This is a genomic window from Streptomyces klenkii, from assembly GCF_003626645.1.
GTDB classification, from domain to species: domain Bacteria; phylum Actinomycetota; class Actinomycetes; order Streptomycetales; family Streptomycetaceae; genus Streptomyces; species Streptomyces klenkii.
Window position 1 is genome coordinate 227,041 of sequence record NZ_RBAM01000009.1, and the last position, 112,157, is coordinate 339,197.

106 protein-coding genes, 1 pseudogene and 1 riboswitch (2 of these 108 only partly in view) are annotated in these 112,157 nt (G+C 73.9%); of the genes and pseudogenes, 54 read left to right on the forward strand and 53 right to left on the reverse strand.

All coding sequences use genetic code 11. The annotated features are described in order from the left end of the window. Together D7231_RS22775 and D7231_RS22780 are read right to left on the reverse strand one after the other, a co-directional pair. Window positions 1-903: the 5' portion of an acyltransferase family protein gene (locus D7231_RS22775; protein WP_120757360.1), read on the reverse strand. The gene continues 300 nt to the left of window position 1, outside the view; only the first 903 of its 1,203 coding nucleotides appear in the window; the start codon lies at window positions 901-903; its stop codon lies beyond the left edge, outside the window. Between the two features lie 172 nt (window positions 904-1,075). Beyond that, entirely contained in the window at window positions 1,076-2,086 is a 1,011-nt protein-coding gene (locus D7231_RS22780) for a TetR/AcrR family transcriptional regulator C-terminal domain-containing protein (RefSeq protein ID WP_120757361.1), read from the reverse strand. 221 nt (window positions 2,087-2,307) lie between these two features. Here D7231_RS22780 and D7231_RS22785 point away from each other — a divergent pair, with 221 nt between their 5' ends. The 6 genes from D7231_RS22785 to D7231_RS22810 all read left to right on the forward strand — a co-directional run bounded on the left by D7231_RS22785 (window position 2,308) and on the right by D7231_RS22810 (window position 8,399). Further along, on the forward strand, window positions 2,308-3,435 hold the full coding sequence (locus D7231_RS22785) for an FAD-dependent monooxygenase (protein WP_120757362.1): 1,128 nt from the start codon (window positions 2,308-2,310) through the stop codon (window positions 3,433-3,435). A gap of 63 nt (window positions 3,436-3,498) precedes the next feature. Further along, window positions 3,499-3,891 carry a thiol-disulfide oxidoreductase DCC family protein gene (locus tag D7231_RS22790; RefSeq protein ID WP_120757363.1) on the forward strand — a complete coding sequence of 131 codons (393 nt, stop codon included), beginning with the start codon at window positions 3,499-3,501 and terminating at the stop codon, window positions 3,889-3,891. A gap of 184 nt (window positions 3,892-4,075) precedes the next feature. Next, entirely contained in the window at window positions 4,076-6,490 is a 2,415-nt protein-coding gene (locus D7231_RS22795; RefSeq protein WP_120757502.1) for a SpoIIE family protein phosphatase, read from the forward strand. 155 nt (window positions 6,491-6,645) lie between these two features. Beyond that, entirely contained in the window at window positions 6,646-7,266 is a 621-nt protein-coding gene (locus D7231_RS22800; RefSeq protein WP_120757364.1) for a carbonic anhydrase, read from the forward strand. 55 nt (window positions 7,267-7,321) lie between these two features. Beyond that, window positions 7,322-7,795, forward strand: coding sequence for a cyanase (gene cynS / locus D7231_RS22805; protein ID WP_120757365.1), 474 nt, complete (start codon window positions 7,322-7,324; stop codon window positions 7,793-7,795). A gap of 106 nt (window positions 7,796-7,901) precedes the next feature. Beyond that, on the forward strand, window positions 7,902-8,399 hold the full coding sequence (locus D7231_RS22810; protein ID WP_120757366.1) for a nucleoside deaminase: 498 nt from the start codon (window positions 7,902-7,904) through the stop codon (window positions 8,397-8,399). A gap of 2 nt (window positions 8,400-8,401) precedes the next feature. On the opposite strand, the gene D7231_RS22815 is transcribed toward D7231_RS22810, so the two are convergent. Beyond that, window positions 8,402-9,691, reverse strand: a complete 1,290-nt coding sequence (locus D7231_RS22815) for a benzoate/H(+) symporter BenE family transporter (RefSeq protein ID WP_120757367.1) — start codon at window positions 9,689-9,691, stop codon at window positions 8,402-8,404. Between the two features lie 320 nt (window positions 9,692-10,011). Here D7231_RS22815 and D7231_RS36240 point away from each other — a divergent pair, with 320 nt between their 5' ends. Then, window positions 10,012-10,245 carry a hypothetical protein gene (locus tag D7231_RS36240; RefSeq protein WP_147449779.1) on the forward strand — a complete coding sequence of 78 codons (234 nt, stop codon included), beginning with the start codon at window positions 10,012-10,014 and terminating at the stop codon, window positions 10,243-10,245. Window positions 10,246-10,277: 32 nt separating this feature from the next. Here D7231_RS36240 and D7231_RS22820 read toward each other — a convergent pair whose 3' ends face one another. The 6 genes from D7231_RS22820 to D7231_RS22845 all read right to left on the reverse strand — a co-directional run bounded on the left by D7231_RS22820 (window position 10,278) and on the right by D7231_RS22845 (window position 17,473). Further along, window positions 10,278-10,940 carry a lysophospholipid acyltransferase family protein gene (locus tag D7231_RS22820; protein WP_120757368.1) on the reverse strand — a complete coding sequence of 221 codons (663 nt, stop codon included), beginning with the start codon at window positions 10,938-10,940 and terminating at the stop codon, window positions 10,278-10,280. Window positions 10,941-10,945: 5 nt separating this feature from the next. After that, complete coding sequence (locus D7231_RS22825) at window positions 10,946-11,623, reverse strand: AIM24 family protein (protein ID WP_120757503.1); 678 nt, start codon at window positions 11,621-11,623, stop codon at window positions 10,946-10,948. Window positions 11,624-11,634: 11 nt separating this feature from the next. Continuing rightward, complete coding sequence (locus D7231_RS22830; RefSeq protein ID WP_120757369.1) at window positions 11,635-11,859, reverse strand: hypothetical protein; 225 nt, start codon at window positions 11,857-11,859, stop codon at window positions 11,635-11,637. 74 nt (window positions 11,860-11,933) lie between these two features. Further along, window positions 11,934-12,692, reverse strand: a complete 759-nt coding sequence (locus D7231_RS22835; RefSeq protein ID WP_120757370.1) for a CHAP domain-containing protein — start codon at window positions 12,690-12,692, stop codon at window positions 11,934-11,936. 207 nt (window positions 12,693-12,899) lie between these two features. Beyond that, window positions 12,900-16,802 (reverse strand): nSTAND1 domain-containing NTPase, encoded by a 3,903-nt coding sequence (locus tag D7231_RS22840; RefSeq protein ID WP_158673801.1) that lies wholly within the window; start codon window positions 16,800-16,802, stop codon window positions 12,900-12,902. A gap of 230 nt (window positions 16,803-17,032) precedes the next feature. Next, entirely contained in the window at window positions 17,033-17,473 is a 441-nt protein-coding gene (locus tag D7231_RS22845; RefSeq protein ID WP_120757372.1) for a MarR family winged helix-turn-helix transcriptional regulator, read from the reverse strand. Between the two features lie 89 nt (window positions 17,474-17,562). Here D7231_RS22845 and D7231_RS22850 point away from each other — a divergent pair, with 89 nt between their 5' ends. Beyond that, window positions 17,563-18,600 carry a hypothetical protein gene (locus tag D7231_RS22850; RefSeq protein WP_120757373.1) on the forward strand — a complete coding sequence of 346 codons (1,038 nt, stop codon included), beginning with the start codon at window positions 17,563-17,565 and terminating at the stop codon, window positions 18,598-18,600. Window positions 18,601-18,728: 128 nt separating this feature from the next. On the opposite strand, the gene D7231_RS22855 is transcribed toward D7231_RS22850, so the two are convergent. Continuing rightward, window positions 18,729-19,019 carry a dsRBD fold-containing protein gene (locus tag D7231_RS22855; RefSeq protein WP_120757374.1) on the reverse strand — a complete coding sequence of 97 codons (291 nt, stop codon included), beginning with the start codon at window positions 19,017-19,019 and terminating at the stop codon, window positions 18,729-18,731. A gap of 131 nt (window positions 19,020-19,150) precedes the next feature. On the opposite strand from D7231_RS22855, the gene D7231_RS22860 reads away from it, so the two are divergent. The 4 genes from D7231_RS22860 (at window position 19,151) to D7231_RS37710 (ending at window position 21,985) form a co-directional block, all read left to right on the forward strand. Then, window positions 19,151-20,080 carry an ABC transporter ATP-binding protein gene (locus D7231_RS22860; RefSeq protein WP_120757375.1) on the forward strand — a complete coding sequence of 310 codons (930 nt, stop codon included), beginning with the start codon at window positions 19,151-19,153 and terminating at the stop codon, window positions 20,078-20,080. Continuing rightward, entirely contained in the window at window positions 20,077-20,919 is an 843-nt protein-coding gene (locus D7231_RS22865; protein ID WP_120757376.1) for an ABC transporter permease subunit, read from the forward strand. Before D7231_RS22860 ends, D7231_RS22865 begins: the two co-directional genes overlap by 4 nt. 25 nt (window positions 20,920-20,944) lie before the next feature. Continuing rightward, the gene (locus D7231_RS22870; protein WP_120757377.1) at window positions 20,945-21,742 is read left to right on the forward strand and encodes an alpha/beta fold hydrolase; all 798 of its coding nucleotides are present in this window, start codon (window positions 20,945-20,947) and stop codon (window positions 21,740-21,742) included. A 117-nt stretch (window positions 21,743-21,859) separates the two neighbouring features. Beyond that, window positions 21,860-21,985 carry a DUF6126 family protein gene (locus D7231_RS37710; RefSeq protein WP_228774154.1) on the forward strand — a complete coding sequence of 42 codons (126 nt, stop codon included), beginning with the start codon at window positions 21,860-21,862 and terminating at the stop codon, window positions 21,983-21,985. An 18-nt stretch (window positions 21,986-22,003) separates the two neighbouring features. Here D7231_RS37710 and D7231_RS22875 read toward each other — a convergent pair whose 3' ends face one another. The 4 genes from D7231_RS22875 to D7231_RS22890 form a co-directional block, all read right to left on the reverse strand. After that, on the reverse strand, window positions 22,004-24,091 hold the full coding sequence (locus D7231_RS22875) for a xanthine dehydrogenase family protein molybdopterin-binding subunit (protein WP_241999865.1): 2,088 nt from the start codon (window positions 24,089-24,091) through the stop codon (window positions 22,004-22,006). Next, complete coding sequence (locus D7231_RS22880; protein ID WP_120757378.1) at window positions 24,088-25,089, reverse strand: FAD binding domain-containing protein; 1,002 nt, start codon at window positions 25,087-25,089, stop codon at window positions 24,088-24,090. Before D7231_RS22880 ends, D7231_RS22875 begins: the two co-directional genes overlap by 4 nt. Beyond that, window positions 25,086-25,619 carry a 2Fe-2S iron-sulfur cluster-binding protein gene (locus D7231_RS22885; RefSeq protein ID WP_120757379.1) on the reverse strand — a complete coding sequence of 178 codons (534 nt, stop codon included), beginning with the start codon at window positions 25,617-25,619 and terminating at the stop codon, window positions 25,086-25,088. Before D7231_RS22885 ends, D7231_RS22880 begins: the two co-directional genes overlap by 4 nt. Window positions 25,620-25,745: 126 nt before the next feature. Continuing rightward, window positions 25,746-26,300, reverse strand: coding sequence for an RICIN domain-containing protein (locus tag D7231_RS22890; protein WP_147449780.1), 555 nt, complete (start codon window positions 26,298-26,300; stop codon window positions 25,746-25,748). A 200-nt stretch (window positions 26,301-26,500) separates the two neighbouring features. Between D7231_RS22890 and D7231_RS22895 the strand changes: the two genes are divergently transcribed. Continuing rightward, a complete protein-coding gene (locus D7231_RS22895) occupies window positions 26,501-27,259 on the forward strand; it encodes an SDR family oxidoreductase (RefSeq protein WP_120757381.1) in 759 nt (252 codons plus the stop codon). A gap of 59 nt (window positions 27,260-27,318) precedes the next feature. Here the strand turns inward: D7231_RS22895 and D7231_RS22900 are convergent, their stop codons facing one another. The 4 genes from D7231_RS22900 to D7231_RS22915 all read right to left on the reverse strand — a co-directional run bounded on the left by D7231_RS22900 (window position 27,319) and on the right by D7231_RS22915 (window position 30,603). Then, the gene (locus D7231_RS22900) at window positions 27,319-27,708 is read right to left on the reverse strand and encodes a VOC family protein (RefSeq protein WP_120757505.1); all 390 of its coding nucleotides are present in this window, start codon (window positions 27,706-27,708) and stop codon (window positions 27,319-27,321) included. 186 nt (window positions 27,709-27,894) lie between these two features. Continuing rightward, on the reverse strand, window positions 27,895-28,524 hold the full coding sequence (locus D7231_RS22905; protein WP_120757382.1) for an MBL fold metallo-hydrolase: 630 nt from the start codon (window positions 28,522-28,524) through the stop codon (window positions 27,895-27,897). Beyond that, on the reverse strand, window positions 28,521-29,606 hold the full coding sequence (locus D7231_RS22910) for an S-(hydroxymethyl)mycothiol dehydrogenase (protein ID WP_120757383.1): 1,086 nt from the start codon (window positions 29,604-29,606) through the stop codon (window positions 28,521-28,523). The genes D7231_RS22905 and D7231_RS22910 overlap by 4 nt, the downstream gene beginning before the upstream one ends. Window positions 29,607-29,721: 115 nt before the next feature. Then, the gene (locus D7231_RS22915) at window positions 29,722-30,603 is read right to left on the reverse strand and encodes a LysR family transcriptional regulator (RefSeq protein ID WP_120757384.1); all 882 of its coding nucleotides are present in this window, start codon (window positions 30,601-30,603) and stop codon (window positions 29,722-29,724) included. 312 nt (window positions 30,604-30,915) lie between these two features. Here D7231_RS22915 and D7231_RS22920 point away from each other — a divergent pair, with 312 nt between their 5' ends. Continuing rightward, window positions 30,916-31,467, forward strand: coding sequence for a hypothetical protein (locus D7231_RS22920; protein WP_120757385.1), 552 nt, complete (start codon window positions 30,916-30,918; stop codon window positions 31,465-31,467). An 88-nt stretch (window positions 31,468-31,555) separates the two neighbouring features. Here D7231_RS22920 and D7231_RS22925 read toward each other — a convergent pair whose 3' ends face one another. Genes D7231_RS22925 through D7231_RS22930 form a run of 3 tightly spaced genes read right to left on the reverse strand, consistent with a single transcriptional unit; the run spans window position 31,556 to window position 33,735 of the window. After that, window positions 31,556-32,299 (reverse strand): dienelactone hydrolase family protein, encoded by a 744-nt coding sequence (locus D7231_RS22925; RefSeq protein ID WP_120757386.1) that lies wholly within the window; start codon window positions 32,297-32,299, stop codon window positions 31,556-31,558. A gap of 39 nt (window positions 32,300-32,338) precedes the next feature. Next, window positions 32,339-32,578, reverse strand: a complete 240-nt coding sequence (locus D7231_RS36245; RefSeq protein WP_147449781.1) for a DUF6372 family protein — start codon at window positions 32,576-32,578, stop codon at window positions 32,339-32,341. A 38-nt stretch (window positions 32,579-32,616) separates the two neighbouring features. Continuing rightward, the gene (locus D7231_RS22930; RefSeq protein ID WP_120757387.1) at window positions 32,617-33,735 is read right to left on the reverse strand and encodes a GNAT family N-acetyltransferase; all 1,119 of its coding nucleotides are present in this window, start codon (window positions 33,733-33,735) and stop codon (window positions 32,617-32,619) included. Window positions 33,736-33,985: 250 nt separating this feature from the next. On the opposite strand from D7231_RS22930, the gene D7231_RS22935 reads away from it, so the two are divergent. After that, window positions 33,986-34,192 (forward strand): cold-shock protein, encoded by a 207-nt coding sequence (locus tag D7231_RS22935; protein ID WP_120757388.1) that lies wholly within the window; start codon window positions 33,986-33,988, stop codon window positions 34,190-34,192. A gap of 37 nt (window positions 34,193-34,229) precedes the next feature. On the opposite strand, the gene D7231_RS22940 is transcribed toward D7231_RS22935, so the two are convergent. The 3 genes from D7231_RS22940 to D7231_RS22950 all read right to left on the reverse strand — a co-directional run bounded on the left by D7231_RS22940 (window position 34,230) and on the right by D7231_RS22950 (window position 38,638). Beyond that, window positions 34,230-35,405: a MalY/PatB family protein gene (locus D7231_RS22940; RefSeq protein WP_120757389.1), complete on the reverse strand. Its 1,176-nt coding sequence runs from the start codon at window positions 35,403-35,405 to the stop codon at window positions 34,230-34,232. A 99-nt stretch (window positions 35,406-35,504) separates the two neighbouring features. Next, entirely contained in the window at window positions 35,505-37,889 is a 2,385-nt protein-coding gene (locus D7231_RS22945) for a glycoside hydrolase family 65 protein (protein WP_120757390.1), read from the reverse strand. Next, window positions 37,886-38,638 carry an HAD family hydrolase gene (locus D7231_RS22950; protein WP_120757391.1) on the reverse strand — a complete coding sequence of 251 codons (753 nt, stop codon included), beginning with the start codon at window positions 38,636-38,638 and terminating at the stop codon, window positions 37,886-37,888. The genes D7231_RS22945 and D7231_RS22950 overlap by 4 nt, the downstream gene beginning before the upstream one ends. Before the next feature lie 149 nt (window positions 38,639-38,787). On the opposite strand from D7231_RS22950, the gene D7231_RS22955 reads away from it, so the two are divergent. Both D7231_RS22955 and D7231_RS22960 read left to right on the forward strand, forming a co-directional pair. Continuing rightward, a complete protein-coding gene (locus D7231_RS22955; RefSeq protein WP_120757392.1) occupies window positions 38,788-39,306 on the forward strand; it encodes a hypothetical protein in 519 nt (172 codons plus the stop codon). 136 nt (window positions 39,307-39,442) lie between these two features. Further along, a complete protein-coding gene (locus D7231_RS22960) occupies window positions 39,443-40,315 on the forward strand; it encodes an MOSC domain-containing protein (RefSeq protein ID WP_120757393.1) in 873 nt (290 codons plus the stop codon). 50 nt (window positions 40,316-40,365) lie between these two features. Here the strand turns inward: D7231_RS22960 and D7231_RS22965 are convergent, their stop codons facing one another. The 8 genes and pseudogenes from D7231_RS22965 to D7231_RS22995 form a co-directional block, all read right to left on the reverse strand. Further along, a complete protein-coding gene (locus D7231_RS22965) occupies window positions 40,366-42,609 on the reverse strand; it encodes a HelD family protein (protein WP_120757394.1) in 2,244 nt (747 codons plus the stop codon). A gap of 176 nt (window positions 42,610-42,785) precedes the next feature. After that, window positions 42,786-42,899: an MFS transporter small subunit gene (locus D7231_RS38550; RefSeq protein ID WP_422396747.1), complete on the reverse strand. Its 114-nt coding sequence runs from the start codon at window positions 42,897-42,899 to the stop codon at window positions 42,786-42,788. After that, window positions 42,896-44,272, reverse strand: coding sequence for an OFA family MFS transporter (locus tag D7231_RS22970; protein WP_120757395.1), 1,377 nt, complete (start codon window positions 44,270-44,272; stop codon window positions 42,896-42,898). Before D7231_RS22970 ends, D7231_RS38550 begins: the two co-directional genes overlap by 4 nt. A 79-nt stretch (window positions 44,273-44,351) precedes the next feature. Continuing rightward, entirely contained in the window at window positions 44,352-45,542 is a 1,191-nt protein-coding gene (locus D7231_RS38155; protein WP_147449782.1) for a thioredoxin family protein, read from the reverse strand. A 61-nt stretch (window positions 45,543-45,603) separates the two neighbouring features. Further along, window positions 45,604-46,488 (reverse strand): hypothetical protein, encoded by an 885-nt coding sequence (locus D7231_RS22980; RefSeq protein ID WP_120757397.1) that lies wholly within the window; start codon window positions 46,486-46,488, stop codon window positions 45,604-45,606. After that, window positions 46,485-47,093, reverse strand: a complete 609-nt coding sequence (locus tag D7231_RS22985; protein ID WP_241999866.1) for an RNA polymerase sigma factor — start codon at window positions 47,091-47,093, stop codon at window positions 46,485-46,487. The genes D7231_RS22980 and D7231_RS22985 overlap by 4 nt, the downstream gene beginning before the upstream one ends. A 221-nt stretch (window positions 47,094-47,314) precedes the next feature. Continuing rightward, window positions 47,315-48,334 (reverse strand): annotated as a pseudogene (locus D7231_RS22990) (chitinase); the annotation flags it as partial. Window positions 48,335-48,533: 199 nt separating this feature from the next. Further along, window positions 48,534-48,959, reverse strand: a complete 426-nt coding sequence (locus D7231_RS22995) for a hypothetical protein (protein ID WP_120757400.1) — start codon at window positions 48,957-48,959, stop codon at window positions 48,534-48,536. Between the two features lie 334 nt (window positions 48,960-49,293). Here D7231_RS22995 and D7231_RS23000 point away from each other — a divergent pair, with 334 nt between their 5' ends. Together D7231_RS23000 and D7231_RS23005 are read left to right on the forward strand one after the other, a co-directional pair. Then, window positions 49,294-49,719, forward strand: a complete 426-nt coding sequence (locus D7231_RS23000) for a DUF6542 domain-containing protein (protein ID WP_147449783.1) — start codon at window positions 49,294-49,296, stop codon at window positions 49,717-49,719. Further along, complete coding sequence (locus D7231_RS23005) at window positions 49,712-51,106, forward strand: LCP family protein (RefSeq protein WP_120757402.1); 1,395 nt, start codon at window positions 49,712-49,714, stop codon at window positions 51,104-51,106. The genes D7231_RS23000 and D7231_RS23005 overlap by 8 nt, the downstream gene beginning before the upstream one ends. Before the next feature lie 42 nt (window positions 51,107-51,148). Here the strand turns inward: D7231_RS23005 and D7231_RS23010 are convergent, their stop codons facing one another. Together D7231_RS23010 and D7231_RS23015 are read right to left on the reverse strand one after the other, a co-directional pair. Beyond that, a complete protein-coding gene (locus D7231_RS23010) occupies window positions 51,149-51,463 on the reverse strand; it encodes a putative quinol monooxygenase (RefSeq protein WP_120757403.1) in 315 nt (104 codons plus the stop codon). A 32-nt stretch (window positions 51,464-51,495) separates the two neighbouring features. After that, a complete protein-coding gene (locus D7231_RS23015) occupies window positions 51,496-52,515 on the reverse strand; it encodes a hypothetical protein (protein WP_241999867.1) in 1,020 nt (339 codons plus the stop codon). A 446-nt stretch (window positions 52,516-52,961) separates the two neighbouring features. Between D7231_RS23015 and D7231_RS23020 the strand changes: the two genes are divergently transcribed. The 12 genes from D7231_RS23020 to D7231_RS23070 all read left to right on the forward strand — a co-directional run bounded on the left by D7231_RS23020 (window position 52,962) and on the right by D7231_RS23070 (window position 66,694). After that, window positions 52,962-53,933 carry a glycosyltransferase family 2 protein gene (locus D7231_RS23020; RefSeq protein WP_120757404.1) on the forward strand — a complete coding sequence of 324 codons (972 nt, stop codon included), beginning with the start codon at window positions 52,962-52,964 and terminating at the stop codon, window positions 53,931-53,933. Then, complete coding sequence (locus tag D7231_RS23025; RefSeq protein ID WP_120757405.1) at window positions 53,933-55,318, forward strand: NAD(P)/FAD-dependent oxidoreductase; 1,386 nt, start codon at window positions 53,933-53,935, stop codon at window positions 55,316-55,318. The genes D7231_RS23020 and D7231_RS23025 overlap by 1 nt, the downstream gene beginning before the upstream one ends. Before the next feature lie 89 nt (window positions 55,319-55,407). Beyond that, window positions 55,408-56,823 (forward strand): aspartate aminotransferase family protein, encoded by a 1,416-nt coding sequence (locus D7231_RS23030; RefSeq protein WP_120757406.1) that lies wholly within the window; start codon window positions 55,408-55,410, stop codon window positions 56,821-56,823. Further along, complete coding sequence (locus D7231_RS36250) at window positions 56,823-57,212, forward strand: hypothetical protein (protein WP_147449784.1); 390 nt, start codon at window positions 56,823-56,825, stop codon at window positions 57,210-57,212. The genes D7231_RS23030 and D7231_RS36250 overlap by 1 nt, the downstream gene beginning before the upstream one ends. Beyond that, window positions 57,209-58,738: an FAD-dependent oxidoreductase gene (locus D7231_RS23035; protein ID WP_147449785.1), complete on the forward strand. Its 1,530-nt coding sequence runs from the start codon at window positions 57,209-57,211 to the stop codon at window positions 58,736-58,738. The genes D7231_RS36250 and D7231_RS23035 overlap by 4 nt, the downstream gene beginning before the upstream one ends. Further along, on the forward strand, window positions 58,735-59,982 hold the full coding sequence (locus D7231_RS23040; RefSeq protein WP_120757408.1) for an MFS transporter: 1,248 nt from the start codon (window positions 58,735-58,737) through the stop codon (window positions 59,980-59,982). The genes D7231_RS23035 and D7231_RS23040 overlap by 4 nt, the downstream gene beginning before the upstream one ends. Window positions 59,983-60,104: 122 nt before the next feature. Continuing rightward, window positions 60,105-60,521: a hypothetical protein gene (locus D7231_RS38160; protein WP_120757409.1), complete on the forward strand. Its 417-nt coding sequence runs from the start codon at window positions 60,105-60,107 to the stop codon at window positions 60,519-60,521. Window positions 60,522-60,707: 186 nt separating this feature from the next. After that, window positions 60,708-62,315, forward strand: a complete 1,608-nt coding sequence (locus D7231_RS23050; protein WP_120757410.1) for a M48 family metalloprotease — start codon at window positions 60,708-60,710, stop codon at window positions 62,313-62,315. 51 nt (window positions 62,316-62,366) lie between these two features. Next, window positions 62,367-63,446: a hypothetical protein gene (locus D7231_RS23055; protein WP_199739429.1), complete on the forward strand. Its 1,080-nt coding sequence runs from the start codon at window positions 62,367-62,369 to the stop codon at window positions 63,444-63,446. A gap of 223 nt (window positions 63,447-63,669) precedes the next feature. Continuing rightward, window positions 63,670-64,188 (forward strand): cupin domain-containing protein, encoded by a 519-nt coding sequence (locus tag D7231_RS23060; RefSeq protein WP_228774150.1) that lies wholly within the window; start codon window positions 63,670-63,672, stop codon window positions 64,186-64,188. A gap of 39 nt (window positions 64,189-64,227) precedes the next feature. Then, window positions 64,228-65,910, forward strand: coding sequence for an FAD-binding oxidoreductase (locus D7231_RS23065; protein ID WP_120757411.1), 1,683 nt, complete (start codon window positions 64,228-64,230; stop codon window positions 65,908-65,910). Window positions 65,911-65,932: 22 nt separating this feature from the next. Next, window positions 65,933-66,694: an SDR family NAD(P)-dependent oxidoreductase gene (locus tag D7231_RS23070; protein ID WP_120757507.1), complete on the forward strand. Its 762-nt coding sequence runs from the start codon at window positions 65,933-65,935 to the stop codon at window positions 66,692-66,694. A 50-nt stretch (window positions 66,695-66,744) separates the two neighbouring features. On the opposite strand, the gene D7231_RS23075 is transcribed toward D7231_RS23070, so the two are convergent. The 5 genes from D7231_RS23075 to D7231_RS23095 form a co-directional block, all read right to left on the reverse strand. After that, window positions 66,745-67,893 carry a ferritin-like domain-containing protein gene (locus D7231_RS23075; RefSeq protein WP_120757412.1) on the reverse strand — a complete coding sequence of 383 codons (1,149 nt, stop codon included), beginning with the start codon at window positions 67,891-67,893 and terminating at the stop codon, window positions 66,745-66,747. Next, on the reverse strand, window positions 67,890-69,788 hold the full coding sequence (locus D7231_RS23080) for a GMC family oxidoreductase (protein ID WP_120757413.1): 1,899 nt from the start codon (window positions 69,786-69,788) through the stop codon (window positions 67,890-67,892). Before D7231_RS23080 ends, D7231_RS23075 begins: the two co-directional genes overlap by 4 nt. After that, entirely contained in the window at window positions 69,785-70,294 is a 510-nt protein-coding gene (locus tag D7231_RS23085) for a hypothetical protein (protein ID WP_120757414.1), read from the reverse strand. The genes D7231_RS23080 and D7231_RS23085 overlap by 4 nt, the downstream gene beginning before the upstream one ends. 190 nt (window positions 70,295-70,484) lie before the next feature. Beyond that, entirely contained in the window at window positions 70,485-71,198 is a 714-nt protein-coding gene (locus tag D7231_RS23090; RefSeq protein WP_120757415.1) for a L,D-transpeptidase family protein, read from the reverse strand. A 164-nt stretch (window positions 71,199-71,362) separates the two neighbouring features. Next, window positions 71,363-71,869 carry a hypothetical protein gene (locus D7231_RS23095; protein WP_120757416.1) on the reverse strand — a complete coding sequence of 169 codons (507 nt, stop codon included), beginning with the start codon at window positions 71,867-71,869 and terminating at the stop codon, window positions 71,363-71,365. Window positions 71,870-72,147: 278 nt separating this feature from the next. Here D7231_RS23095 and D7231_RS23100 point away from each other — a divergent pair, with 278 nt between their 5' ends. Further along, window positions 72,148-73,032 (forward strand): DMT family transporter, encoded by an 885-nt coding sequence (locus D7231_RS23100; RefSeq protein ID WP_120757417.1) that lies wholly within the window; start codon window positions 72,148-72,150, stop codon window positions 73,030-73,032. 101 nt (window positions 73,033-73,133) lie between these two features. Here the strand turns inward: D7231_RS23100 and D7231_RS23105 are convergent, their stop codons facing one another. Next, window positions 73,134-73,463, reverse strand: coding sequence for a putative quinol monooxygenase (locus tag D7231_RS23105; protein ID WP_120757418.1), 330 nt, complete (start codon window positions 73,461-73,463; stop codon window positions 73,134-73,136). 251 nt (window positions 73,464-73,714) lie between these two features. Beyond that, window positions 73,715-74,602: an ATP nucleotide 3'-pyrophosphokinase gene (locus D7231_RS23110; RefSeq protein WP_120757419.1), complete on the reverse strand. Its 888-nt coding sequence runs from the start codon at window positions 74,600-74,602 to the stop codon at window positions 73,715-73,717. A 273-nt stretch (window positions 74,603-74,875) separates the two neighbouring features. Between D7231_RS23110 and D7231_RS23115 the strand changes: the two genes are divergently transcribed. Beyond that, entirely contained in the window at window positions 74,876-76,762 is a 1,887-nt protein-coding gene (locus D7231_RS23115) for a glycosyltransferase family 2 protein (protein ID WP_391472260.1), read from the forward strand. A gap of 1 nt (window position 76,763) precedes the next feature. Further along, complete coding sequence (locus D7231_RS23120; protein WP_228774149.1) at window positions 76,764-77,426, forward strand: NADPH-dependent FMN reductase; 663 nt, start codon at window positions 76,764-76,766, stop codon at window positions 77,424-77,426. Here the strand turns inward: D7231_RS23120 and D7231_RS23125 are convergent. Further along, a complete protein-coding gene (locus D7231_RS23125) occupies window positions 77,404-78,399 on the reverse strand; it encodes an NAD(P)/FAD-dependent oxidoreductase (protein WP_120757509.1) in 996 nt (331 codons plus the stop codon). The two genes, D7231_RS23120 and D7231_RS23125, sit on opposite strands and share 23 nt — an antisense overlap. 144 nt (window positions 78,400-78,543) lie before the next feature. Here D7231_RS23125 and D7231_RS23130 point away from each other — a divergent pair, with 144 nt between their 5' ends. The 4 genes from D7231_RS23130 to D7231_RS23145 all read left to right on the forward strand — a co-directional run bounded on the left by D7231_RS23130 (window position 78,544) and on the right by D7231_RS23145 (window position 82,260). After that, complete coding sequence (locus D7231_RS23130; protein ID WP_120757421.1) at window positions 78,544-79,209, forward strand: DUF4360 domain-containing protein; 666 nt, start codon at window positions 78,544-78,546, stop codon at window positions 79,207-79,209. A gap of 96 nt (window positions 79,210-79,305) precedes the next feature. After that, window positions 79,306-80,562, forward strand: a complete 1,257-nt coding sequence (locus D7231_RS23135; RefSeq protein ID WP_120757422.1) for a cytochrome P450 — start codon at window positions 79,306-79,308, stop codon at window positions 80,560-80,562. 107 nt (window positions 80,563-80,669) lie between these two features. Continuing rightward, window positions 80,670-81,914, forward strand: a complete 1,245-nt coding sequence (locus D7231_RS23140; RefSeq protein ID WP_120757423.1) for a hypothetical protein — start codon at window positions 80,670-80,672, stop codon at window positions 81,912-81,914. Window positions 81,915-82,050: 136 nt separating this feature from the next. Beyond that, on the forward strand, window positions 82,051-82,260 hold the full coding sequence (locus tag D7231_RS23145; protein ID WP_120757424.1) for a hypothetical protein: 210 nt from the start codon (window positions 82,051-82,053) through the stop codon (window positions 82,258-82,260). 25 nt (window positions 82,261-82,285) lie between these two features. Here the strand turns inward: D7231_RS23145 and D7231_RS23150 are convergent, their stop codons facing one another. The 3 genes from D7231_RS23150 to D7231_RS23160 form a co-directional block, all read right to left on the reverse strand. Beyond that, a complete protein-coding gene (locus D7231_RS23150; RefSeq protein ID WP_120757425.1) occupies window positions 82,286-83,449 on the reverse strand; it encodes an amidohydrolase family protein in 1,164 nt (387 codons plus the stop codon). Window position 83,450: 1 nt separating this feature from the next. Continuing rightward, entirely contained in the window at window positions 83,451-84,860 is a 1,410-nt protein-coding gene (locus tag D7231_RS23155) for a glutamine synthetase family protein (protein ID WP_422396748.1), read from the reverse strand. Window positions 84,861-84,996: 136 nt separating this feature from the next. Next, window positions 84,997-85,152, reverse strand: coding sequence for a DUF5670 family protein (locus D7231_RS23160; RefSeq protein WP_030364088.1), 156 nt, complete (start codon window positions 85,150-85,152; stop codon window positions 84,997-84,999). A gap of 239 nt (window positions 85,153-85,391) precedes the next feature. On the opposite strand from D7231_RS23160, the gene ctaD reads away from it, so the two are divergent. After that, entirely contained in the window at window positions 85,392-86,996 is a 1,605-nt protein-coding gene (gene ctaD, locus D7231_RS23165; protein ID WP_228774169.1) for an aa3-type cytochrome oxidase subunit I, read from the forward strand. A gap of 26 nt (window positions 86,997-87,022) precedes the next feature. After that, a complete protein-coding gene (ctaF, locus tag D7231_RS23170) occupies window positions 87,023-87,415 on the forward strand; it encodes an aa3-type cytochrome oxidase subunit IV (protein ID WP_120757428.1) in 393 nt (130 codons plus the stop codon). Window positions 87,416-87,454: 39 nt separating this feature from the next. Here the strand turns inward: ctaF and qcrB are convergent, their stop codons facing one another. After that, a complete protein-coding gene (gene qcrB / locus D7231_RS23175) occupies window positions 87,455-89,107 on the reverse strand; it encodes a cytochrome bc1 complex cytochrome b subunit (RefSeq protein WP_120757429.1) in 1,653 nt (550 codons plus the stop codon). A 134-nt stretch (window positions 89,108-89,241) separates the two neighbouring features. After that, window positions 89,242-89,394 carry a hypothetical protein gene (locus tag D7231_RS36585; protein WP_158673802.1) on the reverse strand — a complete coding sequence of 51 codons (153 nt, stop codon included), beginning with the start codon at window positions 89,392-89,394 and terminating at the stop codon, window positions 89,242-89,244. Between D7231_RS36585 and D7231_RS23180 the strand changes: the two genes are divergently transcribed. Then, the gene (locus D7231_RS23180) at window positions 89,393-89,758 is read left to right on the forward strand and encodes a TetR family transcriptional regulator C-terminal domain-containing protein (RefSeq protein ID WP_120757430.1); all 366 of its coding nucleotides are present in this window, start codon (window positions 89,393-89,395) and stop codon (window positions 89,756-89,758) included. The genes D7231_RS36585 and D7231_RS23180 overlap by 2 nt on opposite strands. 86 nt (window positions 89,759-89,844) lie before the next feature. Here the strand turns inward: D7231_RS23180 and metE are convergent, their stop codons facing one another. Next, entirely contained in the window at window positions 89,845-92,169 is a 2,325-nt protein-coding gene (metE, locus tag D7231_RS23185) for a 5-methyltetrahydropteroyltriglutamate--homocysteine S-methyltransferase (RefSeq protein ID WP_120757431.1), read from the reverse strand. A gap of 182 nt (window positions 92,170-92,351) precedes the next feature. Further along, window positions 92,352-92,561: riboswitch (cobalamin riboswitch) on the reverse strand. A gap of 40 nt (window positions 92,562-92,601) precedes the next feature. Then, complete coding sequence (locus tag D7231_RS23190; RefSeq protein WP_120757432.1) at window positions 92,602-92,994, reverse strand: hypothetical protein; 393 nt, start codon at window positions 92,992-92,994, stop codon at window positions 92,602-92,604. Between the two features lie 217 nt (window positions 92,995-93,211). Between D7231_RS23190 and D7231_RS23195 the strand changes: the two genes are divergently transcribed. The 5 genes from D7231_RS23195 to D7231_RS23215 all read left to right on the forward strand — a co-directional run bounded on the left by D7231_RS23195 (window position 93,212) and on the right by D7231_RS23215 (window position 96,565). Continuing rightward, window positions 93,212-93,568: a hypothetical protein gene (locus D7231_RS23195; RefSeq protein ID WP_147449786.1), complete on the forward strand. Its 357-nt coding sequence runs from the start codon at window positions 93,212-93,214 to the stop codon at window positions 93,566-93,568. A 94-nt stretch (window positions 93,569-93,662) separates the two neighbouring features. Further along, a complete protein-coding gene (locus D7231_RS23200) occupies window positions 93,663-93,974 on the forward strand; it encodes a hypothetical protein (protein ID WP_120757434.1) in 312 nt (103 codons plus the stop codon). Window positions 93,975-94,149: 175 nt separating this feature from the next. Further along, window positions 94,150-94,365 (forward strand): hypothetical protein, encoded by a 216-nt coding sequence (locus D7231_RS23205; RefSeq protein WP_120757510.1) that lies wholly within the window; start codon window positions 94,150-94,152, stop codon window positions 94,363-94,365. A 180-nt stretch (window positions 94,366-94,545) separates the two neighbouring features. Then, complete coding sequence (locus D7231_RS23210; RefSeq protein ID WP_120757435.1) at window positions 94,546-95,790, forward strand: sulfite oxidase; 1,245 nt, start codon at window positions 94,546-94,548, stop codon at window positions 95,788-95,790. A 58-nt stretch (window positions 95,791-95,848) separates the two neighbouring features. Beyond that, entirely contained in the window at window positions 95,849-96,565 is a 717-nt protein-coding gene (locus D7231_RS23215) for a class I SAM-dependent DNA methyltransferase (protein ID WP_422396749.1), read from the forward strand. 45 nt (window positions 96,566-96,610) lie between these two features. Here D7231_RS23215 and D7231_RS23220 read toward each other — a convergent pair whose 3' ends face one another. The 3 genes from D7231_RS23220 to D7231_RS23230 form a co-directional block, all read right to left on the reverse strand. Next, complete coding sequence (locus tag D7231_RS23220; RefSeq protein WP_120757436.1) at window positions 96,611-97,231, reverse strand: 2OG-Fe(II) oxygenase; 621 nt, start codon at window positions 97,229-97,231, stop codon at window positions 96,611-96,613. 164 nt (window positions 97,232-97,395) lie between these two features. Continuing rightward, window positions 97,396-98,058 (reverse strand): TetR/AcrR family transcriptional regulator, encoded by a 663-nt coding sequence (locus D7231_RS23225; RefSeq protein ID WP_228774147.1) that lies wholly within the window; start codon window positions 98,056-98,058, stop codon window positions 97,396-97,398. A 331-nt stretch (window positions 98,059-98,389) separates the two neighbouring features. After that, window positions 98,390-102,475 (reverse strand): type I polyketide synthase, encoded by a 4,086-nt coding sequence (locus D7231_RS23230; RefSeq protein ID WP_120757437.1) that lies wholly within the window; start codon window positions 102,473-102,475, stop codon window positions 98,390-98,392. Between the two features lie 355 nt (window positions 102,476-102,830). On the opposite strand from D7231_RS23230, the gene D7231_RS23235 reads away from it, so the two are divergent. Next, window positions 102,831-103,370, forward strand: coding sequence for a LuxR C-terminal-related transcriptional regulator (locus tag D7231_RS23235; RefSeq protein WP_228774146.1), 540 nt, complete (start codon window positions 102,831-102,833; stop codon window positions 103,368-103,370). Window positions 103,371-103,467: 97 nt separating this feature from the next. Here the strand turns inward: D7231_RS23235 and D7231_RS23240 are convergent, their stop codons facing one another. Next, on the reverse strand, window positions 103,468-105,138 hold the full coding sequence (locus tag D7231_RS23240) for a glutamate--tRNA ligase (RefSeq protein WP_120757438.1): 1,671 nt from the start codon (window positions 105,136-105,138) through the stop codon (window positions 103,468-103,470). Between the two features lie 261 nt (window positions 105,139-105,399). Between D7231_RS23240 and D7231_RS23245 the strand changes: the two genes are divergently transcribed. From D7231_RS23245 to D7231_RS23275, 7 genes are all read left to right on the forward strand, one after another. Further along, window positions 105,400-106,626 carry an MFS transporter gene (locus D7231_RS23245; protein WP_241999868.1) on the forward strand — a complete coding sequence of 409 codons (1,227 nt, stop codon included), beginning with the start codon at window positions 105,400-105,402 and terminating at the stop codon, window positions 106,624-106,626. Between the two features lie 73 nt (window positions 106,627-106,699). Beyond that, window positions 106,700-107,617 (forward strand): TIGR03619 family F420-dependent LLM class oxidoreductase, encoded by a 918-nt coding sequence (locus D7231_RS23250; RefSeq protein ID WP_120757440.1) that lies wholly within the window; start codon window positions 106,700-106,702, stop codon window positions 107,615-107,617. A 13-nt stretch (window positions 107,618-107,630) separates the two neighbouring features. After that, a complete protein-coding gene (locus D7231_RS23255) occupies window positions 107,631-108,593 on the forward strand; it encodes a LysR family transcriptional regulator (protein WP_120757441.1) in 963 nt (320 codons plus the stop codon). Between the two features lie 253 nt (window positions 108,594-108,846). After that, complete coding sequence (locus D7231_RS23260; RefSeq protein WP_120757442.1) at window positions 108,847-109,803, forward strand: DMT family transporter; 957 nt, start codon at window positions 108,847-108,849, stop codon at window positions 109,801-109,803. A gap of 220 nt (window positions 109,804-110,023) precedes the next feature. Beyond that, complete coding sequence (locus tag D7231_RS23265) at window positions 110,024-110,566, forward strand: helix-turn-helix transcriptional regulator (RefSeq protein ID WP_194959784.1); 543 nt, start codon at window positions 110,024-110,026, stop codon at window positions 110,564-110,566. A gap of 144 nt (window positions 110,567-110,710) precedes the next feature. Then, window positions 110,711-111,463: a maleate cis-trans isomerase family protein gene (locus D7231_RS23270; protein WP_120757443.1), complete on the forward strand. Its 753-nt coding sequence runs from the start codon at window positions 110,711-110,713 to the stop codon at window positions 111,461-111,463. Next, window positions 111,460-112,157, forward strand: partial view of an FAD-dependent oxidoreductase gene (locus D7231_RS23275; RefSeq protein WP_120757444.1) — the 5' portion only. It continues 508 nt past the right edge of the window; only the first 698 of its 1,206 coding nucleotides appear in the window; the start codon lies at window positions 111,460-111,462; its stop codon lies off the right edge, out of view. Before D7231_RS23270 ends, D7231_RS23275 begins: the two co-directional genes overlap by 4 nt.

Sequence of the window (112,157 nt, forward strand, 5' to 3'; positions counted from 1 at the left end):
CGCCCAGGCCGCCGGGCGCCGCAGCACCCGCCGCAGCGGGCCGAGCAGCAGGAGCGCCGCGCCGCACTGGGCGAGGCCGAACGCGACGGCCGCGAGCGTCGGCGGGCTGAGGTTGGAGACCGCCGCGCCGGGCACGCCGACCATCGAGGCCGGATAGCCGGCGAACACGACGAGCAGCGCGGCGGAGAGCGCACCGCCGGCCAGCAGTGCCCAGCCGGTCCTGCGGCTCTGCAGCCGGCCCTGTGCCCAGGCCGCGCCCAGGCAGTACGGGACCAGCCAGCCCGCCGCCACGTTCGCCCAGCCCAGCCAGGCGGGACCGCCCGGGCCGAACCGGACCAGGTCGACCAGCGCGACCGCGGCGAGCGGCCACCAGGGCCGTACCTTCGCGGCCAGGGGAGTCATGGCTGTCAGCGCGCCGAACACCAGCAGGAACCACAGCGGCGAGTACGCCAGGCTGACCAGCGTCCGCACGGTCCGCGGCGCCACTCCCGACGCGAGCAGCACGCCCGTCACGGCGGCCCAGACGGCCAGCAACGCGGCGACCGGCCGGAACAGCCGCTTCAGCCGGGCGCCGAGCCACTGCCCGTAGGTGGTGCCCCGGGCCCGCGCCGAGGCGTAGCCCTTGGCGCCCACCAGCCCGCCCACCAGGAAGAAGACGGCCAGGGTCTGGAACACCCAGGACACCGGGGCGAGCCCGGGCACGTAGGCGAGCGGGCTCGTGCTGTGCACCACGCCCCCGTCCGCGACCAGGGCCGTCACCAGCCAGTGGCCGAGCACCACGCCGAGCACGGCGAAGGCCCGGAGGGCGTCGACGGCCCGGTCCCGGCCGGGCGGGGTGGCGAGCAGGATGCGCTGCGCGAGGCCGTTGCCGCGGCGCGCGGGGTCGAGCGTGCTGGACGCCATGGGGTCGGGCCTTCCGTGCCGGAGATGAGTGGTGCTTCGCTTCCAGCACGGAAGCTATGGAGGAGACGCCGTGGTCGGCGTCGTACGGGGGAGCCCTCTGCGGGGTAGCTCTGAAGTACTACGGGTAGGGGGTGCGCGGGCGCCGGGCGGTCCGCGGAGCCGCGCCGGGCCGTCACCGGCCCGGGTCCGCGCCCCCGATCCGCAGGGCCAGGCCGTCCAGCATCGACGTCAGGCCGAGCTCGAAGACCTCGTCGAGGCGCAGGTCGTAGCCGTTGCCGGCGTCGAACGACCCGGTCACCTCGGCGAAGACGGGGTAGCGGCCGGAGGTGGTGAGGGCGTCGAACGCCGCGGCCTGGGCGTCCATCCACTGCTCGCCGGAGAGCCCGGTGTCCCCCGCGGCCTGCTTCTCCCGCTCCAGGTGCACCGCGGTGCCCTGGACGTAGCTGTAGAGCAGCACGTTCACGTCGAGCATCATCGCCGGGGCCAGGCCGAGGCCGCGGAGGGCGGTGAGCATCCACTCGGAGTAGGCGATCAGGTGCGGCAGGGCCATGGGGCGGGTGAGGGGGCCGAGGTGTGCGAGCCAGGGGTGTGCGCGGTGCACCGCCCACAGCGCGCGGGCCCCTGCTTCGAGGCGCCGCCGCCAGTCCGCAGGGGCGTCCGCGGGGTAGGACAGCTCCGCGAACGCGGCGTCCGCCATGAGGCACACCAGGTCGTCCTTGCTGTTCACGTACCGGTACGGGGACATGGCCGCGACGCCGAGCCGGCCGGCGATCCCGCGCATGGACAGGGCGGACAGCCCCTCGGAGTCGGCGACGGCGATGGCCGCGCGGACGATGCGGTCACGGGTCAGCTCGTGGTCGGCGGCCCCGGCTGCGCTCCCGCCCGCTTCGGCGAAAGCGGCTGAGGCTGTGGCTGAGGCCGGCTTCGGTTCCGACTCCGGCGCCGCCCGGTCGTCCCCCTCCGCTCCCGCGACCACGGTCCCCACGCGCGGCCGGGCCCGTACGAGCCCCTCCTGGCGCAGGGTCGTCAGCACCTTGGTGGCCGTGGCGAGCGCGACGTTCCACTCCTGGGCGATCTGCCGGGTGGACGGGACGCGGTCGCCGGGCGCGAGCTCGCCGCCGGCGATGCGCTCGCGCAGTTCGGCGGCGATGCGCAGATACGGCGGGACCGATTTTCCGGTCAAGGGACGGCCTCCTCTTTCTTGTACTAGTACACAGGCTAGCAGGGGAGATGCGGGTGCCAGGGCCCTCTGTACTAGTTCACGACTACTAAAAGCCTGGGAAATGGGCGCTTGGCAAGCGTGCGCGTACGCCGTACATTCAGTTCTGCGTACACCGTACAGACCGGCGTACAGGCCACACGTTCAGGCCGCACGCACAGACCCGCTCAGCGAAGGTGATCCCCATGCAGAACGTCCTCGTCTCCGGTGCCGGCGTCGCCGGGCTCACGCTCGCCTACTGGCTCCGCCGCAACGGCTTCGCCGCGACCGTCGTCGAGCGGGCCCCCGCCGTCCGCCCCGGCGGCCAGGCGATCGACGTCCGCGGCGCCGCCCTCGGCGTCCTCGACCGGTCCGGGATCCTCGACGAGGCCCGCGCCGCCCGCACCCGCCTGCGCGGCATGGCCATGCTCGACGGCGAAGGCAACGAGACGTGGCGCTCCACCGAGATGACCATGAGCGGCGGCCGCCTGGACAGCCCGGACATCGAGCTGCTGCGCGAGGATCTCACCGCACTGATGCACCGTCAGGCTATGGGCGCCGGCGTGGAGTTCGTCTACGACGACTCCGTCACCACGCTCGACGACGGGCCGGACGGCGTACGGGTGGGCTTCGAGCGGAGCCCGGAGCGGACGTTCGACCTCGTCGTGGGGGCCGACGGCCTGCACTCGAAGGTGCGGCGGCTGGCCTTCGGCCCCGAAGAGGACTACGTCCGCCACCTCGGCGCCTACCTGACCGTCTTCAGCGCGCCCAACTTCCTCGGCCTCGACGACTGGGAGATCTGGCTCAACCACGAGTCCGCCGCCGGCGCCGCGACCTACTGCGTCTACCCCGTGCGCGACAACAGCGAGATCAGGATCACCCTCGGCTTCAAGGCCGGCCCGCTCGCCTACGACCACCGCGACACCGGGGAGCAGAAGGCCCTCATGGCCGAGCGGCTGGCACACGTGGGCTGGGAGACGCCGCGGCTGCTCCGGGCCATGCGCGAGGCCCCCGACTTCTACTTCGACCAGATGGCCCAGATCCGCATGGACCGCTGGACCGGCGGCAGGACGGCCCTGGTCGGCGACGCCGGCTACTGCCCCTCGCCGCTCTCCGGGCAGGGCACGAGCCTGGCGCTCGTCGGCGCCTACGTACTGGCCGGCGAGCTCGGCAAGCGGGACGGCGGCGGGCACGCCGCCGCGTTCGCCCGCTACGAGACCCGCATGCGCCCGTACGTCGCCCTCAACCAGGCCATCGCGCACGAGAACGCCTCCGGCAACCCCTCGGAGGAGTCGATGGAGAAGGCGAAGAACGGCATCGCGCTCGACGGCTGACCCGCCGGCCTCCGGTGCGACCCCGGCGTCACCCCCCCGCACCGGCCCCGGCATGATGGGCCCATGGGAACCCGACCTGTGCTCGTCTACGACGGCGACTGCGCCTTCTGCACCACCTCGGTGCGGTTCGCCGAGAAGTACGTCCGGCCCAACTGTTCCGTCGTGGCCTGGCAGTTCGCCGACCTGGACGAGCTGGGCGTCACCCGGGAGCGGGCCGAGCACGAACTGCTGTGGATCGCCCCCGGCGGCACCGTCCACGGCGGCGCCCAGGCCGTCGCCAAGCTCCTGCTCAGCGCGCCCGGCGCATGGGCCGTCCCGGGCGCGGTGCTCACCCTCCCGCCGGCCCGCTGGGCCGGCCACGGCCTGTACCGCCTGATCGCGGACAACCGGCACCGGCTCCCCGGCGGAACGGCCGCCTGTGCGCTCCCCGCGGACCGCCGTCCCGGCCCCCGGTAGGCACCGCTCGCCACCGGCCGGCCCGGCCCTCCTTGCTCCGTCCGGGCGAGCGCCCGCCACCCGTGCGCGCCACTCCCGGACCGGCGGCCGGCAAGCGCCGACGCCCCGCACGCATCACTGTGGAGGGAGAAGACGGCAGCCGCGGCGCGTCCGGCGGAAGGAGGCCCCGTTGACGGACGAACCCATGACGCGCTTCCACGAGAGCCCCGAGGACCCCTTCTCGGTCGGCAACTCGGCCTCGGCCGTGCTGGACCACCGGGGAACCGTCGTCGGGTGGGGCGACCGCGCCGAGGCGCTCCTCGGCCACCGCGGCGCGGACGTGCTCGGCCGGCCCGCGCTCGACGTGCTGGTCGACCCCGCCGACCGGGAGCGGATCGCGGCCGCGACGGCCGCGTGCCTCAAGGCCTCCGGCTGGTTCGGCGTCGTGCCCGTCCGCCACCGCGACGGCCGGCGCGTCACCGTGGGCGTCCGGGCCCGCCGCGTCACCCGCGGCAGCCCCGACTGCGAATGGTTCCTGGTCGGCGCACCCGCCCAGGACGTGATCCAGTGGGAGACGGACCGGTCGGTCCTCGACGGGCTGTTCCGGCGCGCGCCCATCGGCCTGTCCGTCCACGCCCCCGACCTCAGCATCCTGCGGGTCAACCGGGCCGTCGCCCGGATCGGCGGCATCACCACCGAGCAGGCGCGCGGCCGCAGGACCGGCGACTTCATCGTGGCGGCCGACACCGAGACCGTGGAGCGCGGCCTGCGGCACGTCCTGGACACCGGACACCCGATGATCTTCACCGAGCAGCCGTGCCGCCTGCTCAGCGACCCCTCCCGCATCCGCTACGTCGCCGTCTCCGCGTTCCGTATGGAGGATTCCGCCGGAGAGATCCTCGGCGTCACCCAATTGGTCGAAGACGTCACCGAACGGGAGCGCGCCAGGCTCCGGCTGGCCCTGCTCAACGAGGCGGGCGCCCGCATCGGCACCACCCTGGACGTCACCACCACCGCCCACGAGCTGGCCGACGTCCTCGTCCCCGAACTCGCCGACTGCGCCACCGTCGACCTCCTCGACCCCGTCAGCCGCGGCGAGGAGCCCTCGCAGGACGGCTTCGGGCCCGTCCGCCGCACGGCCATCAGGACCGACACGCCCGGCGCCGAGGAGGCCCTCCACCCGCTCGGCGGCCTCATCCGCTTCGCCCCGGAGACCCCCCAGGGCCGGTGCCTCGCCGAGCAGACACCCATCCTCGTACCGGAGCTGCGCACCCCCGAGGACCTGGACGTCGTCGCGCAGGAACGCGCCGAGCGCGCCAGGTCCCTGGGCCCCCACTCCGTCATGATGCTGCCGCTGGCCGCCCGCGGCCTCGTCCTCGGGCTCGTCACCCTCTGGCGCTCCCGCTCCCCCGAGCCGTTCGAGGAGGACGACCTCACCCTCGCGGGGGAGTTCGCCGCCCGCGCCGCCGTCTGCATCGACAACGCCCGCCGCTACACCCGCCAGCACCACGCGGCGCTCAGCCTCCAGGTGCGCCTGCTGCCCGGCGAACTGCCCGAGCTGCCCGCCGCCGAGATCGCCCACCAGTACATCCCCGCGGGCGCGGTGGAAGGCGTCGGCGGGGACTGGTTCGACGTCATCCCGCTGTCCGGGGCGCGCGTCGCCCTCGTCGTCGGCGACGTGATCGGGCACGGCCTCGACGCCGCGGCCACCATGGGCCGCCTGCGCACCGCCGTCCACACCCTGGCCGAACTCGACCTCGACCCCGACGAGGTCCTCTCCCACCTCGACGACCTCGTGCACGGCCTCGCCGCCGAACAGGAGCACAACAGCCGCGACTTCCCCCTCGACCAGGTCACCGGCGCGAGCTGCCTCTACGCGGTCTACGACCCGGTCTCCCGCTGCTGCTCCCTCGCGCGCGCCGGCCACCCGCCCCCCGCCGTCGTCACCCCCGACGGGAAGGTGAGCTTCCCCGACCTGCCCGCCGGGCCCCCGCTCGGCCTCGGCGGGCTGCCCTTCGAGGCGGCCGAGCTCGACCTCCCCGAAGGCAGCCTCCTGGCCCTCTTCACCAACGGCCTCATCCAGATCCCCGCCCTCGACGTCGACGCCGCCCTCGACCGCCTCTCGCAGGAACTCGCCCGCCCCGGCTGCCGGCTGGACGAGCTGGCCAAAGCCGTCGTGGACGCCCTCCTGCCCGCCGAGCCGGGCGACGACGTCGCCCTCCTCCTCGCCCGCACCCGCGTGCTGCCGGAACACTGCGTCGCCACCTGGACGCTGCCGGCCGACCCGCGCGCCGCCGGGCAGGCCCGCACGCTGATGGCCGACCAGCTCAGCGCCTGGGAGCTCGACGAACTGGTCTTCACCACCGAGCTCATCGTCAGCGAACTCGTCACCAACGCCTACCGCTACGCCGGCGGGCCGGTCACCCTGCGGCTCATCCGCGGCCCCCGCCTCATCTGCGAGGTCTCCGACACCAGCAGCACCGCCCCCCACCTGCGCCGGGCGCGGAGCACCGACGAGGGCGGCCGCGGCCTCTTCCTCGTCGCCCAGATCACCGAGCGCTGGGGCACGCGCTACGGGCGCGAAGGCAAGACGGTCTGGACGGAACAGCAGCTGCCGTGACCGCATCCCCGCCGGCGTGACGACGCCCCCGGCGACCAGCTATAGATGAAATCAATAGCAGTCATGGATTACATATCTTGGACACTATAGGTGCAGGTCATGCATGGTGGATCTCGTCAGCCCAACGAGGCCGACACCCACCGAAGGGAGCGACCATGCATGACCTCACCCAGGGCGTCGCGCAATTCCAGCGGGACGTCTTCCCGGCCAGGGCGGAGCTCTTCGCCCGCCTGGCGGGGCACCACAAGCCGAAGACGCTGTTCATCGGCTGCTCCGACGCCCGCGTCGTCCCCGAACTGATCACCCAGCAAGAGCCGGGCGAGCTGTTCGTCATCCGCACCGCGGGCAACCTCGTCCCCGCCCACGCGCCCGGCGCCGACGGCGTGGCGGCGAGCATCGAGTACGCCGTCGGCGTCCTCGGCGTGAGCGACATCATCGTCTGCGGGCACTCCGCCTGCGGCGCCATGACCGCCCTCGCCGAAGAGCACGACCTCACCGCCCTGCCCGCCGTGGCCGGCTGGCTGCGGCACGCGGACGCGGCCCGGGCCCGTACCGCCCCCGCGCAGGGCTCGCACGACACGGCCGGCAAGGTCGCCGCGCTCGTCCGGGACAACGTCCGGGCCCAGCTGGCGAACCTGGCCACGCACCCGTCCGTCGCCCGCGCCCTCGCCCGGAACGCCGTCCGCCTCCACGGCTGGGTCTTCGACATCGGCAGCGGCACCGTCGAGGAACTCGACGCCGCGGCCGGCCGCTTCGCGGCACCCCTGGCCGCCTGACCGCGCCCGGCGCACACCCATCACCCATCACCCGTACACCAGTGAAGGACACCCCATGACCATCCACGCCCAGTTCGACCCGCAGGCCCGTCAGCAGCTCGCGATCGCCGCCGTCGAGGCCAAGACGCGCAAGGACCTCACCTGGCAGGAGGTGGCCGACGCCGCCGGCCTGTCCGTCGCCTTCGTCACCGCGGCCGTCCTCGGCCAGCACGCCCTCCCGGAGGACTCCGCCCGGGCCGTCGCCGCGCTGCTCGGCCTGGACGAGGACGCCGTGACGCTGCTCCAGGCCATACCGACCCGCGGCTCCATCCCCGGTGGCATCCCGACCGACCCGACCATCTACCGCTTCTACGAGATGCTCCAGGTCTACGGCACGACCCTCAAGGCCCTGGTCCACGAGCAGTTCGGCGACGGCATCATCAGCGCGATCAACTTCAAGCTGGACGTGAAGAAGGTCGCGGACCCCGAGGGCGGCGAGCGCGCCGTGATCACCCTCGACGGCAAGTACCTGCCGACGAAGCCCTTCTGACCCGGCCGCTCCGGCCGAGCCTTCCGCGACCGATCTCCCCTGCGGCCCCCGCGCCCGGCACCCCGCCGGGCGCGGGGGGACCGCGCCACCCAGGAGCAGGCACCCCATGGACTTCATCCAGCGCACCATCGACATCGCCCGCAAGAACGTCGAGGAGGGCGGCCGCCCCTTCGCGACCGTCATCGTCAAGGACGGCGAGATCCTCGCCGAGAGCCCCAACCTCGTCGCCCAGACCTCCGACCCGACCGCGCACGCCGAGATCCTCGCCATCCGCGAGGCCTGCACCCGGCTCGGCACCGAGCACCTCACCGGCACCACCATCTACGTGCTCGCCCACCCCTGCCCGATGTGCCTGGGCTCGCTCTACTACTGCAGCCCCGACGAGGTCGTCTTCCTCACCGGGCGCGACGACTACGAGCCCCACTACGTCGACGACCGCAAGTACTTCGAGCTGAACACCTTCTACGCGGAGTTCGCCAAGGACTGGAGCGAGCGCCGCCTGCCCATGCGCCACGAGCCGCGCGACGCCGCCACCGACGTCTACCGCGCCTGGCAGAAGCGCAACGGCGGCGAGCGCCGCGTGTCCGGGGCGCCCACCGCCTGACGTCAGCGGGGCGCGGCTTCCGGCTCCTTCACCGGCTCTTCCGCCCCTTCCCCGCCCTGCGGCGCCGCGGTCCTCCCGCGGCGCCGCCGTCCGCCCAGGACGAACATGGCCAGCACCCCGGCCAGCAGCCCCCAGAACGTCGAGCCGATGCCGGCCAGGGTCATGCCCGACGCCGTGGCCAGGAACGTCACGACTGCGGGCTCCCGCATGCGCTCGTCCGCCACGGCGGCCCGGAGCGAGGAGCCGATCGTGCCCAGCAGCCCCAGCCCGGCGATGCCCATCACCAAAGCGGCCGGCATGGCCGTCAGCAGCCAGCCCACGACACCGCCGAACAGGCCCACCGTCACGTAGAACAGACCGGCCCAGACCGAGGCCAGGTAACGCCTGCGCGGATCGCGGTGGGCCTCCGGGCCCGTGCAGATCGCGGCGGTGATGGCGGCCAGGTTCAGGCCGAAGCAGCCGAACGGGGCCAGCACCGCGTTGACGATCCCGGTCCAGGTCAGCAGCGGCGAGACCGGCGTGCGGTAGCCGGCGCCGCGCAGCACGGCCACCCCCGGCAGGTTCTGCGACGCCATCGTCACCACGAACAGCGGCAGCCCCACGCCGACCAGCACCTGCCAGGAGAACTCGGGCCGTACGAAGACGGGTTCGGCGAGCGCCACGTGCAGCCCGTGCAACCGCCACTCGCCCCGGACCGCGCTCACCGCGGCGCCCGCGGCCAGCGCGCCGATCACCGCGTACCGCGGAAGCCACCGCTTGCAGGCCAGGTACACCGCGAACATCGGGAACACCACGGCGACGTCCTGCTGCATCTTCGTGAACAGACCGGTGCCGAACTGCACGAGGACACCGGCCAGGAGCGCCGACGCCAGCGGCACCGGAATCCGGTCCATGACGCGCTCGAACCAGCCGGTCGCGCCGCTGACGATCACCAGGACCGCCGAGAGCAGGAACGCGCCCACGGCCTCCGCCATCGACACGCCGTGCAGGCCGGTCGCCAGCAGCGCCGCGCCCGGCGTGGACCACGCCGTGACCACCGGCGCCCGGTAGCGCAGCGAGAGCCCGGCGCAGGTGACCCCCATGCCGATGCCCAGGGCGAACATCCAGGAGGTGATCTGGGCACCGGTGGCCCCCGCCGCCTGCGCGGCGGTGATGACGATGGCCACGGAGCTCGTGATGCCGATGAGCACGGCGAGGAAGCCGGCCGTGACGGCGTCCGCGGGAGCGACGGAGCGTATGTGCCGGGTGAGCTTGGTGAGCCTTGTGGGGCTGCTGAGTTGAGGGGGGTGCACGGTGGCGAATCCACTACAGGGTCCGGTCTTTGTCAACCGGCTTATGGAGGCACCGGGGGCACCGCACGGGACGGCCGCCACCGCTCGGCATCGCGCTTATCACACTTCGGGTGCGGTGTCTGGTGCCTTCGCCCCGGTTGGCCGATGGTGAAGGCAACCAAGGCTCAACTCAGGCCGGGCGACCGGCTTTTGACTGCTGCTCGGCTGGCGCCGCAGGCAGGAAGAGGGGGTCATGAACTGTCCCGAATGTGGCGCGTCGACCATCAACGGTCCCGACGGGAAGTCCTCGTGCTCACAGTGTTCATGGCAGTCTGGGTGACATGGAAGAGCAGGCATGGCGCTCACACGCCGCACCCGGCGAGCCGTACTACACCACCAACACCTGTAGCGGCTGCGGGTCCGTCGTCCTCGGGGTACACGGCAGGTGGACGTGTGCCTCGTGCGGGACCTGCAGCCCGTACCAGGAGCCTCCCGAGGGCTGGGCCTCGGAGATCGCTCCGGACGGCAAGGGCGGCTCCGGCCAGGGGTGCGACGACCCCCAGGCCAGACGCTAGGGCCGTGCGGCCGGGCGCGGCCCGTGCGGCTCTCACGCCGCCAGGCCGACCGGCTCTCCTATGCGTTCCGCGGCGGTGCGCCAGGCGCTGGTCACCGCCGCGTGGGCGCGCACGGTGGCCGACGCCCGGTCGCCGGTCAGCCGGACGGGTGCGCCGATGTGCACGTGCAGGGCCGGCCGGCGCACGGGCGCGGTGAACAGCCCGGCGAGCTGCTTGGGGCGGCTGCCGGAGGTGACGCGCCGGGCCCCCGCCTGGCCGAGCGGCACGACGGGGGCGCCGGTGGCGAGGGCGAGGTGGGCGAGCCCGCCGCGGAAGGGGCGGGGCGCCGCCTCGCCCGCGTCCTTGCGGCGGGGAACGGAGCCCTCCCCGTAGATGAGCACGAGCCGGCCGTCCGCGAGCGCGGCCGCCGCGCCGTCGAGCGCCTGCACCGCCCGCGGGTCGTTGCGGTGAACGGGCACGTAGCCCTCGTGGGTGAGCATCCGCCCGAGCAGCGGGATCCGCCACAGGCCGGCGGCGGCCAGGGCGACGGGGGCCGCCCCCAGCCGGTGGAGCGCGGCGAGCACCACCGCGGGGTCGGCCAGCGAGGTGTGGTTGGCGGCGATGATGCTTCCGGGCGCCAGAGCGGCGCCGGTGTCGGACGTGACGGTGAGCCGCCCGAGGGCGGGCACCACGGCGGAGGCCAGCCGGCCGAGCATCCGCCTCAGCCGTTCTGCGGCTTCTGCGGCTTCGCCTCGCTGGGCCGTACGATCACGAAGCCCTCGCCCTCCAGCTTGAGCTGGACGGCCTCGCCCGAGCCGCCGCGCAGCATCGAGCCCAGGCTCTGGGAGCGGTGCAGCGAGGTGTGCAGGGCGGTGGACCAGCCGACGACGGCGTCGGTGTCCACGTACACCGGGGACTGCGCGGAGACCGGGATGACGATGGGATTGCCCTCGCACATCACCCCGAGCTTCCCGTGGCCGGTGAAGACGGAGTTGAAGAGCCCGCCGCCCGTCATGCCCGCGCCCTTCACGGTCCGTATCTCGTAGGACAGCGTCGGATCGAAGCACAGCACGTTGCGGCCGTTGAGGGTGAGGCTCTCGCCGGCGGCTATCTCGACGATGAAGCAGTTGGCCGCCTCGTGCGCGAACCAGACCTCCCCGCGGCCCCGCACGGTCATCAGGGCGAGGCCCTCGCCGGTCACGGCGCGCTTGAGGAAATTGCCGACGCCCTGGCCTTGCTTCTCGAACTGAAGGTCCCCGCGGTAGGCGACCATCGAGCCCTGGCGCGCGTAGCACTCGCCGTCGACCGCGTAGACGATGGACTTGGCGTTGTGGACGGACATGCCGGGGGCGGTGGCCGGCTTGGCCATGTTCTGGTGGGCGAAGAGGTCGCTGTGCATGGACCGCATGATCACCCATGGACAGGCCGGGAGGCAACGGCGCGAACCGGGACGGCCGACGCGAGCGGACACGCCCCGGCGGCGCCGTCCGTGCCACCGGTGGCCGTCGCCGTGGCCGTGACGGTCACGCTCGTGGTGCACGTGGCGGCGACGGCGCTGCCGGCGAGCGTGAGGGCGGTGAGGAGCGCCGCGCCGGTACGGCGGAGACCGGTGAGAGCTGCGGGGCGGGTGTCCATGACGGTGTCCTTTGCGGAGGCGGGTTCGGTTCCTGTGTGCGGATTGCGGGCTTTTTTGGGGGGGTGAAGGGGGCTCAGAAGCGGGAGGCGAAGCCCTGGATGGTCTTGGACCGGTCTTTCAGCACCGGCCCGGCGCCCGTCCACTCGTACCGCTGCCGGGCGATGCTGTCGCTGTGGTAGCCGGTGTTGCCCTCGACGGTCGTGACCCGCGTGCCGGAGACGGCGGCCACGACGCCGACGTGCCCGGCGGTGCCCCGGCCGGCCCACATCAGTACGTCGCCGGGCTTCGGCAGGCGGCCCGCCGCGTACGGGTGCCAGCGGCGGCCGACGCCGGTGCGCCAGGCCCGGCTGCTGCCCGCGTCCGCCGGGACGCCGCGCCGGCCCCACATCGCCGCCGCGAAGAACCCGCACCACTGACGGGCGTTCGGGTTCCGCGCGAAGCCGTTGTACTCGTTCATGTTGGCGTTGCTGTTGCCCTTGCCCAGGTAGTTGGTGTCCCGGTCCGGGCGGCCCGGGACGCTGCGGAGCACGGGGCCGCCGGGCTTGAGGCGGAAGCGCTTGGGGGTGGTGAGGGCGTCGGTGGTGCGGTCGACGATGCGCTGCCGCTCGGCGGCTTCGTTCACGGCCCCGTCGACGGCCTCGTCCACGCCCTCGTCCACGGCGTCGGGGTCGGTGTCGGGCTCGGGGCCGGTGCCGGCGCGGGTGCCGGAGTGGGCGGCGAAGGGCGCGGCGGCGAGGGCCGGGGCGGCCGTGGCGCCGGTGAGGGCGAGGAGCGCGCTGGTGAGGAACAGGAGCACGGCGGTGACCGGGGCGATGGCGCGGCGGTTGTCCATGGCGGTTCCCTGTCTCGGACTCGGAGGAATGCACTGCATGGGGTGGGTTCGTCCCGTTTCCCATGGTTCGAGTCTCGGAGCGCGGCAGCCGTGCGGAACAGGGGTTGCCCGTTGCCCTCGGTGGACGAGGCGGCGGGCAACCGCCCCCCACCGGCCGTGATGCGCAAGTGGGGGAGGGGCCGCCTGAGGGAGCGTCAGGGCGGAGTGTCAGGGGCATCCGGGGGCGTACGGCACGTCCGGCAGGAGGCGCTCCCAGAGCGGCCGGCCCGTGGCGCTGCCCAGCGCCCGGCAGGTGCGCGCGAGGACGCCGGGCACGTCCAGGTCCCACCAGCGCACCGTGCCGTCCTCCGCCACGGACACCACCGGCCCGCCGTCGCCGAGGAAGGCCGCGGACCGGACGCGGCCGGTGTGGCCGGTGAGCGTCAGCAGCGGCCGGCCGGTGGCCGGGTCCCAGATCCGTACGGTGTTGTCGCGGCCGGTGCTCACCAGCCGGGTGCCGGCCGGGTTGAAGGCCACCGAGGTGACGGGGCCGGTGTGCCCGGCGAGGGTGCGCAGGCTCCTGCTGCTCGCGGGGTCCCAGAGTTTGACGGTGTGGTCGCGGCCGGCCGTGGCCAGCATGCCGTGCCGGTCCGCGGCCAGGCCGAGGACGGTGTCCTCGTGCTCGGCCAGCCGGCGCAGCTCGCGGCCGTCGGAGAGCCGCCAGATCCGGGCGGTGTTGTCCAGGCTGCCGGTGGCGAGGGTCGCCCGGTCGAGGAACAGCACGCGGTAGACGGCGTCGTCGTGGCCCAGCAGCGACTGCTCCGCCAGCGCGCCGTCCCCGGCGAGCCGCCACACCTTCGCGCTGTGGTCCTCGCTGGCCGTCGCGAGGGCCCCGGCGTCCCCGGGGCGGAAGGCCACCGAGGTGACCGCCCGGTCGTGGGCCCGCCAGCGGTGGACCGGCCGCCGGGGGTCGGCGGTGCGCCACACGGTGGTGGTGCCCTGCTCGTCGCCCGCCGCGAAGAGTGCCCCGTCGGGGCTGAACGCCACCGCGCGCACCGGCTCCTGTCCCGCCGTCACCGTGCGCAGGCCGCGGTCGGCGGTGCGCAGCAGCCGCACGGTGCCGTCCCGGCCCGCGACGGCGAGGAGGGAGCGGTCCGGGCTGAGGGCCCCGTCCTGCCAGGCCGAGCCCGGCAGCGGGGTGGTGACGGCGGCCTGCGGGGTCCACAGGCGCACCGAGCCGTCCTCGCCGGACGTCGCCAGCGTGCGGCCGTCGGGGGAGTAGGCGATGGCGTGGACGGGGCCGATGTGGCTGGCGAGCTGCGCGATGCGGCGGCGCTCGGCGATGTCCCAGATGCCGGCGGTGTCGTCCTGGCTGGCCGCGGCCAGCTGCCTGCCGTCCGGCGAGAACGCCACGCCGAACACCGAGTCCGAAGGGCCTTCGAGGGACGCTTCCCGCCGGCCGGTCCGGGTGTCCCACAGGCCGATGCGGTCCTGCCACTCGCCGGTGGCCAGCCGGCGCCCGTCCGGCGAGAAGGCCAGGGCCCGAACGCGGCCGAACTCCCGGGTGCCGACGACCCTCGCGCGATTGCCGGGCACGTCGAGCAGCCACACCCGCCCGTCCCGGCCGGAGGCCGCGACCTGCCGGCCGTCGCCGCTGACGGCCACGGCGTACAGCAACCCCAGGCCGGCGTCCCGCACTTCCGTACGGGGCCGGCCGCCGTCCAGGTGCGTCAGCCGCACCGTGCCGTCCTCGCCCGCCGAGGCCAGCAGCTCCCCGCGGTCCGAGAGGGCCACGCCGCGGACGGCGCCGCTGTGCCTGCTCGCCGCGGGCAGGGCGAGCGGTGCGGTGTGACCGCCCGCGCGGTCCTGGAGCGTCACGGCGCCCGCCTCGTCGCCCCACGCGACCGTGCCGCGGACCCGTGCCGCGGCCAGCGCGCGGACCGCGGACCCGGTCCCCGTCACCGCCGCCTGCCGGTGCGTACCGGCGTCCCATTCCCGTACGGTCGCGTCCGCGCCCGCCGACAGCAGCCGTTTCCCGCCGGGCAGCCAGGCCACGGCGAGGGCGCGCTCGCGGTGGCCGGTCAGCCGCCCGGCGTACGGCAGCGCCTGCGTGCTCAGCACGGCGCTGGCCGCGGCCGCGGTGTGGGCGTCGCGCCACGCGCCCGTCGCGAGCAGCATCGCCACCTCGGGGCGGGGCGCGCCGCCCGCGACGGCGCGGAAGGCCAGCTCCTGGGAGTGGGCCACGTGCCGTTCGGCCTCCGCCCGCAGGCTCTGGTGCACCGACGTCGCCCCGCCGGCCAGCGTGAGCACCAGCAGCACGGCCAGCGACACCAGCAGCCGGCGGAGGCGGCCGGCCCGGCGGCGCTCGGCCTCCCGCTCGGCCGCCGCCAGCGCCGTCGCCGCGTCCAGGAACGCCCGCTCGGCCCGGCCCACGGGGGCCGGCGGATGCCCGGCCACCTCGCGGGCGGCCGCCAGCCTGCTGCCCCGCGGCAGCAGCGCCGGGTCGCGCCCCTCCGCCTCCCACTGCCCGGCCGCCGCGCTCAGCTGCTGCAAGCCGTGCAGCGCCGCGGCGTCGGCCTCGATCCACCCGTGCAGCCGCGGCCACGCCCGCAGCACCGCCTCGTGGGCCAGCGTGACCCGGTCGGCGTCGACGGACAGCAGCCGCGCCCGCGTGAAGGCCTCCACGACCTCCAGCGCCGCCCCGGCCTGCCCGCCGAGGTCCCGCGACAGCCGCTCCTGCGACACCCTCCGGCGCGCGGACCGCCCGTCCTGGTCGACCCGTACGAGCTGGAGCAGCACGGCCCGGGCGGCGCCCCGGCAGCCGGGGGACAGCCGCCCGTACGCCCGTTCCGCCGTCGCCGCGACCGCCCCGGCGATGCCGCCCGTCTGCTGGTAGCCCTCGACGGTCAGCAGCCTGCCGCGGCGCCGCTGCCACGTCGCCAGCAGGGCGTGGGAGAGCAGCGGCAGCGCACCGGGCTCGTACAGGCCGCCGTCCTTCCCGCCGTTCTCCCCGAGGCCGTCGCCGCCCGCCCCCAGGTCGCGCAGGATCAGCTCGGCCAGGCCCGGCTCCAGCTCCAGGCCCACCGCCTGCGCCGGCCGCACCACGGCCTCCCGCAGCTCCTGCGCCCGCATCGGCTCCAGGGGCAGCTGACCGGTGCGCAGCGCGGCCGCCAGCTCGGGGAACGCCAGGCACTTGCCGTAGAAGTCGGCGCGCATGCCCAGGACCACCAGCGCAGCGGAGCCGCCCCGGCCGCCCGCGTGCTCCGGGATCGTCGCCAGCGCGTGCACCGCGCGGATGAAATCCGCGCGCTCCCGGGCGTCCGGGCACAGCGTGAAGACCTCCTCGAACTGGTCGACGACCAGCACGGCCCGCTTCGGCGCCGCCGCACTGTCCGGGCCCGCTCCCCCCGGACCCGTGCCGCCCGGCCGCCGGCCCGCCTGCCGGGGGCGGCGGTTGAGGGCGGCGTGCGCGGCCCGGGCCAGGGCCTCCGCCCCGCCGCCGGCCAGCGCCCGGCGCAGGTGGTCGCGGTCCGCCCCGGACGCGTCCGCCAGCCGGGACAGGAGCTCCCCGACGGGCTGCTCGCCGGGGTGCATCGTCACCACCGGCCAGCGGCTCGACCCGGGCACCGGCAGCACGCCGCGGCGCAGTTCGGGCACCAGCCCCGCGCGCAGCAGCGACGTCTTGCCCGTGCCCGACGCCGCGACCACGGCGACCGGCCCGGAGCCGTCCAGGCGCTCGGTCAGCTGCCGGACGAGCGCGGCCGTCGCCCGGTCACGGCCGAAGAACCAGCCCGCGTCGGCGGCGTCGAAGGCGGCCAGGCCGCGGTAGGGGCACACCTCCAGCAGCCCGGAGCGCGCCGTGCGGCGCCCGCCGTCCGGCTCCGGCACCAGCCGGGTCAGCGCGCCGCCGGCCCCGAGGACCTCCTCGCACCGCCGGGCCACCTCCGGCGTCATCGGCTTCTCGCCGGTCTCGACCCGGCTCAGATAGCCCTTGGTGTAGTGCACGAGCCGGGACAGCCCGGCCAGCGACATGCCCCGCTGCTGCCGCAGCCGGCGCAGCTCCTCGCCGGGGGCGGCGGCCAGGGAGGGGGAAGGGCCGCCCTGGCCGCGGTCGTCTCCGCGTGGGTGCACGGTCCCCACACCCTTCCGTTCGCCGTCTTCCGTCTTCCCGTCCGTGCCTGCCGGCAGGTCGTTTCCTTCGCTCCAGGCCTGCATAGCGGGTCGGGGGAGGGAGGCTCACCCATCGGGGCGACAAAACAGCCCAACGAGTGACTAAATGCCCAGGTTTCGGGAGGGGGTGTTGGATTTCGGGGTGGGGCGGGTACGGGGGTGCGCCGGGTTCCGGGTCCTGCGGGCGGGCGTCAGCGCCGGCCGGGCATCCGCGCCGAGGTGTTGTAGCGCAGCAGGTAGGCGGCGAAGCGGTCGAGGTCGGCGCCGTCCCAGTCGCCGAGGCGCTCCCGGAAGGCGTCGCGGCGGTTGGCGGCGACCTGGGCGAGCGTCTCGGCGCCGCGGGCGGTCAGGTGCAGCACCTGGGCGCGCTGGTCCTCGGGGGCGGGCAGCCGCTCGACCAGGCCGAGCCGCTCCAGGGCCGCGATCTGCCGGCTGACCGTGGACTTGTCCAGCAGGTAGTGCGCCGCCAGGTCCGTGGCGCGGCACCCGCCCTGCTCCTCCAGGTGGGCGAGGAGGGTGTACGAGACCAGCGACAGCTCGGGGTGCAGGCGGGCCGCGGCGGCCCGGGCACGGCGGGCGAAGGCGGTCAGTTCGCGCTGGATCGTCTCCAGGGAGGCGTCACGGTCGGGCACGGTACGTCCTTTCGGGTTCTGGTTGTATAGTACAACTTAAAGATGAAGTTGTATAAGTCAACTATTTTCCGGGGAGCCGACGAAGCACCATGGGACCCGACACCCGCGGCGCGCTGCGCCACGTACTGACCCACCTGCTGACCCCGCTGCTGATGTGCCTCGGCATGGGCCTCGCCTACCTGGGGGCGTTCTCGCAGCCCGCACCGCACGAACTGCCCGTCGCCGTCGTGGGGTCCGGACCGGAGGCGAGCGCCCTCGCGCGCGGCATCGCCGATAAGGCGGGCGACAAGCTCGCCGTCCGCACCGTCGCCGACCGCGACGCCGCCGTCAGCGCCCTCCGCCACCAGGACGTGTTCGGCGCCTACGTGCCCGACCGGCACGCCCCCGAGCTGCTGGTCGCCTCCGCCGGCTCCGACACCACCGCCGTGGCCGTGCAGAAGGCCTTCACGCCCGTCGCGGCCCGCACCGGCGCCCCGCTCGAGGTGACCGACGTCGCGCGGCCCGCCGACGGCGACCCGACCGGCCAGGGCATCTTCTTCCTGCTGGTCGCGCTCAGCATCGGCTCGTACGCCTCCGTCGCCGTGCTCGGCGCCGCGGGCGCGACCCTGCCGATGCGGCTGCGGGCCGCGCTGGCGGTGGCGACGTCGCTGGTGGTCAGCGTCTTCGGCGCGGTCCTGGCCGGGCCGGTCTTCCACCTCCTCGACCACGGCCTCGCCGGCCTGTGGGGCATGGCCTGGGCCTACTCGGCCGGCATCCTCCTCGTCGGCGTCGGGCTGCACACCTTCCTCAAGCGCTGGACGACGCTGGGCATGATGGTGCTCTTCGTGATGCTCAACTTCACCAGCGCGGGCGGCGTGTACCGGCCCGAGCTCCAGAACGGCTTCTTCGCCGGACTGCACTCCTTCTGGAACGGCGCCGGCTTCGTCGAGGGCACCCGCAGCCTCGTCTACTTCGACAGCAACGGACTCGGCGGGCACGTGGTGACGCTGGCGCTGTGGCTGCTCGTCGGCATGGCCGTGACCGCCGCCGCCTGGTACGCGGAGACGCGCACGCGCCGGCCCGCGGCGAAGCACCGGGACGCCGGGCCCGCGGCGGAGGAGGAGATGGAGGAGACGGTCGGGGTGTGAGGCACCCCCGGCCGCGGGCCGGGCGCGGAGCCCGGCCCGCCGTCCTCGCCCGCCGTCCTCGCCCGCCGTCCTCGCCCGCCGTCCTCGCCCGCCTTCCGGGCGGGCCGGGGCCCGAGGGGCCGGAGCTCCTACAACGGCCACCCGTACATCGGCGACCGCCGGGGCTCGGGCGCCGCCCCCACCGCGGCGACGTCGTGCTCCGCGGTGTGCAGCAACTGCTCGCCGAGATCGCGTAGGGCTCGCCCGGCCGCGAACTCGTCGCCGATCTCCGGGATGTCCCGGTCGCCCGGCGCGCACGCCGCCGCCCCGCGGCCCGTGACGGTCGTCGTCCCGGTGTCGAGCGTGGCACGGGCCCTCGTCCTGCCTTCGGCGTCCTCGACCAGGTCGACGTGAACGTTCCACTCCACTGTGTGCGGCATGGCCGGCTCCTCTGCTGCCTTCTGCTCGCGTCTCCCTCCAGCTTCGCCCCACCGCGGACGCTTCCGCGAGCCCTGGCGGCCCGGTCCCGGCGGGACCAAGCTGGAGGAGAGCACGCGCACGGGAGACAGCCTTGGGGACACCGACGGGCAACGCCATCGACATCGTCTCGCTGACCAAGCGCTACGGCCGCACGGTCGGCGTCGAAGACCTCGGCATCAGCGTCGCCGAGGGCGAGGTCTTCGGCTTCCTCGGGCCCAACGGCGCGGGCAAGACCACCACCATGCGCTGCCTCGTCGGCCTCCTGCGGCCCACGGAGGGCAGCGTCCGCGTCCTCGGCCGCGACCCGGTCACCGAGCACCTGAGCCTCGCCCCGTACCTCGGCTACCTCCCGGGGGAGCTGCGGCTCTACCCCGAGCTGACCGGCCGCGAGACCCTGCGGCTGCTCGCGACGCTGCAAGGCGCCCCCGCGCCCCGCCAGGAGGAGCTGTGCGCGCGCCTGGAGCTCACCGGGGCGGACCTCGACCGCACCGTCCGGGAGTACTCGCGCGGCATGAAGCAGAAGCTCGGCCTCGTCCAGGCCCTCCAGCACGAACCCGAACTCGTCGTCCTCGACGAGCCCACCGAAGGCCTCGACCCGCTCGTCCAGGAGACCTTCTACGCCCTCCTGGCCGAGCTCGGCCGCTCCGGCCGCACCGTCCTGCTCTCCAGCCACGTCCTGCCCGAGGTGCAGCGGACGTGCCGGCGGGTGGCGATCGTCCGGGCCGGCCGCCTGGTGACCACCGCGACCGTCGCCGCCCTGCGCGAGGCCCGGGCCCGCAAGGTGCGGCTGACCTTCGCCGACGGCCTCGGCCGGCGGCCCCTCGGCGCAGCCGACCACTGGTCGCCCGACTGGCACGGCGACCAGGCCGTCCTCATGATCCCGCCGGACCGCACGGTCGCCGCCCTCCGCGAGCTCCTGGCCCTGCCGGTGCGCGACGTCACCGTCGAGGAGGCCGGACTGGACGAGGCGTTCCTCGACCTCTACCGCAGCACCGCGCCCGCGCAGGAGCCGCCGCGATGACCGGCCTCCGTCCCCGTTCTCCGGCCGGGTTCCCCCTCATGCGGCTGGCCCTGCACCGCCGCCGCCGGATGATCATCGCCCTCACCCTCGGCATGGTGGTCTTCGAGGCCCTCATCGTCGTGATCGCCACCACCGTGTCGGCGGAACAGATCTTCGGCGCGGGCGGACGCAAGCCGCCGGGCGCGTTCAAGGCGTTCAGCGGCTCGAACGGCGACGTGTCGATCGCCAGCTACCCCGGCCTGCTGGGCGCCGGGCTCACCCATCCCTTCTGGATCGCCCTGCAACTGACCGCCATCGGCTCGCTGGCCGCCGCCGCGGTCGCCTCCGACGTCGAGGCGGGCACCGTCGAGCTGCTCATGGTCCGGCCGGTGTCCCGGGCCCGGCTGCTGGCCGAGCGGACCGGCGCGCTCGTCCTGGTCTCCCTGCTGCTCAACGCGGCCGCGACGCTCGCCGTGGCCGCGGGCGTCGCACTGTCGCCGGACCTGCACGCCGCCGTCCCGCTCGGCGGCGTCTTCGCGGCCGGCCTGCTGGGCTTCGGCTTCGCGCTGTGCCTGACCGGGCCCGCGCTGGCTGTCTCCGCCGCGGGCCGCAGCCGGGCGCACGTCGTCGGAGCGACCATCGCCTTCGGCGCCGTCGGCTTCGCGGTCAACTTCGTCGCCCTCGCCTGGTCGAAGGCGGCGCCCCTGCGCTACGTCAGCCCCTTCCACTACTACGCACCGGGTGACGTGCTGGCCCACGGCTCCGTCCCCTGGGGCCAGTTCGCGGTCCTCGCCGGCACCGGCGCCGCGGGCATCGCCCTGGCCTTCCGCCTCTTGGCGCGCCGGGATCTGGCCCCGTGAGCGGACCGGACCGCAGACTTGGCGCATGGAGCAGATGGTGGCGGTCAGAGACGGTGAGGTCTGGGCGGATGACTCGGAAGGGGAAGGGGGCGGCTCGCGGACGGGCGGCCTGCCGCTGGTGCTGCTGCACCCCGGTGTCGGGGACTCGCGGATCTGGGACCCGGTCCTCCCGCGCCTCGTGGAGCGGCACCGGGTGATCCGCTTCGACGTGCGCGGGTTCGGGCGGTCCCCGGCGCCCACGGCGAAGTACTCCATGGCGGAGGACCTGGCGGCGGTCCTCGACCACTTCGGCCTGGGCCGGGTCGCCCTGGCCGCCTCCAGCATGGGCGGGGCCGCCGCCCTGAACCTCGCGCTGGCCGACCCCGCGCGGGTCGCGGCGCTCGCGCTGCTGGTCCCGGGCGTGACGGGCTACGAGGGGCTCGCCTCGTCCGGCTTCACGGCCGAGGCCGGGAGGCTGGCCGAGGCGGGCGACATGGACGGCCTGGTGGCCCTCGCCCTGCGGACTTTCGGCGCCGCGGGCCGCGGCGGCGACGCGGAGGCCGCGGCCCATCTGCGGTCGGCGATCCCCGCGTGGTTCACCAACCAGCCCTACCAGGTGCCGGACGCACCCGCCTTCGACCGGCTCGGCGAACTGGCCGTGCCGTGCGTGCTGGCCCTCGGCGAGAAGGACCAGCCCCAGGTGATCCGCTGCAACGAGGAAATGGCGGCCCGCATCCCCGGCTGCCGCCTGATCAGACTGCGGGACAGCGACCACCTGCCGACGCTCCGCGAACCGGAAGCGGTGGCCCGCCTAATCCTGGATTCCTGCGAGGGCGCGAGCTGACCGGGCCGCTTGCCGCTCGCCCTCCGTAAAACCATGGCCCTACCCGCCGGGTAGAATCGCGTACCTGCGCAGCAAGCGCGCAGCGCACACCGCGTCGGGTCAGGAAGAGGTTCGCCCATGGACGGCGAGAAGCGGGCGGAGCGCCAGATCGCCTTGCGGGTGCTGGTCTACGTGTTCATCACGCACCTCTTCGCCGGCTTCATCTGGCTGCTGTTCTACCTCGGCGGGCACGCCGACAAGTGATCCGGCCGGGCCGGCGATCTAGCCGGCCCCGGTCCCGCCTCCGAGCAGCTTCTCCGGAGTGATCGGCAGGTCCCGCACCCGCACCCCCGTCGCGTGGTGGACCGCGTTCGCGACCGCCGCGGCCGTGCCGACGATGCCGATCTCGCCGATGCCCTTGCTCCCCATCGGGTTGAGCACGGGATCGGTCTCGTCGATCCAGTGCGCCTCGATGCCGTGGATGTCCGCGTGCGTCGGCACGTGGTACGAGGCGAGGTCCCGCTCGGCGAAGTCGCCGAACCGCGGATCCATGGTGCTGCCCTCCAGCAGCGCCATGCCCACCCCCATCGTCATCCCGCCGATGAACTGGCTGCGCGCCGTACGGGCGTTGAGGATCCGGCCCGCGGCGAAGACGCCGAGGAGCCGGCGGACCCGTACCTCCCCGGTGTCCGTGTCGACCGTCACCTCCGCGAACTGCGCGCCGAAGGACGCCATCGCGTGCGGCGGATCGGAAGGGATGTCGCCGGTGGTGTCGGCCGTGGCGGTCAGGCCGCCGGGCGGTACCGTCCCGCCGCGCCCTTCGACCATCTCGATCAGCGCGCGGCAGGCCTTGTGCACGGCCCACCCCCACGAGCCGGTGCCCCCGGACCCTCCGGCGAGCCACGCCGCGGGCAGGTCGCTGCTGCCGATCTCGATGGCGACCCGGTCGAGGGCCACGCCGAGCGCCTCGGCCGCGATCACCGCGACGACGGTGCGGGCGCCCGTGCCGATGTCGGTGGCGTTGATCCGGACGCGGTAGCGGCCGGCCTCGGTGACGTGCACCTCCGCGGAGGACGGCATGTGGAAGACGGGATAGCAGGAGGAGGCCGCTCCGGTGCCGACGAGCAGCCGCCCCTCGGCGCGCGAGCGCGGCCGCGGATCGCGCGTGTCCCAGCCGAAGCGGCGCGCCCCCTCGCGCAGGCACTCCACGAGGTGCCGGCTGCTGTACGGCTTCCCGCTGTCCGGTTCGGCCGCGGAGTCGTTGCGCACCCGCAGCTCGACCGGGTCGACCCCGGCCGCGTACGCGAGCTCGTCCATCGCGCACTCCAGCGCGAACATCCCGGGGGCCTCTCCCGGCGCCCGCATCCACGACGGGCTCGGGACGTCGAGCGCGACGACCCGGTGCGTGGTGCGGCTGTTCGGCGAGACGTACATGGCGCGCGACGGGGCCGCCGCCTGCTCCACGAACTCGCGCACGGTGGAGGTCTGCGTGGTGACCTCGTGCGCGAGCGCAGTGATCTCACCGTCCTCGCCCGCCCCGAGCCGCACCCGCTGCACGAGCGGCGCCCGGTGGCCGACGATCGCCGCGAGCTGCGCCCGCGGCAGCACGAGCCGGACGGGCCGGCTCGTGTGCCGGGCGGCCATCGCGGCCAGCACGACCTGCGGGCGGGGCGTGCCCTTGCAGCCGAAGCCGCCGCCCACGTGCTCGGCGACGACTGTGATCCGCTCCTTGTCCATGCCGAACAGCCCGGCCAGCGCCTCCTGCACCGCGTTCGCGCCCTGGCAGGAGTCGTACGCGACGAGCCGGCCGTCCTCCCAGCGGGCCGTCGTGGCGTGCGGCTCCATGGGGTGGTTGTGCAGGGCGCGCATCGTGTACGTGGCGTCGACGCGCACGGGCGCGCTCGCGTACGCGCTGTCGAAGTCGCCCCGCTCCCGGCTGCCCGGGATCCCGGGGTTGACCACGTCGGGGGCGAAGAGGCGCGGGTGGCCGGGCGTGAGCACGACGTCGTGCTCCTCGGGTGCGTACGACACGCGCACCGCTGCCGCCATGGCCCGGGCGGCCTCCGGCGTCTCGGCGACCGCCAGCGCCACGTACCAGCCGCGGTGCGGCACCCGGTCGTTCTGGAGCACCAGCAGGGCGCCGTCGTCCGTCTCCTTCAGGCGCGGCGCGTTCTCGTGCGTCAGGACGGCCACGGCGCCGGGCTCGGCCAGCGCCGCCCCGGCGTCGATCGCCACGACCCGGCCGCGCGGGACCGCGGCGGGGACGGGCCACGCGTACGCCATGCCGGGCGGCATGTGCTCGGCGGCGTAACGGGCCGTGCCGGTGACCTTCTCGCGCCCTTCGAGGCGTACGGGTCCAGGAGTGCTCACGATGCGCTTCCCTCCCCGGCCGGCGCGGCGAGATCGCCGAGCATCCGTACCGCCAGATTGCGGGCCAGCCGCACCTTGAAGCCGTTCTCGCGCAGCGGCTCGGCCGCCGCCAGCTCGGCCTCCGCGGCCCGTGCGAACGACTCCTCGGTGGCCGGGGCGCCGCGCAGCGCCTCCTCCGCCACCCGCGCCCGCCACGGCTTGTGGGCCAGCCCCCCGAAGGCCAGCCGGACCTCCTCCACGACTCCGGCGCGCACGTCGAGCACCGCGGCGACGGAGGCGAGCGCGAAGGCGTACGAGGCGCGGTCGCGCGCCTTCCGGTACGCCGAGCGCCCCGCGGGCGGTGCCGGCAGCCCGACGGCCACGACGAGCTCGGCGGGCTCGATGACCGTGTCGCGCTGCGGCTCGTCGCCGGGCAGCCGGTGGAAGTCGCAGAGCGGAACGGTCCGTTCGCCGCCGGGGCCGCGCAGGTGCACGACCGCGTCGAGCGCGGCGAGGGCCACGGCCATGTCGGAGGGGTGCGTGGCGACGCACATCGGCGAGTGGCCGAGCACGGCGAGGTCGCGGTGGACGCCCTCGCGGGCGGGGCAGCCGCTGCCCGGCTCCCGCTTGTTGCACGGCTTGGCCACGTCCTGGAAGTACAGGCAGCGGGTGCGCTGGAGGAGGTTCCCGCCCGTGGTGGCCGTGTTGCGGATCTGCCCGGAGGCACCCGCCAGCACCGCCTGCGACAGCGCGGGGTAGCGGGACCGCACGGCGGGGTGGGCGGCGAGGTCGCTGTTGCGGACGTTCGCGCCGATGTGCAGCCCGCCGTCCGGCGTCTCCCGGACCTCCGTGAGCGGCAGCCGCCCGATGTCCACCAGCAGACCGGGGGAGGCGACCCCCAGCTTCATCAGGTCCACCAGGTTCGTACCGCCGCCGAGGAACATCCCGCCGGGCGAGGCCGCGACGGCCGCGATCGCCTCGTCGACGCCGCCGGCGCGCTCGTACGCGAACGCCCTCACCGCGTCACGTCCTCGATCGCCGCGACGATGTTCCCGTACGCGCCGCACCGGCACAGGTTCCCACTCATCCGCTCGCGGATCTCCTCGGGGGAGAGGGGGACGGGTGCGGGGGAGAGCGCCGCCTCGGCGGGCGGTGTCACCAGGGACGGCGCGCCCGCGCCCGCCTCGGCGATCATCCCCAGCGCGGAACAGAGCTGGCCCGGCGTGCAGTAGCCGCACTGGAACCCGTCCCGCTCCAGGAACGCCGCCTGGAGCGGATGCAGCGCGTCCCCTTCGGCCAGCCCCTCCACGGTCGTCACTTCCGCACCGTCGTGCGCGACGGCCAGCAGCAGACAGCTGTTCGTGCGCCGCCCGTCGACCAGCACCGTGCACGCCCCGCACTGCGCGTGGTCGCACCCCTTCTTGGCCCCGGTCAGCCCCAGGTGCTCACGCAGCGCGTCGAGCACGGTCGTCCGGTGATCGAGGTCCAGGCTGTGCTGCACACCATTGACCCGCAGGGTCACGGTGGAGGTGGTCTCCGGTGGCTCCACGGCGCCTCGCCTTCCCTGCTTCTCCCGCCGGCACCGTCACGAGGTCCCCGTTCCCCGCGCCGGCTAACGCGCCGGCGCCGCAGTACACCCGTTCGCTTCAGGTGGGATCGGCTGGACGGACGGTCCTCACCGGATGTACTTGAGGGTCCACTTCTGGTTCGGCAGGCCCTGGTTGTCGTTGGTCACGACCGGCGACTCGTTCGCGCCGCCCCAGCCGCGGTCGGGTTCGAGGACGCGGCCGAAGAGGTTCGCGATGCGCGCGGGACCGGACTGGGTCGCCGGATCGACGTACCAGAGCTGGTCGACGTTGGAGAAGGAGGAGTCGCAGGTCGACAGCCAGGTCGCCCAGCCGCTCGGGCCCTGCGCGTAGCCCGCGAGGCAGCGGCCGTCTCTGCGGGTCACCATGTGGTACCGGCCCCGGCCGTCGGCGACCAGGTCCCAGAGCTGGTACGCCTCCGTGGTGCAGTTCCACACCCGTGTGCGGTCGTCACCGGCCGGGAAGCCCATGCAGCGGCCCGTGCCCTCGTTCCTGACCTGGAACGGGCCGACGCCCACGGCCGCCTTCACCGGGGCCGCCTCCGCCCGGGACCGCGGTTCGGCAGCCCCGGCACCGGGCGCGGCCAGGGCGAAGGCGGCGGCGAGCGCCGTCACGAGCACGGAGATTCGCTTGCGTGGATTCACGTGTTTCCCCTGTTCGACAGTCCCTGAGGGCTTGGGGGCCCGAGCGCAGGGTCTCGCGAGGCGCCCCGCTCGAAAAGGGTTTTCATCATGCAGCCACCCCTAAGGGCTGCCACGGGAACCGGAGTGCCACCACCGGAATGAAATGATCAACGGCGGGGTTCGGACGGGCAGAGTCCGCGTACCACCGAAAGGCGAACCGCATGACTGACCACCCGTCTCCCGCTCCCGCTCCCGCCCCCGCCACCCCGCTCACCGGCCGCGACGTCGTTGTCGTCGGCGGAGGTTCGGGCATCGGACTGGAGGTCGCGCGGCGTGCCGTCGCCGGCGGCGCGCGTGTCGTGATCGGCGGGCGGAACCCGGAGAAGCTGGCGGCCGCCGCGGACGAGCTGGGAGAGCGGGCGCGCTGGGGCGTGGTCGACACCACCGACAAGGAGTCGCTGGCCGCGTTCTTCGGCGGCATCGACCGCATCGACCACCTGTTCACGCCCGCCGCCTCCTACCAGGTCGGCCCCATGCGGGAGCTGACCGACAGTGAGGCCGAGAGCCCGTTCGTGTCGAAGTTCTGGGGTCAGTACCACGCGGTCAAGCACGCGGCTCCGAAGCTGACCGCGGACGCCTCGGTCGTGCTGATGTCCGGGGCGGCGAGCGTCCGTCCGCCGGCCGCCGCGCCCGCCTACGTGGCTTGCAACGCGGCGATCGAGGGGCTCGGGCGCGGGCTCGCCGTGGAGCTCGCGCCCGTACGCGTCAACGTCGTCTCGCCCGGCACGGTCGACGGCAACCTGTGGGCGCAGCGCCCGGCCGAGGTGCGCGAGGCGAGCTTCGGGCAGTACGGGCGGGACGCGCTGCTGCGCCGGCCCGGCACCGAGGGCGAGGTCGCCGACGCGGTGCTCTTCCTCTTCACGAACACGTTCATGACCGGCTCGACGCTCTACCCGGACGGCGGCTACGCCCTGCGCTGACCGGGAACGGCAGGGGCCCCGGACCGCGCCGGTCCGGGGCCCCTGCCGCTCACGCGGTCCTACGAACCGCTGCCGTACGGGCGGGTGAGCACCTCGAGGTAGTGGCCGGAGGGGTCGGGGAAGTAGACGCCGCGCCCGCCGTCGTTGTGGTTGATCTCGTCCGGGCGGGTGCGGTACGGATCGGCCCAGTAGGGCAGCCCGGCGTCCTTGATCCGCGCGAAGATGCCGTCGAAGGACTCCTCCGGCACCAGGAACGCGTAATGCTGCGGGACGATGTTCCCGGGCTGGTCGCTGGTGGCGAAGTCCAGTGCGACGCCGTTGCCGGTGACGACGGGGACGAACGGCCCCATCTCCGGTGCGACCTCCAGGCCCAGGATGTGCGCCAGGAACTCGGCGGACTCCCGCTTGTCCCGGGAATGAACGATGGTGTGATTCAGCTCGACTGACACGATCAATGCCTCCACAGGCATCTCCCGGACACCGGCCCCGCTCCCACCCGGATGGTGAGAACGACCGGTGCCCGGTATCGACCATAAGTGGCCGTCCTGCGGGATGTCATGAGGCTTCCGACCTACTCCGGGGCTTACTCCGGGGCCTACGCCGGGAGGTCCGCCTCAATGCCCGCAGTGTCCGCCTCAGTGCCCGCGCGCGATCCACTCCGGCAGGGCGGGCGCCTCGCCGCCGACCGTCGTGTTCTCCCCGTGCCCCGTGCGCACCACGGTCTCGGCCGGCAGCGACAGCAGCCGTTCCCGGATCGAGTCGACGATGGTCGGGAAGTCGGAGAAGGACCGGCCGGTCGCGCCCGGTCCGCCGTGGAAGAGGGTGTCGCCGGTGAACACCGTGCCGAGCTCCGGCGCGTACAGGCAGACGCCGCCCGGGGAGTGGCCGGGCGTGTGCAGCACCGTCAGCGCGGTGCCCGCGACGGTCAGCACCTGGCCGTCCGCCAGCTCCCCGTCGGGGGCCGTGCCGGGGTGGGTCTGCTCCCACAGTTCGCGGTCGGCCGGGTGGAGGAGCACGGGCGCGCCCGTGCGCGTCGCGAGTTCCGGTGCGGCGTCGATGTGGTCGTTGTGCGCGTGGGTGCAGACGATCGCGGTCAGCCGGCGGCCGCCGACGGCCTTCTCGATCGCGTCCGCGTCGTGGGCGGCATCGATGACGAGGACCTCCTCATCGTCGCCCACGAGCCACACGTTGTTCTCGACGTCCCAGACGCCGCCGTCGAGCGCGAACAGGCCCGACGTGACGAGGTGTTCGATGCGGGCGGTCACAGCAGCACCACCGAGCGCAGCACCTCGCCCTTCTCCATCCGGTGGAAGGCCTCTTCGACGTCGTCCAGCGCGATGGTCTCGCTGACGAACGCGTCGAGGTCGAGGCGGCCCTGGAGGTAGAGGTCGATCAGCATGGGGAAGTCGCGGGAGGGCAGGCAGTCGCCGTACCACGACGACTTCAGCGCGCCGCCGCGCCCGAAGACGTCCAGCAGCGGCAGCTCCAGCTTCATCTCCGGGGTGGGCACGCCCACCATGACCACGGTCCCGGCCAGGTCGCGGGCGTAGAACGCCTGGCGGTAGGTCTCCGGGCGGCCGACCGCGTCGATGACGACGTCGGCGCCGAAGCCGCCGGTCAGCGAGCGGATCGCCTCGACGGCGTCGACCGAGGAGGAGTTGACGGTGTGGGTGGCGCCCAGGCCCTTGGCCTGCTCCAGCTTGGCGTCGGAGAGGTCCACCGCGATGATCTTCGCGGCGCCGGCCAGCCGGGCTCCGGCGACCGCGGCGTTGCCGACGCCGCCGCAGCCGATGACCGCGACGGAGTCGCCCCGGCCCACGGCGCCGGTGTTGATCGCGGCGCCCAGGCCGGCCATCACGCCGCAGCCCAGCAGCCCGGCGGCGGCCGGCGACGCGGCCGGGTCGACCTTGGTGCACTGCCCGGCGGCCACCAGGGTCTTCTCGGCGAAGGCCCCGATGCCCAGCGCGGGCGAGAGCTCCGTGCCGTCGGTCAGCGTCATCTTCTGCTTGGCGTTGTGCGTGTTGAAGCAGTACCACGGGCGGCCGCGCAGACATGCCCGGCACTGCCCGCACACGGCGCGCCAGTTGAGGATGACGAAGTCGCCCGGAGCCACTTCGGTCACTCCGTCACCGACCGACTCGACCACACCCGCGGCCTCGTGGCCGAGGAGGAACGGGAACTCGTCGTTGATTCCGCCTTCCCGGTAGTGCAGATCGGTGTGGCACACCCCGCACGCCTGGATCTTCACGACGGCCTCGCCCGGCCCGGGATCCGGGACGAGGATCGTCTCGACCCGTACCGGATCGCCCTTGCCTCGGGCGATGACACCGCGTACTTCTTGCGCCATGGGGGTGCTGCCTTTCTCGGTGGTCGGATCTCTGCGTCGGACCGTCCTCCACTCTGCGCGCGAATCCGTGCGGTGTCCAACATCCCTTCCCGATCACATTCAGCAGTCCTGACGATCAATCATCCTGTTGATCGATCATGGCCAGCAGGGCCCGGGCGGCGGCCGCCGGCTGACCCGCCGCCGGCACGGCCACGGCCACCTTCCACCGCGTGGGCCCCGCCAGCGGTACGGAGCTGAGCCCGCGCGCCTGCTCCTTGAGCGTCACCGGGCGCGGCACGACCGCCGCGCCCAGGCCGCGCGAGACCAGGTCGAGCAGCGTGTAGACGTCGTTGACCTGGAGGGCGACCTTCCGCGCCACGCCCGCGTCGGCGAACGCGAGGTCCGCGGCCCGGCGCGCGCCCCAGTCCGGGTGGAGGTCCACGAACACCTCGCCGGCCAGCCGCGCCGCGGGCACCGGCCCGCCGGTCCCCGCCAGCGGGTGGTCCGCCCGGCAGAGCAGCATCAGCGGCTCCTCCGCGACCCGCCGCAGCCGCACGCCCTCGTGCAGCCCCTCGTGCACCACGAACGCCACGTCGAGCTCCCCGCGCCGCACCTGCTCCAGCAGCCGCCCGGAACCCGCCTGCTCCATGTGCACCTCCACCTGCGGGTGGCGCGCGTGGAAGGAGGCCAGCAGCGCGGCGGCGTCGACCGTGCCCATGCACTGCTCGGTGCCCACCGCCAGCGTGCCGCCCATCAGCCCCTGCACCGCGGCGACGGCCTCCCGGGCGGCCGCGGCGCAGGCCAGCGTCCGGCGCGCCTCCACCAGCAGCGCCCGCCCGGCGTCCGTGAGCCCCACCCGCCGCGTCGTACGGAAGAACAGCTCGGCGCCCAGCTCCCGCTCCAGCGCCCGGACCGAGGCCGACACCCCGGACTGGGCGACGCGCAGCCGCTCGGCCGCGTGCGTGAAGTGCTGCTCCTCGGCGACCGCCACGAAGTGCTCAAGGTGTCGGAGTTCCATGATTCAGCATCGTAAGTGCTGGATGAGAAAACCTTCCCGCGCACCGGGAACCATCCGGCCCCGCCGTGGCGTCTCTCCCCGCGGACGGATTCGCCCCTGGCCGATACGGGGCCTTCCGGCAGCGTGAGTCGGCCAGCCGACCCCCCTGTCACACCCGCCCCGGGGGTACTTCCCGGCCAACTACGTCACTGGCGGAACCGCCGCCTCCCGGCCTGTACCTGGCCAGGAGGGCCCGGCGGCCGCTCAAACCATGGCCAATCCTCTACCCGTGGTGCAGTCAGGACGCGCGGTGTCTGTCTAGTCTCCCTCGCCATGCGCAGACACACGTTCGGACGCCTCGGGCTGTCCGCCACCCTCGCCTCTGTCGTCGCCCTGATGGGCATGGCCCCGTCGGCCTCCGCCGCGGACACCCCGCCGATGACGGTCACGTCCGACAAGGCGTCCGCCTCGCCGGGCGACACGGTCACGATCACCCTCAAGTTCACCAACGACCAGACCACGAACACCCAGTTCGTGTACCAGTCGATCCAGCCGACGTGGAACACCTCGCAGGACCCCGCGCTCAAGTACGCGTTCGCCTCCTGCACGGGTGACGTGACCCGCTGTGACGTCACGGGCAAGCAGAGCGGCTCGATGAACTACAACGTGCCGGTCCTCCCCGGCGCCAGCCGCACCGTGACCCTGAAGTACACCGTCGCCGCGGACTCGGCGTGCGGCCCGAGCCGGCGCATCGAGTTCTACACCTACCTGTACTACGAGTACCAGGGCGGCCAGGCCAAGAAGGACGGCGTCAACTCCATCGGCACGGACATCGCCTGCAAGACGACGCCGGCCCCGGAGAGGGCTGCCCGCGCCGGGCACTGACCCACGCTGGACCACCGCAGCACCACGCCGTAGGTCCGGCCCGGCCAGGAGCGCGCCCTGGCCGGGCCCGGTCCACCCGGCCCCGTCCCTAGGCCGGGTCCGCGGCCAAGTGCTTGCCGAAGAACGCCTCGATCCGCTGCCAGGCGTCCGCCGCGGCAGCCGGCTCGGGCCCGATGCCCATGACGGCGCGCATGACCGGCCGCAGCACGGGCGGCACGTTGTCGGCCTCGTTGAAGAATGAGTGCCCGGCATCCGGGTAGAGCTTGACGTCGTGCTCGACGCCGGCGCGCTCCAGCGCCGTCCTGACCGTGGCCGCGTAGCCGCGGAAGGCCCGGTCCTTGGCGCCGTAGCTGGCGATCACCGGGCACGCGCCCTTCATCGCCGCGTCCGCGTCCGAGGGCGCCCGGCCGTAGTTGGCCGCCGCCGCGTCGAACCGCCCCTGCCCGGCCAGTACGAGGGCGAAGCCGCCGCCCATGCAGAAGCCGATCACCCCGACCTTGCCCGTGCAGCCGGGGTCGGCCAGCAGCCACTGCCGGGCCGCCTCGATGTCGCCGTACACCCGGCCGCGGCCGGAGAGGGCGGACCGCATCGTCGGCACCAGGCAGCGGTACGGGGAGCGGCCGTGGTAGAGGTCGGGCATCAGCGCCAGGTACCCCGCCTCGGCCATCCGCTTGTTGAGCCTCTTGTTGACCGCGTCCGCGCCCGACGCCTCGAAGAGGACGACCACCCCCGGCCGCGGCCCGTCCCCCGGAGGCCGCGCGAGGAAGCCCCGGAGCCCGGGAAGGCCGCCGTGCCGGGCACTGAACTCGGAGAGGTCAACGTGTTCGGTCATTCCTGAACGGTACGTCAACTCCGGCCCGTGTAAACGGGTTTATGCGCGGTGGTGCCAGCGCGGCGACGCCGCGTCGTAGCAGGCCTCGCACACGGGGAACGACACGCTGCCCAGGGCGGGGACCCGGAGGGTCAGGGCCAGGTCCGGATAGGCCTCGTCCGAGCAGATGTGCAGCATGCCGTGGTGCGCCAGGGTGCATACGCAGTGGCACGGCTCGATCTGCTCCGCCGAGCCCGTCGCAGGTGCGGGTGCCCGTTTCAGACTCCCGAAAACTGGCATACAGGAATTTTATCCTGAACCTCCCATTTCAGCTCGTCTCAGACCGTCCACGACGGCCTTCCCCAGGCCGACGGCGACTCCGGCACCGGCCCGTCCGCCTCGGGCGCCGGGTCCGGGAGGTCCAGCGCCCGGGCCGCGAGGCCCTCGCGCGCCAGGTCGCGCGCCCGGCCCCCCGCGGTGACGGCCACCGTCCACAGCGGCTCCAGCCGTGCGCCGCGCCGCGACTTGGCCCGGGACGTGCCGATGCCGAGGTGCACGGCGCGGGCCCCCAGCTCGTGCGCCAGCCGCAGCGGCTCGTAGAACATCAGGCCGAAGTAGCAGCCGCGCGTGCCGGGCCGGGTCTCGTCCACGCCGATCAGCCGCACCCACAGCACGTCGCGGTAGTGGAAGACCAGGTGGCAGCCGACCGTGCGGCCCGCCAGCCGGGCCCGTACGACGTACGCGCCGGGGAGCTCGGCGCAGCGGGCCAGATAGCGGGAGAAGCGCCCGCCGGGCCGGTCGTAGACCGTGCCGTACATGCGCTCGTGCAGCACCAGCAGATCGCTGATCTCGTCGTCGAGGCCGGTCAGCGGGCGGGTGGAGAAGGCGACGCCCGCCATGGTGTAGCGCCGCAGGTCGTCCTTGACCTGGCTGCGGTGGGTCTTCTCCAGGCCGGCGAGATAGCCGTCGAAGCCGGTGCCGGGCACGTCCAGCCAGGCGTCCCACGCGATCAGGCCCGCCGGGTGGCCCTCGGCCTCGAAGGCGGCCGCGGGCCCGCTCGGCAAGTACGGCAGGAGGGCGGCGCCGGGCGGGGGCTCCCGGTCCTCCGCGGCGAGCAGGCCCTCGGCGACCTCGGCGGCCGGCAGCCGCTCCGGTCCGTAGCGGAGTTCGTTGAGATAGCCGGTGCGCGGCCCGGCGACGACGCAGCTCTCGGCCGGGAGCCGCTCGTCGAGGAGGAACCCCGGGCGGTAGCGCCCGGACTGCACGGCCGGGCCGGCGGTGACCGGGGCGAGGGCCGCCGCGCGCTCCCGCGCGCACATCAGCAGCCAGCGGTACCGGTGTCCGTGCTCCCGCAGCAGCTCCAGCCAGGAGTCGCTGCTGTACAGGCCGCGCGCCGGGGCCATGGGATGGCGCGCGGTCGCTTCCGGCAGTGATGCGTACGCGTACGAGCCGATCACGTGGTCCTTTCCGCCGCCTCGCGGTCACGGACACCGACGAATATAGCGGTGCCGTGCCGCCAAATGGGGGCAAACGAGGATGGGTGACGGGAAGCGGCGGCTTTCCCTCCGAAGGGGTGAAGAGGGGAGGACGGAGGGCATCTCCGCCCGCACGGCGGGGAAAGGTGAGGGACCGGGCCGGCCGTCGCCGGTCACGGCCGGTGCGCCGATCCCGTCGCGCCGCGCGAGAAGGACGAAGGACTGGAAGCACATGGCAACAGGCACGGTGAAGTGGTTCAACGCGGATAAGGGCTTCGGCTTCATCACGCAGGACGACGGCGGCCCGGACGTGTTCGTCCACTTCTCCGCCATCCAGACGCAGGGGTTCAAGGAACTGCACGAGGATGACAAGGTCGAATACGACGTCACGCAGGGCCCCAAGGGGCCCCAGGCGGAGAACGTCACGGTCCAGCGGTGAGCGTCCGGCGGTGAGGCCGTAACCACCCCCGGCAGCCCTACGGCAGGGCCGCCGCCATCCTGCGCACCCCCTCGGTGAGCAGCTCCGGCGACGTGGCGAAGTTCAGCCGCACGTGCCCCGCCCCTCCGGTGCGGAACGGCAGCCCGCCGGTCAGCGCGACCCGGCCGCGCTCCAGGAACACCGCGGCCGGGTCGTCCCCCAGTCCGAGCGCCCGGCAGTCCAGCCACGCCAGGTACGTGCCCTCCGGGCGCAGGTAGCGGACCCCGGGCAGGTGACGCTCCAGCAGCTCGCCCAGCAGCCGCCGGTTCTCGTCCAGCCCCGCCAGGACGGCGTCGAGCCACTCGCCGCCGTCCCGCAGCGCCGCGGTGTGGGCGAGGACCCCGAAGTGGCTGGGGCCGTGGCCGACGATCTCGGGCAGCCGCGCCAGGTCGTCCGCGGCGCCGGGGCCGGCGACGGCGACGGCCGCCTTGAGCCCGGCCAGGTTCCAGGCCTTCGACGCGGAGAGCAGGGCGAAGGCGTCCTCCGCGCCGGGCACCGACAGGTACGGCACGTACTCCGCGCCCGGCAGCACCAGCGGGGCGTGGATCTCGTCGGCCACGACCCGTATGCCGTACGCGCTCGCCAGCTCCGCCACCGCCGCCAGCTCCGCGCGCGTGTGCACGGTGCCGGTCGGGTTGTGTGGGTTGCACAGCAGGTACGCGGCCCGCCGCCCGCCCGCCGCGGCCTGCCGGAACGCCGCTTCCAGGGCTGCGGTGTCGAGCCGCCCGCCGGGGCCCAGCGGGGCCTCGACCACGCGCCGGTCCTCGTGCTCCAGGAAGCCGAAGAACGGCGGGTACACGGGCGGGTTGACGACGACGGCGTCGCCCGCCCCGGTCACCAGCTTCAGCATCTCGACCGAGCCGCGCATCACGTCCGCGACGGTCGCCGTGCGCTCGACGGCCACGCCGTCCCAGCCCCAGCGCTTCCTGGCGAAGGCGTCCAGCGCCTGCGCGTAGCCCGTCCCGGAGTCGTAGCCCGTGTCGCCGAGGGCGACGGCTTCGGTGAGCGCGCGCGCCACCGGCGCGGCGGGCATCACGTCCATCTCGGCCACCCACAGCGGCAGGACGTCCGGCGGGTAGGCGCGCCACTTCGCGCTCGTACGGCGCCGCAGATCGGCGAGGGAGAGCCTGCGCAGGGGGTTCGTCCCGTCATCGGGCACGTGGTCGTATGACATGCAGGTCATTGTGCGAACGCGGGTGCGGGGCCGGTAGAGGGACGTCCGGACCGATTCGCGGAGAGCCGTCCGGGGCGAGCCGGCGCAGCAGCCGCGCGCTCACGTCTCCGCCGCCCCGCCCTCGTGGTGGCCCGGCGCCCAGCTCCGGTGAGCCGGCTGCCGGCCCGCGGGCTGCCCCACCGCCGGGGGCTCGGGGACGTGCGGCACCTTGCGGGTCACCACCGCGCCCTGCTTCAGCGTCACCTGCTCGCCGTAGTGCTCGATGTCCAGCGTGTCGCCGTCCACGAGCTCGTACGTGGCCGTGAGCCCGGTGATCTCGACCCGCAGCCGGCGCTGGAGCACCTGCACCGTGAACGCGAGCCGGCCCAGCTGCTCCGGGAGCTTCGGCGCGAAGCCGACCGAGCCGTCGAAGTGGCGCAGCCCGCCGAAGCCCGCGACGAGGGCGATCCACGTGCCCGCGAGCGAGGCGATGTGCAGGCCGTCGCGCGTGTTGCTCTCCAGGTCGGACAGGTCCATCATCGCGGCCTCGCCGAGGTAGTCGTACGCCAGCCGCAGCTGGCCCACCTCGGCGGCCATGACGGCCTGGACGCACGCCGACAGGGAGGAGTCGCGCACCGTCAGCGGCTCGTAGTAGGCGAAGTTGCGGGCCTTCTCCTGCTCGGTGAAGGCGTCCCCGCGCAGGTACATGGCCATGACCAGGTCCGCCTGCTTGATGACCTGCTTGCGGTAGATGTCGAAGTAGGGGAAGTGCAGCATCAGCGGGTACTGGTCGGGGCGGGTGCCGACGAAGTCCCACAGCTGGTGGCCCGTGAAGCCGTTGGACTGCTCGTGGACGCCGAGCACCTCGTTGAACGGCAGGTTCATCCGGTCCGCGGCGTCCCGCCACTCGGCCGTCTCCTCGTCGTCCACCCCGAAGCCCCCGGCCAGGTCCGGATGGCGCTCGGCGGCGTCCGCCGCGGCCCGCAGGTTCTGCTGGGCCATCAGGTTCGTGTAGACGTTGTCGTCGGCGATGGCGCTGTACTCGTCCGGGCCCGTCACCCCGTCGATGTGGAACCGCCCCTGGTGGTCGTGGTGGCCCAGGGAGCGCCACAGCCGCGCCGTGTGGATCAGCAGCTCCAGGCCGACCTCCCGCTCGAAGGTCACGTCGCCCGTGGCGTGGAGGTAGCGCACCACGGCGTCCGCGATGTCCGCGTTGACGTGGAACGCGGCCGTGCCGGCCGGCCAGTACGCCGAGCACTCGTCGCCGTTGAGGGTCCGCCAGGGGAACGCCGCCCCCTTCAGCCCCAGCTGCTGGGCGCGGTTGAGCGCGGCCGGCAGGGTGGCGTGGCGCCAGCGCAGCGGCTGCGCGGCCGCCAGCGGGGCGGTGCACGTGAGCACCGGCAGGACGAACGTCTCGGTGTCCCAGAAGCTGTGCCCGTCGTAGCCCGGGCCGGTCAGCCCCTTGGCGGCGATGGCCCGGCACTCCGCGCGGGCCCCCGCCTGGAGCACGTGGAACAGCGCGAACCGCACGGCCTGCTGGATCTCGGCGTCGCCGTCGACCTCCACGTCCGCGCGCTCCCAGAACTCCCGCAGGAACTGCTCCTGCTCGGCGCGCAGCCCCTCCCAGCCGGTGCTGGTCGCGCCCGCCAGCGCCGCGTCCACCTGGTCGTGCATCGCCGGCAGGGAGCGGGCGCCCGACCAGCCGTAGGCGACGGTCTTCTCCAGCCGCAGCCGCTGCCCGGGCCGCAGCACGGACGTGACGGTGAACCGGCTCAGGTCGTCATTGCTCTTCGCGTACGTGCGCGTGCTCTCGGGGCCGTCCACGGTGTGGACGGCGGCGGTCGCGATCCGCAGCCGGCTGCGCTGGGTGCGGTGCACCAGGCGCAGCACGCCCTCCTCGGCCGAGTGCTCCTCCGCCACCAGCGGCGACTCCAGCACGGCCGCCACCCGCGGGTCCCCGCCGGCGCTGGGCAGCTGCTCGTTGGCCACGAGCTCCGACTGGAGGACGATGCGCGCGTCGCCGTCGAGCGGCTCGACCTCGTAGGCGATGGCGGCGACCGCCCGCTGGGTGAAGGACACGAGCCGCGTCGAGCGCACCCGGACCGTGCGGCCCGAGGGCGAGGTCCACTCGACGGTGCGCTCCAGCAGGCCGGTGCGGAAGTCCAGCACCCGCTCGTGGTGGACGAGCCGCCCGTAGCGCAGGTCGAAGGGCTCGTCGTCGACGAGCAGCCGGATCACCTTGCCGTTGGTGACGTCGATGACGGTCTGCCCGGACTCCGGATAGCCGTAGCCGGCCTCGGCGTACGGCAGCGGCCGCAGCTCGTACACCCCGTTCAGGTACGCGCCCGGCAGGCCGTGCGGCTCGCCCTCGTCCAGATTGCCGCGCCAGCCGATGTGGCCGTTGGCGAGGGCGAAGACCGACTCGCTCTGCGGCAGCACCTCCAGATTGAGCTCGGTCTCGCGCAGGCACCAGGGCTCGACGGCATAGGCCGGATGGGTGATCACGTGTGTTCGCCCGCCTCTCCCAGCAGTTGCTCCAGGTCCTGGACCACCACGTCCGCGCCGTGGCTGCGCAGGGCGTCGGCCTGGCCGACGCGGTCGACGCCGACGACGTAGCCGAAGGAGCCCGCCCGGCCCGCCTCCATGCCCGCCAGCGCGTCCTCGAAGACCGCCGCCCGCCCCGGCTCCGCACCGAGCTCCCGGGCCGCCTCCAGGAAGGTGTCCGGGTGCGGCTTGCCGGGCAGCTTGCGCTCGGCCGCGACCACGCCGTCGATCCGCACCTCGAACAGGTCGTCGATGCCCGCGGCGACGAGCACGTCGTGGCAGTTGGCGCTGGAGGAGACGACGGCCCGGCGCAGCCCGGCGGCGCGGGCCGCGTGCACGTAGCGCACCGAGCCCTCGTACGCCTCCACGCCCATCTCCTTGATCTTCGCCAGGACGATCGCGTTCTTGCGCGTGCCGAGGCCCTGGACGGTGTCCCGCTCCGGCGGGTCGTCCGGGGCCCCCTCGGGCAGGCGGATACCCCGCGAGGCGAGGAACGAACGCACGCCGTCCGCCCGGGGCATGCCGTCCACGTAGCGGTCGTAGTCCTCCACCGCGTCGAAGGGGCGGAAGCCCGCGCCGTCCCGCGCCTTCAGGAAGGCGTCGAACATCTCCTTCCAGGCGGCCGCGTGCACCGTCGCCGTCCGGGTCAGCACCCCGTCGAGATCGAACAGACATGCGCGAATGGACCCGGGCAGGCCGAGGCTCGTCATGCGGCCATGATGCCCCGCCGGGCGAGCGTGCGCCCGGCGCATACACTCGCTTGCGCCCGTCGCCCACCAGCCGCCCCGTCCACCCAACGGCCGCGTACGCCCGGGCAGGGGCGTGCGGAGTGCTCCGTTCGGACCCGTAAAGTGATCAAATGACCCATCCTGTTGATGCTGTCGATGCCGCCGCGGTCGCCCTGGGCGAGCGCGTCTGGATGCCCCATGACGACGAGCTGGCCCTCGGCCGGACGTTCCTCTCCCACCGCGACGCGCTGGAGCCGCGCCTGCTGCCGGACATGCCGCGCAGCGCCGACCCGCAGGGGTGGATCACCCAGCACGTGCTGTGGCTGGAGGACGTGGCGGCCCTCGCCGAGAACCTCCGCAACCAGTGGTACAGCCACCTGCCGACCAGTCACATGACGGCCCTGATCTCGGCCTACGCCGAGCACGCCCGTGCCGTGACCCCGCTCGCCGCCCACCTGCGCGACGCCTGGGCGGCCGAGTCGCCCACGCCCCGCACGCAGGAGCAGGTCACGTGGTGGGAGGACTGGCACCTCCCGCCCGCCCAGCGGCAGCAGCTCGACGCGCTGACCCACCGCCTGATCGTCATCGGCTCGGTGGTCGTCGCGGCGGTCACGGGGGCGTGGCACGGGGAGCCGGCGCAGGAGGTCTGACGGCCCCGGGGGCGGCGGCGTGCGGGGCCCGGGCCGTCAGCCGCACGCCGCCGTGGGGTGGATCACTTCGGGACCAATGATCTCGCCCCGTCAGAACCGGTGTTCTAATCTGGCCGCCGAGTGAAGGAGGCGGCGCGTGGCCGACGTCGTAGAGCTGATCTGCTACCCCGTCAAGGGATGCGCGGGCACGCCGGCGGGCGACGCGTTCCTCACGCCGGCGGGTCTCACCCACGACCGCAGCTTCATGGTCATCAGCGAGGACGGGGTCTACCGCACTCAGCGCCGCCACCCCCGCCTCGCCCTGATCCGGCCCGCGGTCAGCGCTGACGGAACCCGGCTCACGCTCGATTCGGCCGACGCCACGGGCCGTTACGGCACGGCGCACGTCGACGTCACGACGTCGGCGCCGCGCCGCGACGTCGACCTCTTCGGCGCCGCCTTCCAGGGCATCGACCAGGGCGACGACGCCGCCACGTGGCTCTCGGACTTCCTCGGCGCCCCCAGCCGCCTGGTCCGCGTGCCGCCGGAGCACGACCGGATCGCCGACGGCCTGACCTCCGGCCCCTCCGGCTACGCCGACAGCAGCGCCGTACACCTGCTGTCCCGGTCCGCGCTCGCCCTCCTCAACCAGCGGATGGCCGAGCGCGGCGCCCCGCCCCTGCCGATGAACCGCTTCCGCCCGAACATCGTCGTCGACAGCGGCCCCGGCCATGACGCAGACGGCGGCGACTGGGCGGCCGTACCGCACGCCGAGGACCGCGCACGGCGCATCAGCATCGGAGGCGCCGAACTGGGCTTCGCCAAGCTCGCGGTGCGCTGCGCGGTCACCCTGGTCGGACAGGAGGCCGGGACACGGCAGGGCCCGGAACCGCTCCGCACGCTCGCGGGCTACCGGCGGGCGCCGAGCGGAGGCGTGGTGTTCGGCACGAAGTTCTCGGTGCTGCGGCCGGGGAAACTGTCCGTCGGTGACGAGGTGGTCGTCCGGGAGTGGGCGGACACCGAAGGGTGAGAGCCCCGATGACCGCCACGGGGCGGCCATCGGGACCTCGGCTCATCGGCTCACGAAGCCGCCGGGACGGCCTGCGGCAGGGCCCGCAAACCCTCCGGCAGCGCCCCCGTGTGGATGACCGCGAGTGACTGGGTCGCGCGGGTGAGGGCGACGTAGAGGTCGCTCACGGTGAATTCCGCCGGCTCCGCCACGACCACCGCGTCGAACTCCAGGCCCTTGGCCTGCCGGGGGTCCAGCAGGACGACCGGCCGGGTCAGGTCCGGCGCCGGACCGTACGAGGCGTCAGGGAGCGCGGCGGACAGGGCGGCGTGGTGCGCCCGCGGGGCGATCACGGCCAGGCGGCCGTCCTGCGGCAGTTCCCGGGCCACGGCCGCGGCGACCGCGCCCGGCAGGTCCTCGGCATGCTGCGCCCAGGGGCGCACGTCCGTGGAGCGGATGGACCTCGGCGGCTCGAACGACGGGTCCGCGGTGCGCAGCACGTCCGCCGCGACCGTCATGATCTCGGCGGGCGTGCGGTAGTTGACGCCGAGCCGCACGTGTTCCCAGCGGTCCCCGACGTACGGCTCCAGGATCGGGGCCCACGCGCCGCAGCCGCCCGGCTCGGAGGTCTGCGCCGGGTCGCCCACCAGCGTCATGGAGCGGGCCGGGCACCGGCGCATCAGCAGCCGCCACGCCATCGGGGACAGCTCCTGCGCCTCGTCCACGATGATGTGGCCGAACGCCCAGGTGCGGTCCGCTGCGGCGCGTTCGGCGGCGCTGCGGTGGTCCTCCTCCTCGTGCCGCTCCGCGAGCCGCTCGGCGTCGACGAGGTCGTGCGCGGCCAGCACCTCCGAATCGTCGTCCTCGCGGTCCTCGAACTCCTGGGTGCGCGAGCCGTACGACAGGTCGAGCACGCCCTGGGCGTACGCGATCCGCCGCTGCCGCTCGGCCTCGGCGGCGGCGCGGGCGGCCGAGTCGTCCTCGCCGAGCAGTTCGGCGGCCTCGTCGAGGAGCGGGACGTCCGCCGGGGTCCACGGGCCGCCCGTGCGCCGGATCGCCCCGGCGTCCGCGGCGGGCAGGTGGGCGGGCTCGGCGAGGAAGTCCGCCACCAGCTGACGGGGCGTGAGCTGCGGCCACAGCTCGTCGATGGCCGCGTGCACCTCGCGGCTGGCCGCGACGCCCTTGCCGAGCTGGGCGATGTCGTCCGGGCCGAGGAAGTTCGGCCCGCCGTACGGGTCCGCGCCTATGCGGTCGGCGAGCTGCCGGGTGAGCGCGTCGATGACGTGGAAGGCGAAGTACGGGCGGGCGAGGTTGTGCGGCAGCTTCGTCGCGCGGGCGTGGTGGCGCGCGTCGGACGCGATGTCCGCGTCCAGCAGCAGTTCCCCGTCCTCGTGGTCGATCACGAGCGCGGGGCCGGGCAGGACCTGCCGGTCACGGACGTACGCGGCCAGGGCGTCCGCCATGGCGGCGGCGCCCTTGACCGCGGCGGCCCGCGGCGTGTCGGTCCCGGTCGCCGTCACGCCGGGGAAGAGCTCGCCGGGCGTGGCGAGCAGCACGCCCGTCTCGCCGAGCGAGGGCAGCACCTCGCCGATGTAGCCGAGGAAGGCGGGGTTCGGGCCCAAGATGAGGACGGCGCGCCGGGACAGCTGCTCGCGGTGGGCGTACAGCAGATAGGCGGCGCGGTGCAGGGCGACGACGGTCTTGCCGGTGCCCGGCCCGCCCTCGACGACGAGGACGCCGCGCTGCGGGGCGCGGATGATGCGGTCCTGCTCGGCCTGGATGGTCTGCACGATGTCGTGCATCCGGCCGGTGCGTGCCGCGTCGAGCGCGGAGAGCAGCACGGCGTCCGCGTCGGAGCCCTCGTGCCCGGTGCGCTCGGTGTCGGTGAGGTCGAGGATCTCGTCGTGCAGGGCGGTGACCCGGCGGCCCTCGGTGGTGATGTGGCGCCTGCGGCGCAGCCCCATGGGGGTGTGCCCGGTGGCGAGGTAGAACGGGCGGGCGACCTCGGCCCGCCAGTCGATGACGAGCGGGGTGCGCTCTGCGTTATCGGCGGCATCGCGCCGGATGCCGATGCGGCCGATGTGGTGGTCGCGGCCGTCGCGGAACGCGAGCCGGCCGAAGCACAGGCCGCGCTCGCCGGCGTTGAAGGCGGAGAGGAGCCCGGACTGCTCGGCCACCATGACGTCGCGTTCCAGCCGCGCCTGGAAGGTGCTGCCTGCCTGGGCCAGGGCCTCGGCCACCGCCGTCTCGGCACCGGCACGCAGTTCCGCGAGCCGCTCGTGGAGCAGATCGATGAATTCTTGCTCGTTGCGCATGTCCGCGATTGACAATTCAGCTCCCGCCGGGATATGATGGCCTCATAAAGCTTCTCCTTGCCTTGCGTTGAACAGGGCAAGGAAACCCTCAATATACGCAGAGAAATCCCCCGGACGTCAATACGTCCGGGGGATTTCTCATGCTCCGGCGGAGTCCTGCCGAATTACCGGCCCGCTCACCCGGTGAACAATTGCCGAAGCCGTAGGGTGAGTTCGTACACTCCGTACGCGAAAGGCGCTGCCACCCACAGCCAGCTCGCCACGAGCACCACCTTGCGGACAGGGGTCACGAGCCCGCTCCCTTCTCCGGTACGGCCGCCGCGGGCCGCTCGTCCCCGCCGTCGCCGGCCGGCTCGTGGTGGCGCGGGTGCACCGGCCGTACGAGCTCGTTGGCGGCGAAGCCCACGGCCAGCAGCCCGATCATGACGAGGAACGACGTGGTGTAGAGGCCGGGGCCCGTCCGGCCCGCGGACTTCCCGGCGTCGGCGACCGCGTTGACGATGAGCGGCCCGAGCACCCCGGCCGTGGACCAGGCCGTCAGCAGCCGGCCGTGGATCGCACCGACCTGGTACGTGCCGAACAGGTCCTTCAGATAGGCGGGCACGGTCGCGAACCCGCCGCCGTAGAACGACAGCACCACCGCCGCGCACGCGATGAACAACGGCTTCGCGGAATCGCCCGCGAGTGCGAGCAGGAGGTACATCAGCGCACCCGCCCCGAGATACAGCCGGTAGATGTTCTTCCGCCCCACGGCGTCGGAGACGGAGGACCACACGATCCGGCCGAGCATATTGGCGAGCGAGAGCAGACCGACGAAGCCCGCGGCGGCGGCCGGGCCGACGGGGGAGGAGGAGTCCGCGAAGAAGTCCGTGATCATCGGGGCGGCCTTTTCCAGAATGCCGATGCCCGCGGTGACATTCGTGCACAGGACCACCCACAGACACCAGAACTGCGGTGTGCGCAGGGCGTTGCGCGCCGACACCTGCCCCGTCGTGACGAACCCGCGGGCCGGCGCTCCCGCCGCGCGTGCGGGCACCGCCCCCGGCGGGGCTTCGGGCGGCACCCGGACCAGCAGCACGCCGAGCGTCATGAAGACGGCGTACGCACCGCCCATCACCAGGAACGTCCGGGCGATCCCCGGCGCGTCCGCGCCGAAGGCCGACAGCAGCTCCGCCGACCACGGCGAGGCGATGAGGGCGCCGCCGCCGAAGCCCATGATGGCGATGCCCGTGGCCATGCCCGGACGGTCGGGGAACCACTTGATGAGTGTGGACACCGGAGAGATGTAGCCGATGCCCAGCCCCGTGCCGCCGATGAGGCCGTAGCCCGCCACCACGAGCCAGTACTCGCGCGTGGCCGCCCCCAGAGCGGCCACCAGGAAGCCGGACGAGAAGCACACGGCCGACACGGCCATCGCCCAGCGCGGGCCCTTGCGCTCCACGAGCGTGCCGCCGAACGCGGCCGACAGGCCGAGCATCACGATCGCCACCTGGAACGGCAGCGCCGAAGCCGTACCGGACAGGCCCAGCGAGGACTCCAGCGGCGGCTTGAACACGCTCCAGGCGTAGGCCTGGCCGATGGCCAGGTGGATGGACAGCGCGGCGGGCGGGACCAGCCAGCGGCTCCACCCCGGCGGTGCGACGACACCGGATCGGGCAGGCATGCCCGGACGCTACAGCGCCCGGCGGCTTCCGGACAGACCACGCGCACCCCCGGGGTCGGCGGGCGGTGACCGCCGGCGCCTAGCGGGCGGTGCCTCCCGGTACCCCGGCCGTGGCGAGCCACTCCTCGATCCGCCGGCGCGTGGCGGCGCCGCTGAAGCGGAAGACCTCGCGGCCGTCCCGCAGCAGCAGCACGGTGGGGACGCCCAGGACGGCGAACCGCTCCTGCGCCCACGCGGCCCGGTCGACGTCGACCTTCACACCGGTCAGGGCGGCTCCGCGGGCCTCGACCACGTCCTCCAGGACGGGCGTGAGGAAGGCGCAGGGGCCGCACCACGGAGCCGTCAGGCCGACGAGTACGGGCACGGGCCCGGCCAGCAGCCGCTCCAGCTCGTCCTCCTCCACGACCTCGCGCAGGACACCGCGCTCCTCCGGGGGCTCGTCCCCGCCCATGTCGTCTTCGTCTTCGCTCTCGTCTTCGCCGTCGCCCTGACCCTCCTGACCGGCTTGATCGGCCTCCGCGGCCGCACCGGCGAAGAGGGCCGCGTACTCGGGCGGCGCGGCGATCCCGTTGACACAGAGCCCCGCGGCCAGCAGCCGCTCCAGCACGCCCGGGTCGAGCGCGTGCCCGGGCCGCTCGGCCACCGACACCTCGGCCACCCGCGGGAGGTGCGCGAGCACGGCGCCGGCCAGGGTGTGATCCACGGGCATGCCCTCGAAGGTGAGGGACGTGAGGTGCGGCGCCTCCGAGAGGGCGCGGAGGTGCTCCGGCCGGAAGGCCGTCGCCTCACTGAGGACCAGGGAGTCGAGGGAGGCGGCCGTCCGCGACCCGGCGAGCGCGGCCAGCCCCGCGCCGGTGAACCGCGGGGACTCCAGGACGAGGTCGGCCAGTTCGGGCATGCCGCCGAGCGCGGCGACCCCCTCGTCGGTGAAGTCGCCCGCCAGCACGAGCGTCCGGAGCGCCCGCTGCCCCGCGATCGCCCGGACCATGGCGTCCGTCGCCCCGGACAGGTCGGCGACGACGAACGCGTCGGAAGGCAACTGTGCGAGGGCGGCGGCGAGGGCGTCCCTGTCGAGCTCGCCGGGAGCCTCTCCGGCGCCGTCCGCATCCGCCGCGCCCGTCGCGTCCACCACGTACACGAGCCGGGAGCCGGACGACAGCGCCACCGGGCCGCGCGCGTCCAGCTCCACGGGCTCCCCGCCGCCCTCCGCGTAGCGGACGAGGGTGCCGGGGATGCCCTGCTCCGGGAACTCGATCACACGTGCGCTCATGCCCCCATGCTAGGCGCGGCCCGGTGCCGCGGAGCCGGCCGGCCGCCGCGGTCCGTACGGCTCAGGCCGGTGTCCCCGCGCAGTCCTCCAGCTTCGCGGCGAGGTACGGCGCGGGCCGGGGGACCGTGCCGTAGTCGGCGTCGCTGTGCGCCTCCAGTTTCCCCACGGCGTCGGTGAGACGGGCCGTGACCGCCCGCCACCACCGCTCGTCGGGCGAGGGCGCGGCGGGCGCGCCCTGGCCGGCGGGCCGGTCCGGGCCCCCCTCGCGCTCCTCGTGCTCCTCCCAGAAGAAGCGGGCCGAGGACTCGACGACGCCGTAGCGGCTCGGCCGCCGGTCGCCGCGGATGGGGGTGGGCGGCGTGCCGAGGATCCGGTCGCCGTCCTGCGCGTACAGCGCGGCCGCCTGTTGCAGCCACCACTGCGCGGCCTGCCGCTCGCTGTGCTCCAGGTGGTGCAGGTACAGGCAGCGGGCCGCCGTCGCGGAGCCGGCGCCGGCGGCGAACCGCCACCAGAACGCCGCGCCTTCGTGGCGCCCGGCGAGGTGCAGCAGGCAGGCGAAGGCCAGCGCGCCGCCCGGCTCGATCGCCGGGTCGTCGACCAGCCGGGCCATCGCGGCGACCGCGGAGCGGTCGTGGACGACGCGGGCCGAGAGCGAGCTCAGCTCCGTGGCCGCCCGCTCGTGCAGGGCGGTGCGCCGGGCCGCGCCCAGAGGCGGGGCGGCGGGGACCCCGCGGCCGGCGCGGTCGTGGTCGTGACGGATGCTCTGGGCGCGGCGGTCCATGGCATCGGCCCGGTTCCACACGACGCGGCCGGCGATCCGCGCGAGGGCGGCCTGCTCGTTGTAGCCGTCGAACGGGCCGGGCGGCACGGCGGCTTCCGCGAGCACCCGGTCGACGGCGGCCGGCCGGTCGCTTCCCTGGCCGTGTCCCTGGCGCATGTGGTTCATGCCTCCTCTTCTCCTTCCGGGGCTTCCGGGGTCCATGCGATCTCCAGATCGTGGGCCAGGCGCCGCCTTGCCCCCCGGACGTGCGAGCGCACCGTGGCGGGTGTGATGCCCATGATCGCGGCGACGCGGTGCGCGGGATAGCCGAGCACGTAGCGCAGCAGGACGACGTCGTACTGGCGGTCGGGGAGCCGGTTGATGGCCCCGTACACCCCGAGCCGCGACTCCAGCACGTCCAGCACTTCTAGGCGCGCCCGGCTGGCCTCCCGGACCGCCGCGAACGCCGCCGTCTCGACGAGTGCCGTGGCGCCGCGGCGCCTGGCCGCCAGCAGCTTGGTGATCTTCTCCTTGAGGGCGGCCAGGGCGTACGCGGCGGGGTTCGGGTGCCGCCGCACCTCGCCCCAGGCCAGCGCCAGCTGGGAGAAGACCTCCTCCACGACCCACTCGGCGTCCGGCTCGCTGTCCAGCTGGAGGTGGGCGTAGCGGAGGTAGGGCCGGTGGAGGAGCGAGAAGAAGGCGACGAAGTCGGCCGGCAGGGCCTCCGACAGGTCCTCCCGCAACGCCGGCCAGGGCCCGGGCGGCCGACCATCGCATGCTTGTACCCGCACCTGAACGTCCTCTCGCCGCATGGATGGTGCCGTCCCTTCGGCACCCGAGGGCCACAGAGCCCTCACCCATCAGTCAAGCGAAACGGAGTCCCCGGCGTGCAGGCCGATCTTCCGAATGTCGTGCGGAAGGGATGTGCGGTGGCGGGCGCGCGCCCCCGGCGCGGGAGGAGGGGCGTCCGGCCTGCCTTCGCGCCCTTCCTGACGCACTGTCAGGTTCGGTTCGTGAACGGCGCGAACGTCCGGCTGAAGGCCCACGCGTCCTGTTCGATTCCCGAGCAGAAATCGGACCCCTTCGTCCCGGGGCAGCCGCCGTTGTCCCGTTGCAGCGCCCAGAACGAGAGGGTGTTGATGCCCTGGGAGACCGCCCAGTCGCGGACGCGGACCGCGTCCTGCACGGTGAACGTCTCGGCCGGGCCGTAGTCGTCGATGCCCGGCATCTCGGTGACGCCGGTCATCGCCCACAGCTCCGCCTGCGACTTCGCCGGATAGAGCCGCGCGAGCCGGGCGTGCAGGCCGTTCGCGGCGCTGATCGTGTCCGCGGCCATGTCGTGCGCGGCACCGTCGTAGTAGTCGAACGTCATGATGTTGACGACGTCGACGCGGGCGCCGTTCGTGACGGCGTTGCGCAGCACCGCCAGCCCGCTGTCGGCCGGGCCCTGGGGCGTCGTCGGCAGCGTGTACGAGAACTCCACGGTGCGGCCGGTGCTCGCGGCCCAGTCCTGCACCAGTTTGACGGCCTTGTTGCGGCGGTCGATGCCAGCGGTGTTCGTCAGGGAGTTGTCCTCGATGTCGAGGTCGATGCGGGTGATGCCGTACGTGGTGACGACGTTCTCGAAGGCGGCGGCGATCCGGGCGGGGTCGGGGCAGCTGTCCGCCAGCTCCGTCCCGCCGTTGTCGGCGGCGTATCCGCCGAAGGAGGGAATGACGTCGCCGCCGCGGGCGCGGATGGCGGCGATGTCGGTGCCGAAGACGGATGCGGAGACGGGCTTGCCGGTGTCGCCGTTCCAGTAGGGCGTGCAGGAGCCCGGCGCCTCGGTCTGGAGGAACGCCATGGTCAGGTACCCGGCTCCGGACTGCGCGGAGAGGTCCGCCGGGCTCCCCGGGGTGTAGGTCTCGAAGTAGGGCGCGAAGACGTGCGGCGGCAGGGGCGCCGCGGCGGCGCCGGCGGTGCCGCTCCCGCCCAGGACGAGCCCGGTGGCCGTGACCGCTGAGGCAAGCGAGGTCAGGAGGGCGTGGCGCATGCGGCGTGTGCCGTGTGTGCGGCTTCGGCGTATGTGACGTGTTCGGTGGACGCGGTGTCGTCTCACGGAAGCTCCCGATGGTCCGGACGGGGCCGGACGCGCGCGAGGGGTGGGGGACCGGTTGCGCGCTGAACATCGTTGGACTGGACCAGAGTTGCGTCAAGGCTTCCGGCAGGACTCGTTCCGGTGGCTTCCGGGGCTAGTGGATGCGGACCATCCGCACGGCGGAGCTGCGCACCACGTCCGGGTGCGCGTCCCCCGGCGCGTCGAGGCCGTAGAGGACGCCCCGGAGCTGGAGCGCGCCGCGGCGCCGGGCCCGTACCAGCGTCTCGACGGTCGCGCCGTCGCCCGAGGCCACGGTCCGGCCGCAGCCCACCGTGCGCCAGGTGCCCGCGCCGAGGGTGCGTTCCTGGACGCAGGCGCGCAGGTACCGCGCGGCGTCGTCATCACCGTCCCCGCTGATGTGCAGGGCCTGGCCGGTGCGGAGGGGGCGCCCGGGAGCGGTGATCTCCATCGCCCCCTTGGCGGCCGCGGGGACGGAGAGGAAGAGGGACACGGTGGCGGCGGTGAGAAGCGCTGCCGCGGCGGCGGCGCGGGGGAGGCGGCGCTTGGGGACGAGTGTCATGGCCCACCCTTCTGCGGTTCCGGTCGTGCTTCTGTGGCCCCGGTCGTGCCGGTGATTCCGTCGTGCCGGTGATTCCGTCGTGCACATGGAATTTTTCCGGGGAATTCATATTTTCCGCACCAACTCCCCTTTGAACCACTGTTATTGGTACGGTCCCGGCGAATGAGACGATACGTCTCCGGGCGGCGCCGGTCGTGGACGTCCCGCTCTCCGGTGGCCGGGGGAGGCGGGGTCCGTGCGGCAGCCCGGAAATAACACTTGCTATATTGCGCAACTGTGAAAGTTGCGAGGTCGGCGTGGACAGCGCGGCGGCCGGATCCGATGGGGAGCACGTATGGGCCGTAGGCGGACCGAGACACCGGGGAGGCCGCGGCTGCGGGCGCGGCGCGCCGGAGCGGCGTCGGCCGCCCCGGCAGCACTGCTCGTGGCGGGCGCCGGTGTGGACGAGGCGGCCGGAGCCGGCCTCGGCCTGATCTTCGTGCTCACCGCCGCGGCCGCCGCCGCCCTCGCCGCGGTGCTCTGTCCCCGCGGCCGCACGTGGTGGGTGCTCGCCGCCCCGCCCCTGGTCATCGCCGTGGTGGCCGTCGGCGCCCAGCTCGCCGCGGGCGCGGGCAGGAGCGGCGGCAGCACCGTGATGGCCGTCGTGCACTGGGCCCTCGACACGTTCCCCGCCATGGCGGCGGCCGAGGTCACGGCGGCCGTCGTCCTGGCCGGGCGCGCGCTGCGCCCCGGCCGGGGGAGGAGGGCCTGCCATGCCTGAGCCGTACCGCCGCGACCGCAGCCGCGAGCCCGCCCGTAGCCGCGACCGGGACCGTAGCTACGACCGCGACCGGGACCGCAGCCATGACCGCCAGCGCCCCGGCGCCCGGCCGCGTCCGCAGAACGCCGGCCGCGGCCGCCCCGCCGGCGGGCCGCGCCCCCGCGGGCGCCGCGCCGGCCCCACCCTGAAGCCCGGGCGCGCGGCCCGCATCGCGGTCTGCCTCACCTCCGCGCTCGTCATGCTCACCAGCGGCGTCGGCTGGTGCGCGTACCACTGGCTGGACCGCGGCGTGAACACCTCCAGCGCGCTGGACGCCCTGCGCGACGGCGCGCCGCCCAAGCGCGGTGACGCGGTGAACCTGCTCCTGATCGGCCTCGACAGCCGCAAGGACATGAACGGCAACGACCTGCCGAAGGAGTTCGTCCAGGACGAACTGCACGCCGGATCCAGCGGCATCGGCGGCTACAACACCAACACCCTCATCCTCATGCACATCCCGGCCGGCGGCGGCAAGGTGACGGCCTTCTCGATACCGCGCGACGACTACGTCGAGATCGCCGGCGGGCGCGGCGAGCACAAGATCAAGGAGGCGTACGGGATCGCCAAGGCCGAGGCCGAGGAGAAGCTGTCGGCCGAGGGCGTCAAGGGCGCCGAGCTGGAGCACCGTGGCCGCGAGGCGGGCCGCGAGGCCACGCTGGCCACGGTCCAGAGCTTCCTCGGCGTGCCCATCGACCACTTCGCCGAGGTCAACCTGCTGGGCTTCTACGACATCGCCAAGGTGGTCCAGCCCGTCCCGGTGTGCCTGAAGCACCCCGTGCGCGACCGGTACTCCGGCGCCGACTTCCCCGCCGGGCCGCAGCAGCTCGACGCCCGCCAGGCGCTGTCGTTCGTCCGGCAGCGGCACGGCCTGCCCGGCGGCGACCTCGACCGCACCCACCGCCAGCAGGCGTTCCTGTCGTCGGTCACGCACAAGCTCCAGGAAGAGGGCGTGTGGAGCGACTTCGGGAAGCTGCAAGGGCTGTTCGACGTCATCAAGAAGGACGTCGTCATCGACAACCGGTGGAACATCCTGGACTTCGCCCGGCAGGCCCCCAACCTGACCGGCGGCAACGCCGAGTTCCACACCCTCCCCATCGAGGGCTTCGCCACCCGCAAGGGAGAGGCCGTCAACCTCGTCGACCCGGCCAAGGTCAAGTCCCTCGTCCAGGCGATGACGGGGCGGAAGGAGAAGCAGAGCGACGCGCCGGCCGCCGGACCGCAGCGCCAGGAACAGGGGAAGACCTCCGGCGGCGGGGGAGACGCCAAGCCGGGCGGCTCGGATCCCGTCTCCTCCGACTCCTTCCAGGGACCGCCGGTCAAGATGGGCGGCGTCCCCTGCGTCGACTGACCCCCGTCGGCTGACCCTCCGGGCGCCCCCGGTCCGCCGTCCTCAGACCCTGCCCTTGGCGACGACGAGGAGCCGCTCGTAGTGCTTCATCTCCTCGATGTCGCCCACGAACGGGCGGACCTCGGCGAGGAACGGCCGGAAGTGCGGACCCTCGCGGAAGCCCTGCTCGTGGTCGTGCACCGACGTCCACTCGATGCGCAGGACGAACCGCTCCGGCTCCTCCACCCCGCGCGAGAGCTCGTAGCCCAGGCACTGCGGCGCCGCGTACAGGTGTTCGGCGGCGGCCGCGTACGCCTTCTCGAAGGCGGCGCGCCGCTCCGGGTCGGTGATGCGGTAGCGGATGTACTCGACGGTCACGGGGCCTCCTCTTGCCGCGCCACGGGTGAAGTTCAGCCGGTGAAGCCGACGTGCACGTGGTCGTGGTGGGTGTCGTCGGTGAAGAACTGCCGCCCCGCGCCCGCCCCCGCCGGCAGCAGCGGGCCCCCGACGTTGTACGAGCCGGCCGCGGCGGCGTCGCGCATGAACGCCTCGACCAGCGCGCGCGGCGTCGCCCGGTCGACCACCGCCCGGCCGTCGATCCGCCACACGTCGAAGGCCCGGCCCGGCGGGTGGTCGCTGGGCCGGCCGGTGCCGAACACGTTCAGGGGATGGCCGGACCGTACGACGCTGACGTCCATGCGGTAGCGCTCCGCGAGCCGGAGCATCGCCCGCAGCACGCTCGCGTGGACGCCGCCGCCCCGGATGTCGGCCGCGGCCGCCGCGGGCAGTCGGATCCGGGCGTCGCCCAGGACTTGCCGCGCCGGCTCCGGCAGGCTGCCCGCCGCGGGCCCGGGCTCGGCCGGGTGCAGCTCGCCGACCGACCAGCGCGGCGCGCCCGCGGTCAGGCGCACGTCCACGGTCGTCCCGCCCGCCACCACGGGCCCGCCGCCCGTGCGCGTCCACTGCCGGCAGACGACCAGGACGCTCGCGGAGCCGGCCAGGATCCCGCCGTACTGGGCGTCGGTCACCTCGACGACGGCCGCGTCCGCGCCGGACAGCAGCGGCCCGGCCTGCCCGGCGAGCGCGGGCGGCAGGCCGAGCGCGGCCACCCGCTCCCGCGCCTTCGCGACGCCTCCGCCGCCGTCGCGCCACCTGCCCAGGGCCTCGACCAGTCGTACGGCGCGCAGCTTCACCTCCGGCCGGACGTCGGAGGGATCGGGGCGCCACGCCGCCGGGCGGGGGAGCCCGGCGGGTGACGGCGGCGCGCTGCCCATGGCGTTGCGCGGGGGCGCCGTCCCGCACGCGCAGACGGACGCGCCGAGGGCGAGGCCCGCGGCCCCGGCCAGGACGGCCCGGCGGCCCAGCTGCGCAGGCCTCGTGGGAGCGGCCGCGCGAGCCTCCGGGCCGCGGGGCACGCCGTGTCCGGGCACGCGCCGTCCCCTTCCTCACGACGTCCGGGTCGCATCCCGTCCAGGGCTTCCTCCGCCCGGACAGGGGGCGGCGGCCGGCCGGGGCCCGGCTCCAGTCTCGGCCCCGGCCGCCGGCGCCGCACGCGGCACTGCGCCACCCGGGAAATTCGGTCCGGAAACCGGTATTTCGCGGGGCCCCGGTCCCTGCCGCCGGGATCTTGCCCGCCCGCTCGGCCGTCGGCTACCGTCGATCGGTGCAGCGGGAAAGTATCGAAAATGCGCGGCAATGAAGGCGGCTGCAAGGAAGCCGCAAGGAATCTGCAAGGCGGCGCGAAGAAGCCTGCACGGAGAAAAGCGCGGCACGGAGACAATCCCTGCGACGACAATCCCGTACGGCCCCGTACGGGACGGCACGGTCCCGCAAGACCCCGCACGGCGACAACCGGCTCCCGGCACAGGAGAGGCCCATGCCTGCCAGCCAGACCAGCCCACCGTCCCCGACCACCCACCTGATCAGCGTCGTCCTGCCCTGTTACAACGAAGAAGCGGTGCTCGCCCGCACCCACGACCGCATCGCCCGGGCCCTGCACCCCGTGGAAGGCGTCCGCTACGAGGTCATCTACGTGGACGACGGCAGCACCGACGCCACGTGGAACCTGATACGGACCTTCACCCGCGAGTCCCCGATGGTGCGCGCCGTCCGCTTCAGCCGGAACTTCGGCCACCAGGCGGCCTGCCTCGGCGGGCTCAGGGAGGCCCGCGGCGACGCGGTCGTCGTCATCGACGCCGACCTGCAAGACCCTCCCGAAATCATCCCGGAAATGGTGGCCCGCTGGCGCCGGGGATGGCACGTGGTCTCCGCACGGCGCACCGCCCGGCACGGTGAGACCGCCTTCAAGAACTTATCTGCCTTCGCCTTCTACCGGCTCCTCGGCAGGATTTCCGACCACCCCGTGGCATTCGACACCGGAGACTTCCGGCTGCTCGACCGGGAAGTCGTCGACCTGCTCACCGGGCTGGCCGACCGGGAGCTCTTCCTGCGCGGCGCAGTCGGCTGGGCGGGATTCCCCGAAACGACCATCGAATACCAGCGGGATCCGCGGGCCGCCGGCGAATCCAAATACACCCTTCCCAAAATGCTCGCCCTCTCCCGCAGCGCCTTCCTCACCAGCGGCTCCGTCCTCCCGCTGCGGCTTCCCCTGTGGACCGGCACCGCCTCCCTCGCCGCCTCCCTCGTCACGGTGCTCACCCGCCGGGGCCGCGCCGGGGCCCTGCCGCTCGCCTTGTTCGGCCTGGAGTCGCTGGCCGTCGCCGCCCTGGGGGAGTACCTCCACGCGGTCCTGCGCCAGGTGCAGGGCAGGCCCGCCTACGTGATCAGCGAACGGATGAGGAGCACGATCCCCGGGGCCGTCCTCGCCTCGGTCGAGGAGGTCGCGTGATGCAGCACCAGCACCCGGACGTCATCGTCGTCGGCGCCGGCTTCACCGGCCTGTCCGCCGCGCTGGAGCTCGCGGAGCTCGGCCACACCGTACGGCTCCTCGAACGCGACTCCGACATCGGCGGCCTCGCCGGCAGCTTCACCGTCGGCGACCGCCGCCTCGAACGCTTCTACCACCACTGGTTCGCCTCCGACGAGGAGATGCTGCGGCTCTGCGCCCGGCTCGGCATCGCCGACCTGATGGAACCGCACCTCACGCGCACCGGCATGTACTACGCCAACTCCGTCTACCGCCTGTCCAAACCCCTCGACCTGCTCCGCTTCGCCCCGCTGCCCCTCCTCGACCGGCTCCGGCTCGGCCTGCTGACCGTGCGCGCCCAGCGCGTGCGCGACTGGCGCCTCCTGGAGCACCGCACCGCCGAGGAGTGGCTGGTCTCCCTCGGCGGCCGACGGGTCTACGACGTCGTGTGGCGGCCCCTGCTGGAGGGGAAGTTCGGCGACCACGCGGCGGAGGTCGGCGCCACCTGGATGTGGACCAAGCTCCACCTCCGCGGCGGCAGCCGCACCCGCTCCGGCAGCGAGACCCTCTACTACCTGCGCGGCGGCAGCGACGCCCTCCTCACCGCCCTCCGCAAGCGCCTCGCCGACCACGGCGTCGACATCCGTACGGACACCGCCGTGCGGTCCGTCACCACCGACGGCCGCCGCGTCACCGGCGTCCGCACCGCGGACGGCGAGCTCCACTCCGCGGGCCAGGTCCTCCTGACCGTCGCCCCCGCACTGGCCGCCGGCATGCTGGAGGACCAGAGCGACACCCACCCCTCCGTGCCGCCCCTCCTGCGCCGGCTCCGCAGGATCCGCTACCTCGCGAACCTCTGCCTCGTCCTGGAGAACAACCGCCCGCTCTCCGACACGTACTGGCTCAACGTCAACGACCCGGCGTTCCCGTACGTCGGCGTGATCGAGCACACCAACATGGACGATCCCGCGCGCTACGGCGGCCGGCACATCGCGTACCTCTCCAAGTACCTGCCCGCCGACGCGGAGCTGTACCGGATGGACGACGCGCAGGTGTTTGAACACAGCCTGCCGTACCTGCGGCGGATGTTCCCCGGCTTCGACCGCACCTGGGTCGACGCCTACCACGTGTGGCGCGCCGAGCACGCCCAGCCCGTCATCACCCCCGGCTACACCCGCATCATGCCTCCCGTGCAGAGCCGCGTGAGCGGCCTCTACCTCGCCGGAATGGCACAGGTCTTCCCCGAGGACCGCGGCACCAACTACGCCGTGCGGGACGGCCGCCGCGCCGGGCGGCTCATCGCCGACCGGCTGCGCACCGGGCCCGGCGGCCGGAACCGGAACTTCCCCGAGGACTCGCACGCCTGACCAAGGCGCCGCGCCCGCCCGCTCCCACGCCTGAACCCGCGGACTCCCACGCTCGAACCCGCGGACCCCCCGAACCCCCGAGGACCCCCATGCCCGAACTCATCTCCCTGGACCAGGCCGAACACCTCGGCATCGACCAGGTCCACGACCTCTACGAGAAGTACGTCAGCCGCAGCCAGGTCTCCCTCATCGGCTCCTTCGGCTTCGGCCGCGACCTCGTCGACAGCGCCGAAGGAGCGTGGATCACCCTCCGCGACGGCCGCCGCATCCTCGACTTCACCGGCGGCATCGGCGTCCTCAACCACGGCCACAACCACCCGCGCGTCCTCGCCGCCCGCGACCGCTTCCGGCAGCGCCGCCGCATGGAGGTCCACAAGAACTTCTTCTCGCCCTACGTCGCCGCCCTCAGCCACAACCTGGCCGCGCTGCTCCCGGGCGACCTCGACATCTGCTACTTCCCCAACTCCGGCGCGGAGGCCGTCGAAGGCGCGGTCAAACTGGCGTACAAGTACCACGGCGGCCGGCGCGGCACCGTCCTCCACACGGACATCGCCTTCCACGGCAAGCTCCTCGGCGCCGGCAGCCTCACCGCCTCCCCCGAGATCCACTTCGAGTTCCCGCGGATCCCCGGGACCGACTCCTTCGCCTTCGGCGACCTCGCCTCCTTCGAGCTGGCCCTGGAGCGCCACCGCGACTCCACGGGCCGCAGCGACGTCTACGCCGTCGTGCTCGAACCCTTCAGCGCCTCCGCCCTGCGCGAGTGCCCGCCCGCGTTCCTCCGCGAGGTCCGGCGGCTGTGCACCGAGCAGGACATCGTCCTGGTCTTCGACGAGGTGTACACCGGCTGGGGCAAGACCGGCGAGCTCTTCCACTTCATGCGCTGCCCCGGCCTCGTCCCCGACATCCTCGCCATGTCGAAGTCCTTCGGCGGCGGGAAGTCCTCCATCTCCGGGTACGTGGCCCGCGAACCCGTCTTCCGCAGGGCCTACGACAACCTCGCCGACGCCACCCTGCACAGCACCACCTACTACGGATTCGGCGAGGAGACCGCCACCGCGCTCGAAGCGGTCCTGGTCGCCGTGGAGGAGGACTTCCCCGGTCGTGCCCGCGCCCTCGGCGAGCAGCTGTCCGCCGGCCTCGCCCGCATCGCCGCACGCCACCCCCGCCTCGTGGCCTCCACCACGGGCCGCGGCGCCCTCCACGGCGTCTTCCTGCGCCCCGGCCCGGAGCTCCCCGACCGCGTCCGCGCCCTGCTCCCCGCGGCCGCCCGCGACCCGCAGGCCGTACCCAAGCTGCTCACCGCCGCCGTGATCGCCGCCCTGTACCGGGAGCACGGGATCCTGACCTTCTTCGGCTCCAACCGGGACATCGCCCTCATCGTCTCCCCGCCCCTGGTCGCGGGCGAGGAGGAGGCCGGCCTCTTCCTGAACGCCCTCGACGCCGTGCTCGCCAAGGGCGCGACCCGCCTGCTGACCGGGTTCCTCAAGGAAAAGGTGACCGCCTGATGCGTGAAGGTGACCGCCTGATGCGCGGCGCGCTGCGCGCGAGCGGCCTGCGCTCGTACTGGCTGCGGCAGCACGGCTGCCTGCACACCCTTCAGGCCCGTACCGCCGCCGAAGCCCATGTGACCGGCACCCTGACCACCCTTCCGCTGCCCTACCGGGCCGCCTACGCCCTCACACTGTGCCTGCTTCCGGCGGCCTTCCTCCTCGCCTCGGGGCACGGCCTGCGCAACGCCTCCGCGGCCCAGGGCCGCCGCGGCATGCAGCGGCTGGCCGCCCTGCCCGGCTTCGGGGACGTCGTCCGGGCGAGCACGGCCCTCGCCCTGCTCGGCGCCCTCGACGGCACCCCCGGCCAGCAGCCGCCGGCGCCGCACCGGGGAGCGGACCGGTGAAAGCACTCAACGGACCGCAGAGGGGACCGCTGAGCCCGCGCCCCATCCGCACGCCGCACCCCCGCGGCACCGACAGCGACGTCCTCGTCATCGGATCCGGCGCCGGCGGCAGCGTCGTCGCGCGGGAACTCGCGGCCGCCGGGCGCCAGGTGACCGTGCTCGAAGAAGGCCCGCGCGTCGGCACCGGCAGCATCGCCGCCGCCACGCCCGCCGAGAACATGCGCCACCTCTACCGGCAGGGCGGCCTGATCCCCGTCTTCGGCACCCCCACCCTCGCCTACGGGGAAGGGCGCTGCGTCGGCGGCACCACCGTCGTCAACGGCGGGCTGCTGTGGGAGCCCCCGCCCGCCCTCCTCAACCGCTGGGCCGCCGAGTCCGGCGTGGCCGGGTACCGCGCCGCCGACCTCGCCGCGCACCTCGGCCTCATCGCCCACCGCCTCGGCGTCGCCGCCCAGCCGCACGGGGCCGGAAACCACGACTCCCGCCTGCTCGCGGCCGGGGCCGAGCACCTCGGCTGGCAGTGGCAGCCCGCCCACCGGGCCGTCCGCGGCTGCCGCCACAGCAACCGCTGCACCACCGGCTGCCCCACGGGCGCCAAACAGAGCATGGCCGTCAGCTACCTCCCCGAAGCCGAGGAACTGGGCGCCCGGATCGTCCCCGGCACCCGCGTCCTGCGGATCCTGCACGAGGACGGCGCCGCCACCGGCGTCGTGGCGGCCGGGCCCGGCGGGCGCACCGTCGTCCACCGGGCCCGCGAGGTCTTCCTCGCCGCCGGGCCGCTCCGGACGCCCGCGCTCCTGCAACGCAGCCGCATCCACCGCCGGACGGCCGGCCGCGAGCTGTCCCTGCACGTCAACCTCCGTACCGTCGCCCGCTTCGACGAGCCCGTCCACGCGGACCGGGGCACCATCTTCACCGCACAGGTCCACGAATTCGCCGCCGACGGGGTGCTGATGATGCCGTCCAACGTCACGCGCGGCGCGCTCGCCGCCGCACTCGCGAGCCGCCCCCCGCAGCTCCTCGACCGGCTGCTCGCCGCCTTCGGGACGCTCGGGTCGTACACCACCCAGGTCCGCATGCAGGGCAAGGCCCGGATCCTGGCCGCGCCGCGCGGCGGGCTCCTCCTCCGGCACGGCATGACCTCCGCCGACCACAGCCTGCTGCGTGAGGCGTTCCGGCGCACCAGCGAGGTGCTGTTCGCCGCGGGCGCCCGGGAGCTGATCCCGCCGGTGGCCACCGCGCGCCCGCTCCACTCCCGCGCCGAAGCCGAGGAGTTCTGCCGCCGCGTCCGCCCCGGCGACTGGGAACTGGTGTCCGTGCACGGCATGGCGTCCGCCCGCATGGGCCTTCCCGGGCGCGGCGGCACCTGCGACGAGCACGGCCGGCCCCACGGCTTCCGGAGGCTGCGCGTGTGCGACGCGAGCGTCCTGCCCGGCGTCACCGGCATCAGCCCGCAGGGCACCGTCATGGCGTTCGCCCACGAGATCGCCGAACGCTTCCTGCACACGTCCCCGGGGCGCCCATGACCGAGCCGATCACCGGAGTGCGCGCCCCCGCGCCGCCGGGCAGCTCTCCCGGCGGCCTCTTCACGCGCACCGCCGTCGCCGCCTCCTGCGTGGGGTTCGTCCTCATCGGCGCTCTCCAGTCCCTCTACGGGCCCGCGATCCCCGCCCTGCGCGAGGAGTTCGGGCTGTCGCCCTCCGCGGCGGGGCTCGGGCTGAGCGCCCACTTCGTCGGCGGCGTGACGGGCGTCCTGGCCTTCAACCGCATCCACGGCCGGGCCGGCAACCGCGTCCTCCTCGGCTCCTCCTACGCCCTCATGGCCCTCGGCAGCATCGCCTTCGCCCTCGCCCCCGCCTGGCCGGCCGCGCTCGCCGCCGCCCTCGTCGCGGGCTTCGGCTTCGGCGGCATCGACTACGGCCTCAACCAGCTGTTCGCCACCGGCTTCGGGCACCGCAGCACCGCCATGCTCAACGTCCTCAACGCCCACTTCGGCATCGGCGCGGTCGCCGGCCCCGCCCTCATCGGCCTCCTCGGACCGGACCGCTATCCCGTGGCCTTCCTCGCCTGCGGAGCCCTCTCGGCGGCCCTCCTCCTCTTCCTCAAAGGGGTCCGCGACAAGGACGCGCCCCCGGCCGCCGAAGGCCCGGCCGGGCCGTCCGCACCCCCGCCGGGAGCCGGCCGGACGGTGCTGCTCCTGGGCGCGTTCGTCCTGCTGTACGTCGTGCACGTCGGCGTCGAAGCGGGCGTCGGCGGTTGGGAGCCCACCCACCTCGAAACCGTCGGCTACGGAACCGCCGCGGCCGCCTCCGCCACCTCCGTCTACTGGCTGATGCTGACGGCCGGCCGGTTCCTCGTGGTGCCGCTTGCCGTCCGCATGCCCGAGCCGGTCATCGTCGCCGTCAGCTGCGCCGGCATGCTGCTGTGCACGGGCGCCGCCGCCGTACCGGGCCTCGCCCCGTACGCGTACGCGGGCGTGGGCCTGTTCATCGCGCCGGTCTTCCCCACCGGACTGCCCTGGCTGCACCGCACCGTTCCCACCGCCCGCCGCGCCGCCGCCTACGTGATCGCCGCGTCCATGGTGGGCGGCGTCGCCGCGGGCCCCGCACTGGGCAGGGCGATCGAGCTGTCGGGCGTACGAGCCGTGCCGGTGGTGCTGTGCGCCATGACCGCGGTCTGCCTGCTCGCGACCGTGTGGCTCGCCCGTGCGACCCGGCCGCCGCGGCCTCCCGGCCCGCGGCGCCACCGCCCCGCTCGCCCGTGCGAGTGATATATCGCCGACCGGTGACGGTGGAGAGCCGCGGTCGGCCCCGCGGCGCGCGACGATGCCCGGGCGGGGGTTTCGTACGCATCCACCCCGGCCTTGACCGTTTCCCCTTGCGTGGAGGTGCCGTGTACACCACCGAGCCAGTCGCCAACACCCTTGCCCCGTCCCCCCAGGAGGACCAGCTGGCCGAGGACTACGCCAGCATCCTCGGCACCCTCTCCCGCATCGACGAGGCGGTGCGCGAAGGCGCCTGGCAGGGGGTGCGCGACGAACTCGACCAGCTCATCAGCGCGGCCGAGGACATGTGGTCGACCCTGACCGACCCCGACCCCAGCGCGGACGACGCCGACGCCGACCGCCGCCGCTTCCCGGTGACGGCCGACCCCGCCACCGTGCGCCGCCTGGTCACCACCTACGCCGAGCCCTACCCCCTCGGCCGCCTGCTCTACCCGTCGAACGGCGCCACCCCGCCCGACCTCCGCCCCCGTCAGACCCCCGAAGACCCCGCGCTCCACGACCCCCACCCGGAGACCTGGACCTGACCCGGCTCCGGGACCTGACCCGGACCCGTCCGGCACCCAGCGGCGGCGGCCCCCTTCGGGCCGCCGCCGCTGCTTGTGTTGCCGCATTTTTAACTTTTTGCCGATTCAAAACCTTGTGCGGCATACTGACGATTCTCCCCCCGGTGCACTGACCATTCCTTATTTCTGTGTGAGGGCCCCTGCCCCATGGGCGTTTTTCTGCGTGCCCTGCGTGCACTTGTCGTGCTCGCGGGTTTCTATCTGCTGTGCCTCGTCATCCTCGGCGTCTTCGCCGGAATCGGAGTCGCCGCTTATTGGCGGGGAGTGAATCCCCTCGCCCTCAAACTCACCGTCGTCCTCGCCTTCCTGGCCTTCCCCGTCGTCCGCGGAATGCTTCTCCTGCGCACCCCCAAGGACGACGGCGACGAAGGCATGCCCGTCACGGAGGAGCAGCAGCCGCGGCTCTGGGCCGCCGTGCGCGACGTGGCCGGCGCCGCCGGCACCCGCATGCCCGACGAGATCCTCCTCACCGCCACCGTCAACGCCGCCGTCAGCGAGAACGCCCGCCTGCTCGGGCTCCTGCCCGGCCACCGCCGGCTCTACATCGGCGTCCCCCTGATGGCCGGCCTCGACGAGGCACAGCTGCGCGCCGTCCTCGCCCACGAGTTCGGTCACTACGGAAACGCCGACACCCGCCTCTCCGCCCTCACCGCCCGCGGCCGGCACGCCGTCGCCCGCACGGTGAACGCCTTCGCGGAGCGGGCCGAGCAGCAGGTGGAGAAGGAGCGGCTGCGCCAGGAGAAGGCCGCCGAGAAGGCCCTGCGCAAGGGCCGCAAGGCCAAAGAGGTGGACACCCGCGGCGCCGGGTGGAGCTACCGCCGCATGAGCAAGCTCTTCATCGCCTACGGCAAGTTCGCCCTGCGTGCCACGCAGAAGGACGCCCGGCGCCAGGAGCTCGCGGCCGACCGGCTCGCCGTCCGGATCGCGGGCCGCGACGCCACCGCCACCGCCCTGCGCGAAACCGTCGTCCTCGACGCCGCCCACGGCTTCTACCTCCGCGGCTACGCCACCGTCGGCGTGGCCGCCGGACTCCTGCCCCCGTACGGCCAGTTCTACGGCGGCCTGGCCCGCCTGCTCGCCGAACCGGCCCGCCAGGAAGAGCTCGACGAACTGCGCCGCGACCTCCCGCCGGGCGACCCCTCCCCGTACGACGCGCACCCCCCGACCGCTGAGCGGATCCGCCTCATCGAGGCCATGCCCGACGACGGGCGCGGCGGCCGGCCCGCGGGCCCCGCCATGGCCCTGCTGGACGACCCCGGGCGCGTCCACGCCGACCTCGAAGCGGCCACCCTCACCCAGGAAGCGCTGCACATGCCCCGCGCCGACTGGCCCGAGCTCGTCCACCACGGCATCCGCGCCGGCCACGAGGCCGACGCGGAACCGCTCCGGGACGCCATCGCCCGCGTCACCGGCGGCCGCACCACCGTGCACGCCCTGCTCGACGCGGCCGACCACGGCAGCCTGTGGCAGATAGCCGCCGGCCTCCCGCACCCGCCGGCCGCACAGCGGGTCAGCGGCCGGGCCGCGCGCGAATTCCTGCGCCCGGCGCTCCTCGACGGCCTGGCCGGCCTCGTCCTGCTGGAGCTCGTGGACGCCCGGACGGCCTGGTGGGAGCTGTCCTGGGCGGAGAGCGCCCGGCTGCACCTGCCGGACGGCTACGACACCCTGCTGCCGCAGGCCCTGGAGGCGGCCGTCGCCGACGCCCCCGACACCGCGCCGCTGCGCCGGCTGCTGCCGCCGGCCGCACACGCGTGACCTCCGCGCCCGGTCTCCACTTCCCGTTCTCACGAATCGAGCCGAACTCCCGTGGCACGACTGCTGCCCCTCCTCGTCATAGCCGTCTGGATCTACTTCTGGTACCGGAACCGCAAGGGCGCCGCCGCACGGCCCGAGCGCGAGAAGGCGACCACCCCCTCGCCCGCCCGGCTCTCCAAGGAAGCGGCCGCCCTCGGCCTGCTCCCGCAGGACCGGCAGGACGCCGAGCGGCTGCTGCACGACCCGCAGATCGACGGTGCGCGTGAGGCGGCGGAGCGCGGCGCATGGGAGCCCGCGGCCGAGGCCATGACCGCCATCGGCAAGGACTGGGAGCGCCGGACCGCGCTCGTCATCGCCCTCGCGCAGGTTGCGGCCGACGAGGACGCCTGGCTCACGGCCTGGGAGGCCGCCCGCCCCGGCGACCCCGGCGCCGCGGCCGTGCGCGCCCGGTCCACCGTCTTCCTCGCCTGGGAGCTGCGGGGCGCAAGCACCGCGGACCGGACCTCGGCCGAGCAGTTCGAGGGCTTCCACCGCGTCCTGCTGCGGGCCCGCGAGGACATCACCCGGGCGGTCGAGCTCAACCCCGAAGACCCCTCCCCGCTCGTCTCCGACCTCTGGGCAGGACTCGGCCTCGGCTACCCGCACGCGTACGTGCACGAGCTCTGGGCCGAGATCGCCGGCCGCGCGCCCTTCCACTACGAGGCGCACTACAGCGCCCTCCAGTACTGGTGCGCGAAGTGGCGCGGCTCGGAGGAACTGGCCCGCGAGTTCGCGGACAAGGCCGCCTCCGGCGCACCGGCCGGCACCCTGCTGCCCGCCCTGCGGCTCGTCGCCCACTTCGAGCACCTCGACCGGCCGTTCAACGGCAAGCACTACCGCACCCCCGAGGTCACGGCCATGGTCGACGCCCTGCTCGCCGACCTCCCGGCCGTCCGGCCCGACCACCCGCGCCTCCCCGAGGCCCGGCACCTGCTGGCCTTCTTCCTGGTGAAGCAGAAGCGCCACGCGGAGGCCCTCGAACAATTCCGGCTCGTCGACGGCTGCGTCGGATCGATCCCCTGGAGTTACTTCGAGAACCCCGCGGAAAAGTACTGCGATTACCGGGAACGAGCCGTTCAGAGCGCCCGCTAGTCACTTCCCGTTCAGCCGGGCACATCCCGTGCCCGCCCCCGCCGCAACCGAATAAAAAAGCAGAGCCCAATCCGATTCCGGTCTCGCTCAGCGTGAACTCATCACTGCACAGCGACACTTGACGGATTGGGCTCAGCTGCGTTGCCGGTCCCCGGTTCGCTGGGGAACGCTCGGAGCCGGCCGGTCGGGCGCTGCCCAGTACCGCGACGGATCTGGAGGAGAAATGACGACAGCGCCGCACGGGCGGGAAGAACTTCCCTTCGGCGAGGACGACGTCCTGCCGGCGGTCCTCAGACCGGGCGACGGAGCACAACGGCTGTGGGGAAAGGGCTCCCTGGTGACCGTGAAGCTCACGGCCGAGCAGACCAGGGGCGCCATGGGAATGACCCATTTCGCGGCGAAGCTCGGCGAGCGTTCCCCGAGCCACATCCACACGCTTGAGGACGAGATCTTCATGATCGGCAGCGGTGGCGTACGGGCCACCGTGGGCGACCGCACCGAACTCCTCGAAGGCGGCAGCGTGCTCTTCCTGCCGCGCGGAATCCCGCATTCGTATCTGGTGGAGAGCGAGACGGCCGACCTGTACGTGCTCACCTGCCCCGGCGGATTCGAGCGGTTCTTCCTGGACGGCGGATATCCCGTGCACATGGGAGCTGCCGCACCGGTCGGCGACCGCTGGTCCGTCGAGCGCACGCAGGAGGTCGCGGAGAAGCTCGGCCTCGGCATCATCTGGGGCAGCTGACCGGCGAAAACACTGGTACCGCACAGAGAGAACCATGGCATGTTGAACAGACGAACCATGCTGACCGGCACCGCCGCCGCAGTGGCGGGTGCCGCCGTGACACAGACGGGCCTCGCGCCCACCCGGGCCGCCGCGGCGGGCACCGGCGCCGGGGCGGAGGCCGGCGCGGGTGCACCTGCGGCAGTGACCGTCCTGCCCGACGACCCGCGCTACGCCGACCTCGTCGTCGGCAACAACACCCGCTGGGTGGGCCGCCCGGAGTCCGTGCGCATCGTGCACACCACCGAACAGGTCGTCCAGACCGTCCAGGAGGCCGTCCGCGCCGGAAAGCGGATATCCATACGGGGCGGCGGCCACTGCTACGCCGACTTCGTCTACAACCCCGACGTCCGGGTCGTCATCGACATGACGGCCATGGACCAGGTCGGCTACGACGAACAGCGCAAGGCCTTCGTCGTCGAGGCCGGAGCCACGCTGCTGCACGTCTACGAATCCCTCTACAAGGGCTGGGGGGTCGCCCTGCCCGGCGGCATGTGCTACTCCGTAGGCGTGGGGGGCCACATCAGCGGCGGCGGCTACGGAATGCTCTCGCGCCGGCACGGCCTGACCATCGACCACCTCTACGCCGTCGAGGTCGTCGTCGTGAACGCCGACGGCACCGCGCGGGCCGTGGTGGCGACCCGGGAGGCCGGGGACCCGAACCGCGACCTGTGGTGGGCGCACACGGGCGGGGGCGGCGGCAACTACGGCGTGATCACCCGCTACTGGTTCCGCTCCCCGGAGGCGACCGGCAGCGACCCCGCCAAGCAGCTGATGCACCCGCCGAAGGACGTCTACGTCAGCGCGATCTCCCTGCCCTGGAGCAAGCTGGACAAGGCGCGCTTCGCCACCCTGGTGAAGAACTTCGGGACCTGGCACGAGAAGAACGGCAGCCCCGACTCGCCGTACGCCTCGCTGTGCAGCTTCCTGATGATCAACCACCGGGCGAACAACAGCATCGGGCTGCTCACGCAGATGGACGCCACCGTGCCCGACGCGGAGAAGCTCATCAACGCCTATGTCGCCTCGATCACCTCGGCCCTCGGCGTCAAGGCCGAGCCGCTGACCTCTGCGGTCGGCGAACAGGGCCCGATGCCCGACTTCTTCACCCCCCAGCGCGTGCCCTGGCTGGCCTCCGTTCGCTTCCTCGGCACCAACAACCCCACGCTCACCAACCCCACCCTGCGCGGCATCCACAAGTCGGCCTACCTGCGCAAGGGCTTCAACGACGCCCAGATCGCCGCGCTGTACAAGCACCTGACGCGCACGGACTTGCAGAATCCCAGCTCGATGGTCGTTCTGCTCTCCTACGGAGGGAAGATCAACACGGTGCGCCCGGGCGACACGGCCTCCGCCCAGCGCGACTCCATCTTCAAGGGCCTCTTCCAGAGCTTCTGGCCCGACAAGAACCAGGACCCGCAGAACCTCGCCTGGACCCGCGAGGTCTATGCCGACGTCTTCGCCTCCACCGGCGGCTATCCCGTCCCCGGCCCGGCCGCCGACGGCTGCTACATCAACTACCCCGACAGCGACATCACCGACCCGCAGCAGAACAAGTCCGGGGTGCCCTGGACCACGCTCTACTACAAGGACAACTACCCCCGGCTGCAACGCGTGAAGGCCGCCTACGACCCGGGCAACGTCTTCCGCCACTCGCAGTCCATCGCCCTGCCCAAGCAGTGACCCCCTTATGGAGGAGAACCAGATGACCGCACAGTTCGAAGGCAAGGTCGCCCTCGTCACCGGGGCGGGCTCCGGCATAGGCCGGTCCAGTGCCCTGGCCTTCGCACGCCAGGGCGCCACCGTCGTGGCCGTCGACGTCGCGCTGGAGCCCGCCACGGAGACCGTGCGGCTCATCGAGGAGGAGGGCGGCAAGGCCAGCGCCGTCGCCGCCGACGTCACCAGCGCGCCCGACGTCGAGGCGATGGTCGCCACGGTGGTCGCCCGCCACGGCGGTCTGCACATCGCGCACAACAACGCCGGCCTCTTCGCCCCGCCCGCGCCGCTGGCCGACACCGACCTCGCCACCTGGCACCGGCTCGTCGGCGTCAACCTCACCGGCGTGATGCTGTGCATGAAGTACGAGATCGCCCACATGCGCGAGCACGGCGGCGGAGTGATCGTCAACGCCTCGTCCAACATCGGCTTCCACGGCCGCCGCCCCGGCATGGCCGCCTACGTCGCCTCCAAGGCCGGCGTCAGCGCCCTGACGCGGGTGGCCGCGCTGGACCACATCAAGGACGGCATCCGCATCAACGCCGTCAGCCCCGGCGCCTCCAACACCTCGATGTCCTTCCGGCCCGGCGAGAGCGAGGCCGACCGGAACGCGCGGGTGGCCGGCACGGTGCCGATCGGCCGGGTCGCGGAGACGGAGGAGATCGTCGCCGCGGTCCAGTGGCTCGCCTCGGACGCCGCGAGCTTCGTCGTCGGCCACGACCTGGTGGCGGACGGCGGCATGACGGCCTGAGTGCCGCGGAAAGGGGCGGGGTGCTCAGCGCCCCGCCCCTTTCCGCACCTTCACCGCAGGCTCCGCCGGACCCGGCCGAGGAGCTCCTCGGTGATCTCGTACGTGGCGGAGGCGTGCAGGCCCCGGGCGCGCCGGGCCGGGTCGGGGTGCGGGTTGCGGTACAGCTGCACGGACAGCTCGCGCAGCCGCAGCATGGCCGGCACCGCGGCGTGGAGCGCCGCCGGATCCCGGGTGTAGGCCCTCTCCAGCAGGCACAGCAGCCGGGCGTAGGCCTCGTTGAAGTGCTCGGCGGCGCGCCGCACGGCGCTCCCGGGTGGATAGTCGGCGACCTTGGCCGCGGGGTCGATGGCGTAGGCGTCCTCCCAGCTGACCTCGATCGCGGGGCCCGTCGGGCCGGAGGCCGGGGTGTCGTGCGGGCCGTAGGCGCGCCGGCGGCGGATCTCGTTGAACCGGAAGTAGTGCGCGGGCTCCCGGGCCTCGCCGAAGAGCAGGTCGTCGGAGTCGAAGACGCTGTGGCTGACGCCCTCGCCCTGCTCGGTGATGACCCGCAGGGCCGTGAGCGCGGAGGCCAGGCCGGTCACGGGGAAGACCTCGCCCCCCGAGTTGTAGAAGTCCTCCGGGCCGGCCTGCCGCCGCCGGTCGCCGTTGAAGAGCCCGGCCTCGCCCAGCTCCGCGGTCAGCCGGACCAGGCCTGCGCGGATGGTGTTGTAGAACTGGCCGATGGACGTCCAGCCGGTGTCGCCGGCCACGGACGGGTGGCCGGGCGGCTCCGCGACGTACTCCGGCCGCTCGATGGACAAGAACGTGTCCAGCGCGTCGGTGCCGAAGTGGCGCAGAGCCACCGGCACCTTGTCGCGGCTGTAGGGCAGCAGGGCCGGATAGCCGGTGACGAACCGGGAGCGGGCCACCAGGGGCGTGCCGCCGACCGCGTTGAGGAGGTTGGCGACGAGGGTCATGTGCAGCATCTCTTCGAGCACGACGGCCCGGATCGCGTAGAAGGCGGGCCGGTTGGTGCCGGGCCGCAGCGTGTACATCGCCGTCAGGTAGGGCGGGATGGTGAGGTGTTCGAGCGTGAGTGCGGCTTGCAGGAAGACGTGCAGGTCGGCGCGGTCGCGCGGGACCCGGAACGGCGGCTCCTCGACCCGGGCCGGCTCCGCCGCGATCCCGGCGGGGGCGTCCGGCGGCGGTGCGGTGCTCATGGGCGTCCCTCCTGCGGGCCTACGGCGGCGGGCCGGTGAGCCGCCGTCAGGTCGCGGTGGATGCGCTCGCTGCTGCGCAGGGCGAGGGCGGCCATGGTCAGCGAGGGGTTGGAGGTGCCCATCGAGGGCATGCTGCCGCAGCCGACGGCGTAGAGGTTGGGGTGGTCCCAGCAGCGCTGCCAGGAGTCGACCACGGACGTGCCGGGCGCGTCGCCCATGACGTGGGTGCCGCCGCCGTGCCCGGCGCCGTTGAAGGTGAAGTCCCGGCCCTCGAAGCGGAACCAGCCGGGGGAGAGCGGGCCCGGCCCGTACGCCGTGCGGTCCTCGGCGTCCAGCAGGCGGAAGATCTGGTCGGAGACGGCCTTCGCAGCGGCCATGCCGCTCTTGACCCGGTCGGAGAGGTCGTAGGTGAGGACCGGGCGCGGAATGCCGAGCCGGTCGGGCCGGCGCCGGTCGACGGTGACGCGGTTGCGCTCCTCGGCCTCCTGCTCCATGAGGAACTGCACGGAGACCTGCCGGCCGATCTCCCGGCCCAGCGCGGCCCGCAGCCGGGGCCCGAACAGGCCCTTGCCGCGGGGCTGCGCGGGGTCCGCCCCCATGCCCAGCAGGCGGGCCACGTCGCTGCCGGGCGAGCCCTCCGGCCAGCTCCAGCCCCAGTTGCTGATCTCGATGCGGAAGGGGGACCGGGAGCGCCGGGCGGGGCCGGTGCGGAAGCACTCCAGGCCCGCGGTGGACGCGGGCCCGCGGAATGGTCCGACCGGGTGGTCCAGGAGCCCCCAGCCGAGCAGGACCGGGTGGTCCATCAGATTCCGCCCGACCTGGTCGCTGTGGTTGCCGAGCCCGGAGACCAGGAGCAGCCGGGCGTTCTCGATCGCGTGGGCGGCGAGGACGACGATGTCGGCCTCGGCCGTACGGGTGGTGGGGGCGGGGGCCGCCGGGTCCTCGTACTCCAGGTACTCGACGCCGAGCGCGCGGCCCGTCCCGTCGGCCAGGACGCGGCTGACGACGGCCTGGGTGAGGAGGCGGACCCGGCGGCGGTCCCACGAGGCCTGCGTCTTGAGCGGCGTGTACTTGGCCTGTACGGGGCAGATGGGCACGCAGGAGGCGTTTCCCACGCAGCGCTCCCCGTAGTTGGGCAGGCCCGCCGCGCCCACCGGGCGGTAGCCGCGGCCGCCGTCGTAGCGCGGGTCGGGGGTGCCGTTGCGGGCGTGCGGGACGCCGACGACGCGCAGCGTGGTGGCGGGGGCGCCGGGCGTCTCACGGACGGCGGCGCCGTCGAGGCGGGAGGCGAAGACGTCGTCCACGTAGCTGCGGGGGATCGCGCGCATCGGATAGACGTAGCCGTCGGGGAACGGCAGCCCGATGGCGTCCGCCTGCTCGGCGGCGTCGCCGGCGACGCCGAGGGCCCGTTCGGCGGCGCGGTAGTGGGGCTCCAGGTCGTCGTAGCCGATGGGCCAGTCCCGGCCGTAGCCGTAGGTGCGGCGGGTGCGGAAGTCCTCCGGGTGCATGCGCGGGGTGAGGCCGAGCCAGTGCAGGACGGTGCCGCCGCCGGCGCGCAGATAGTCGCTGCCGTAGGGCAGGGGGCCCTGCTGGAGAAAGTAGCCGTGGGAGCGGTAGCCGCCGGAGGGCAGGCCGGTGAGGTCGAGGACGTCGGGGGAGGGGGCCGCGGCGTTGGGCCGGTAGGGGGAGTTGGGCACCTTGGCCAGGGCCGCGTAGTAGGTGTCCAGGGCGCCGAGGTGGCCGGGCCAGCTGCCGAGGGTGCCGGTGCCGGCCTCCAGGACGAGGACGCGCCAGCCCTTGTCCCCCAGCTCCTTGGCGACGAGGGAGCCGGACAGGCCGGCGCCGACGACGATCACGTCGTACCGCGCGCGGCCGTGGCGCGGGGCCGGGCTCATGGGCCGGCCTCTCGCGGGCCGGGGAGACCGGAAGTCCGCTCGCCCGCGCGGGGGACGGCCGGGGCGCCGGGCGGCGGATCGGCCCAGGTGCCGAAGCCGGGGGGCTTGGCGCCCGCCGGGTGGCCGTCGAAGGTGCGCCACACCAGGCCTTCGGTGTAGGCCTCGGGGGATACGGTGAAGGCGGTGTTGGCCCGCTCGCGGCCCAGCGCGGTGTGGACGGGCGCGGCGAGCTGCGGCCACACGCCCAGGTACCACATGTGGGCGATGGCGCGGGCGATGTCCCGGGCGGTCTCGTCGGTGATGCCGTCCGGATCGCCCCCGGCGGCGTCGAGGGCGTCGAGGAAGCGGCCGACGGCCGGGCCGCCCACCTGCTCCAGCGCGGTGCGGTGGTAGAGGCCGGCCATGCCCGTGCCGTGGAGGTCGAAGGCGCCGAAGCCGGTCAGCGCGGCCGAGGCGGTGAGGAAGTCGTCGAGGGAACGTGCGGACGTGCTCGTCTTCGGTGTCATTCGTGACCACCCATGCGTGACCACCCATCCGTGGGACCTGACGCATGTCTATCGGAGACTCCACGGTGCGTGAAGAGGAAACAAATCCCCTTCACTCGTATGAGTGTTCGGCGGCGTGGGGACGGCCCCCGCGCTCGGGGAGCGGGGGCCGTCCGGACCGCGGAGGAGAGGGGTGGGCCTCCGGGTCCGCTCAGGTGCCGGGCTTGCGGCCGTAGACGAAGACGTTGTCGCCGTTGCCCAGCATGGACCAGTACGCCTTGGCGTCGCCGGTGCGCATGTTCACACAGCCGTGCGAGCCGGGCGGGGACCAGACGCTGCCGTCGATGGCGTGGAAGGCCTGCCCGCCGTCGAAGAACTGCGCGTAGGGCATCCGCACCTTGTAGATCGTCGACCAGTGGTCGATCGACCGCCAGTAGATCTTCTTCGGGCCGGTCCGCGTCTCGTAGCCGTCCCGCCCCGTGCGCACCGGCACCGGGCCGAACCGCACGGACCTGCCGTCCTGTATCCAGCTGATCTGGCGGGTGAGGTCGACGCAGGCTATCCGGCCCTTGTTCACGGGGCACTTCCCGGCGGCGTTCGGATCCCGCCGGGTGATCTCGTCCTGCATCGCCGCCCAGGTGACGGGCCCCGCGAAGCCGATGTTCGGCGTGATGCGGTGGCTGGTCTGGAAGTCCTGGATCGCCTTGCAGTCGGCGGGCGACTGCTGCCCGTCCACCGGTCTGCCCAGGAACTTCTCGGCCTCCTTCTGGTAGGGCCCGGTCCGGCTCGTGCAGGCGGGGGCGGCCTCGGCCGGCCCGCTCCACGCCAGCGTCAGCGGCGCCGTCAGCCCGAGCGTGCCCAGCAGCACCCCGAGCCGGCGTGCCGTGACCGGGCGCACCGTCTTGTTCCTGCTAAGTGTTCCCATATGACGTAAGACTGATAGCACCGGCCGGTGGTTGCAGCCGGGATCCGAGGGCCGGCAGGGGAGTCCCGGGGAGCCGAGGGGCCGGGGCCGCCGGGGAGGGGCCGCCGTCACTGCGGACGGTGACCCCTCGAACGGAGCAGCGAACGCGCCGCCGGGAGATGCCGCTAGGAGATGGAGGCGCCCGTGGGGATCGCGTTCAGGGCGACGGGCGAGACGTTCACGATCTTGTTCCAGTCGAAGTAGTACTTGTCCATCGCGGCCGGGCTGGTGATCCAGCGCTTGATGCCGTTGCTCACGAGGTAAACCGCGGGCCCGCTGGGCGACTTCGCGAGAATGGCGCCGTCGGACAGCTGCCCGCCGTCGTCAATGGCACCGATGTCGACGACGGACTGAATTCCGTTCCAGTTGCGGAACAGGTTGTTGTACGTGGCCGGATTGGGGATCCAGCGGCGTTTGCCGTCGAGGATCAGATAGACGGCCGGGCTGTTCACGCCCTTGAGCCGGGCGCCGTCGAGTTCGGGATGTCTGCCGCGGAGCTCCGCGGCGCCGGATTGTGCGGCGGAGGCCGATTCCTGAGCGGTGCCGGAGGCCTGTGCGGCGGGTGCCGCCGCGAGACCGGAAACGGATGCGGCCACGAGGGCCAGGGCGGCGAACAACGAGCGCTTGGACACATTTCCTCCTGCTGCGGAGAAGGGATGAGTTCAACTCGCCTGCATTCCCGTGCCTTTCGCTTGCACCGGCCAACCCTTGCGGGGCCGCACCCGCTTGTCAACGTCCGCTCACTTCTCCGTGCGGACGGCCAGCGATTCTCCGCCATGGGTGCCGCGGGCTCCTATCGGTGCGCCTGGTCCGCTTTCGCCCGCGACCGGCGGAAGATAGCAGTGAGCATTCCGGATCCACCGCCCAGGAATACCCGATTCCGGCCGTGGGGCCCGAAAGGAACGGCACCGTGCGGAGTTTCCCCGCGATCCTCTTCGCCCTGCTCGCCGCGGTCAGCAACGCCCTGGCGGTCGTCCTCCAGCGCCGCGCGGCCCGTACCGTCCCCCTCGCCCCCGGCCTGCGCCTCTCCCTCTTCGCCCAACTGCTGCGCCGCAGGGCCTGGCTCGGCGGCATGGTCGCCGTCATGGCCGCCGCCTGCCTGCAAGCGCTCGCCCTGTCGCAGGGCGCCATGGCCGTCGTCCAGCCCGTCTTCGTGCTGGAACTGCCCTTCGCCCTCCTGCTCGGCGGGCTCATGCTGGGCCGCAAGGTCACTTCGCCCGCCTGGCGCGGAGCCGTCTGCATCGCGGCCGGACTCGGCCTGGCCCTCGCCGCCGCCGCGCCCACCCCCGGCACCGGAGAGCCGCCCGCGGACCGCTGGATGCTCGCCCTCGTCTGCTGCCTCGCGCTCATCGGGGTGCTGACCGCCACGGCCCTGCGCCACCCCGAAGGCGGCCTGCGCGCCGCGTGCTTCGGCACCACGGCCGCCGTCGGCTACGCCCTCACCGCCGCCCTGATGAAGGACGCGACGCACGCCTGGCAGGACGGCGGCGCCACCGCCTTCTTCCTCTCCTGGCAGACGTACGGGTTCGCCGCCGTCGGCGTCCTGGCCCTCTTCCTGCTGGAGAACGCCATGCAGTCCGGCCCGCTCACCGCCTCCCAGCCCGCGCTCACCCTCGGCGACGCCCTGGTGAGCCTCTCGCTGGGCATCACCCTGTACGAGGAGCGGGTCCGCAGCGGCTGGTGGATCCTCCCCGAGGCCGCCGGCGCCGCCCTGGTGCTGTACGGGGCGGTGACGATCTCCCGCGTCGCCCTCGCCCGGGACCTGGTGACGACGGCCCCCGCCGGGGCCGACTGACCCCGGCCCGGCCCGGCCCGGCCTGCGCCGTCCGGGCCGGGGTACGCCCCGGGGGCGGAACGGCCGCGCCGCTCCGCCCCCGGAAGGTGCCGCTCAGCGGCTCAGATGTTGCGCGGCGTGAGCTCCGCCATCGCGGACCAGCCGTTGCCGGGGGCCTCGGTGCTGATGATCTGCGGCGTGGTGGCGATGGCCTCGGCCATCTCGTCCATGGCGGTCTTGAAGTGCGTGGAGTTCACGTGCGCGTCACCGGCCTCGCGGGAGGCGAAGCCCTCCACGAGGACGAACTGGTTCGGGTTGTCGACGCTGCGGGACCACTCGAAGAACAGGTTGCCCGGCTCGTCCCGGGTGGCCTGGGTGAAGTCCTCGACGAGGTCGAGCCACTTGTCGGTGTACTCGGGGCGGACGGTCATCTTGACGACGATCAAGATCATGGCGGCTCCTGTCGTGTTCGGGCGGCGGTCCGGGGCGACGGGCCGGTCCCGGCCCCTGCCGGCGGCGGGCGGGAGCGCCCGCGCCGGTGCCCACGCTGGCGGAGGCGGGGGCACCCGGCGAAGCAGGGACGACAGCTATTCCGGCCCTCCCGGAAAATTGCACCCCGGCTGCGGCGGGACGGCCAGTCGGGCGGGCGTCCGCCCGGCCGCTTCACCCGCACCCGGGCCGCGGACCCGTACGACGGAGCGCCCTACGCGGCCGCGGCAGGCTGGTCGACCGGCGCGGGCAGCGTCCGCGCGGGCTCCTGCCGGCCCTGCGCGGGTGCCGCGGGCAGGGTGAGGTCCTCCGCGCCGTCGGGGACGGGCACGGACTCGAAGATGGCGTTCTGCTGCTCCTGGAGCTCGCGGGCCCGCTCGGGCGAGGTGGTGGGCAGCCGCTGCTCCTCGTACAGCTTGTGGGTCGCCTCCTGGGCCCACTTGCTCGACGGGGTGTGGAACTGCACCTCGAAGACGTGCCGGGAATGCGGGTCGCGCCAGGCCGCGTTGATGGCCTTGTAGCCGTGCTTCCGACCCCAGGTGTTGGCCCACTTGACGCTGTCGTTGCCCCACAGGGACAGGGCCGAGGAGGCGATCGTCACTCCGTTGGTGTAGCTGCCGTCCGGCCACTGGAGGGTGTAGCGGACGGAGTCGCTGATCCTGGCGAGGGTGGCGTCCACGGTCTGCCCGGGGGTCTCCTTCATGGCCGTGGCGACCTTGCGCTTGAGCGAGTCCGGCGACTTCAGCCGGTGGTCGAAGCCGATGAGGGTGGCGTGGCTGATGCGGGCCACCGCCTGCATCTCGGGGCTGACCGTCTGCTCGGCGGAGCGGGCGCGGGCGAGGAACTCGTCGACCTTCTTGTTGTCCGCGGCGTTGAGGGACAGGCCGTCGCCCTTCCAGCCGCCCTTGTCGTCACGGAACCGGTCCGCCTTGTTCGCCTTGTCCGGCTCGGCCGCTCCGGCTGCGGCGACCGTCTTGCCTGCGGACACGGGGTGCGATCCGGCCCTGCCGTCGGCCAGGGCGCTCTGCACCGGTCCGGCGCTCAGGGCGGCGGCGAGCGCCGCGACGGCAGCGAGTCGAGGGGCAGTGCGGTTGGTGATCACCGTGTGATGAGTCCTTCGGCGCGTGAGGTGATGTCCGGCGCCTCATACAACCGGCAGGGGCCCGCACCGGTAACTGAACGGCACGCTCCACGGCCCGCCTTTGGCCGGATCGCGGTGGTTGCGGGGCGGAATGTGGTCGTACGGGCGCTGTGAGCCGTGCGGGTGACGGAGAGGTGTGTTGGCCGCATTCTTCGGATGATCGCTCCAGTGCGTTGTTACGTTTTGCGGACTAATAACCCCTTTGGTGGTGGTTCCGGCGGTGGGGAATGGGCGGTGGTTGCGGTGGTGGGTGGCGTGCAGGTGTCGGGGCGCGGCGTCGTCGCCGAAGAGGAAGCCGGCGAAGGTGCGGGCGCAGGCGGCGGGAGCGCCGTACCGGGGCCTGCGGGGGAGCGGGGCGCAGCGGCTCCCCTGACGAGCGCGGCACCGGGCGGCGACTACGACTACGAGGGCTTCAGCCGGCTGACGGGGGCCATGGAGGAGCGCCTGCCGCCGGGGGCCTACCGGGTGGCGTACCAGGGGCTGCGGGGCCGGGCGGGTTTCGCGGGGGTGTGGGTGGGGCTGCTGGTGGGGCTCGCGCCCCTGATGGCGGCGGGGGTACTGGTGTGGCTGCTGTGGCCGGGGCACTGGGTGGTGCGGGACGGGTGGCTGGGATCGGTGGACGCCGTGATGCTCGCGTCGGTCGGGCTGGTCGAGGTGTTCCGCGTGGTGAACGTGGTCTCGGTGGCCCACGCCTCGTGCGTGGCGCGGGACCCGGTGCCGGTGCGCGCGCAGCCCGGCGCGCGGGTGGCCTTCTGCACGACGTTCGTGCCGGGCAAGGAGCCCCTCGCCATGGTGTCGGCGACGCTGGAGGGCGCGGTGCGGGTCGGCTACGACGGCCTGGTGGACGTGTGGCTGCTGGACGAGGGCGACGACCCGGGCGCGCGGGCGCTGTGCAAGCGGCTGGGCGTGCGGCACTTCTCCCGGAAGGGCGTGGCGCGCTACAACCGGCCGTCGGGGAAGTACCGGGCCCGCACGAAGCACGGCAACTACAACGCCTGGCTGGACGCGCACGGCCACGGCTACGACTTCGTGGCGTGCGTGGACACCGACCACGTGCCCCTGCCGAACTTCCTGGAGCGCATGCTGGGCTACTTCCGCGATCCGGACGTGGCCTTCGTGGTGGGCCCCCAGGTGTACGGGAACTACTCGGCCCGGGTGACCAAGGCCGCCGAGAGCCAGCAGTTCCTCTTCCACGCCCTGGTGCAGCGCGCGGGCAACCGCTACGGCTCGCCGATGTTCGTGGGGACGTCCAACTGCGTGCGGGTGAGCGTCCTCCAGCAGATCGGCGGCTTCTACGACTCGATCACCGAGGACATGGCGACGGGCCTGGAGATCCACCGGCGCAAGAACCCGGCGACGGGCCGCCGCTGGCGCTCGGTCTACACCCCCGACGTCCTGGCCGTGGGCGAGGGCCCCTCGTCCTGGACGGACTTCTTCTCCCAGCAGCTGCGCTGGTCGCGCGGGACGTTCGAGACCCTCCTGCGGCAGTTCGGGCGCGCGGTGTGGTCCCTGTCCCCGGGCCGCCTGTGGAACTACTGCCTGCTGGTCGCCTACTACCCCATGGCCGCCATGACCTGGGTCCTCGGCGGCGTCTCCTGCGTCCTCTTCCTCGGCCTCGGAGCCACGGGGATCAACGTGCCCTCGCAGGTGTGGCTGATGCTCTACGGCGACGCGGCCGTCCTCCAGATCTGCCTGTACGTCGTCAACCGCCGCCACAACGTCAGCCCGCACGAGCCGGAGGGCTCCTCGGGCGTGGCCGGGATGGTCATGTCGGCGGTGTCCGCCCCCCTGTACGCGCGGGCCATGGGCCAGGCCCTGCTGCGCCGCCGCTCGGGCTTCGTGGTGACCCCGAAGGGCGCGTCGGCGTCCGGGGACTGCACCGCGACGTTCCGCACGCATCTGTGGTGGGCCTGCATGTTCGGGGTGTGCCTGGTGGCGTCGGTGTTCCTGGGCCACTCCTCGCTCGCCATGCGCGTGTGGGCCGGCATGGCACTGATCACCGCGCTGGGGCCGGCCGGGGTGTGGCTGGCGGACCGGGCGCGCGAACGCTGGCCCAGCGGCCGGGGCACCGGCGACGGCCCGGCGGTCTCCCGCCCCCTCACCCAGCACAGTGCGGCCTGACATGGCCGCCGAGACCGCCACCGGCCCCATGCGGGTGCTCGTGCTCGGCGCGTCCCTGCGCGCCGACTCGCTGAACGCCCGGCTGGCCTCCCTGGTGGCCCGCCTGGTCCGGGACGAGGCGGGCGCGGACGTCGACCACGCCCACCTGAACGAGTTCGCCATGCCGCTCTACAACGGCGACACCGAGGACGCCGAGGGCGTGCCGCCCGGGGCGCTCGCGCTGCGCGAGCGGCTGTCCGCGTGCCAGGCGCTGGTCATCTCCGCCCCGGAGTACAACGCCTCGATGCCCGGGGTGCTGAAGAACGCCATCGACTGGGTCTCCCGCGTCCGCCCCCAGCCGTTCAAGGACAAGCACGCCCTCCTGGTCTCCGCGTCGCCCTCCATGGTCGGCGGCAACCGCGGGCTGTGGGCCCTGCGCGTCCCGCTCGAACACCTGGGCACGCGCGTGTACCCCGACATGTTCAGCCTCGCCAAGGCGCACGAGGGGTTCACCAGTGACGGGGACCTCGCCGACAGCGGGCTCCACGCACGCCTGGCGGAGTCGGTGACCTCGTTCCTGCGGCTGGTCGAAGCGGATACCCGCTACGTGTGCCTGCGCCGCCGCTGGTACGAGTTCCTGGGCGACTGCACGGACGCCCCGGTCACTCAGCGCGCCCAGGACTGACGGGGCCCTCCCCGGAGCCGTCCCCGTCCGCGAGCCAGGCCGCGGCGAGCGCGCAGCCCCACGACACCGTCACGCCCGCCCCGCCGTGGCCGTAGTTGTGGACCAGCCGTGCGCCGCCTGGCAGCCGGCCGGCCTCCAGCCGCGCGGGGGAGCGGGCCGGGCGCAGACCCACCCGGTGGGCCAGGACGCGGGCCCCGGCCAGCCGGGGGTCCACGCGGGCGCAGCGGCTGATGATCGCCCTGGCCGTGCCGGGCGAGGGGGTGCGGTCCCAGACGTGCTCGCGCGCGGTCCCGCCGAGGACCACCCCGTACGGTTGCGGGAAGACGTTGAGGATCTCTCCGGTCGCGCGGTTCTCGGCGGCGAGCCACTCGCTCACACCCGGGTTCTCCACGACGACGACCTGCCCCTGCACGGGGTGCACCGCCGGGTCGGGGACCAGGTCGCGGGCGCCGAGGCCGGTGCAGTTGACGACGAGGGGCGCGGCGCGGCCCGCCTCGGCCAGGTCCCCTACGGCCCGGTGGACGACGGTGCCGCCCGCCGCGGCGAACCGCCGCTCCAGATATCCGAGATATGCCGGCATGTCCACCAGTGGCGTACGGGCGCGGACGCCGTGCCCGTAGCCCGCGGGCAGCTCGCCGCCCGCGGCCGGACGGAGCCCGGGAACGCCCGCGGCCCAGCCGCCCCGCTCCTCCCGCTCCGTGCACGCGTACGTGCCGTCGACGAGCCGGACGCCCGTCTCGTCCGGCCGGTCCGCGAGGCGGGACAGCTGCCGGAAGGACTCCAGGGCCCAGGCGGTGACCGCCTCCCGGGGCTCGATCCGGTACGGCCACCACAGGCCGCCGGCCACGGCGGAGGTGGTCTCCGCGGGCCGCTCCCGGCTCCGCACCTCCACGTGCCGCCCGGCCTCCGCCAGGACCACCGCGGTGGTCAGCCCGATGACCCCGGCACCCACGACGATCGCATCGCGCGTCATGCCGACACCGTACCGATGCCGGCACCGCACCGCCGTGTCCGGAACTCCTTTCCCCGGTTATCGGTGCTGTTGACTTCTTTATTGCCCTGTGGAATTGATTCCCCACCCGGATCCGGTCGTCCGTCGATCCTCCATAGGAGCGCCATGCCCAGATCCAGAATTCCCCTCATCTGTAGTACGGCCGCCCTGGTGGCGTTGTGCGGCCCCGTGCTGCCCGCGCACGCGGCCGCCCCGGCGATCGCCGTGCCACCCGACAAAATCGTGATCGAAGTCGCGACGGTGAATGGTTCGGGCTGCCCCGCGGGCACCGCCGCGGTGGCCGTCTCCCTGGACAACACCGCCTTCACCGTCACCTACAGCGAGTACCTCGCCCAGGTGGGAAGAGGAACAAAACCGACCGATTCCCGCAAGAACTGCCAATTGAATCTGATCGTCCATGTCCCGCACGGATTCACCTACGCGATTGCGAGCGTCGACTACCGCGGATACGCCCACCTCGAACCCGGCGCCACGGGCGAGCAGAAGGCCTCGTACTACTTCCAGGGGCAATCGCAGACCGCCATCAAGTCCCACCAGTTCAAGGGCGCGCTGGACGACAGCTGGCAGGCGACCGACACCAATGAGGTCGCGCAGTACGTCTACGCGCCCTGCGGCGAGCGGCGCAACTTCAACATCAACACCGAGCTGAGCGTCGCATCAGGCACCTCCGACCCCACGAAGACCACCAGCTTCATGGCCATGGACTCCACCGACGGCGCCATCAACACCGTCTACCGCATCGCCTGGAAGGAGTGCCCGCCCAAGCCGTAGCCGCCCCGGGGTTGTGGGAACCGTACAGGTACCCCTCGCCAGCACTGGTATCGGCCCCGCTGTCCGGAAACCGGCGGGACGGACGAGGATGAACAGGTGCTCGACACCCTCGACCCCGCGGACCCGGCCTTCGCACGCGACCCCTACCCCTACTACGCACGCCTGCGCACCACCGGTCCCGCAGCGCGGGTGGCGCTGGCCAACGGCACGGACGCCTGGCTGGTCACCGGCTACCGGCAGGCCCGGGAGGTCCTTGCCGACCCGCGCTTCTCCAACGTGCCCCCGCACGCCGCGGGCCGCCCCAAGCCGGACTCACCGGCCCGGCGCGCCCGCGGCTGCCTCGCCCGCCACATGCTCAACACCGACGCACCCGACCACACCCGCCTGCGCCGGCTGACCACCGCCGCCTTCACCCCGCGCCGGGTCGACGCCCTCCGCCCCCGCATCGAGCAGCTCACGGCGGAGCTGGTGACGGACGTCGCGGACCGGCTGACCCGCTGGGGCGCCGCCGACCTCGTCGACGCCTTCGCCTTCCCTCTGCCCGTCCTCGTCATCGGCGAGGTGCTCGGCGTGCCCACCGCCGACCGGGCCGACCTGCGCACCTGGACCTACCAGGTCGGATCCCCCGCGGACGCCCTCCCCGCCGGCTCCGTCGACCGGGCGTGGACCAGCCTCCACGCCTACTTCACCTCGCTCATCGCGGAGAAGCGGCGGACGCCCGGCGACGACCTCTTCAGCGCCCTCGTCCACGACGAGGCCGAGGGCGGGCTGGACGACGGCGAACTGCTCGCGATGGCCTTCCTGCTGCTCTTCGCCGGCTACGAGACGACCATGAACCTGATCGCCTCCGCGTCCCTCCTGCTGCTCACCCACCCCGAGGAACTGGCCGCGGCCCGGCAGGGCGGGCCCGCGCGCTGGGCCGCCGTCGCCGAGGAGGCCCTGCGCCACGCCAGCCCGCTGGAGGGGACGACGTGGCGGCGTACGACCGAGGAGGTCGACCTGGGCGACGGCGTGGTCCTGCCCGCGGACGCCTCGGTCCTCGTGGTCCTCGCCGCGGCCAACCGCGACCCCGGCGTCTTCCCGGAGCCGGACGCGTTCCGGCCCGGCCGCTACGCCGCCTCCGGCGAACGGGCGGCGCCCCACGCGGCCTTCGGGCACGGCCCGCACTTCTGCCTCGGCTCCCGGCTCGCCCGCCTGGAGGCGGAGGTGGCTCTTCCGATGCTCTTCGGCGCGGACTCCCGGATACCGGCCCTCGCCCTCGCCGCCGACCCCGCCGGCCTTCCCTACCGCCCCGGCCTCCTCGTCCGCGGCCCGCGGCGCCTCCCGGTGGTCCGCGCCGGCTCCGCCGGCTGACCCTCAGGCCTGCCGGCCGGGTGGCCGGAGGGACTTCCTCCCCCGGCCGCACCCATGGGCTCTACAGTGGCCTGTGCCTTTGTGTGCTGCCAGGGAGGAAGTGCGTAGTGGTCGAGACGGTCCGGGGTTGTGTGCTGTTACTGGACGGTACGCCTGACCGGCGGCGAGGTGTCCTGCCGAATCCGACCGCGCACGCCGTCGCGGGCGCCCACCCCCGCCGCTTCCTCGCCGCGGACGCCGTGGACGTGGTGCAACTGCCCGCGGTGGAGGGCCCGCAGAGCGCCCTGGCGTATTTGCAGCACGCCGCGGCCGTGCCCGGCCCGCTCCTGGTCTGGGTGACGGGGCGGCTGATGGTCCCCGCCCGCCGCGGCGGCGAGCTCCACCTGGCCCTGCCCGGCAGCACCCCGGCCACCGTCCGCTACACCGGGCTGCCTTGGGCGTGGCTGCTGCGCACCTTGCAGGCGCACGCGGGGCCGGTGCTGCTGATGGCGGACCTGGAGGCCGACGCGGCTGCCTGGCCGCACGTCGTAAGCGGGGCCGGGTCCGGCGAAATCGCCCAGGGCGTGCCGCTGTTCGGCGTCGTCAACCCCGTCCCGCCGGTGCCCGCGCGCGAAGCCGGCCCGTACACGCGAGCGCTCCTCGAAGCCCTGCATACCGGAGACCCCCACTCCGGCGCCGTGCTCGACGTGCCCACGATCCACCGCCGCGCCCTGCTCGCGGCGGGACAGGGCCCGGACACCGTGCCCTTGCAGTGGGGAACGCCCGGCCCGGTCCTGGCCAACGTCGCTGCCGCGGCCCGCCCGCACCCGCACCCGGAGCCGCGGAGGGAAGCCGTACCGGCTCCCTTGCGGCAGCCGGCGCCCGCCCCGGTCCGGCCCCCGGACCCCGTTCCCGCACCCGCCGCTGCTGCCGTCCCCGCGCAGGACGACCTCCTGCCCGGCATCCTGGCCGCCGCCCACGCCGGCCGGCACAACGAAGCCGCGGCGATGGCCGCCGCGGGCGAGCAGCAGGCCCTGCGCCACTACGGGCCCGACAGCCCCGAGGCGGCCCTGTGGGTCGAAGTCCGCGCGGACCTCGCCCGCATGGCCGGCGACCACTCCCGGGCCGCCGAGCTGTGGATGACGGCTGCCGGCGCCCGCCTCGGCCGCAGCGGACCCGCCGACGGGGAAGCCCTGGCGGCGCTGAAGCGCGCGCACTACTGCTGGCAGCACAGCGGCGACCAGGCACCCCGTCTCGCCCCCGCCCTGCTCGCCCTGTGGGAACGGGTCCCCGGCGGCGAAGGCGCGGCCGGTCACATCCGCGCACGCCTGCAAGGAGCGGAGGAGAACGCCCCGCCCACAGTGGCCCGTTGACGCCCTGCCGGGAGCGCAAGTCCGCATGCGGGGCGTGCGGTGGTGCGCTTCGGCGCGTGCGGGCAGAACGGGGGTGATTGCTGTGCCCGGGAGGTATCAGCTGGGTGACAGTTCCCCACGTAGCGAGGAGTACGGGATGAAGCGTCTGCGCTCCGCCCTGACGACGGCCGCCGCCACCGCCCTGCTGAGCGTGTGCGGGGTGGTGCTGGCGTCACCGGCCCATGCGGAGGCCGATGTCAACCTCCTGGGCGGCGTCGCCACGGTGACGTTGGACGGAACGATCGACGTGACCCTTCTCGGCATTCCCCTGCCGAGCCTGCCGAACCTGCTTGAGGGCACCATCTGATGGCGGCCGCCCCGCCCCTCGCCCGCTAAGCGGAAGCCTCCGCCGCCGGCAGCCCGTACAGCCGCCGCGCGTTCCCGGAGCCGATCAGTGCGGCGATCCGGGGCGCGTCGGCGGCGGGCCACGCCCCCTCGCCCACCCACGTCCGCGTCAACTGCCGGAGCGCCCGCGTGAACAGGCGGCTGCCGGCCACGTACAGCTCGGGCAGCCCGTAGGCGTCGGTGGAGAACATGACCTTCCCGAACGGGGCCAGTTCGAGCACCTCGGCGAGGACGGCCGCGGCGCTCGCCCCGGTGTAGGAGAGCGTCAGCCCGACGTCGGCGTAGACGTGCGGGAAGACGTGGGCGAGGTAGGCCGCGTTGCGGTGGTACGGGTAGGCGTGCAGGAGGACCAGCGGGCAGCCCGTCGGCCGTACGGCCTTGATGAAGTCGGTGAGCAGCGCCGGGTCGCTGCGGTGCAGGCGCAGGTCGGGGTCGCCGAACCCCGTGTGGATCTGGAGCGGCAGCGCGGTGCCGGCGGCCGTCCACAGCAGGTGCCGGAGGAGGACGGGGTCGTGGAGGCGGCGGCCGGCGTCCCGAGCGGCCAGCAGCCGGTCCACGGCGGCGCCGAGCTCGCCGGGGCCCGGCGGCGCGGGATCGAAGTCGAGGCCGTGGCGGTAGGCGGCCACCGACTTGAAGCCCACCGCCGCACGGGCCGCCCCGTGCACGGCCTCCTGGAGGCCGCCGAGGAACTCCCCGCTGCTGCCGGCCTTCTCCGCGGCGCGCTCGGCGAGGGTCTCCAGCCGGACGATCTCGTGGGCGCGCCCGCCGCCCGCCGCGGCGAGCTCCTCGGGCGTGGTGAGGCCGTCGGCGAGGCCGGTGTCGACGACGTAGTCGGTGATGCCGGTGGCGCGCAGCAGCCGCCGCCCGGTCTCCTCCTCGCCCAGCTCGGCGCGGCGGGCCAGGTAGGCGGCGGGCGCGCAGTGGGCGGGGAGCCCGAGCAGCGGCGGGCACCAGCGGCGCACGGCGAAGCCCAGCTGGCTGTCGAAGAAGGTGGTGCCGTCGGCGGCCGGGGCGTCGGACTCCGTCAGGTAGGACAGGAACCCGGCCTCGTCGAGGGGGCCGCGGGCCACGCCGTGGCAGTGGTGGTCGACCAGGTCCGCCGGCTCCGCCGGCCCGTCGCCGTACGGCTCCGTTCCCGCCGGGTTCCCCATGTCAGTACCGGTGCCGGAGACCGGCGACGAGCGCCTCCGGCGAGTCGTCCCGCGTGCGCGCCTGCTCGCCTTCGCGGACGGCCAGGAACGCCTCGTAGAGCGGCTCCCCCAGAGCTTCCCGCAGCACGTCCGAGCCGCGGAAGCGGTCGAGCGCCTCCGGCAGGCTCGTGGGCAGCCGGGGCACGGCGGCGCCGGTGACGGCCGGGTCGCCGCTGACGGGGTCGGGCAGGCTGTACTTCTGCTCCATGCCGTTCAGGCCCGCGGCGATGACCGCGCCCGCGGTCAGGTACGGATTGGCCGTCGCGTCGACGCACTTGAGCTCGGCGTTGGCGCTGTCCGCGTCGAGGGCCGCGCCCGGGATGAAGCGCAGCGCCGCCTCCCGGTTCTCCGGGCCCCAGCACTGGAAGACGCCCGCCCACCGGGACGGGGCGAGGCGGAGGTAGCTCGCGGGGTGCGGGGCGGTGACGGCCAGCAGGGCGGGGAGTTCGTGGAGGATGCCGGCGAGGAACGCCTCGCCGGGCCGGGTCATGCCGAACGGCCCGTCGCCGCCGCGGAACAGGTTGCCGCCGTCCTGCCGGAGGCTGAGGTGGAGGTGGGCGCCGTTGCCGACGGTCCCGGGCTCGACGAGGGGCGCGAACGTGGCGTGCAGGCCGTGGCGCGCGGACACGGCGCGGATGGTCTCGCGGACGAGCACGGCGTGGTCGGCGGCGGTGACGGGGCCGGCCGCGGCGGTGGAGACCTCGAACTGGCCGGGGGAGTACTCCGGGTGGATCTGGAGCACGTCGATGTCCTGGGCGGCCAGGGCCCGGAGCACGTCGCGCACGTAGTCGGAGAGCCCGACCATGCGCGTCATGCCGTAGGCGGGGCCGGGGGCGGCGTACCGGGGCGCACCGTTCGCCGCGCGGGCTCCGTCCCCCGCGACGGCCTGCTCGGCCGCCCCTTCCCCTTCCCCGGCAAGGGTGACGACCCACTCGGTCTCGTATCCCATGCGCAGTTCGAGGCCTGCCTGCGCGGCCCGCTCGGTCATGCGCCGCGCGAATCCGCGCTGGCAGGCCGCGTACGGCGTGCCGTCCTGTTCGTTGCGGTCGGCCGGGGCCCAGGCCCAGCCCGGCTGCGCGGCGAGCACGGTGAGCCGGTCGAGGTCGGGGAAGAGGCGCAGGTCCCCGTCGGGGCCGCCGATGTGGCGGCTGGTGACGGCGGAGTCGTCGCTGAGGTACACGTCGAAGACGGGCGACATGCCCACGCCCCACTGCGCCGCGTGCGCGAGCCGGGCGGTGGGGACGGCCTTGACGCGGGTGATGCCCGCGTTGTCGACCCAGGTCAGGACGGTGCCGTGCACGTCCATGGCCGTCAGCCGCGCGGCTTCCTGACGCGCGGCCGAGGCCGCGGCTTCGTGCAGTGGTGTGTCCACGCTCGCTCCTGGGGATGCCGGTGTCTCGCCACTCCTGTGGGCCATTACACCGCACGAGGGCGCGCCCGGTGACGGAACGCCGCAACCCCCGGCCCGGTCGGATCGCCGGCCGCGGAGCCGAAGCCGGGCCCGGCTGCTACCAGCGGTACCAGCGGCCCCCGCCGGAGCGGACGAGGAAGCCGAGGAGCCAGAGGACCAGTACGACGATCGCGACCCACCAGAGGATCTTGAGCGCGAAGCCGGCCCCGAAGAGGAGCAGGGCGAGGAGCAGGACAATCAACAGTGGAACCATGGGGTTTACCTCCTTTTCCTTCGTCTGCCCGCATGCGGGCATGTCATTACTGCTGTGCTTCCGGCCGCCCGTCCGAATGGCCCAGTCGTGGTTTGCGCTCCGGCGCACACGGCTACACACGAGGCGCCCGCCCGCAACGGGCACGGGCCCACGGAGGGGCGATGCCGCAGCTGGAGCAGGAGAGAACCGACGGGGCGACGGAGACCGCCGACGGCCCTCCGGTCCGGCTGGGCAGCAGAATGCTGACGTACCTCACCACCACCGATCACAAGGTGATCGGGAACATGTATCTGGTGACCGCCTTCTGCTTCTTCCTGTTCGCGGGGCTCATGGCGATGGTCATGCGGGCGGAACTGGCCCGGCCGGGCCTGCAAATCGTCAGCACCGCGCAGTACAACCAGCTGGTCACCATGCACGGCACCGTCATGATGCTGCTGTTCGCGACGCCGATGTTCGCCGGATTCGCCAATGCCGTGATGCCTTTGCAGATCGGCTCCCCGGACGTGGCGTTCCCGCGGCTGAACGCCATGACGTACTGGCTGTTCCTCTTCGGCGCCCTGATCGTCGTCTCCGGCTTCGTCGTCCCCGGCGGTGCCGCGGCCTTCGGCTGGTTCGCCTACGCACCGCTCAACAGCGCCGTCTACTCGCCCGGTGCGGGCGGCGACCTGTGGGCGATGGGCCTGGTCGTGGCGGGTCTCAGCACGGTCCTGGGGTCGGTGAACTTCATCACCACCATCGTCTGCCTGCGCGCGCCGGGCCTGACGATGTTCCGCATGCCGGTGTTCACCTGGAACATCCTCTTCACCTCCATTCTGGCGCTGCTCGCCTTTCCCGTCCTCACCGCCGCCCTGCTGTGCCTGGAGGCGGACCGGAAGTTCGGCGCGCACGTCTTCGACGCGGCCAACGGCGGCGCCCTGCTGTGGCAGCACCTGTTCTGGTTCTTCGGCCACCCCGAGGTCTACATCGTCGCGCTGCCGTTCTTCGGCGTGATCACCGAGATCATCCCGGTGTTCAGCCGCAAACCGCTCTTCGGCTACGCCGGAATGGTGGGCGCCACCATCGCCATCACCATGCTGTCGGCGTCCGTCTGGGCGCACCACATGTTCGCGACCGGCGCCGTCCTGCTGCCGTTCTTCTCGCTGATGTCCTTCCTGATCGCCGTTCCCACCGGAGTGAAGTTCTTCAACTGGATCGGCACGATGTGGCGCGGCAGCGTCTCCTTCGAGACGCCCATGCTGTGGGCGACCGGCTTCCTCGTCACCTTCCTGCTCGGCGGCCTCAGCGGCGTCCTCATCGCCTCGCCGCCGCTCGACTTCCCCGTCACCGACACGTACTTCATCGTCGCGCACCTGCACTACGTGCTCTTCGGCACCGTCGTCTTCGCCATGTTCGGCGGCTTCTACTTCTGGTGGCCCAAATGGACGGGCCGCATGCTCGGCGAACGGCTCGGGAGGATCCACTTCTTCACGCTCTTCGCCGGATTCCAGATCACCTTCCTGGTGCAGCACTGGCTCGGCGAGTCCGGCATGCCCCGGCGCTACGCCGACTACCTCGCCGCCGACGGATTCACCCTCATGAACACCGTCTCGTCCATCGGCGCGTTCCTGCTCGGCATCTCGACCCTGCCGTTCCTGTACAACGTGTGGCACACCGCCCGCCACGCGCCGAAAGTGACCGTCGACGACCCCTGGGGCTACGGCCGTTCCCTGGAATGGGCCACGAGCTGCCCGCCGCCGCGCCACAACTTCCACGCGCTGCCGCGGGTGCGGTCCGATTCCCCGGCCTTCGACCTGCACCATCCCGAAGCGCTGGAGGCGGCGGAGGAGAAAAGCCTTCCCCGGTAGGCGCAGCAGCCCGAGGAGCATTCCCCATGAAGACCGAGGCCGTCCTCTTCGCCGGCGTGGCCGGCTTCTTCCTCGCCACCGGGGCCGTCTACGTCTGGCTGTCCGGCCGCGAACCCGCGGGGAGCGCCGCGCTGACGGTCTCTTTCATCATGGCGTCGCTGATGGCCTTCTTCTTCGCCGTGAACTACCGCCGCCGGGGTGCCCGGCCGGAGGACGACAAGAAGGCCGTCATCGCCGACCGCGTGGGCCCGCTGGACTTCTTCCCGCCGCGCAGCGCCTATCCGGCGCTGACCGCCCTGGGCGCCGCCGTCAGCGCCCTCGGCATCGTCTTCGGGCTGTGGCTGTTCATCATCGGCTTCGGCGTCCTGGCCGCCGGGGTCGGCGGCATGGCCTTCCAGTACGTGCAGCGCGACGCCTGACCGGCCCCGCCGTCAGCGGTCCCGGCCCCGCCCCGGCCGTCACCTGCCGCGCCCGGCGGGCTCGCCCCGCCCGGCGGCCGTGCCCGGCTCCTCCGGCTCGATCGGCGCGGCCGTCCGCTCCTCGACGGCGCGCCGCTGCTCGGGCGTCACCGGGACCTCGACGCGGTCGCCGTAGTACCAGGAGCTCAGGGCCAGCCGCAGCCGCTGCCGGCGCGGCAGCTCCGCCCGGGGCCGGGGCGCGGTCAGGGGCTCCGGCACCTCACGCACCATCAGACGGTAGCCCTGCGCGGCGGACAGCGCCTCGTGGCCCTCGCCGAGCCCGCCCCGGACGTCCTGCTCGACGTTCCCGCTCTCGCGGCCCTCGGCGAGCAGCCTGCGGTCGTGCGCCTGGAGGGCCAGGCAGATGCGCCGGGTGACCCAGAACGCGAGCACCGGGCCGAGGACCACCGCGATGCGGAAGATCCAGGTCAGGGTGTTGACGGAGACCCGGAAGGAGAACGCGATGACGTCGTTGCCGCCGGCCGCCAGCAGCACCGCGTAGAAGACGATGCCGGCCACGCCCAGCGCCGTCCGTGCGGCCTGGTTGCGGGGGCGGTCGGCCAGGTGGTGCTCCGAGCGGTCCCCGGCGATCCACTTCTCCAGGAAGGGATAGAGGTAGAGGCCCGTGAACAGCAGGCCCGGCAGGACGACCGCCGGGATCAGCACGTTCCACATGAAGGTGTGCCCCCACAGCACCGTCTCCCACGGGGGCATCACGCGCAGGGCGCCCTCCAGGAACCCCACGTACCAGTCGGGCTGGGCGTCGGTGGCCACCTGGTCGGCCCGGTAGGGCCCGTACGCCCAGACGGGGTTGACCTGGGCGAGCCCGCCGAGCGCGGTCAGCAATCCGAAGATCATCAGGAACAGGCCCGTGGACTTCGTGGCGAACTGCGGGAACATGGGCTGCCCGACGGCGTTGCGGTTCGTCCGGCCGCGCTCCGCCCAGTGCGTGTGCTTGAGGTAGACGACCAGGATCAGGTGCACGGTGATCAGGGCGATCAGCACACCGGGTACGAACAGCACGTGCACCACGTACAGCCGGGGAAGGATCACGTGCCCCGGGAACGCCCCGCGCCAGATGAACGAACTCAGGTACGTGCCCACCACGGGGATCGACAGCACGATCGTGTTCGCCGTCCGCATCCCCGTCCCCGAGAGCAGGTCGTCCGGCAGCGAGTAGCCGGCGAACCCTTCGAGGAGCGCGAGGACGAACAGCGTCAGGCCCACGATCCAGTTGGCCTCCCGGGGCCTGCGGAAGGCGCCCGTGAAGAACACCCGGAGCATGTGGACCGCGATCGCCGCGATGAAGACGAGCGCGGCCCAGTGGTGGACCTGCCGGATGAGCAGCCCGCCCCGCACCTCGAAGCTCAGGTCGAGCGTCGACAGGTACGCCTGCGACATCCGCAGGCCGCGCAGCGGCTCGTACGGCCCGGCGTACACGCTCTGCGTCATGCTCGGGTCGAAGAAGAGCGTCAGATAGGAGCCGGTGAGCACCAGGACGGCGAAGCTGTAGAGGGCGAGCTCCCCCAGCAGGAACGACCAGTGGTCGGGGAACGCCTTGCGCAGCAGCGCCTTCGCGGCCTCGGCGGCCGGAAGCCGCCGGTCCAGCGCCACGAAGCCGGTCAGGGCCGCCTCCCGGACCTTCTCTTTCACCCGCCACGCTCCCTGTCGGCTCGCCGCCCGCACCCGCACCCGCGTCCTCGCGCGAGGCCGCGGCTGATGGGTAACCGGCGCGCCGGGAGCTCAACCGCATGATCGCCGGGTGTCACCCGGACCGCGCGGGCGGGCTACGCGGCGCTGCGGGCGTCGCTCCGCGCCTTCTCCCGGGCCAGCGCCTTCTTGCGCCCGGCGTCGAGGACGGCCAGCACGGCGTACGCGAAGAGCCCCGCCACGACCGCGACGTAGCACCAGGGGGAGGAGAGGTAGTTCGCCGCGCGCATGGCCGCGCTGGACGACCCGGCTGACCCGCGGGCGGTGCTGGGAGCCGTCCTGAACGAGTTCCTGCCCCTGGACGAGCAGCGCCGCAGCGCCCTGCGCGTCTTCGTCGCCTACTACGTGCGCAGCCTCACCGACCCTGCGCTCGCCGAGGTCTTCCTGCACGCCTCCCAGCCCCTTGAGCAGCTCGTCGCCGGTCTGATCCGGCAGGCGGGAGCGGCGCCCGGCGTCGACCCCGGGCGGGAGGCGGACCTGCTGGTGTCCGGGGTGACCGGGCTGGGCATGGACGTGCTCCACGGCCGGCGCACCCTCGCCGACGTGCGGACGACGCTGGACCACCACCTCGACCGGATCCTGCCCGCGCGCTGACCGCACGGCAGGGGGAACGGGAGAGGAGGGGGCGGACGCCGTGTCGTGCCGGCGCCCGCCGCCTCCTTCACTCCTTCACTTCAGCGTCAGGAAGCGCCGCTCGGCAGCTCCGCCCGGACCTCCCGCGCCGCCGTGACCAGGTTCTCCAGCGAGGCCCGCACCTCGGGCCAGCCGCGGGTCTTCAGCCCGCAGTCCGGGTTGACCCACAGGCGCTCGGCGGGGATGGCCTCCAGGCCCTTGCGCAGCAGCGCCGCGGCCTCGTCCGCGCCGGGGATGCGCGGGGAGTGGATGTCGTAGACGCCGGGCCCGACCTCGCGCGGGTAGCCCGCCGTGGCCAGCTCGGTGGCGACCTGCATGTGCGAGCGGGCCGCCTCCAGGCTGATGACGTCCGCGTCGAGGTCGTCGATGGCCCGGAGGATGTCGCCGAACTCCGCGTAGCACATGTGCGTGTGGATCTGGGTGTCCGGCCGGACGCCCGCGGTGGAGAGGCGGAACGCCTCGGTCGCCCACGCCAGGTACTCGGCGCGGTCGGCGGCGCGCAGCGGCAGCGTCTCGCGCAGCGCCGGCTCGTCCACCTGGATCACCGACGTGCCCGCGGCCTCCAGGTCGGTGACCTCGTCGCGCAGGGCGAGGGCCACCTGGCGGGCGGTGTCGCCGAGCGGCTGGTCGTCGCGGACGAACGACCAGGCCAGCATGGTCACCGGGCCGGTCAGCATGCCCTTGACGGGCTTGCCGGCCACCGACTGGGCGTAGCGGGTCCAGCGGACCGTCATCGGCTCCGGGCGGGAGATGTCGCCGGCGAGGATCGGCGGGCGGACGTAGCGCGTGCCGTACGACTGGACCCAGCCGTGCTGCGTGGCCAGATAGCCCGTCAGCTGCTCGGCGAAGTACTGCACCATGTCGTTGCGCTCGGGCTCGCCGTGCACGAGGACGTCGATGCCCGCCTTCTCCTGGTAGGAGAGGACCTCGCGGATCTCGGCCTTGATGCGCTCCTCGTACGCCGCGGTGTCGATCCGCCCGGAGCGCAGGTCCGCACGGGCGGTGCGCAGCTCGGTCGTCTGCGGGAAGGAGCCGATCGTGGTGACCGGCAGCAGGGGCAGGCCGAGGTGGGCCCGCTGGGCGGCGGCCCGCTGCTCGTACGGCTGCGAGCGGCGGCCGTCGGACTCGGTGACGGCGGCGGCGCGGGAGCGGACGGCCGGGTCGCGGGTGATGGCCGAGCCGGCCCGCGAGGCCAGGTCGGCGCGGTTGGCGGCCAGGGCGGCCGCGATGGTGTCGGGGCCCTGCGCCAGGCCGCGGGCCAGGGTGACCACCTCGGTGGTCTTCTGGCGTGCGAAGGCGAGCCAGCGGGCGATCTGCGGGTCGATGTCCCGCTCGGCCGCCGCGTCGAGCGGCACGTGCAGCAGGGAGCAGGACGAGGAGACGTCGACGCGGTCGGCGAGGCCGAGGAGCGTGCCGAGGACCGACAGGGACTTCTCGAAGTCGTTGATCCACACGTTGCGGCCGTTGACGACGCCGGCGAGGAGCCGCTTGCCGGGCAGCCCGCCGGCGGCTGCGAGGTCGCCGAGGTTGGCGGCGGCGGGACCGGTGAAGTCCAGGGCCAGGCCCTCGACCGGCGCCTTGGCGAGGACCGGGAGGGCCTCGCCGAGCCGGTCGAAGTAGGAGGCGACGAGCAGCTTGGGCCGGTCGGTGAGGCCGCCCAGGTCGCGGTAGGCGCGGGCGGCGGCGTTCAGCTCGGCGGGTGAGCGGTCCTGGACCAGGGCGGGCTCGTCGAGCTGCACCCATTCGGCGCCCGCGGCCCGCAGGTCGGCGAGGACCTCGGCGTACACCGGCAGCAGCCGGTCGAGGAGGGTGAGCGGCTCGAAGCCCGGGGCGACGCCCGGCGCGGGCTTGGCGAGCAGCAGGTACGTGACGGGGCCGACGAGCACCGGACGGGCCGTCAGGCCGAGCGCGAGGGCCTCCTTCAGCTCCGCGACCTGCTTGGTGGAGTCCGCGAAGAAGACCGTGTCGGGGCCGAGCTCGGGGACCAGGTAGTGGTAGTTGGTGTCGAACCACTTGGTCATCTCCAGCGGCGCCACCTCCTGCGTGCCACGGGCCATGGCGAAGTATCCGTCCAGGGCGTCGGCGTCGACGGCCGCGCGGTGCCGCGCGGGGATCGCACCGACCATCACACTGGTGTCCAGGACGTGGTCGTAGAACGAGAAGTCGCCCGTGGGCACTTCGTGAACACCGGCCCCGGCCAGCTGCTGCCAGTTCGTACGGCGCAGTGCAGCGGCCGTGTCCCGCAGGGCACCGGCCGTGACGCGGCCCTTCCAGTACCCCTCGATCGCCTTCTTCAGTTCACGGCCCTGCCCCTGCCGGGGGTAGCCGTGGACGGTGGCCTGTGCTGCCGCGGCTGCGGACTTGCTGGTCACGGAACTCTCCTTCGCGAGCGTGCGTGCGTCCATGACCCCGGGACGGGCGGAAGGCGCGAAGGAACGGCAGACCGGGCGGGACACTGCCTGCCGCGATGCGGTCGCAAGTGCGCCGCCGCGTCGTGCCCGCCTGATATGTGCGCCGACCCGCCCTCGAGGTCACCGGGATCTCCGTGCGCTCGGCAGCGCACGGGCAGTCGGCAGGTCTTCGGACTCGCGGGCGCGCCACATGGCACCTACTGGCCGTCGCTTCCCGGACCCCTGCGGATCCAGTGCGTATGACGGCGGTCGTTCCCGCTCACCGCTGCGGGGCAGTCCCGGATTCCCACCGGGTTCCCTCTTGCGACGCGCCTGCCTGGCGAGCAGGGCGAACCAGCTGCACCGTCACTCTAGGCGGCGGGGGCAGGTCACGGAAGAGTGAAGTGGCGCGCCTCACGAGCCGGTTCGCGTGGCCAGGCGCAGCCGCAGCTCCATTTCGTGCTCACCGGAGACGTGACCGCGGAGCTCGGCGGCGAAGGCGCGCTCCAGTTCCTCCTTGACCTGGCGGACCGGGTCGGCGGCGCCGAACAGGTCGGCCGTGACCGTGCCCGACAGGGAAGCCCGCCCCGGCTGTGCCGCGCCCTCGCCCAGCCGCGTGCGGGTGTCGACGGTCATGCACCAGATCATGGGGCCCGCGCCGGGCGCGCCCGGGCTGGTCTCGCTGCGCGGCGGCCCCGCTTCGGGGAAGACGGCCTCCAGGACGCCGAAGACGGCACCCGCGTCCTGGTGGCCGCAGTCCGTCAGATGCACGCTGACGTGGTCCGCACTCTCCCGGGCATCCGTCACCTGCTCCTCCTCCGCCGTCGTTGCCGTGACCGTGGGCCGCCGCCGTGCGCGGGGAAGCCCTGCTCCGACCGTACGGCGCGCCCGGGTTCCGTGCCGCGGGCTGTGCGACCATACGGGCCAGGTGCCCCGTTCCCGCGCGGAGATGCCGCCCCGGCTCCGGCGGCCTCACCCGAACGGTGGAATGCGCCCAAAGTAATTGACTGATTACGCTTGGTGCATGACCCTGTGGAGCCCCGCACCGCCGCCGTCGCAGCCCGCGTTGCGGGCCGCGGTGGCCGTGCTGGTCTCCGTCCTGCTGCTCTTCTCCGGAGGAAGCGGCACGGTGCTGGCCATGGGCTCCGGCCCGGAAGAGACCCCGGTGTCCGTGGAGTTCGCCACCGCGGACGACTGCGTCGCGGACAACCGCACGCCCCGCGTCCAGGTCTCTCCCGGCAGGCGCACGTGCCTGCCCTCCTCACAGGACTCCGGGGGATCCGGGTCCCCACTGGCCTCCGGCCGCCGGCTGACACCGCCGGCACCCGAAGGCCCCGCGGCCACCGCGGGCCACGCGCACAACGACGTCCTGCGCTGCTGAGAGGAACCCCGCCCGCCCCGTACGGGACGGGCCGTCGCGTCCGGCACGCCCGGAACTTTCCTCACACCACAGGCACGAGAAGCAGAGAGACGTCATGCCCCTCGATCCCGCGCGTGTCCTGAGCGCCTATCTGCGCGCCCAGGTCTACCGCGCCCCCGAGCCCGACCCCGAGCACGCTTCCGCCGGAGGCGCGCAGACCCCGGCCGCCGCCCCGAACCCGCCGGCCCCCTCGAACCCGTCGAACGCGCCGAACCCTTCGGCCCCGGAGGACCTTCCGCGCACCGCGGTCCCCGCGGACCCGGACGCGGAGAAGCCGCCCCCCGCCCCCGGCCCGGCCGCGCCCCGCGGCGCGCCGCGCCGGCCCGGCCTGTTCGCCCGTCTGCTGCTGTACGTACGGCAGGAGTAGCCGTTGCCGTCGCGCGGCTGCCCGCCTCCGCCGAGGGGGCGGGCAGCCGCCCGGCCACCGCTCCGCCTGCCGGCGCCCGCCCTGCCCCCTTTCAGGTGAAGGGGAAGGGCCGGTGGATCCGGAGGCTGCCGGCAGCGGGAAGGGGAAGGCCGTCGACGCAGACGAGGGAGAACCCATGCCGACCGACGATGTCGAGCGATTCCTGGGGGCCTTGAGCCCGGCCCACCGCGACGAGGTCCGCAAGCAGCCGCGCCCGCAGCAGGAGAAGCTGGCCGCCGCCTGGGAGACCGAGCTCCGGGAGGACACCGACCTCGACACGCTGAGCGAGCTGTCACCGGCCGCCGCGGAGAGCGAGGCGGCCCGGCGCGTCGTCGAGGGCAAAGACTCGTAAGGACTAGTGACTCGTAAGGACTCGTAAGGACTCGTAGGAGCACCTCGCCGGCTGCCGTAGCCCGCGGCCGGGCCGCGGGGCGCGCCGCGGCCGAATTGTGGTGGGGACAGTGCCGTCCGGCGTGGCCTACCGTGAGGGGGAGGCTGCGGCCTGCTCCTGGGGCTTCGGGGAGGTCAGGGAATGTCCGAGCGCGCCTACGACCGCGACAGGCTCCGGCAGTTCCTGTCGGGCGAAGCGGCAGGCGAAGGGCTCTCGCGCCGGGTCGTGCTGCGCCTGATGGGCGCCGCGGCGGGGCTCGCCGCCGCCGGGACCGGCACCGGAGCGGGCACCGCGGCGGCCGCGGGGAGACGGGGGATCGTCAAGCCCCTGCCCGCCGAGCTGTTCACCGTACGGGACACCAACGCGGAGACGAACTGGGCGGCACTGCGGGGCACCGGCTACTACACGCCGGTCGACCGGTTCTTCGTCCGCAACCACACCTCGACCCCCGTCCTCGACCCCGCACGGTGGCGCCTGACGGTGTGGGGCGGCGGACTGCGCGGCCGGGCGGTGGAGTTCTCGTACGAGGACCTGCGGTCCCTGCCGGCCGTGACCCGGAGCGAGTGCCTGGAGTGCGCGGGGAACGGCCGCAGCTATTTCGCCGCCCAGCAGGGCGACGCGGTCACCGGCACTCCCTGGACGATGGGCGCGGTCGGCGCGGCGCGCTGGCGGGGCGCGCGCCTGTCGGACGTCCTGCGGGCGGCGGGCCTGTCGCGGCGCGCGGTGGACGTGATGCCGCGCGGCCTCGACCCGGTGTACACCGCGCACGGCACGGACTACGGGCACGTGCGCCGGCCGATGCCCGTGGCGAAGGCCCTCGACGACGTCCTGCTCGCCTACGAGATGAACGGCCGGCCGCTCCTGCCCGACCACGGCTGCCCGGCGCGCCTGGTGGTGCCCTCCTGGGTGGGCATCGCCTCGGTGAAGTGGGTCGGGGACATCGAGGTGTCCGACCGCCCGCTGTTCTCCCCGTGGAACACCGTGTTCTACCGCCTCTTCGGCTCCGCCTACCCGCCCGGCGGCAGCCCTCCGCTCACGCGCCAGCCCGTGCGCAGCGCCTTCGAGCTGCCCCTCGGGGCGGTGTTCGCCGCGGGCCGGGTGCACCGGCTGACGGGCCGGTCGTGGTCCGGGGGCGGGAGCATACGCCGGGTGGAGGTCAGCACGGACGACGGCGCCACCTGGCGGGAGGCCCGTCTGCACGACACCCCGCGGCCGGGCGGCTGGGTCCGCTGGAGCACCTCCTGGCACCCGTACGAGCCCGGGCCCGCCCGCCTTCTGGCCCGGGCCACGGACACGGCCGGCACCACCCAGCCCTTCCGTGCCGTCCCCAATGAGCAGGGCTTTTTCTTCGACGCGGTGGTCCGCCACCCCGTCCGTGTCGTCTGAAGCGCGGGCCGGGACCCGGGGCCCGGAGGTATTCGTGCGCCGCGTAGGGTGCCCGGTCGTGACCGAACGCGAGATGACCGAACCTGAGACGACCGGATCCGAGATGACCGGATCCGACCTGCCGGAGCCCGGCTTCCTGACCACGACCCGGGCGTTCTACGACGCCGTGGCCGCCGACTACGCCGACCGCTACCGCGACGAGCTCGACGGCAGCCCCCTGGGCCGCGCGATGCTCGGCGCGTTCGCCGACCTCGTCCACGCCGCCGGCGGCGGGCCCGTCTCCGACATCGGATGCGGCGAGGGCCGCGTCACGGCGCACCTGAGCCGCCTCGGGCTGTCCGTCTCCGGGATCGACCTGTCGCCGGGAATGCTCGCCCTGGCCAGGAAGTCGCACCCGCACCTGAGCTTCACCGAGGGCTCGATGCTGTCCCTCGACCTCCCGGACGCCTCCCTCGCCGGCGTGGTGGCCTGGTACTCGGTCATCCACACCCCCCAGGAGCGGCTCCCGGAGGTGTTCGCCGAGTTCCACCGGGTCCTGGCGCCGGGCGGCCACCTGCTGCTCGCCTTCCAGGTGGGCGACGTCCCGCTGCACGTGGCGCGCCCGTTCGGCCACGACGTGGCCCTCGACTTCCGCAGGCGGCAGCCCGACCGCATCGCCGGGATGCTGCGCGACGCGGGCCTGGTCGTGCACGCCCGCACGATCCACGAGCCGGGCGCGGACGAGACGCCGCAGGCCTACCTGCTGGTCCGCAGGCCGGCCGCCGACGCCGGCTGACCCGGCCCCGCCCCGCGACGCCCCGGGGCGCGCCGGGCCGCGGGCTCAGCGCTTCGGGCGGTCGCGCCAGAATTCCAGGACGGCCGCCCGCAGCGTGCGCCCGGTGGTGACCGTGGACGTGGCGTGCCAGACGGAGGAGTCGAAGGCGACGACCGTGCCGGCGGCGGGCGGCAGGGACCGTACGGGCGCGGTCGTGGGGTGGTGCGAGGCGCGGACCTCGAAGTGCCCGCCGCCGTCGGCGGGCCAGTCCCGGTTGAAGTAGAGCACCACGGTCAGGGCCTTCTCGGGCTCGTCGTGGTGCAGGGAGATGAACTCGCCCTCGGCGTGCGTGAACAGGCCGGTGTCGCGCGGCAGCCCGGCCAGGGCCAGCCCGGTGACCTCTTCCAGCCGCGCGGTGAACTCCGGCCCGTCGAGGCCGTCGAGCAGCCGCGACCAGACCGCGGGCAGGCGCTCCGCGGCCGGCAGCCGCTCGCCGTCCCGGGAGAGCCGCAGGGAGCCCAGCCGGAAGCGCTTGACCGGGCTGGAGAAGACCACTTTCTCGAAGCGGTCGGCGCCGGGATAGGCGGCGTCCAGCTCCCGGACCGCGGAGTCCGTGAGGATCCCCGTCGCCACGTGGGCGGCGATCGGTCCGCTGGTCCTGGTGAATTCGGCGGTGGTACGCAGCATCGTGGAACAGACCTCTCCTGCTGGCGGGCGCCCGCACGGGGCGCGGGCGGTGGCAGGCGGTGATGCTAGGCGCGCCGGCAGGAGGAGGGCTGTACGGAGATCCGTAGAGCAGAGATCCGTAGAGCAGAGACCCGTAGAGGAGTGACCCGTAGAGGAGTGACCCGTCAGCAGGGCACCGCGGCCGGCTCCGCCCGCCCCGCGGGGAGGATCCCGTCGAGGATGATGGCGCAGGCCGCGTGGAGTTCGGTGCGGAGCTCCAGGCGGGCGTCGCGCTCCTCCGCCTGGGACCAGCGGTAGAGCGTCCCGAGGTAGATGTCGCGCAGCAGGCAGCCGACGCGGTAGGCGTTGACGTCCGCGGGCAGTTCGCCGCGCTCCAGGGCCGCGTCGACGACCTCGGCGAAGATCTCGCCGGCGTACGGGGCCTCCTGCATCGGCCGGCCGGCCTTCACCCAGGCCATGAGCATGGAGCGGGTGACGTCCCGCTCCTCTTCGTTGATGTCGGCCAGGATGCGCATGCAGCGCTCCAGGGCGGCGCGCAGGCTCTCCTGCTGCTCGATCCCGGAGGCGCTCAGGCCGGCCCTGAGGCGGACACGCCGCTGCTCCCCCCACGCGCTGATGAGGTCTTCCTTGCGCTGGAAGTGGTTGAAGAACGTGCCGCGCGCGACGTCGGCCGCCTCGGCGATCTCGTCGACCGAGGTCGCCTCGTAGCCCTTCTCGGTGAAGAGCTTCAGGGCCGAGTCGTACAGGCGGCTGCGGACCTTGAGCTTGTTGCGCTCGCGGCGCCCGAGGGGGGCGGCGCGGTCCGTCATCGCGGGCATGTCATCCATGGCTGCTCCTGCTGGTTCATCGCTTCTCCGGCTTGCGGCCTCGCATGCCAGCTGCCCGGGTCGCATTGACGAATCCGCCCCGCCGCGAATGGATGATCATGCCGTCGCCTCGCCGACGCGGTACGTGCGTCCCCGGCATGAAGACCCCGCCCCCGTCTGGCGATCTACTTGTACCACGATCCATGAATGGTTGGAAGTTCATGAACTGTGGAGGAGTCGTGATGCGGATGCGGGGATACGGCACCGCGCGCCGTATCCCCGCCCTATCCGTGCCCTATCCGTGCCGTATCCCCGCCGTATCCCGGGCCGACAAAGGCCGCCCGTCTTCCGGTTACGAGATGCCGGCTCCTTGCAGATCACGGGCCAGGCGCTCGGCGCTCTCCTCGCCGAGCAGCCGGGTGACGGACACCACCAGGCCGTGCTCGGCGAGCAGTTGCTGCCGCAGCCGGGCGGCCATGAGTGAATCCAGGCCATAATCGCGCAGGGGACGGCGGGGGTCGATGCCGTCGGGGGCCATGGCCAGCAGGCGGGCCGCGCCGCGGACGAGCGCCGTTGCCCCGGCCGCTTCCCCCGCCGCCGCCCGGCCGCCCTCCGGGCCCGCTTCCGCCGGCTTCCGGGCGGCCTCTTCCGCTTCATGGCCGGATCCGGGTTCCGGATCGCGGCCGGACGCGGCATTTGCCGGGAGGGGCGCGGGAATTGCGGGGGAATTCGCGAATGCGCGGCCACGGGCCGGGGCCAGGGCTCCGCGCAGCGCGGTAGTCAGCGTTCTGGGAGCGTGCACCGCGCCTTCCACGAGGTGGGCCGCGAATTCGGGCAGGCGCAGCGCCGAACCGGTCCGTGATCCTGTTGCCGGCGACTCGGAAAGGCGTTCGAGAACGATGCCGCGGAATTCGGCCAGCCGCCGGCCGTGCGCCCCGACGACGGTCAGGTCGGCGTGGGCCCGGGCGCCTGTCCGGGCCGGGGCGAAGGAGGCCATCACCCAGGCGTGCGGGCTCAGTTCGTCATCGAAGCGCACCTGCCCGAAGGAGACGGGGTGGTAGGCGTGCCGCGCGGACGGGCCGGCGGGCGCGGCGGCCAGCAGTGGCAGCAGGCACGCCTCCCAGGCGGCCTGCCCGAGGCCGCCGGGCGGGGCCACGAACGCCACGGCCTCCCCCTCGCGCCGCCACACGTGCTGCACGGCCGCCCCGTACGCGTCGGGGACGCCGTAGCCGCGCCGCTCCAAGCCGGAGAGGAACTTCCCGGGCGGCTGGTAGTCGTGACAGCGCGACAGGGCCGCGGCGACGGCGCCTTGGAGGTCGGGTGCGGGGCCGTCCGCCCCGTCCGCGGCGTGCACCGTCGCGGTCAGGCACGTCAGGGCGGCCGTGGCGCCGCGCGCTCCTCCCGGCAGGGCTTCGACCAGGGCCGGGCGGGCTCCGTCCAGAGCGCTGCCCAGGCGGGCGCGCAGGGTCGGCCCGCCGGCGGTGGTGACGGCGGCGGCCCCGGCGGCCGGGCGCGCGTCCTTGATGACGAAGGCCGCGCGGCCCTGCGCCGCCGCTGCCGCGGCCTCGTGCAGGGCGCGCAGGTGCACGACCGGAGGGACGGGGGCCAGGCCGCGCAGGGAGACGGCGGGTGTGCCGGGGTCCTGGGGGAAGTCGGCGGTGATGTCCCCGGCCGGCCGGGGACCGGGCTCCGGGGCGTCCGGCCGGCGCAGGTGCTGCTCGTCCCAGGGGTAGGCGGGCAGCGGCACGTGCCGGGCCGGGCCGCCGAACCAGCGCTCCCAGTCGACGTGCCCGCCCGCCGCGAAGACCCGGCCGAGCGCCGCGGCCAGTTCGGCGTCCTCGTCCCGGCCGCGGTGGGAGGAGGCGACGACGGCGCCGTCGGCACCGGTCTCGGCGAGGGTCTCCTCCATCGCGGCCTGGAGGATGGGGTGCGGGCTGACCTCGACGAAGACGGAGTCGCCCGCCTTGGCCAGGGTCTGGACGGCGTCGTGGAAGCGCACGGGTTCGCGCAGGTTGGCCGCCCAGTAGGAGCCGTCCAGCTCGCGGCCGTCGACGGGTGCGCTGCGGACGGTGGAGTGCAGGGGGATGCCGGCGGCCGACGGGGCCAAGTCCGCCAGCTGCTCGCGGAGCGGGCCGGTGAGCCCGTCCATGAGGGGGGAGTGGGAGGCGACGTCGGCTTTGACGAAGCGGCTGAAGACCCCGGCCGCGTCCAGGCGGCACTTGACGCGGTGGAGGGCGGCCAGGTCGCCCGCGAGGACGGTGGTGGTGGGCGCGTTCTCCGCCGCCACGCACACGCCCGGCCCGTCCAGCCGGGCGGTCTCCTGCGCCTGGGGCCCCGCCAGTTCGGCCGCGAGCAGGCCGCCCTGCCCGGCCACGGTGCGCATGAGGCGGCTGCGGCGGCAGATGACGGCGGCGCCTTGCGCGGTGGTGAGGGCGCCGGAGACGACGGCCGCGGCGACCTCGCCCATGCTGTGGCCCGTGCAGACGTCGGCGGCCAGGCCCATGTCGTGCCAGTGCGCGGCGAGCGCCACTTCGACGGCCCACAGGAGGGGCTGGACCTTGTCCACCTCGGTGGGGAAGTCCTCCTCCGGGGCGTCGAGGAGCGCGGCGAGCGACCAGCCCGCCTCGTGCCGTACGGCCTCGTCGCAGGCGCGCAGGGCGCGGGCGAAGGCGGGGGAGGAGGCCCGCAGGGACCGGCCCATGCCCGCCCACTGCGAGCCCTGACCGGGGAAGACGAGCACGGTGCGGCGCGGGGGCCCGAAGACGCCCGGGCCCGGGGCGCCGTGCGGCGTGCCGGTGCCGGCGGCCAGGTCGCGCAGGGTGCGGGCGAGCCCGTCGTGGTCGGCGCCGGTGGCCCACAGCCGGTAGGGGTGGGCGTCGCGGCGCAGGGCCGCGGTGGCGCATATGTCGCGCAGCGGCAGGTCGTGGCCCGCGCCGCCGGGGCCGAGGTGATCGGCGTAGGCGGTGGCCAGCCGGATGAGCGAGGACCGGGAACGGGCGCTGAGGACGAGCAGGTGGACCGGCCGCACGGCGGGCGTCTCCGCGCTCCGGACGGCCGCCGGGCGCGCGGAGGGGGCCGCGGTCCGCGGCGGGAACACCGCGGAGGACGCCTCGGGTACGGCCGCGGGGGCGTCGTACCGGGCGACGACGACATGGGCGTTGGTGCCGGACAGCCCGAAGGAGCTCACCCCGAGCAGGGTGCGCCCGCCCGGCGCCGCGACGCCGTCCTCCGCCCGCTCCAGGGGCTCGTTGCGGGTGACGACCTCGACGGGGAAGCCCGGGCGGGTGAGCAAGGGGTGGGGCGTGTGCTGGTGCAGCGAGGCGGGCACGACGCCGTGCCGGGCGACGAGGATCGTCTTGATCAGCCCGGCGATGCCGGCCGCGGCCTCGGTGTGGCCGATGTTGCTCTTGACCGAGCCCGTACGGGTGCGGCGGCCCGCGGGCAGATCCTCCAAGGCCTGGGCCAGGGCGCGCAGTTCGACCGTGTCGCCGACGGGCGTGCCGGTGCCGTGGGCCTCGATGTAGGCGAGGTCGGCGGGGCGTATACCCGCGCTCGCGCACGCGGCGGTGAGCATGTCGACCTGCCCGGACACGGCGGGCTTGAGGAGCAGCCCGCTGCCGCGCCCGTCGTTGGTGACGGCGCTGCCGGCCAGCAGCGCGAGCACGGGGTCGCCGTCGCGCAGCGCGTCCGCGAGGAGCTTGAGGATGACGACGCCGGCCCCTTCGCTGCGGACGAACCCGTCGGCGCCCGCGTCGCCGAACCGGCAGCGGCCGCCGGGGGAGAGCATCGCGGCCTGGGAGTAGGCGATGGCGTCCTGCGGGGAGAGGATGACGTTCACGCCGCCCGCGATCGCCAGCCCGGTCTCGCCGCTGAGCAGGCTCTGGCGCGCGGAGTGCACGGCGACCAGGGACGAGGAGCAGGCCGTGTCGAGGGTCATGCTGGGGCCGCGCAGGTCGAGGGCGTACGAGATGCGGCCCGCCGCCATGGCCCGCAGGTGGCTTCCGGTGACGTCGCCCAGGGTGTGCCGGCCGCCGTCGGCGTAGTCGGCGGTGGCCTGCCCGATGAAGACGCCGCTCCTGCTGCCGGCCAGCGAGGAGGGCGTGATGCCGGCGGCCTCCAGGGCCTCCCAGACCACGGGCAGCAGCAGCCGGTGCTGCGGGTCGAGGCCGGCGGCCTCGGCGGGGGAGATGCCGAAGAAGGCGGCGTCGAAGGAGAACGGGTCGCCGAGGAAGCCGCCGTGGCGGGAGACGGTCTTGCCCGGGGTGCCGGGCGTGTCGGCGTGGTACGGGTCGATGTCGAATCGCTCGCGGGGGACGGCCGTGATGCAGTCCCGCCCGGCGAGGAGGTTGTGCCAGAACTCGCCGGTCCCGGTGGCCTGCGGGAACCGGCATCCCATTCCCACTACGGCGACGGCGCGTTCGGGAGCCAAGGCGTCCATGTGAAACCCCACTTCGGTCACGTGCTGAAGGTCATTGCCGAACGTGTGCGGAGCGGCGGGGCTGCGAGACGAGGAAGCGACGGCCCCACTGGCGTGGGCGATTGTGGTCCAAAGATGCACTGGAGATCAATGTTGGCCTGTAGGTCCCTCCTTGGACTGGCCGAAACTGCGCCATGTCCCGTCCGCTGCATCCCGGTTGGTCGGGTTCTGCGGTGCCCGGCCGGCGCCGGTTGGAGGTGCGGTCCTTCCGAAAAGTTGGGCTTGAGTTCAAGATTGCATGCCAATATAAATTTATTCGCCAGTTCACTACAGGCTTCACGACGGACGACAGGCGGGGGCAGCGATGGTGAGGTACTTGGTCGACAGGGAGTTCCGGGACGACGACCGCTTGCGGCGGACGCTTCCGGCACACCGCACCTACTGGCGCAGGATGTCCCGCCTGGGCGTCCTGCTGCACGGCGGCTCCTGGCGGGAGGGCTGCGGCGAGATCCTCGTCGTCAAGGCCGCCACCCGCGGCGAGCTCCAGCAGGTGCTGGGAGAGGACCCGTACGTCCAGGAGCACCTCGTCCTGGAGACGCGCATCAAGGCACTGGAAGCCCTCGTCGAAGCCGGCGAGCAGCCTCAGAGCGCCGTGCCCGGGCGGCCGGAACCCGCGGCGGACCCGGGGCGCCGTGCGGACGCGCAGCTCAGCGCGCACGAGTGGCGCGTCGCCCGCATGATGCTCACCGGGCTGACGAACCGGCAGATCGCCGAGCAGTTCGCCGTCTCGCCCCGTGCCGTGGAACAGCACATCACCCGGATCTACCGGAAGCTGTCCATCAGCCGCCGTGCGCAGCTGGCCGTCGCCATCCAGGGCGACCTGCCCCGGGCCGGCGAGCTCGCGGCCGCCGGCTGAGACGCTTCCGGCGGACGGCAGCGGCCGGCGCCGGGCGGACCGGATCTCCGGCTCGCCCGGCGCCGGACGCTGCCCGCGCGCCGCCCTCCGCCCTCTGCTACGCGATCGCGTGCTCGGCAGCCGCCGCGTCCGCCAGCGGGCGCAGCCGGCCCAGGAGTTCCGCCTCGCCCAGGGCACGGGTGACCTGGAAGAGGTCGGGGCTGCGGTCCGTGCCCGTCACGCACACCCGCAGGACGTTGACCACCTCGCGCACCGACCCGTGGTACGCCTGCGGATCCGCCCGGTACGTCCGCACGTCCGGCGCGAAACCGTGCCGCTGAGCCAGGTCGCGCCACTGCGCGTACCAGTCCTCGGCGGGCCCGGCGTGCCGGTAGCTGCCGGCGAGGTCGGTGACCAGCTCGGCGACCTGCCGGGCCGGCAGCCCCAGGCGGGCGTCGCCCAGCGCGCCCACCGGCGTGTGGAGCTCGGGGAAGAAGAAGCCGTACGCGCGGCGGAACTCGCTCCAGCAGGCCAGGTCCTTGCGCGGCGTCCCCGTACCGCTCCGGCCGATCTCCAGGGCCTGCACGGCCAGGTCCGGGCGGGCCCGCAGGACGCGCGCGAGCCCGGGGTCGTTCCCCCCGGCCCAGGCGGACAGGGCCCGGAGGGCCTCGTCCGGGGAGAGGGAGGCGATGTAGTCGCGGCTGACCGAGCGCAGCTTGCCCAGGTCCACCATGGGTCCGGCCGTCCCCGCCTCCTCCAGGCGCACGGGCTCGGCCAGGGCGCGGTCCGCCGGCAAGTCGGCCAGCCGGCTGTTGGCCAGGCCGCGCAGGTAGTGCCGCACCGCCTGCGCCGGGTAGCCGGCGGTCAGGTAGAACGCGGCCGCGGACTCCGGGTCCTTGCGCTTGCTGAGCTTGCGCCTGCTGGAGCCCTCGACCTTCATCAGCGGGGCGATGTGGGCGTACTGGGGAGGCATGAAGCCCAGGGCGCGGTGCAACTGGTGGTGTACCGGCAGCGAGGAGATCCACTCCTCGCCGCGGATCACCAGGGTCACCCGCATCAGGTGGTCGTCGACGACGTGCGCGAAGTGGTACGTGGGCAGCCGCCGGCCCTGCTCCGCCGACTTGAGGATCACCACGTCGTTGCCGTTGTCGAGCATCGTCAGGGCGCCGCGCACCCGGTCGCGGAAGCGCACCCGGCCCGGCAGCCCCACCGGGCAGCGGAAGCGGACGGTGAACTCCTCGCCCGCGGCGATGCGCTCCTGCGCCCGCTCCACGCTCAGCCCCCGGCAGCGCGCCCACTTGCCGTAGTAGCCGAGCGGCGACCGCGACTGCTGCTGCCCGGCCGCGTTCTCCGCCAGCACCTCCGGCGAGCAGAAGCACGGATAGGCCTGCCCCGTGCGCACCAGCTCGCGCACGTAGCTGAGGTAGATGCCCTCCCGGTCCGACTGCACGTACGGGCCCCACGCGCCCGCCCGGCCGGAGCCCTCGTCGGGGTCGAGGCCGAAGTAGCCGAAGACCCGCGCGAACTCCTCCGCGGCGCCCGCGACTTCCCGGCGCTTGTCGGTGTCCTCGATGCGCACGACGTACGTGCCGCCGCTGCGCCGAGCCGCCTCCTGCGCGAGCAGCGCCACGTACAGGCCGCCCAGGTGCACGGAGCCCGTCGGGCTGGGGGCGAAACGCGTCACGTGGGCGTCCGGCGGGAGCCTGCGCGGGGCGAAGTGCTCCTCCCAGACCTCGCAGGAGCGCAGGTCGGCGGGGAACCACGAATCGATGACGTCACGGTCCTGCATGGCACATCCTTCCGTCGTGCAACAGCGGCAGCAGCGGTGCGGGGTTCACCCGGGTGAACCGTCAACTGCGGTGAACAGAGCGGGTGTCCGGGTGCCGACACTAGGCCGCTCCGGCGCCCGCGCCCCGGGCCCGGCGCGACGGTGATGTGGGAACCCGAACCCTCCGCGCCGCGCACCGGCCCGCCCCGACGGGCGGTGAGCCACGCTGGTCCCGGCCGCCCCGGAAGAGGGCGGCCCGGACCGGAGGGAAAGGACGCCGACGTGCTGCGCGTGATCCTGCTGGCGCTGGGAGCCCTGGCGGTGGGCACCGACGCCTACATGACGGCCGGGCTGCTGCCGCAGATCTCCGGCGAGTTCCGCGGCTCCACCGCGGCCGCCGGCCAGCTGGTGACCGTCTTCGCCGTCTCCTACGCGCTCCTCGGCCCGCTCGCGCAGGCCGCGCTGGGCCGCCTGGGCGTGCGCCGGGTCCTGCTCGTCTCCCTGGCCGCGTTCACCCTCGCCAACGCCGCCGGCGCCGCCGCCCCGGACGCGGTGAGCCTGGCGGGCACGCGCGTGGTGGCGGGTGCCGCGGCCGGCGTCTTCATGCCCACCGCCGCCGCGGCCGCGTCCCTCCTCGCCGGGCCCGAACGCCGGGGCCGGGCCCTGGCCGTGGTGCTGGGCGGGCTCAGCTGCGGCACCGTCCTCGGCGTCCCCGTCGGCCTGCTGCTCGCCGGCCACACCGGGTGGCGCTCCGCGCTGTGGCTGGTGACCGGCATCGGCGCCGCCGCCCACCTGGGCGCGTCGCTCCTGCTGCCGCCCATGGACAGTGCGCCCCTGCCCTCGCTCGCCGAGCGCGCAGCCCAGCTGAAGGACCGGCGGACGAGCGTCGCCGTCCTGACCACCTTCTGCCAGACCGTCGCGAGCCTGGGCCTCTACACGTACCTGCTGCCGGTGCTGGACGCGGCGGGCGCGGGGCCCGGCGGCGCCGGACTGTGGGTGTGGGGACTGGGCGGCGTGCTGGGGAGCTTCGCTGTCGGCCCCCTGCTGGACCGCGTGCCCCGCCCCGGCCTGCTCACCGGGCTGCTGCTGTCGGCCCTGGCCCTCGCCCTGGCGGCGATCGGGCTCGCCCGCGGCCCGTGGTGGCTGTGGCCGCTGCTGGCCGTGTGGGGCGCGGCCGGCTGGGCCTTCGTCGTCCCCCAGCAGCACCGCCTGCTCGCGGCCGGGCCCGCCCGCGGGGCCGCGGCCCTCGCCCTCAACAGCTCGGCCACCTACCTCGGCGGATCGGCCGGCGCCGCGCTCGGCGGCGCGGCCCTCGCGGCGGGCCTCGCCCCGCACGACCTGCCACTGGCCGCGTCCGGCTGCGCCGTGGTCGCGCTGGCCGTCCACCTGGCCGGCGCCGGCCGCGGCGCCCGCCGCCATGGCGCGCAACCTCCGCCCGGGTGCCCGGCGGTGCCGCCACCCGGCCCGTCATCAGCCGTCCGGCCCCGTAACCGGTCACCGGACCCGTAACCCGTAATCCGCATCAGCAACCCGTCACCCGTCACCCGGCCCCCGTCCCGGCCACCAACCACCGGAGGACCCCGTGAAGTTCGGCGTCAACGTCCCCAACTACGGCCCCGGCGCCACCCCCGAGACCCTGGGGGAGTGGGCCGGCCGGCTCGAAGCGCTCGGCTACCACCACCTCCTGGTGTCCGACCACGTCGCCCCCACCCCCGAGGTCCATCGCCTGTTCGCCGCGCCCTTCTACGACCCCTTCACCGTGCTGTCCTACCTGGCCGGCGTCACCCGCACGATCGGGCTCGGCACCACCGTCACGATCCTGCCCTACCGCCACCCCGTCCTGACCGCCCGCATGGCCGCGGCCGTCGACCGGCTCAGCGGCGGGCGCTTCGTCCTCGGCGCGGCCGCGGGCTGGGCCCCGGCCGAGTTCGCCGCGCTCGGCGTCCCCTACGCCCGCCGTGGTGCCCGCAGCAACGAGTACCTCGCCGTCATCAAGGCCTGCTGGGCGAACGACGTGGTCAGCCACCACGGCGAGTTCGTGTCCTTCGACCACCTGCACACCGGCCCGGCCCCCGTGCAGCGCCCCGGCCCGCCGGTGTGGGTCGGCGGGCACAGCCCCGGCGCCCTGCGCCGCGCCGTCCGCTTCGGCGACGCCTGGCACCCCACCTCCGTCACCGCCCAGTGGCTGACGGGCTACGGCCTGCCCGCCCTGGAACGCACGGCCAAGGAGCTGGACCTGCCCGTGCCCGCGCTCGTGCCCCGCATCAAACTCCGCGTCACCGCACGCCCGCTGGGCCACGGCCGCCTGCTCGGCGAGGGCAGCCTGGACGAGATCCGCCAGGACCTGGCCCTCCTGGACGCCCTGGGCGCCCCCGCCGTCGTCCTCGACCCGACGTTCCCCGGCGAGCCCCGCACCCCCGAGCGCAACGCCCGCGACCTCGACGCCCTCGAAACCCTCGCCCGTACGGTCATCGACCCGGAACAGCAGCGCCTGCGCTGACGTTGCCCGCAGCATGACCACACCCAGCCCCGGCGCGGCCCCCGCGCCGCGCCACCCCGACGTGGACCTGCGCCGCCTCAGAGTCCTGGCGGAGCTCGACCGCCGCAAGACGGTCAGCGCCGCCGCGGCCGCCCTGCACCTGACGCCCTCCGCCGTGTCCCAGCAACTGGCCGCCCTCTCCAAGGAGCTGGGCGTGCGCCTGACCGAACCGGCCGGCCGCCGGCTGCGCCTGACCGGCGCCGCCCGCATCGTGCTGCGCCACGCCGAGGAGATCTTCACCTGGACCGACCGGCTCCACGAGGCGGTCGCCGCCTGGCGCGAAGGGGAGACCGGCGACGTCTCGGTGGCCGGCTTCGCCACCACCCTCACCCCGCTGATCCTGCCCGCCGCCGCCCTCCTCAAGGAGAGCCGGCCCCAGCTGCGCACGACCCTCGCCGAGGTCGACCCGCCGGTCAGCTTCGAGATGCTCGCCGACGGGCGCACCGACGTCGTCATCGCCGTCGAGTCCCCGGTCGCGCCCGTCAGCGACCCGCGGTTCGAGAAGTTCCCCCTCATGCAGGAGGTCTTCGACGTCGCCCTGCCCCTGGGCCACCGGCTGGAGGAGGCGGCCTCGCTGACGCTCGCCGACCTCGCGGACGAGGCGTGGATCTTCGCCACCGCCGGCATGTGCCAGGAGATCCCCCTGGCCGCCTGCGCCGCCGCCGGGTTCACCCCGCGCGCCACGCACGCCATCGGCGACTGGGAGGCCACGTTCGCGGCGGTCCGGCACGGCATGGGCATCAGCCTCGTGCCGCGCCTGGCCCGCTCCGCGGCCCGCTCCGGCGTCGTCGTCAAGACCTTCGACGACGCGCCCTGCCGCCAGGTCTTCGCCGCCGTGCGCGCGGGCGACGGGAGCCTGCCCCAGGTCGCGGCCGTCGTCGACGCCTTGGCGCAGGCGGCCGCGACGGCCCGCGCGCAGGACGGCGGCGAACCGTAAGCCCGCCTTCACGGTCATCGGAAGAATCCCTCGATGGACGCCGCGGGGGCGGCGGTGTGAGGCTCTACCCAAGAGCCCGGCCGCCGCACCAGCCCCGGGACTCCGCCCGGCCAGGCCCGTACCGGCGCCGCAACGCCCCCGTTCCCCCGTGCAGTTGCGCCCGGTACGACCTCGCCTCCATGAGACCGAAACGCCCCGAAAAGCCGCCCTTGGGCCGGCCGACCCCCGGGGCACCGCGACGCCGAGGAGAATCATGTCGAAGGGTGCCGTCCTGCGGCTTACCGCCCTGAGCCTGCTGTGGGGCTCCGTCTTCCTGTGGATCAAAATCTCCGGATACGCCTTCTCCCCCGTGGAGATGGTCTTCGTCCGCCTCGTCCTGGGCGCCGCCGTCCTGCTGACCATCGGCGCCGCCAAGGGCCAGAAGCTCCCGCGAGACAAGAAGGTCCTCGGCCACATGGCCGTGGCCGCCTTCCTCGGCAACGCCGTCCCCTGGCTGCTGTTCGCCGAAGGCGAGCGCACCGGCTCCAGCAACATCGCCGGCATCGTCAGCGGCACCGGCCCCGTGTGGACCCTCGGCGCCGCCGTCCTCCTCGGCTCCGAGAAGCGCCTGGGCGCCGCCCGCGTCTGGGGCATGCTCATCGGCCTGCTCGGCGTCGTCCTCGTCGCCGCCCCCTGGAGCGACGGCACGCACGCCTCGACCGGCAGCATCGTCTGCTTCGTGCTCGGCGCGGTCAGCTTCGGCAGCAGCTTCGCCTACGTCGGACGCTTCCTGGCCGGCCGCGGCATCCCCGTCTTCATGCTGGCCGGCGGCCAGCTCGCCATCGCCGCCCTCATGACGCTGGTCGCCGTGCCCTTCATCGGCCTCGAACCGGTCGAGTGGCGCACCGACTCCGTCATCGCCCTGATCATCCTCGGCATCGTCTGCACCGGCTTCGCCGTCCTGCTCAACACCATCATCATCACCAAGGACGGCGCCGCCGCGGCCGCCACCGTCATCTACCTCATGACCGTCGTCTCCGTCGTCCTGGGCGCCGTCTTCCTCGACGAACCCCTCGGCTGGACCGTTCTCCTGGGCACCGCGGCCGTCCTCGCCGCCACCGCCCTGCTGCGCCGCAAGCCGGCCCCCGCCCCTGCCCCTGCGCCGGCCGCGGACCCCGCGCCGGCAGCCCCGGTGGGCACGGCCCCGGCCCCGGCCGCGGGCGCCCAGTAACCCGCCGGCACCACACCGACGGCCGCCCCCTCCCCGGCGGCCTCGCCCCCAGGGGGCGGGACTCGGGAAGCACGCACCGCCCCGGCGGGCACCGCGTGCCCCGCCATCCCGCCCCCTTCGCCGTCACCGGACGCCCGCGCGTTCACCCGCCCATGCCGCGCAGCCGGCCGGACCCGCCCACCCCGGCCCGGACGCCACCGCACCACCCGAGGAGCCCACCATGACGTACGTCGTCGAGCGCACCTTCAGGACCCTGGACCACCGCTTCAGCCGCCTCTGGGCCGCGCACGAGACCTTCCTGCACACCCTCTCCGCCCGCGGCACCCTCATCGGCGGCGGCCCCTGGGACGGCGAAGGAGGCGAGATCCTCCTCGTCGACGCCCCCGACGAGATCGCCCTCCACCGCGCCCTGCGCCCCGACCCCCTGGTCCGCGAATCCCTCGTGGCCCAGTCCAGGATCCGCAACTGGAACATCGCCTACGGCCGCCCCGGCTTCACCGGCGCCGCCGCGCACACCCCGCCGCCCGCCGCGGCCGCCCTCACCCCGCACGAGCGGCGCATCACCCACCTCGTCCTCGCCGGGCACACCAACAACGACATCGCCGCGCGCCTGGGCGTCTCCTGCCGCGCCGTCGAACAGCACCTCACCCGCGTCTACCGCAAACTCTCCATCCGGCGCCGCGCCCAGCTCGCCCCCGCCCTCGGTGCCACCCTCCCCGCGGCCCTCTCCCCGGCCCGCCCGCAGGAGAAGCTGACTGCGTGATCCCGTAGTGCACCACCCAACGCCCCCGTCATACCGTCCAGTTACGCCGCAGGGCACGCCGGACACGCACCGGCCCCGCGCGGCGACCGAGGACTTCCCGCGGCCGTCGCCGCCGCCATTCCGTACACCTGGGGGCTTCCTTCCATGACCATGCACAGCACCGCGCGCCTCGGCGTCGTCGTCCCGTCCGGGAACGCCGCCGCCGAGCCGGAGATCGCCCGGCTCACCGCCCCGGCCATGCACCTGCACACCTCCCGCTTCCCCGTCCTGCCCGGCCGCACCCTGCGCGAGCGCCTGGACGTCTACAACGAGCAACTGCCCGACGTCATCGCCGGGTTCGGCGGACTGGCCCTCGACGCCGTCGCGGTCGCGTGCAGCGGCTCGCACTACCTCCTCGACCCCGACGGCGACCGCGAACTGTGCGACGAGATCGCGCAGCGCGCCGGCTACCCCGTGGCCTCCTCCACCCTGGCCACCCTCGACACGTGCGCCGACCTCGGCCTGACCGACATCGTGCTGGTCTCCCCGTACGAGCCGTGGCTGACCGACCTCTCCGCCCAGTACTGGCAAAAGGCCGGCCTGAACATCACCCGGGTCGTCCCCGTGCGGGCGGGCGAGCGCTTCTCCCCGTACGACGTCACCACCGGCGACCTCGTGCGCCAGGTCGGTGCCGCGGACCTCGCCCCGGACGCCACCCTGCTGTTCACCGGCACCGGCATGTTCACCTTCGAGGCGCTGGAGCGCATCGGCGACGGCAACGACCGCACCCTGCTCACCTCCAACATCTGCGCCGCCCGGTGGGCCCTCAAGCACACCGACGCCACGCCCGCCGGCCCCGACGGCGCCCTGCCCCGGCCGTTGCGGCGCCTGGCCGACCGCGCCGGCAGCCGGGCATGAACCCACGCCGGCACCGGGTCGTCGTCGTGGGCGCCGGCCCCGTGGGACTCACCGCCGCCCTCGTCCTGGCCCACGGCGGCGTGCCGGTCACCGTCCTCGAAGCGGCCGGCCACCTGTCGACCGCCTCCCGGGCCTCGACGTTCCACCCCGCCACCCTCGACCTCCTCGACGAACTCGGCATCGCCGCACCCCTGCGCGCGGCCGGCCGCGACGTCACCGAGATCCAGTGGCGCGACCTCGACCGGAACCTCCTGCACCGCCTGCCCTACGCGCCCCTCGAAGGCCGCACCGCCCACCCCTACCGGGTCCACGCCGAACAGTCCCGGCTGACCCCGCTGCTCCTGGCCGCCCTCGGCCGCCACCCGCACGCCGACGTCGCCTTCGGCCACACCGTCTTCGACCTCCGCCAGGATCCCGACGGCCTGCGCGTGTGGACCCGCGGCCCCGACGGCGCCCGCGCCCCGCTCACCGCCCGCCACGTCATCGCCGCCGACGGCGCCCGCAGCACCGTCCGCGACCTGCTGCACCTCGACTCCCGGGCCCGCCCCTACCCCTCCTACGCCCTGCGCATCGTCACCGACACCCCGCTCGACTCCCTGGTCCCGGACCTGTCCCCGCTGACGTACGTCCGCGACGCGCGCACCTCCTTCAGCGTGCTGGGCATGCCCGACCACTGGCGCCTGATCCACCGCAT

What these genes read in the sequence shown, in the direction of transcription:
- D7231_RS22785 (WP_120757362.1), top strand. Translation starts at nt 2,308, where the DNA reads ATGCAGAACGTCCTCGTCTCCGGTGCCGGCGTCGCCGGGCTCACGCTC.
- D7231_RS22790 (WP_120757363.1), top strand. Translation starts at nt 3,499, where the DNA reads ATGGGAACCCGACCTGTGCTCGTCTACGACGGCGACTGCGCCTTCTGC.
- D7231_RS22795 (WP_120757502.1), top strand. Translation starts at nt 4,076, where the DNA reads ATGACGCGCTTCCACGAGAGCCCCGAGGACCCCTTCTCGGTCGGCAAC.
- D7231_RS22800 (WP_120757364.1), top strand. Translation starts at nt 6,646, where the DNA reads ATGCATGACCTCACCCAGGGCGTCGCGCAATTCCAGCGGGACGTCTTC.
- cynS (WP_120757365.1), top strand. Translation starts at nt 7,322, where the DNA reads ATGACCATCCACGCCCAGTTCGACCCGCAGGCCCGTCAGCAGCTCGCG.
- D7231_RS22810 (WP_120757366.1), top strand. Translation starts at nt 7,902, where the DNA reads ATGGACTTCATCCAGCGCACCATCGACATCGCCCGCAAGAACGTCGAG.
- D7231_RS36240 (WP_147449779.1), top strand. Translation starts at nt 10,012, where the DNA reads ATGGAAGAGCAGGCATGGCGCTCACACGCCGCACCCGGCGAGCCGTAC.
- D7231_RS22820 (WP_120757368.1), bottom strand. Translation starts at nt 10,940, where the DNA reads ATGCTCGGCCGGCTGGCCTCCGCCGTGGTGCCCGCCCTCGGGCGGCTC.
- D7231_RS22825 (WP_120757503.1), bottom strand. Translation starts at nt 11,623, where the DNA reads ATGCACAGCGACCTCTTCGCCCACCAGAACATGGCCAAGCCGGCCACC.
- D7231_RS22830 (WP_120757369.1), bottom strand. Translation starts at nt 11,859, where the DNA reads ATGGACACCCGCCCCGCAGCTCTCACCGGTCTCCGCCGTACCGGCGCG.
- D7231_RS22835 (WP_120757370.1), bottom strand. Translation starts at nt 12,692, where the DNA reads ATGGACAACCGCCGCGCCATCGCCCCGGTCACCGCCGTGCTCCTGTTC.
- D7231_RS22850 (WP_120757373.1), top strand. Translation starts at nt 17,563, where the DNA reads ATGGGACCCGACACCCGCGGCGCGCTGCGCCACGTACTGACCCACCTG.
- D7231_RS22855 (WP_120757374.1), bottom strand. Translation starts at nt 19,019, where the DNA reads ATGCCGCACACAGTGGAGTGGAACGTTCACGTCGACCTGGTCGAGGAC.
- D7231_RS22865 (WP_120757376.1), top strand. Translation starts at nt 20,077, where the DNA reads ATGACCGGCCTCCGTCCCCGTTCTCCGGCCGGGTTCCCCCTCATGCGG.
- D7231_RS22870 (WP_120757377.1), top strand. Translation starts at nt 20,945, where the DNA reads ATGGAGCAGATGGTGGCGGTCAGAGACGGTGAGGTCTGGGCGGATGAC.
- D7231_RS37710 (WP_228774154.1), top strand. Translation starts at nt 21,860, where the DNA reads ATGGACGGCGAGAAGCGGGCGGAGCGCCAGATCGCCTTGCGGGTGCTG.
- D7231_RS22895 (WP_120757381.1), top strand. Translation starts at nt 26,501, where the DNA reads ATGACTGACCACCCGTCTCCCGCTCCCGCTCCCGCCCCCGCCACCCCG.
- D7231_RS22910 (WP_120757383.1), bottom strand. Translation starts at nt 29,606, where the DNA reads ATGGCGCAAGAAGTACGCGGTGTCATCGCCCGAGGCAAGGGCGATCCG.
- D7231_RS22915 (WP_120757384.1), bottom strand. Translation starts at nt 30,603, where the DNA reads ATGGAACTCCGACACCTTGAGCACTTCGTGGCGGTCGCCGAGGAGCAG.
- D7231_RS22920 (WP_120757385.1), top strand. Translation starts at nt 30,916, where the DNA reads ATGCGCAGACACACGTTCGGACGCCTCGGGCTGTCCGCCACCCTCGCC.
- D7231_RS22925 (WP_120757386.1), bottom strand. Translation starts at nt 32,299, where the DNA reads ATGACCGAACACGTTGACCTCTCCGAGTTCAGTGCCCGGCACGGCGGC.
- D7231_RS36245 (WP_147449781.1), bottom strand. Translation starts at nt 32,578, where the DNA reads ATGCCAGTTTTCGGGAGTCTGAAACGGGCACCCGCACCTGCGACGGGC.
- D7231_RS22935 (WP_120757388.1), top strand. Translation starts at nt 33,986, where the DNA reads ATGGCAACAGGCACGGTGAAGTGGTTCAACGCGGATAAGGGCTTCGGC.
- D7231_RS22940 (WP_120757389.1), bottom strand. Translation starts at nt 35,405, where the DNA reads ATGTCATACGACCACGTGCCCGATGACGGGACGAACCCCCTGCGCAGG.
- D7231_RS22950 (WP_120757391.1), bottom strand. Translation starts at nt 38,638, where the DNA reads ATGACGAGCCTCGGCCTGCCCGGGTCCATTCGCGCATGTCTGTTCGAT.
- D7231_RS22955 (WP_120757392.1), top strand. Translation starts at nt 38,788, where the DNA reads ATGACCCATCCTGTTGATGCTGTCGATGCCGCCGCGGTCGCCCTGGGC.
- D7231_RS22965 (WP_120757394.1), bottom strand. Translation starts at nt 42,609, where the DNA reads ATGCGCAACGAGCAAGAATTCATCGATCTGCTCCACGAGCGGCTCGCG.
- D7231_RS22970 (WP_120757395.1), bottom strand. Translation starts at nt 44,272, where the DNA reads ATGCCTGCCCGATCCGGTGTCGTCGCACCGCCGGGGTGGAGCCGCTGG.
- D7231_RS38155 (WP_147449782.1), bottom strand. Translation starts at nt 45,542, where the DNA reads ATGAGCGCACGTGTGATCGAGTTCCCGGAGCAGGGCATCCCCGGCACC.
- D7231_RS22980 (WP_120757397.1), bottom strand. Translation starts at nt 46,488, where the DNA reads ATGAACCACATGCGCCAGGGACACGGCCAGGGAAGCGACCGGCCGGCC.
- D7231_RS22995 (WP_120757400.1), bottom strand. Translation starts at nt 48,959, where the DNA reads ATGACACTCGTCCCCAAGCGCCGCCTCCCCCGCGCCGCCGCCGCGGCA.
- D7231_RS23000 (WP_147449783.1), top strand. Translation starts at nt 49,294, where the DNA reads ATGGGCCGTAGGCGGACCGAGACACCGGGGAGGCCGCGGCTGCGGGCG.
- D7231_RS23005 (WP_120757402.1), top strand. Translation starts at nt 49,712, where the DNA reads ATGCCTGAGCCGTACCGCCGCGACCGCAGCCGCGAGCCCGCCCGTAGC.
- D7231_RS23020 (WP_120757404.1), top strand. Translation starts at nt 52,962, where the DNA reads ATGCCTGCCAGCCAGACCAGCCCACCGTCCCCGACCACCCACCTGATC.
- D7231_RS23025 (WP_120757405.1), top strand. Translation starts at nt 53,933, where the DNA reads ATGCAGCACCAGCACCCGGACGTCATCGTCGTCGGCGCCGGCTTCACC.
- D7231_RS23030 (WP_120757406.1), top strand. Translation starts at nt 55,408, where the DNA reads ATGCCCGAACTCATCTCCCTGGACCAGGCCGAACACCTCGGCATCGAC.
- D7231_RS36250 (WP_147449784.1), top strand. Translation starts at nt 56,823, where the DNA reads ATGCGTGAAGGTGACCGCCTGATGCGCGGCGCGCTGCGCGCGAGCGGC.
- D7231_RS23040 (WP_120757408.1), top strand. Translation starts at nt 58,735, where the DNA reads ATGACCGAGCCGATCACCGGAGTGCGCGCCCCCGCGCCGCCGGGCAGC.
- D7231_RS23050 (WP_120757410.1), top strand. Translation starts at nt 60,708, where the DNA reads ATGGGCGTTTTTCTGCGTGCCCTGCGTGCACTTGTCGTGCTCGCGGGT.
- D7231_RS23060 (WP_228774150.1), top strand. Translation starts at nt 63,670, where the DNA reads ATGACGACAGCGCCGCACGGGCGGGAAGAACTTCCCTTCGGCGAGGAC.
- D7231_RS23065 (WP_120757411.1), top strand. Translation starts at nt 64,228, where the DNA reads ATGTTGAACAGACGAACCATGCTGACCGGCACCGCCGCCGCAGTGGCG.
- D7231_RS23070 (WP_120757507.1), top strand. Translation starts at nt 65,933, where the DNA reads ATGACCGCACAGTTCGAAGGCAAGGTCGCCCTCGTCACCGGGGCGGGC.
- D7231_RS23075 (WP_120757412.1), bottom strand. Translation starts at nt 67,893, where the DNA reads ATGAGCACCGCACCGCCGCCGGACGCCCCCGCCGGGATCGCGGCGGAG.
- D7231_RS23080 (WP_120757413.1), bottom strand. Translation starts at nt 69,788, where the DNA reads ATGAGCCCGGCCCCGCGCCACGGCCGCGCGCGGTACGACGTGATCGTC.
- D7231_RS23085 (WP_120757414.1), bottom strand. Translation starts at nt 70,294, where the DNA reads ATGACACCGAAGACGAGCACGTCCGCACGTTCCCTCGACGACTTCCTC.
- D7231_RS23090 (WP_120757415.1), bottom strand. Translation starts at nt 71,198, where the DNA reads ATGGGAACACTTAGCAGGAACAAGACGGTGCGCCCGGTCACGGCACGC.
- D7231_RS23105 (WP_120757418.1), bottom strand. Translation starts at nt 73,463, where the DNA reads ATGATCTTGATCGTCGTCAAGATGACCGTCCGCCCCGAGTACACCGAC.
- D7231_RS23120 (WP_228774149.1), top strand. Translation starts at nt 76,764, where the DNA reads ATGGCCGCCGAGACCGCCACCGGCCCCATGCGGGTGCTCGTGCTCGGC.
- D7231_RS23125 (WP_120757509.1), bottom strand. Translation starts at nt 78,399, where the DNA reads ATGACGCGCGATGCGATCGTCGTGGGTGCCGGGGTCATCGGGCTGACC.
- D7231_RS23130 (WP_120757421.1), top strand. Translation starts at nt 78,544, where the DNA reads ATGCCCAGATCCAGAATTCCCCTCATCTGTAGTACGGCCGCCCTGGTG.
- D7231_RS23145 (WP_120757424.1), top strand. Translation starts at nt 82,051, where the DNA reads ATGAAGCGTCTGCGCTCCGCCCTGACGACGGCCGCCGCCACCGCCCTG.
- D7231_RS23150 (WP_120757425.1), bottom strand. Translation starts at nt 83,449, where the DNA reads ATGGGGAACCCGGCGGGAACGGAGCCGTACGGCGACGGGCCGGCGGAG.
- D7231_RS23160 (WP_030364088.1), bottom strand. Translation starts at nt 85,152, where the DNA reads ATGGTTCCACTGTTGATTGTCCTGCTCCTCGCCCTGCTCCTCTTCGGG.
- ctaD (WP_228774169.1), top strand. Translation starts at nt 85,392, where the DNA reads ATGCTGACGTACCTCACCACCACCGATCACAAGGTGATCGGGAACATG.
- ctaF (WP_120757428.1), top strand. Translation starts at nt 87,023, where the DNA reads ATGAAGACCGAGGCCGTCCTCTTCGCCGGCGTGGCCGGCTTCTTCCTC.
- D7231_RS23180 (WP_120757430.1), top strand. Translation starts at nt 89,393, where the DNA reads ATGGCCGCGCTGGACGACCCGGCTGACCCGCGGGCGGTGCTGGGAGCC.
- D7231_RS36585 (WP_158673802.1), bottom strand. Translation starts at nt 89,394, where the DNA reads ATGCGCGCGGCGAACTACCTCTCCTCCCCCTGGTGCTACGTCGCGGTC.
- D7231_RS23195 (WP_147449786.1), top strand. Translation starts at nt 93,212, where the DNA reads ATGACCCTGTGGAGCCCCGCACCGCCGCCGTCGCAGCCCGCGTTGCGG.
- D7231_RS23200 (WP_120757434.1), top strand. Translation starts at nt 93,663, where the DNA reads ATGCCCCTCGATCCCGCGCGTGTCCTGAGCGCCTATCTGCGCGCCCAG.
- D7231_RS23205 (WP_120757510.1), top strand. Translation starts at nt 94,150, where the DNA reads ATGCCGACCGACGATGTCGAGCGATTCCTGGGGGCCTTGAGCCCGGCC.
- D7231_RS23210 (WP_120757435.1), top strand. Translation starts at nt 94,546, where the DNA reads ATGTCCGAGCGCGCCTACGACCGCGACAGGCTCCGGCAGTTCCTGTCG.
- D7231_RS23220 (WP_120757436.1), bottom strand. Translation starts at nt 97,231, where the DNA reads ATGCTGCGTACCACCGCCGAATTCACCAGGACCAGCGGACCGATCGCC.
- D7231_RS23225 (WP_228774147.1), bottom strand. Translation starts at nt 98,058, where the DNA reads ATGGATGACATGCCCGCGATGACGGACCGCGCCGCCCCCCTCGGGCGC.
- D7231_RS23230 (WP_120757437.1), bottom strand. Translation starts at nt 102,475, where the DNA reads ATGGACGCCTTGGCTCCCGAACGCGCCGTCGCCGTAGTGGGAATGGGA.
- D7231_RS23240 (WP_120757438.1), bottom strand. Translation starts at nt 105,138, where the DNA reads ATGCAGGACCGTGACGTCATCGATTCGTGGTTCCCCGCCGACCTGCGC.
- D7231_RS23255 (WP_120757441.1), top strand. Translation starts at nt 107,631, where the DNA reads ATGACCACACCCAGCCCCGGCGCGGCCCCCGCGCCGCGCCACCCCGAC.
- D7231_RS23260 (WP_120757442.1), top strand. Translation starts at nt 108,847, where the DNA reads ATGTCGAAGGGTGCCGTCCTGCGGCTTACCGCCCTGAGCCTGCTGTGG.
- D7231_RS23265 (WP_194959784.1), top strand. Translation starts at nt 110,024, where the DNA reads ATGACGTACGTCGTCGAGCGCACCTTCAGGACCCTGGACCACCGCTTC.
- D7231_RS23270 (WP_120757443.1), top strand. Translation starts at nt 110,711, where the DNA reads ATGACCATGCACAGCACCGCGCGCCTCGGCGTCGTCGTCCCGTCCGGG.